Genomic DNA, 115,343 nt, shown 5'->3' on the forward strand with positions numbered 1-115,343 from the left:
TCGGCGTGGCGGACAGCCCGGCACGGCCGATCTGGACCTGGCCGTGGAACGTGCTGCACTCGTGGGCGCGGCGCGTCGGGGACGACGACGCTGCCCGCCACGCCGCCTCGTACCGTGGGCTGCCGCAGATCCTGTGGGACGAGCGCGTCACGCTCTCCCGGGCGGTCCTGATGCTGGCCGACGACGAGTGGACGGCGCTTCCGCCCGACACCTCTCCCCCGCTGGTGGGCGAGGTCTGGCTGCCGGAGACGCAGGTGGCGCTGGCCCGGTCGCGTCCGGGCTCGGCCGAGGGGCTCGCCGTGTTCGTCAAGGGCGGGCACAACGCGGAGAACCACAACCACAACGACGTCGGCGAGGTGCTCGTCGCGCTCGACGGCGTGCCCGTGGTGGTCGACGCCGGCAAGCCGACCTACCGCGCCGGCACGTTCGGCGACACCCGGTACGAGCAGTGGCCGATGCGCTCGGCCTGGCACAACGTGCCGCTGATCCGGGGCCTCGAGCAGTCCCCGGGCGCGGAGTTCACGGCGCGGGACATGTCGCTCGCCGGCGCGTGGGGCGTCCGGGTCGACCTCGCGGCGGCGTACCCCGTCCCCGGGCTCTCGACGTGGTGGCGCGAGGTCACGCTGGACCGCGACGCGGAGTCGGTCACGGTCGACGACGAGTGGTTCGTGGAGGACCCCCTGCCCGGGGAGCCCTCCGCCGCCGAGCAGGACGTCACCACGGACGCCGTCGGCCCCACCGCCTGGCACTGGCTCCTGGCCGGGGACGTCGAGCTCGACGCCGGCGACGGCCGGGCGACCGTGCGGCACTCCGCCGGCCGGCCCGACGCCGAGGTCCGCGCGCTGCGGATCTCCTGGGACCCGCAGTCCGTCGAGGCCGCGCTCGACGTCCGGGAGATCGACGACGGGGAGCTGAACACGGTCTGGGGCGAGCGTCTGACCAGGCTTTCCCTGAAAGCCCGAGAAGAATCACCGTCGGGCGGGTTCAAGATTTTCTTCACCCCCGCCTGATATGCGGCCCGGGGTTACGAAATCCTCTTGAAATCCCTCATTCCACCAGTACCCGATACCCCGTAGGATCACGGATTGTGATTCGACTCGGTGCGACCAGATCCCTCGGGCTCGCCGTGGCGGTGGCGGGCCTCCTCGGCATGGTCGGGACCGGTGCGGCCGTGGCGTACGAAGGCCGGTCCGGCACCTGGCTGCGCGTCGAGGCCGACGGTGTCGCATTCGACGGGAGACGTGTTTCCCACGACGCGCGCCTTGAATACGTCTTCCGGCCGATCGACGGTAACCACGGGGCCTATGCAGGCCACCGTCTGAGCGGCGGAGAGCGAAGCTCCGGCTGGGCCGCGTTCGGCGAGGCGGCCGGCCGTTACCCCGACGGCTACTGCATCAGCTGGCTCCGCCTCGACAACAGCGAGTGGGGCGAGTGGATGGACGGACCGGTCTGCTGGGAACCGGCTCCCGACGGAGGCGCCGAGACCGAGTCGGAGGACGAGCCGGCCGAGGACGCCGCGCCCGAGCCGACGCAGGAGCCCACTGACGAGAAGAGCTCGGGGTCGGCCGCAGGCAAGTCGTCGGAGGCCGAGTCGGCGCCGAAGCCGACGCCGTCCGCGGCGGAGCCGACACCGGAGCCCAGCACACCGTCGCCGAGCCCGAGCCCGAGCCCCAGCGCGAGCCCGTCGGTCCAGCCGAGCCCCCGGCTGTCCTCGAACAGGAGCGACCCGGCGAACTCGATCGTCAAGTCGTTCGGAAACCCGTCCCCGGCCGCCGACGACAGCTCCGGCATCCCGCAGGCCGCCCAGCTCACGTGGCTGTGGGTGCTGCTCAGCGGCTTCGGCGCGGCGGCCGGCGGTGCCCTGCTGATGATGCGCCGCGCGATGTGACGCACCCCACGCGGGCGTAGGCCAGGATGGTGCGGTGAAGATCTCCGGACTGCTGCTGACACCCGGGGCCGGGGCCGCGCGCGAGCACCACACGCTGGTCGCGGTAGAGGAGGCGCTGGCCGCGCTCGACCCGCCCGTCCCCGTGCGGCGCGTCGACTTCCCGTACCGGATCGCCGGCAAGCGGATGCCGGACCGGCCACCTGTCGCCGTGGCACACCTGGTCCAGGAGGCGGAGTCGTTCGCGCAGGAGCTCGGCACGACGACGGACCGGCTGCTCCTGGGCGGCCGCTCCTACGGCGGGCGCATGTGCTCGATGGCGGTCGCCGAAGGCCTCCCGGCGGCGGGGCTCGTGCTGCTGAGCTACCCGCTCCACCCGCCGGGCAAGCCGGACCGCCTGCGGGTGGACCACTTCGGCGACCTGGGTGTTCCCGTGCTCTTCGTCTCCGGCGACAAGGACCCGTTCGGCACGCCGGACGAGCTGGCCGCGCACGCCGCCGCGATCCCCGGGGACGTCACACGGGTGATGCTCCCCGGAGCGCACGACCTGCGCGGCAAGGACCCGGAGACGGCCCAGGCGGTCGCAGGCTGGATCACCGACCACCCATGAGCCCCGACCCCGCACGCGACTGACGCCCCGGCACCCGTCGGCACCCGCCGGGTGCCGACGTGCGGCGGCCATGGGCGCTCGGCGAGTCTCGACGTCCGACGGACGTCAGTGGCCACGAGCACCAGCAGCCGACGGCCGACGGCGGTCAGGGTATCGACGGCTCGTAGGTGCGCAGGTGCGTGCTCGCGCGGACCGTCGCTCGCAGGTCCGCGCGCGACGCCGGGCCGCCGTCCGGGGCCGTCAGGGCCCCCGCCGCACGGGCCTGGACCAGGAGGTTCCCGAGCGCGGTCGCCTCGACCGGGCCCGCGTGCACCGGCAGACCCGTCGCCTCGGTCGTGAGGCGGTTCAGCAGGTCGTTCTGCGACCCGCCGCCGACGACGTGGATCGCCGTGACCCGGACTCCCGCCAGCTCGCCGGCCCGCCGGACCACCCGGGCGTAGGTGGCCGCGAGGCTGTCGAGCACCACCCGGACCGTCGCGGACCGGGTGTCCGGGACCGGCTCCCGCCCGGCACCCGATCCGACCGACGCGCTCGGCGCGCCGCTCGACCCGTCCTCGGGTCCACGGCTCGGCCCTGCGTCGGCGCCGTCGCCCGGCACGCCGCCCGGCACGTCGCCGGACAGCCTCCGGTCGATGGCGGCCCGCACCCGGCCGGCCATTCCGCCCGGCGCGAGGAAGTCCTCGCCGTCGACCTCGATGAGGCAGCGGCCGCCCGGCTCGCGGGCCGCGGCCCGCAGGAGCGCCGGCAGGTCGAGCGGTTCGCCGTCGGCCTCCGACCACTCCCGCACGCACTCGTTGAGGATCCACAGCCCCATCACGTTGCGCAGGTAGCGCACGGTGCCGTCGACCCCGAGCTCGTTGGTGAAGTTCGCCTCGCGGCTCGCGTCGCTGAGCACCGGTGCCCCGAGCTCCAGACCGACCAGCGACCACGTGCCCGAAGAGATGTAGGCGGCGGCCTCGGCCCGCGCACCTCCCCTGGCTGCCGGGAGCGGCACCGCCGCGACCGCCGAGGCCGTGTCGTGCGAGCCGACGGCGAACACCGGCACGCCTGCCAGGCCGGTCGCCTCCCCGATGTCGGGGAGCAGCCGCCCGACGACGGTCCCCGGTTCCACCGGCTCCGGAAGGCGTGCCCGTAGGTCGCCGAGCTCCGGGAACTCCTTGGTGAGCGCCGCGACGTGAGCGTCGGACCAGGTCCGGGTACGCGCGTCGAGCAGGCCGGTGGTGGACGCGTTCGTCACCTCGGCCACACGTCGGCCCGTGAGCCGCCACGTGATGAGGTCAGGGATGAGCAGCACCCACGCCACGCGGGTCCACCCGGACTCCTCCGCGACGCCGACGCCTGCTCGTGCCGCACCGGTGACACCACGGCCCGCGTCGCCGGCCGCGCTCGCGACGAGCTGGAACACCGACGTGAACGGGAGGTCCTGCAGCCCGTTGACCGCGTAGTGCTCGGCGAAGGGCATCCGCGCGTAGACGCGCTCGCGCGCGGCGTCGGTCCGGGGGTCCCGGTAGCACCAGGGCCGGCCGAGCAGAGCACCGTCGTCGTCCAGGAAGCCGTGGTCGACGGCCCACGAGTCGATGCCGATCCCCCGCACCTCGAGCCCGCGCCGGGCGGCGGCGGCCCCGGCCTCGCGCAGCCCGGCCAGGATGCCTCCCCACAACGCCTCGATGTCCCACCGCAACCCGCCGTCGCCTGCGACGGGCCCGTTCGGGAACCGGCCGCACTCGACGAGCTCGACCCGCGCCGCGGCGCCCGCGCGGCCCACGCCACTCGCCCCGTCCGTGCCACCCGCGCCGTCCACGCCTGCACCGTCCGTGCCGCGCACCCCGCCCACGGCACCCGCGCCGTCCACGGAGCGTGCCGTGTCGGCGGACGGCCCGCGCCCGGACGTCGCCGACTCCGCGCGCCGAGCGGACAGAGGGTGCAGGATGCCCAGCATGACGCGGCCCGAGGTCGCGCCCAGGTCGACGGCGACGAACGCCGCGGTCATCGGAGGAACGCCGCGGCCACGCCCGAGTCGACGGGGACGTGCAGGCCCGTGGTGAGCGACAGGTCCGGCCCGACCAGCGCGAACACCGCCGCGGCCACGTGGTCCGGCAGGACCTCGCGCTTGAGCAGGGTGCGCTGCGCGTAGAACTGGCCCAGCTCCTCCTCGGGCACGCCGTAGACCGCCGCGCGCTTGGCCCCCCAGCCCCCGGCGAAGATCCCGGAACCGCGCACCACCCCGTCGGGGTTGATCCCGTTGACGCGGATGCCGTGCCCGCCGAGCTCGGCGGCGAGCAGGCGCACCTGGTGTGCCTGGTCGGCCTTGGCCGCGGAGTACGCCACGTTGTTCGGGCCCGCGAACAGCGAGTTCTTCGACGCGATGTAGACGACGTCGCCGCCCATGCCCTGGGCGATCATCACCCGGGCCGCCTCGCGTGCGACCAGGAACGAGCCGCGTGCCATGACGTCGTGCTGCAGGTCCCAGTCCTGCTCGGTGGTTTCGAGCAGCGGCTTGCTGATCGACAGGCCGGCGTTGTTCACCACGAGGTCCACGCCGCCGAACGCCAGCGCGGCCGCGTCCACGGCGGCGGCCACCTCGACGGCGGAGGTCACGTTCGCGGCGACGCCGACGGCGACGTCGGACCCGCCGAGCTCGTCGGCCGCGGCCCGCGCCTTCCCGGCGTCCAGGTCCGCGATCACCACGCACGCCCCCTCGGCCGCGAGCCGCCGCGCGGTCGCCAGGCCGATGCCCGACGCCCCGCCCGTGACCAGCGCGACCCGCGTGGCCAGTGCCCTCGGCTTCGGCATGCGCTGGAGCTTGGCCTCCTCCAGTGCCCAGTACTCGATCCGGAACTTCTCCGACTCGTCGATGGGCGCGTAGGTGGAGATCGCCTCCGACCCGCGCATCACGTTGATCGCGTTCACGTAGAACTCGCCCGCCACCCGGGCGGTCTGCTTGTTCCGCCCGAACGAGAACATGCCCACGCCCGGCACCAGCACGACGAGCGGGTCCGCCCCGCGCATGGCGGGCGGCTCCTCGCCGCGCTCCCGGGCGGCGGCCGCACCGCGCTCGTAGTAGCCCGCGTAGTCCTCCCGGTACAGCGCGTGCAGCTCGTGCAGCCGGGCGACGACGTCGTCCACGGGTGCGTCCGACGGCAGGTCCACGACCAGCGGCTTCACCTTGGTACGCAGGAAGTGGTCGGGGCAGGAGGTCCCGAGGTCGGCGAGCGCGGCCAGCTTCTCGCGGGACAGGAAGTCGAGCACGACGGCGGAGTCGGTGAAGTGTCCCACCTGCGGCGCATCCGTCGAGGCCAGCCCGCGGATCACCGGAGCGAGGGCCGCCGCCTTGGCGCGACGGCCGAGACGGCGGGGCGGGGCGTCGCCCGCCGGCGCGTGGTCGGGGTCGGATCCGGACTGCTCCGTGGTTCCGGCCGTCACGGTGCCGTCCGTCGCGGCATCGTCCGTCGCGGCGTCGTCGTCGGGGAGCGCCTCGAAGCCGGGGCGCACGGCGCCGAACGGGTGATCACCCCGCTCAGCGGTGCGGGCCGCGATGAACTCCTCGGCCCGCCGGATGATGGCGAGCGAGCGCCGCTCACACTCCTCGGAGGTGTCGCCCCAGGCCGTGATGCCGTGGCCGCCGAGGACGCAGCCGATCGCCTGCGGGTTCTTCGCCTTGATCTCCGCGATGTCGAGGCCGAGCTGGAAGCCTGGACGGCGCCACGGGACCCAGACGACGTCGCCGCCGAAGATCTCGGCGGTGAGCAGCTCGCCGTCGGCCGCGGCGGCTACGGCGATCCCGGCGTCCGGGTGCAGGTGGTCGACGTGCGCGGCGTCGACCAGGCCGTGCATGGCCGTGTCGATGGACGGCGCGGCGCCGCCCTTGCCGTGCAGGCAGTAGTCGAAGGCGGCGACCATCTCGTCCTCGCGGTCGACGCCCGGATAGGTGTCGACCATGGCCCGCATGCGGTCGAGGCGGAGGACCGCGAGGCCCTGGGCCCGCAGCGTGCCGAGGTCGCCGCCGGAGCCCTTGACCCAGAGGAGCTCGACGTCGTCGCCGGTCACGGGGTCGGTGGCGGTGCCCTTGGCGGACGTGTTGCCGCCGGCGAAGTTGGTGACCCGCGGGTCGGAGCCCAGGCGGTTCGACCGCGCGACGAGCGCGTCGACGGCCGGGCTGGTCTGGATGGTCATCGGGCTGCTGCTCCCTCGTAGTGTGTGGGCGTGGCCGGCTGCGTTCACGCGCCCCAGCCCGCCTGGGCACCGCCTACGCGCTCGGAGGCGATCTTGTCGGCGTAGCCGGACGCGGCGTAGGCGGTCATGGGGTCCGGGGCCAGGCCCTGGGCCTCGCGGAGCTCCGCGAGGAGCGGGCGGGTGTCCGTGTTGTAGGCGTCCATGAGGACACCGTGCGCGCCGAGCACGTCGCCGGCCCGCTGGGCGGCGCTCAGCGCCTCGGCGTCGACCAGCAGCGCCTTGGCCGTGGCCTCCTGCACGTTCATCACGGACCGGATCTGGCCGGGGATCTTCGGCTCGATGTTGTGGCACTGGTCGAGCATGAAGTTGACGCCGGAGTCCGGGGCGAGCGCGCCCGCCTGGACGATCTCGTGCATGATCCGGAAGAGCTGGAACGGGTCCGCGGCGCCGACCATCAGGTCGTCGTCGGCGTAGAAGCGGCTGTTGAAGTCGAAGGCGCCGAGACGGCCCTGGCGCAGGAGCTGGGCGACGATGAACTCAATGTTGGTGCCGGGGGCGTGGTGGCCGGTGTCGAGCACGACGTTCGCGCGGTCGCCCAGTGCCATGCAGTGCAGCAGCGACGTGCCCCAGTCGGGGACGTCGGTGGTGTAGAAGGCCGGCTCGAAGAACTTGTACTCGAGCACCAGGTGCTGGTCCTCGTCGAGCGCCGCGTAGACCTCGGCGAGAGACTCGGCCAGCCGGTCCTGGCGGGCGCGGATCGAGTCCTGACCGGGGTAGTTGAGGCCGTCGGCGAGCCAGACCTTGAGGTCCTTGGACCCGGTCGCGCGCATGACGTCGACGCACTGCCGGTGATGGTCGACCGCCTTGCGCCGGACAGCGGCGTCGGGGTGGCAGAGCGACCCGAGCATGTAGTCGTCGTCCTGGAAGACGTTCGAGTTGATCATCCCGATGGTGACGCCGAGGCCGGCGGCGTGACGCGACAGGTCGGAGAAGTCGTCGACCAGGTCCCACGGGACGTGCAGGCTGACGCGCGGCGCGACGCCGGTGTACTGGTGCACCTGCGCGGCGTCGGCGAGCTTCTCGTAGGGGTCGCGCGGGACGCCTGGCTGGCCGAAGACCTTGAACCGGGTCCCCGAGTTCCCGAAGGCCCACGACGGGAGCTCGATGGTCTGGTCACGGAGTGCCGCCTGGGCGTGTTCGGGCGTCATCGGCACGGCTCCCTTCCGGCGCAGCGTTGCGCGCAGTGCGTGGTGTCCGAAGACACTGTTGAAACGATTCAAGGAGAGACTAACCTCCGCCCGGGGCAGGGTCAAGGCGACCGGGCCCGCCACGGGGCCGGCGCCGCCGCCCGACGGACGACGGCGCCGGCCCCGGTCCAGGAACGTCTGGGGCCGGGGGTCTCCGTGGGGTCCGGCGTGCACCGGACCCCACGGAGACCCCCGACCGCATGGAGGCGATCCCGAGCTACTCGCCGCTGAAGACGAACGTCGAGCCCGGCTCCTTCTCGATGTCGCCCTCACCCGAGTTCGTGACCGTCACGTCCGACAGGATGGCGTTGCCCCGGGCGCCGCCCATCGCGAGGATGCCGGACCCGTTGTTGGACCCGTCGATCCGCAGGTTCGTGAGCCGCACGTCGGGCATGTTCCCGCCGCCGTTCTTGAACTGGATGCCGTCGTAGGTGGAGTCCACGACGTCCGTGTCCCGGATGGTCACGCCGACGATGTCGTGGGTCTGCGGGAACAGGGTGATCGCCCCGAACTCCTGGTCCTCGTTCCAGAACGCCCCGCCGGTGCGGTGCAGCCCGTTGTTGGCGATGAGCGTGGTCCCCGAGAAGGGCAGGGGGCTGTGGTCGGTCGCCAGCATGATGCCGGGGTAGTTCATGGTGTCGTAGACCAGGTTGTTCTCGATGCTGTTGTCGTAGCCGCCGTAGATCGCGATGCCGTTGGCCCGCCACGGGAGCTGGACGGTGTTGTTGCGGAACGTGTTGTCGTGCGCGATGTCGACCGACGTGTCCTTCACGTACGGGTTGGCCCACACCGCGAGGGCGTCGTCGCCGGTGTTGCGGAACGTCGAGCCCACCACCGAGGAGTTGCGGGTGCCGTTGGAGAAGTTGATGCCGTCCGCGTAGGTGTTGCGGATGCGCATCCCGGAGAACTCCAGGCCGTCGGCAGGCCCCCACAGCTCGGGGATGTTGCTGTAGTCGCGCCCCACCCAGGCGCCGACGTTGGCGTGCTCGATCCACACGTTCGAGATCTTGGTGCCTTCGCCGAACCGCCCGTTGAACCCGACGCCGCCCTCGTCGTTGCCGTCGCCACCGCGGATGCGGCCCGAGCCGAAGATGGCGATGTCGGAGATCTGCGTTCCGCCGTCGATGTCGAACCCGAAGTTGCCCTCGTGCGGGTGGTTGATGCCACCGGCGTCCTGCGGCTCGGTCAGCGTGAAGAGCTGCGAGTGCCACATCCCGGCACCCCGGACCGTGACGTCGCGGATGCCCACCTGGTTGTGCTGGCCGCGGTCCTCCGGGTCGTCGGTGAGGATCTTCTGCTCCTGACGCCACTGGCCGGCCGGGATCCACACGCAGTCGATGTCGCCGTTCTGGTCGTCGGTGACCGCCTGCTGGAGGGCCTCGGTGTCGTCGGTGTCGTCGTCAGGCGTCGCGCCGTACTCCGTGATGGACGTGCACTGCGCCGGCTTCGGCAGCGGGTCCGCGACCTGTTCGAGCTCGACCAGGTCGATGACGTAGAACTGCGCGTCGTCGCCGGCGTCGCGCTGCAGCCGGAACGTCGTGCCCGCCGGGAAGTCCTGGCCGAGGAGCGCGTGCGACTCGTCGAAGAGCCGGCGCGCGTCCCCGCCCGGGGTGTTCGTCAGCCCTTCGGGCTGGTCCGTCGTCCCGTACAGCCACGAGTGGCGCGAGGAGAGGGTCAGCTTCTGCACGAACTCGCCGTCGGCGTAGAGGCTGAGGGTCTTCTCCTGGCCGCCCCCGCCGGCGGCGTCGGGGATCGAGTTGCGCACGACGATCGAGTTCGTCGGGCCGGTGGACGTGAGCTCCACGTACTCGCCGGTCCCGGTGAGGCGCACGGACTCGCGGCCCGAGGACTCGGTGGCGAAGTTGGTGTGCCCGAACGTGCGCAGCGGGTCGGTCTGCAGCAGCTCGCCCGTGAAGTCGCCGTCCTCGGCCTCGTAGGTCGTGTAGGGCACGGCGGCACCGCGCCCGACGGTCAGCGTGTGCGTGCCGGTGTTGTTGCCCTCGTCCGTCTCGTCGACGACGTCGGTCGCGTCGGCGGTGGCGGTCACGGTGACGCCGCCGTCGGCAGCGGTCCACGAGCCGGCCGGCGTGACGGTGACGGTCTCGCCGGCGCCGATCGCCGGCGTCGTCCCGTCGAGCGTGCTGCTGCCCGCGACGACGCGCGTCACGGTCCCGGCGGCGACCGGCTCGTCACCGCGGTTGCGCACCGTGACCGTGAAGGTGACCTCGTCGCCGACGGCGGGGGACGACGGGTCCGAGGACACCGAGACCACCTCGAGGTCAGGCCCGGGCGCCTCGCCGACCACGAGCTTCACCGGGGAGGTGAACGCGTTGTTGGTCTCGTCCTGCTCGGTCACCTCGCCCTCCGGGTCGACGGCGGCGCCGACCGTGTGCTCACCGGCACGATGTGTGCCGGTCGCGACCTCGACCTGCGTGCTCGCGCCGGGCTCCAGCGCCCCGACGTCCGCAGATCCGGCGGTGCTGCCGCCGACCGCCGCGTCGAGCGTGGTCCCCGCCGACGCGCGGTCACCGATGTTCTCCACCGTCGCCGTGAGCGTCACGGGCGTGGCCGCCGTGGGCGACTCCGGGGAGGTGGTCACCGCGGTGACCGTGAGATCGGGGTTGGGCTCGGGGTCGCCGTAGACCTCGAGCTCGGCGACCTGACCGTTGCCCGCGCCCGTGTTTCCCGTGAAGCGCAGGCGCACGTCGGTGACGGTCCCGGCCACCGGGACGTCGACGACGTTGCCGCTCGCGGGGGCGAACGCGTGCTCGGCGGGCGGCGCGAGCTCCTGCCAGGAGCCGGTGCCGGAACGCCCCCACACGGAGAACGTCTGCGTCCGCGCGCCCCAGGCCGCATCGGGGTCGAGGCGCACGCGCACGCTGCTGAGCTGCGTGGACGCGGCCAGGGAGACGTCGAGCGTGGACGGGTACTGCCCGCCCGCGCCCTCCCAGTAGGTCCCGGTGTCACCGTCCACGGCGTTCGCGGCGACGTAGGTCCACTCGGCCGACGACGCCTGCACCGGGCGGTCCTGCGCGTAGTTCGTGCCGGTCGGGTCGGTGGGCGGGTCGGTCGGGTCCGGCGGGTCGGTGGGGTCGCCGGTCGGCGTGCCCCACACCTGCAGCTCGGCGACCTGGCCGTTGCCCGCGCCGGTGTTGGCGTTGAATGCGAGGCGGATCTGGTCGGTCTCCGCGTCGAGCGGGATCTCGACCTGGTTGCCGGTCGCGGGGTCGAAGCCGTAGGGCGCCGCCGCCTCGAGCGTCCGGAACGACGACTCGCCGTCGGACCGGCCGAGCACGCTGAACGTCTGCGTGCGCGGCGACCAGGCGGCGGGCGGCGGCAGCGTGACGACGACGCGCTCCACGGCGGCCTCCTCGCCGAGGTCGACGGTGAGGTGCGACGGGTACTGCCCACCCGCGCCCTCCCAGTAGGTGCTCGCGTTCCCGTCGTTCGCGTTGCCCGCGGCGTACGTCTGCGTCGTTGACGACGCCGCGATCGGCTTGCCGAGCGCGAGGTTCGCGGCGTCCGCGGCGTGCGCGACGGCACTCAGGCCGATCGGCGCGACGAGCGCCACCGCGGCTCCCGCCACGACCGTGTGCTTCCAGGGGATTCTCATGGGACGTCCTCGTTCTCCCGCCGAGGCGGGGCTCCTCCACCCGCGGGCGGCGTTGCCCGACGACGGCGCGGCGGTGCTGAGGTGCGTCGGCGTCCTGGGTGGATCGGGTCGACACCACCGAGGCGACCCATGGGGCAGGCCGCCTCGGGGCAAATTGGAGAGTTGCAGCAACTTCGCTGCTTCTTTCTCGTTGCCTGTCAATTTCTTGCGCTTGTGAGGACGCTATTGGACCCGGGAGAGAGGCGTCAAGAGGGAAGCGGTCACCGATACCACGCCGACCGCTCAGCAGGACCGGCCGCGCCGTCAGCTCCCGGGCGCCACCGGCAGGCCCGCGGCCCGGAGCTGTCCTTCGAGATGGAAGACCTCGTCGAGGATCGCGAAGCCCTCGTCCGGGCTGCCCTCGTCGACGAAGAAGCCGCTCATCTCCGCCTGCCAGCGGGCGTTCACCTCGGTCGCCGCCATGCCGGCCTGTGCGGCGTCGTAGTCGTCGGTCTCGAGGATGCCGACCAGCAGCCCGTCGTCGCGCAGGTACAGGTGGTAGTCGCGCCAGCCGGTGTCGCGCAGCGCCGCGAGCATCTCCGGCCACACGGCGGCGTGCGCCACCCGGTACTCGTCGAGCCGGTCCGTCCGGACCTGCGAGGTGAAGCACACCCGGCCTCGCCGCGGAGCACCCGCTGCGGAATTCGTCATCGTCGACCTCCCCGTCGGCACTGAAACGGTTCAACACTATCCCGTCCCGGACCACCACCGCGGGTGCACGACCCGGCCGTTCGGCCGTCGTGCGGGCCGCCAGCACCGCCGGCGCGCCCGGCGGACCGCCGTCGCGGCCCGCTCCCGCGCGCCCGGGACCCGCCGATGCCGACGCGACCCACTCGTGAATCGCTTCATAATGACGTATGGGCAACTCCACGAACGCGTCGAACGCGGCGGGTCCGGCGAGCGCGCGGACGCGCCGTCGGGCATCGATCACCGACGTCGCCAAGGCCGCCGGCGTCGCCGTCGGCACCGTCTCGAACGTGCTCAACAAGCCGGACCGGGTGCTCCCCGCGACCCGCGAGCGCGTGGAGGCCGCCATCGCCGAGCTGAGCTTCGTGCGCAACGGCTCGGCGCGGCAGCTCCGGGCGGGGACGCTGACAAGCGTCGGCGTCGTGGTGCTGGACCTCTCGAACCCGTTCTTCACCGACGCCGCGCGCGGCATCCAGGACCGCCTGGAGCGCGACTCGTTCACGCTCATGGTCGCCGGGTCCGACGAGGACCTGGACCGCGAGCGTCGCTACCTGCGGCTCTACGAGGAGCACGGGGTGCAGGGCATCATCGTCAGCCCGGCCACCGACGACATCGATCACGTCCTGGAGCTGCAGCAACGCGGCACGGCGGCCGTGCTGCTGGACCGGCCGTCGCCGGTCCCGGAGCTGGCCTCGGTCGCGGTGGACGACGTCGCCGGCGGGCGCCTCGCCGTCGAGCACCTGATCGCGCAGGGGCACGAGCGGATCGCCCTCCTCAACGGGCCGCACTCGATCCGGCAGTGCCGGGACCGCCTGGAGGGTGCCGTCGCCGCGATGACCGGCGCCGGGCTCGACCCCGGGACCGGGCTGGTGGAGATCACGGTGCCGAGCCTGAGCCCCGACGGGGGCGAGGCGGGGATCCGGGAGGCGCTGGAGCTGCCGGCCGCCACGCGCCCGACGGCCGTGTTCTGCGTGAACGACCTGGTCGCGCTAGGCGTGCTGCGCACGCTGCGCCGGGAGAGCGTCGCGGTCCCGGAGGAGGTCGCGGTGGTCGGGTACGACGACGTCACCTTCGCCGCGGAGCTCGCCACGCCGCTGACCTCTGTGCGGCAGCCGACGGTGGAGCTGGGCGCCTGCGCGGCCGACCTCCTGTTCCGCCCGGAGACCTCGCAGCCGGAACAGATGATGTTCTCCCCGGAACTGGTGCTCCGCGAGTCGTCGACCTCCCCCTGACGACTCACCCACCGACCCTCGCTGCTGATTCCGGTTCAACAGGGTTTCGAATCCATTCAAGGGAGCAGGAAAGGTCTCCGGCACCCTGTTGAACCGCCATCCAGCAGCAGTTGCGGGGCGATGCGGTCTAACGGGCGGGCAGTCGGACCACGCGGACCCCACCTGCCGGGATCGTCAGGGTGCCGTGGACCGTCGCGCCGGTCAGGAGTTCCCTGCCGGTGGTGCCCGTGTCCGTGCCCGTGTCCGTGCCCGTGTCCGTGCCCGTGTCCGTGCCCGTGTCCGTGCCCGTGTCCGTGTCCGTGTCCGTGCCCGTGCCCGTGTCCGTGCCCGTGTCCGTGTCCGTGTCCGTGTCCGACGACGGTTCCGGGCGGCCGGCGTCGACGGTGACCTCCGCGCCGGTGTGGTTGATCGCGAAGACGAACTCCGCGTCTTCGGCGACGCGGTGCACCACCTCGACGCCTTCCGGGAAGGCGACCGGCGGGAGGACGCCCGCCTCCTCCGCGACCCGGCGCGCGATGTGGGCGACCCCGTCGTCGGACAGGCGGGTGGCGACGTACCAGGCGGAACCGGCCGAGGACGCCGGGCCCGACCCGGACGTGCCCGCCGACCCAGCCGTTCCTGGCGACCCAACCGCTCCCGCCGACCCAGCCGTTCCCGCCGATCCGGCCGTTCCCGCCGATCCGGCCAGGTCCGCCAATCCGGCCAGGTCCGCCGAGGCAGCCGTTCCCTCCGCCCCAGCCAGGCCTGCCGACGGCCCGGTGCCCGGGCGTACGCCGTCGGCCCCGACCGTCCGGCGCGTGACCGCCGGGCTGCCCGGCAGCGGGCCGTCGTCGTACGCGGCGAGCACCTCGACGCCGTCGGACACCGTCGACTTCTCCGTCCAGAGATCGGCGGCGAGGCCGCCCGTGGGCAGCGACGCGCCGGAGACGCGCACCTGCTCGCCCTCCTGGAGCGGGAAGAACTCCTCGGTCCGCACACCCAGGAGGTCGCGGAACGCGCCCGGGTAGCCGCCGAGGCGGATGTGGTCGTGCTCGTCGGTGATCCCGGAGAAGTAGGTGATGAGCACACGTCCGCCGCGTTCGGCCACGGCGGAGACGCGGGCGGCGTCGGCGTCGGACACGAGGTAGAGGCTCGGCACCACGACCAGGTCATAGCCGTCCAGGTCACGCGACGGCGGCACGATGTCCACCGTCACCCCGAGACGCCACAACGCCTTGTACCAGGCCAGGACCTGATCGGGGTACCGCACCTGCGTGGGGTGGACGTCCTGCTCGCAGGCCCACCAGGCGGGCCAGTCCAGGACGAGGGCCGTCCGCGCGACCACGCGCGAGCCCCGGACCTCGCCGAGCGCCCGCACCGCCTGCCCCAGCCCGACCACGTCGCGCCACAGGTCCGAGTCCGTCCCGGCGTGCGGGACGAGGGCGCTGTGGTACTTCTCCGCGCCGGCCTTGCTCGCGCGCCACTGGAAGAACATCACGGCGTCGGACCCGCGTGCGACGTGCGCCAGGGAGTTCCGCACCATCTCCCCCGGCTGCTTGGCGCGGTTGCGTTCCTGCCAGTTCACGGCGCTCGTGGAGTGCTCCATGAGGATCCACGGGTCGCCGCCCGCGATCCCGCGGGCCAGGTCGGCGCTGAGGGAGAGGAGCAGATGCCGGTCCGGGTCCGCCGACATCGTGTAGTGGTCGTTCGCGACGACGTCCAGGTCGTCCGCCCAGGAGAAGTAGTCCATCTCCTGGTGGCTGCCGGCCATGAGGTTCGTGGTGGTCGGCACCTGCGGTGTGATCTCGCGGAGGGTGTCGCGCAGGTCGCGGTAGTAGTCCAGGAGCGCGTCCGAGCTGAACCGGTCGAAGTCGAGCCGCTGGGTGGGGTTCGCGAACGCGGTGGTCTCCAGTGGCGGGAGCACATCGTCGAACGATCCGTACCGCTGCGACCAGAACGCCGTCCCCCAGGCCTCGTTCAGTCCGTCGAGGTCGCCGTAGCGCTCGCGCAGCCAGTCGCGGAACCCCTCCGCGGCGGCCGGCGAGAAGTCGCGCGGCATGTGGCAGCCGATCTCGTTGTCGACGTGCCACAGCGCGAGGGCCGGGTGGTCCGCGTAGCGGCGCGCGACGCGCTCCGCCATGGCGACGGCGTAGTCGCGGAAGACCGGGTGGTGGACCGAGTAGGTCTGCCGGGAGCCCTGGGCCAGGACGGTCCCGTCGGCCCGCTGCGGGAGGATCTCGGGGTGCTTGCGGGTGAGCCACGGAGGGACCGCCGCGGTGGCCGTGGCCAGGGCGACCTGGATGCCCGCCGCGTGGAGGCGGTCCATCGTGGTGTCCAGCCAGGTCCAGTCGAGCTCGCCCTCGCGCGGCTCGATGGTGGCCCACGCGAAGATGGCGAGACTGACGATGTTCACGCCGGCCTCGCGCATGAGCTCGAGGTCCTCGAGACGGACGTCCTCGGGCCACTGCTCGGGGTTGTAGTCGCCGCCGAACCCGAGACCGTCCAGGCCGGCGTTCCAGGGACGGGTCTCAGCGGGGTCGAAGCTGCTGGGAGTGGTGCGTCGTCGCATGGGCCGAGTCTGGCATGAAACGGTTCAACGCCGACGCCACCGTCTCCCGGCCGCGCACCGGGGACGACGCCGGACCGGCGCCGCGTACGCACAAGAAGGTGCGCCGAATTCACCGCCGAGGCGATCAACGACCGACCGCGAGCCGAAGAGCTGGCACCGTGGGTGATTTCTTATTTTGAGTCGATTTCCTCCATCACACGCGGCCTTCCGGGGGCCGCTACGCTACCGCTTGCCGGGGGCCATCGTGTCGGCGATTCCACTTGGTCGAGGAGAGCCATGGAAAAGGTTTATGTCACGGGAATGGGCTCGTTCAGCCCGATCGGAAAGAACGTCGCCGAGCTCGAAGAGAATATGTTCGCCGGACGCCACGGCATCTCGCCCGTCGATCACTTCGACACCACGGACATGGCCGTGCGCGTGTGCGCCCAGATCAAGGACTACGCGCCCGAGGACCATTTCCCGGCCAACCAGGCCTGGCGACTCGACACGTACAGCCAGTTCGGTCTGCTCGCCGCGCGGGAGGCCGTCCAGGCCTCCGGGATCGCCGGCGCCGTCGACCCGCACCGGCTCGGTGTCTTCATGAGCAGCGGGTTCGGCGGGATCGGCACCGTCCTGGAGGAGCACGAGAAGATGCTCGAGCAGGGTCCGCGGCGCGTCTCCTCGATGCTGGTCCCCAAGTGGATCGGCAACATGCTCTCCGGCCTGGTGGCGATCGAGCACGGCGCGCGCGGGGCCGCGGTCGCCCACGTCGCCGCCTGCGCGTCGAGCGCGATGAGCATCGGCGAGGGGATGCGCGCCATCCGGCACGGCTACGCCGACGCCGTGATCTGCGGCGGTGGGGAAGGCATCGCGCAAAAGCTCGCCGTCGCGGGCTTCCAGAACCTGCGCGCACTGAGCACCGAGGCGGACCCGGACCGCGCGTGCCTCCCGTTCGACAAGCACCGCTCCGGCTTCGTCATGGGCGAGGGCGGTGCCGCGCTCGTCCTGGAGAGCGCGTCCCACGCGAAGGCCCGCGGCGCGACCGTCCACGCCGAGGTCTCCGGCTACGGCGCCACCAACGACGCCTGGCACGTCACCGCGCCGGCCGAGGACGGCGAGTCCGTCGACCGCGCGATCACCGACGCGCTCGCCGAGGCGGGCCTGCGGGACGAGACCGTGCACGTCAACGCGCACGGCACCGGAACGCCCAAGAACGACAGGCTCGAGGCCGCCGCCATCGAGCGGGTGCTCGGCGGCAAGGCGGTGGTGTCGTCGACCAAGTCCATGACCGGGCACCTTCTCGGCGCGGCCGGCGCCACCGAGGCCGTCGCGGCGGTCCTCGCGCTGCGGCGGCAGGCGGTCCCGCCGACCGTCGGCACGTCGGAGCTCGACGAGGACGTGCAGATCGACATCGTGCACGGCACCGCACGGCCGACGGCGCTGGACCGCGCGCTCTCCCTGTCGCTGGGCTTCGGCGGCCACAACACGTGCCTGGTCCTCGACCGCGCCGGCTCCTGATCACGCCCCCGGCCGTCGAGGTCCTCAGCCGGCGTGCACGGCGACCGGCTCGGCGGACCGGGGCGGGACGGGTGTGATCAGGCGGCGTGCAGCGCGGCGGCCTGCTGGACGTGGTCGTACAGGTCCTCGACGGTCCACAGGGGAGCACCGATCATCGTCGCGTGCTCGCCGACCTGGTCCTCGATCGCGAACATGAGCTCGAAGACGCTGCTCCAGCCGACGCCGACCTCCTCCAGCCCGTCGGTCATCGCCAGCTCCTCGGCGGGCTTCGTGGCGAAGCCGGCGAGTGCTTCCTTGAACGCGGTCTCAGTCATCTCATCTCTCCTTCTCGGGATATGTTCTCGACGGGCTCGAGCACCGGATGTCAGAAGCCCAGGTTTCTGAGCCAGGCCAGGAGCTCATCCTCGCGCTGCTGCGCCTTCTCGGCCTGCCACAGCCCCGCCTCGCGGGAATCCACCAGCAGGCCGTCCTTCAGATAGATCACCCGGTCGCCGCGGGCGGCGACGGCGGGGTCGTGGGTCACCATGACCACGGTCGTCCCACTGCGGTGCACGTCCGTGAGCGCATCCATCACCTCACCCGACATGCTGCTGTTCAACGCACCCGTCGGCTCGTCCGCGAACAACACCGACGGCTCACCCGCCAACGCACGACAGATCGACGCCCGCTGCAGCTGACCACCCGAGACCTGCGTGACGCCATGGTCCTTCAGGCCCGCGATACCGAAACGCTCCATCAACGCATCAGCACGTGCCAGAGCCGCCGCACGACCCTCCTTCGAAGCACCCTTGAGCGCCGGCAACAAGATGTTGTCCCGCACATCCAGATTGCTCAGGAAATGCGCCTGCTGGAACACGAAACCCATCCGCGTCAGCCGCACCCTGCTCATCTCGACATCGCTCAACGACGTCAGCTCCCGCCCCTCCAGCAGCACCACACCCTCGGTAGGACGGTCCATCCCACTGATGCTGTACAACAACGTCGACTTCCCCGAACCCGAAGCCCCCATGATCACCAGGAACTCCCCCGCACACACCGACAGATCGATCCCACGCAACACCTCCGTCGGCGGCTCGGTAGAAAAGTACGACTTACTCAGACCCCGCGACTCCAGGATCACATTTCCTTGATTCATGAACTGTCCCCTCACTCTCGGATCCACTGGCTCTTGTCCGCACGCCGGATCCCGGCGGTAAGCAGGACCACGCCGAGATACCCCGCCCCGACCAGCAGCAGCGGATACAGCACGTACACCAGCCACGGGTTCGGGATGAACGACAGGTCGGTGATCCCGATCCGAGCGGCGGTCAGCGCGGCGCTCGCCAGGGACTGCCCCGCGGTCGCCGCGAACACGAGGCCGGCCACCGTCCCGGCGCCCACCAGCAGCAGGGTCTTCGTCCTCACCTGCCCCACGAGCTCCCTCGACGAGAAGCCGACCGCGGTCAGCACACCCATCTTCGACCGGTCCCGCGCAAGCCGGAGCTTGAGGAACAAGCTCGTGACGAGCACCGCCACACCGAGCCCGAACACCAGAGCGATCCAGGCCGCGGCCCGCAACGAGTCGATGAGGACCCCCAGGACGTCCCGCACGTACTCCTGCGTCGGCTTCACCCCCGCCGTGGGGAACCGTGCGGCGTACTCGTCGGCGACCGCCGCGGGGTCCGTCGCGTCGCCGGCCAGGTCCGCGTAGATCCCGTAGGCCGAGGCGCCCTCGGTCACCTCGCCCGGCATCCTGGCGGTCTGCCCGCCATCGGTGATGTCCTGATAGATCCCGCTGATCTGCACCGTCGTCGGACCGTCGCCGTCGTAGAGCGTCAGCTCGTCCCCGACACCCACCTGGTACCGCTCAGCGTTCAGGACCGACAGCGCGAGCTGACCGTCCCGCGGGAGCCTCCCCTCGGTGAACCGGACACCTTCCTCCTCGGACTGGTCCCCGATCGCGACCCGCAGCCTCGCCCGGCCGTCCGCGCTGTCGGCGCTGTAGTCGACGTAGGCGACGGTCCGCACGTCCGTCAGGCGTTCGTCGGCCGCCATCGTGGCGACCAGTCGGTCCTTGACCTCGTCGACGTCCTCCTGGAACAGGATGTCCGCGCGCAGATCGCGCTCCGGCGCACCCAGGTAGGTCACGAACCGCGGGCTCTCGAACGTGCTGACCAGGTTCGCCGGGAGCGTGATCAGCACCGCGGTCAGGCCGAACACCACGGGCAGCAGCGCCCACGCGCGGCCCTCGGCCCGCAGGTCGAGGAAGGCCAGGCGCCGGTTGACGGTCGTGCCCGACGCCGAGGCCAGCCCGGTGCGCCGCACCCAGCGGGCCTGACGCCGGGCACGCCGGGCGGCCTGCTTCTCGTCCAGCGTGCTGCCGTGCACGAGAGCGCTGACGACCTCGATCCGCTTCACCCGGCCGAGCACGTTGCGGCAGATCCCGATCACCAGGAGGAAGACCACGGCCAGCGCGATCAGCGGCACCAGGAACGTCCAGATCCCCACGGGTGCCTGCGCGTAGCTCGCCTGGATGCCCTGCGTCAGCGCGTTCGCCGCGACGAGCGCGAGCAGTCCTCCGACGACGCACGCGACCAGCGTCAGGACGCTGTACTTCGCCAGGTAGAGCCCGGAGATGGCGCGGTCCGGGATCCCGATCGCCTTCATCGCGCCGATCTCGTGCACCTCGTCCTGCAGCGTCCCGGAGATGACGAACCGCAGGTTCAGCAGCGCGATCGCGACCAGGATCAGGCTGACGAACACCAGCGCGAACGCGACCAGGCCGTCGCTGAGCATGCTGACGATCCGTAGCTGCTGACTCGTGATCGCCTGGCCGTTGGTCGGGAGCCCGCCCGCACCCTCGTACGCCGTCTGGAGCGCGTTCGCGTCGCCCTCGCCCGCCAGCCGGTACTCCGCGATGATCTCCGGCGTGGCGCCTCCGGCCCGCTCCAGCGCCTCGAAGTCCTCGGGGTGGACCAGGAACCGGGCCGACGGCGAGAGCGACGCCGCCATCTGCGAGTCCTTCACCGGACCCTGGACCTCGAGCTCGTGCGGCCCGGAGTCCGTCCTGACCGTGAGGACGTCCCCGGCCGTCAGCCCGTACCGCTGCGCGTAGACGACCGGGACGTAGACCTCGCCCGGCGCGGGCTCGACGACGCTCCCGGTCTCGTCGACCAGGAGGTCGAACTCCTCGTTCTGCGCGACGAACAGGTTGTCGATCCGGCTGGCGGCCAGGTCACCGTTCTCACCGGTGCCCGGCCGCTCCCAGCCGAGGGAGGTGCTCTCGAAGCCGAGCATCTCCTCGACGAGCCACGCGTCGATCTCCGCCTCGTGGTCGGACGCGAACTGCTCCAGTGCGGCCCTGTCATAGTCCCCCAGGTGCATCTGCAGGAAGTCCGGGGGCTTGCCCTGCTCGGACAGCTGGGCGATGGAGCCGGACAGCCGCTCGATCACCATGGACCCGGTCGCCATCAGGAAGGCACTCAGGATCAGGACCACGAGGAGCGCCGCGTTGACGCCCTTGTTCCGGACCAGGTCTCCCATGGCGTACCGCAGGTACATCGATCGCCGTACCGGTCCGCGGGCGGATCTGTACGGTGGACTGCCTTGCGTCCGGTGCAGGCTCATGACCAGCAACGTAGCCACCGGGGCGCCGGCTGCCGAGACCTTCCGCGGTCTTCCAGGGAGGATCTCCGGGCATGCCCGGGTACCCCTCAGGGTCCCGGCGCCCGAACCTCAGGGATACGACTCGGGCCATCACCCGGACCGGGGCAGCTCGCTCCCCTCGCCGCGGCCCGGAACGACCGGGCCCTGACGAGTCCGGCCGCGCTCCCCTCGGACCAGAAGGCCGGTCCGGGTTCCGGCCGGAGCCGGCGGACCCGGAGCACGGCCGCCAGCTCGCGTTCCGTGCACCCCTCGGCGCTGACGCTGAGATGGCAGGCGGGCTCCGTGGCGACGAGGGTGAGGATGTCGCCGGACTCGAACGTGTCCAGCTCGCCCAGCGGTGTCGTCAGCCCCAGACCGGTGCGCTTCGCCACCGCCTCCTTCCTGGTCCACAGCGGCGCGAGGTCGTCGGCGTCGCGGAGCCGGTCCGCCAGGAAGAGCTCACCCGGTGCCGCGATGCGGGCGAAGAGCCCGTCGTCGTACCGCACGCGGGACTGCACGTCGACGCCCACCGGCGTCGGGCCGAGGACGCACGCGCAGACGGACGCGTCATGCGACCAGTTGAAGTGCCACCCGACGACTCCGGCGAACCGTGGTTTGCCGTGCTCACCACGGACGACCTCGGGCAGCGGGCCGCCGGCACGCTCTCTCCACAGGTACTGCAGCAGCGAGAACGCGACGACGCTCGCGTACCGGTCCTGCTTCCGGTGATACCGGTCGGCCCGCTCCCGGCGCTCCGCCGGGACGCTCGCGCGAAGCCGCCGGAACTCGTCGTCGTCCAGCAGGTCCGGCCGGGCGACGACGAGATCGATCGCGCGGTCGGTCATCCGGTGACCGACCGCGGACCGACCGGCCGCTGGCGCGCGGGCATCACTCCGCCCGGTCGAGGACCAGGCAGGCGTTGTGGCCGCCGAAGCCCAGGGAGAGGGAGACCGCACGGCGGAACTCCATGCTCCTCGGTCCGCCGTGGACGACGTCGACCTGGATGTCCTCGTCCAGCTCGCGCGTGCCCACCGTGGACGGCACCTCCTGCCGCCGCAGCGCGAGCACCGAGGCCACCGCCTCGATCGCGCCCGCACCGCCCAGCAGGTGACCGGTCATCGACTTGGTCGAGGACACCACCGCCTTGCCGCCGATCGTCCGGGCGATCGCCGCGGACTCCAGCTTGTCGTTCTTGACGGTGCTCGTGCCGTGCGCGTTGACGTAGAGCGCCTCGTCGCTGGGGCCTGCGTCGGCCAGCGCGTCGGTGACGGCCCGGTCGACCGACTCGCCGTGCAGGGCGGGGGCGGTCATGTGGGCGGCGTCGTCGGTGAGCGCGTAGCCGGAGACCTCGGCGAGGATCTTCGCGCCACGGGCGCGCGCGTGCGACTCGCTCTCCAGGACCAGGGCGGCCCCGCCCTCACCCATGACGAACCCGGAACGGTCCTTGTCGAACGGGATGCAGGCGCGGTCCGGGTCGTGCTCGGTGGTCAGCGCGCGGAGGTTCTGGAAGCCGGAGACGATCAGCTTCTGGGTGGCGGCCTCGCCGGCGCCGCAGATCATCGCGTCCACGTAGCCGTGCCGGATGGCGCGCATCGCCTCGCCGATGCTCATCGCGCTCGCCGCGCAGGCGCCGCCGTGCGCGGCGGCCGGGCCGCGGGCGCCGGTGTCGATGGCGACCAGGCCGGAGAGCAGGTTGCCGAGGAACTTGGGCACGGTGAGCGGTGAGACCTTGCCGGCGCCCTGACGCTCCAGCGTGGCGTTCTCCCCGAGAAGGGTTCCGGTCCCGCCGAACGACGTCGTCAGGTAGACGCCGAGCCTGTACAGGTCGACGTCGTCGAGAATCCCCGACTCCTGAACCGCCTCGCGCGCCGCGATCATGCCGAACTGGCTGTACGTGTCCATCCGGTGCGCGTCGCGCTCGGTGAAGTAGTCCCCGGTGTCGTACCCCTTGACCGGGGCGTTCACCCGCACGGCCATGTCCGAGGTGTCGAACTGATCGATGGTCGCGATGCCGTGGCGGCCCGCGAACAGGTTCTCCTCGAACTCGGCGACGTTCTTTCCGATCGGGCTTATCACGCCCATGCCTGTGATGACGACCTTTTCCATGGTTCCCCCGGGTCCCGTGATTGTTCCGGTAGATATCGAGGGCCACGAGCCCACCGCGCCGTCAGCCACCGCCGCGTCCCCGCGGCGGCTGCTGACGGCGGAGGTCACGCTGCCCGACGCCACAGGCCCGGGGCGGGTCGCCGGGAGTACTCGCACTCCCCGCAGCCCGCCTTTCCGGGACCGGCGGTACCGATGTCCTGCGCTCGGTGAATCAGGCGTTGTTGAGCTCGGCGGCCTTCTGCACGTGGTCGTAGAGGTTCTGGACCGTCGACATGTCGCCGTCGATCGTCGTCGCGTGCTCGCCGACCTGGTCCTCGATCTTGATCATGAGCTCGAAGACGCTGATCGAGTCGACGCCGATCTCCTCGAGCTCGTCGGTCATCGCCAGCTCCTCGGCCGACTTCGTGGCGAAGCCGGCGAGTGCTTCCTTGAACGCGGTCTCAGTCATGTCATCTCTCCTTCAGAGTTCGGGTATCAGAGTTCGGGTATGAGTTCGGGTCTCGAGCACCGGGTCTCGAGAGTCGGGTGTCAGAAGCCCAGGGTCCTGAGCCAGGTCATGAGGTCGTCCTCGCGCTGCTGCGCCTTCTCGGCCTGCCACAGCCCCGCCTCGCGGGAATCCACCAGCAGGCCGTCCTTCAGATAGATCACCCGGTCGCCGCGGGCGGCGACGGCGGGGTCGTGGGTCACCATGACCACGGTCGTCCCACTGCGGTGCACGTCCGTGAGCGCATCCATCACCTCACCCGACATGCTGCTGTTCAACGCACCCGTCGGCTCGTCCGCGAACAACACCGACGGCTCACCCGCCAACGCACGACAGATCGACGCCCGCTGCAGCTGACCACCCGAGACCTGCGTGACGCCATGGTCCTTCAGGCCCGCGATACCGAAACGCTCCATCAACGCATCAGCACGTGCCACAGCCGCCGCACGACCCTCCTTCGAAGCACCCTTGAGCGCCGGCAACAAGATGTTGTCCCGCACATCCAGATTGCTCAGGAAATGCGCCTGCTGGAACACGAAACCCATCCGCGTCAGCCGCACCCTGCTCATCTCGACATCGCTCAACGACGTCAGCTCCCGCCCCTCCAGCAGCACCACACCCTCGGTAGGACGGTCCATCCCACTGATGCTGTACAACAACGTCGACTTCCCCGAACCCGAAGCCCCCATGATCACCAGGAACTCCCCCGCACACACCGACAGATCGATCCCACGCAACACCTCCGTCGGCGGCTCGGTAGAAAAGTACGTCTTGCTCAGACCCTGCGACTCCAGGATCACATTTCCTTGATTCATGATTCTTTCCTCATCCCCTGAGCCACTGGCTCTTGTCCGCACGCCGGATCCCGGCGGTAAGCAGGACCACGCCGAGATACCCCGCCCCGACCAGCAGCAGCGGGTACAGCACGTACACCAGCCACGGGTTCGGGATGAACGACAGGTCCGAGATGTTCATCTGGAGCGCGGCGAGCAGCCCGCTCGCGAAGGTCTCCCCGCCCGTCGCGGCGAAGACGATCCCGAGCAGCGTTCCGGCGACCACCGTGAGCAGCGTCTTGGTCCGCACCTGCCCGATGATCTCGCTCGCCGAGAAGCCGACCGCGGTCAGCACACCCATCTTCGACCGGTCCCGCGCAAGCCGGAGCTTGAGGAACAAGCTCGTGACGAGCACCGCCACACCGAGCCCGAAGATCAGCGCCAGCCAGGCCGCGCTGCGGAACGCACCGGTCGTCCCGGCGAACGTCTGCTCCAGGTACTCCGCCATCGGGAAGACGACGGCGGTGGGGAACTGCTCCCCCAGCGCGTCCGCGATGGCCACCGGATCCTCGCCGTCGGCCACGTTCGCGTAGAAGATGTACGCGGACGCGCCGTGTGTGATCTCGCCCTGCATCTTGGCAGTCTTCCCGCCGGCCGTGAGGTCCTGGTAGATACCGCTGACCTCGACGTCGGCCGACTCCCCGCCGCGCTCGACGGTCATCGTGTCGCCGACGCCCACCTGGAGCTCGGCGGCGTTCAGCGCGGACAGCGCGATCTGTCCGGCCTCCGGCGCGCCGCCCTCGGTGAACCGGATCGTGTCGCCGGAGTAGTCACCGACCTCGACGGGCAGGTTCACCGCGCCTTCGGTGCCCTCGGTCCGGTACTGCACGCTCGCGTAGGCCCTCAGGTCGGTGAGCCGCTCGTCGCCTTCCAGCGCGGTGGCCATCTCCTGGCGCACGCCGTCGACGTCCTCCTGGAACTGCAGGTCGACACGCAGGTCGCGCTCCGGCGCACCCATGTAGGTCACGAACTGCGGGCTCTCGAACGTGCTGAGCAGGTTGGCCGGGATGGTGATCAGCACCGCCGTCAGGAAGAACACGACGGGCACGAGGATCCACTGCCCGCCCTCGGCCCGCAGGTCGAGGAAGGCCAGGCGCCGGTTGACGGTCGTGCCCGACGCCGAGGCCAGCCCGGTGCGCCGCACCCAGCGGGCCTGACGCCGGGCACGCCGGGCGGCCTGCTTCTCGTCCAGCGTGCTGCCGTGCACGAGAGCGCTGACGACCTCGATCCGCTTCACCCGGCCGAGCACGTTGCGGCAGATCCCGATCACCAGGAGGAAGACCACGGCCAGCGCGATCAGCGGCACCAGGAACGTCCACAGACCGACCTCCGCCGTGGCGTAGTTCGCCTGGAGGCTCTGCGTCAGGAAGTTCGTGGCGAAGATCGCGAGGATGCCGCCGATGACGCAGGCGACCAGCGTCATCGCGGTGTACTTGGACAGATACAGTCCCGAGATGGCGCGGTCCGGGATCCCGATCGCCTTCATCGCGCCGATCTCGTGCACCTCGTCCTGCAGCGTCCCGGAGATGACGAACCGCAGGTTCAGCAGCGCGATGACGATGAGCAGCAGGCTGACGAAGATCAGCGCCATGGCCGACAGGCCGTCGCTGAACGTGTTGATGATCTGGATCTGCTGGTCCGTGATCGCCGGCCCGTTCTTCGGCAGCGCCTCGTCCGACTCGTAGGCGGACTGGAAGTCGTTCGCCGTCCCCGCGTCCGCGAGCCGGTACTCGACGATGACCTCGGGCAGGCCACCGGCCTGCCGGAGCTGCTCGAAGTCCTGGTCGGCGATCAGCACGCGGGTCGCGCTGTTCGCCGACGCCGCCATCTGGGCGTCCTTGACGACGCCCTGCACGTCCAGGGTGAACGGCCCCTCGTCGGTCGAGACCGTCAGCGTGTCACCGGCCTGCAGGCCGAACGCCTGCTGGTACTTGACCGGGACGTAGACCTCTCCGGCGGCCGGCTCCGGGATGTCGCCGTTCTCGTCGACGAGGTAGTCGAACTCGTCGTTCTGCGTGACGAAGAGGTTGTCGAACCGGCTCGAGCTCATGGAGCCGGACTCGCCCGTGGCCGGACGGTCCCAGCTGAGCGCGTTGCTCTCGTAGCCCACCATCTCGGTGACGAGCCAGGAGTCGATCTCGTCGTGCCCGGCGGCGAACGAGTCCAGCGCCGCCGTGTCGTACTCCCCCTTGTGCATCTGCAGGAAGTGCGGCGGCTTGGCCTGCTCGAACAGCCCACCGACGGAGCCTGCCAGCCGCTCGACCACCATGGACCCCGTCGCCATCAGGAAGGCGCTCAGGATCAGGATCACGATCAGGGCGGCGTTGATGCCCTTGTTGCGCATCAGATCGTTGTAGGCGTACCGGAGATACGGTCGCTCTCCGTTGTTCACTCGAAGCTCCAGACTCCCGGGATCTGCAACGACATCCAGGTGAGGACGAGGTGGTAGATCACGTCGAGGACGATGTTGAAGATCTCGATGCGGTCCCACTTACCGGTAGCCCGGTGCTTGCGCACGATCTCCTGGGTATGGGTCCAGAGCCCGCTGAGACCGTAGATGTACAGCGTGACGAGCACGCCCACCCAGAAGTTCCCCTGGAACCAGATGGCCAGCACGCCCATCACGCCCAGCCCGAGCTGGGCGAAACCGTACTTGATCTGGAACGGCCCGCTCGGCCAGTCGAGCTTGGCGGCCGTACGCTCCGGGGTCAGCACGTTGATGATGAAGCCCGCGACGGCGATGAAGCCGTGCGACGTCACGAACTGGTGCAGCAGCAGGGTCCTCAGGATGGTGACCTGGTCGGCCGGAAAACCCAGGATCCCCAGATGGATGCCCGCGGTGAGGAGCCCCATGCCGATGATGACGACGATCCACATTGCTCTCTAGTGCCTCTCTGTATCGGCCGCTCCCGCGGCCTGCAGGGCGTATCCCCGCTCGATGGTCCGGATACTCCTCACCCGGTAGATCACACCAGCCATGACGACGAGCAGCAGGCCGACGATCATGAACATCAGGCCGATCCCGCGGGACTCCCCGACGCCGATGACGCGGCCGACGCTGTCCGCCAGCGTGCCGCCGTCGACGAGCAGCGGGTTGAAGACGTAGTCGGCCAGCACCCCGGAGACCCCGTACGCGGCGATGTAGCCGACCTGCGAGATGAGGCCCATCAGGCCCCACACCCGCCCTTGCGTCTCGTTCGGGATGGCCGAGCGGGCGAGCACCTCGACGCTCGTGTTCAGCACGGGCAGGGTCATGAAGAAGACGAATCCGAGCGCGCCGATCAGCAGGATGTTCTCCGTCATGCCCATCCCGGCGACGACGACGCCGCCCCCCGCGAGCGCGACGGCCATGTAGGCGCGGTGCCGCGTCCCCATGCTGAAGACGCTGATGGCGATGCTCGCGACGATCATTCCGACGGCCGCGACGGACCGGACGACGCCGAGCGCCTCCTCGTCCCCGAGGTCGAGCACCATCGGGGTGAGCAGGGTCTGGAGGAACCCCATGCAGAAGGTCACGAGCGTGACCAGCAGCATCATCACGGTGATGCCCTGGTTCCGGCCGAGGAACGTCACGCCGAAGCGGAACTCCTCCCAGAATCCCGTCTGCGTCCGCACCTCGTCGTCCGGCGCAGCCGGGCCTCGTCCCCGCACCGTGCGCCAGACGAGCAGCATCACGCCGATCGTGACGACCATCGTCGCGAGGTCGATGACGATCACGGTCCGCACGCTCGACACCGCCATGATGACTCCGGCGATCGCGGGCGAGAGCAGGAACTGCGACGCCCCCGCGAGCTGCACCATGCCACCGGCCCGCGCGTACTGCTCGGGCGTCAGCAGGTCGCTGACGGTCGCGCGGTACGCGGGATCCATGACGGAGGTGAACACGGAGCTCAGCGCGACGCACCCGCAGATCACCGGGACGGAGCCGAGTCCGGTGCTCATCGCGACCAGCAGCAGGACCAGCCCGACCGCCGACAGCGTGTCGCTGAGGATCATCAGCAGCCGCCGGTCGAACCGGTCGGCGAGCACCCCCGCGAACGGGGTGAGCAGCACCCCGGGCAGGAACGCCGCGAGCGTCACCGCCGCGACCGACGTGCTGGCCCCGGTCTGCTGGTAGACGTGCACGCCGAGCCCGAACCCCGTCAGCCCGTTCCCGATCCGCGCGAACATCTGCGCCACCCAGATGAGCAGGAACGCTCGGAAGTTGCGCTGGATCTCCGCGGCCGACGGCAGGGGTCGTGCCGTGTCCGACGGCGGCGCCGTGCCGCGCGGGGCATCCCCCGCGCGGTCCTCGGCGACGTCGTCGGACACGGTGTTCTCCGTGGCGCTCACGGGACCCCCACCGCGACGCGGGCGAGCTCGTCGAGGATCCGGCCCACCCGCGCGGGGGCGTCGAGCACGTACATGTGCCCCTGCTCCGCGAGGAGGTGGTGCCGGATCGGCGTGGCGAGGTAGTCCTGCCACGCCTCGGTGGAGCCCGCCGGCGTCTGGGAGTCCTGGCCGCCGAGGATCAGCCGCGTACGGACGTCCAGCAGCGTGACCGGGCGGCGGCGCACCTCTTCGAGAACCTGGTAGTCCGCACGGAACGCGGGGACGAACATCGCCATGAGGTCCCTGTCCTGCGCCACTGCCTCGGGGAACGTCCCGAACGACTGCAGGTGGCGGATCAGTTCCTCCTCCGGCAGCGCGCCGTAGCCCTGCACCGGGAGGTGCCGGGGGGCGGCCGAGGCCGACAGGACGAGGTCGCTCGGACGTCGCCCGTCGAACCCGGCGTCGGCCGCCATCGCGAGCAGCACGTGGTACGCCACGGTGCTGCCCATGCTGTGCCCGAAGAACACGGCCCCCGGCCTCAGGACGTCGCGCAGGTTCCCGAGGTACAGGTCGACGAGGTCGTCGAGCCGGTGCACCGGTCCGAGCGTGCTGGAGCCGCGCCCCGGGGGGTTGACGGTCCAGACGTCCCAGTCCTCCTCGAGGGTCTCGACCAGTGCGTTGAACGACGCGCCGAACCCGCCGAGGAACGGGAACATGACGATCTGCCGCCCCTGCGGTGACGGCCGAAGGTTCCACAGCACAGAGGTGCTCATGCCGGCTCCGGCTCCTTCGCGGCGTCCTGCTTGCTGCGGTCGCCCTTGCCCGGGAACGGCGCACCCACGCGGGTCGTGTACTCGTTCTCCAGGTACTCCGGGAAGGTGTGGATCGGCTCGAGCCTGCCGCCACCCTGCGCCTTCAGCACGAAGTACAGGACGAGGACCAGGATGCCGAACAGGCTGATCTGGACCCACTGCGTGTCCGCCGCGAAGATGTACAGCCCGAAGTGGCTGCCCGACGCCGACATCCAGAACGGCAGGATGAAGAAGAGCGTGCTGCCCTTCATCTTGCTCATCAGCAGCGACATCCCGATGCCCAGCACGCAGAGCTGCGCGGTGTACAGGGGCCAGATGGTGGCCTGCTCGAGCGAGCCGACCAGGTAGCTCGGCGCGACGAAGACGCCGATGGCGACGCCCGTCAGGACACCGGCCCAGATCCGGCTGCCCGTGGCGCGATGCATGAGCGGCAGGAAGAAGCCGAAGAAGCCGATCCCGATGGCGACCATGCCGACTTCCATGTAGAACAGCTCGAGGAACCGCAGCGCGCCCTCGCCGAAGCTCATCGGGTCCGGCGGCACCTCGATGCCGAAGAGCTGGCTCAGCCACCGGACCGCGAAGATGTACAGCAGCATGAGGCCCAGGAGGACCGGGATCCAGGGGAGCTCCTGCTTCCGGGGCACCCACGTGCGGAAGAAGTTGGCCACCCCGCGCCAGCCGTCGTACCAGAGCAGCACGGCGATCGCGGCGATCCCCGGCATGTGCAGCACGAGGATCACGACAGGGCTGGTGGTCTCCATCTCGCCGAGAGTCGCCACCATGAAGTCGTAGTTCAGCAGGTAGGCCGCCACGGTTCCCCAGAGGGAACCGATGGTGAGCACCAGGAAGAACCAGACGTACTTGCCGTAGCCCTTCAGGCCGAGCTTTTCCGTCTTCTTGTTGCCGCCCGGCGACGTCGTCGCGGGCTCGGCGGCCTCGGACCGGGTCTGGCCGGGCTCCGCCGTGGAGGACACAGTTGCTTCGGACACGATCTTTCCTTCCAAGCTCACGAGTAGATGTCGTCGATCTGCTGCTTGGCCTCGTCGAGGGCCTTGGGCGCGCGCTCCGCGAAGAACTCGACGTCGGCGTCGGACAGCTGAGCGTTGGCGTACATCCGCGACATGGTGGACACGAGGACGCCGTGCCGCTGGAGCGCGGTGGTGACGATGATGTCCCTGCCCATCAGGTCGAAGTCGTACTGGGCGGGCGTCTCCAGCGGCTTCTCGCAGCAGTGGAACGAGGCCAGGCCCGGCGGGCCCTGCACGACCAGCGGCAGGCCCACCCGGTCGGCCTCGGCGCGGAGGATCCCGTGCATGGCCTCGACCCGGCCGCGCATACCGGTCAGGGCGGCCTCGTCGTCACGACCGAGGATCTGGAACGTCGCCCGCACACCGGCGGAACCCAGCGGGTAGCCGTTGAACGTGCCCGCGTGGACGACCCGCTTGCTCTCCAGCAGCCGCATGATCTCGCGCCTGCCGGCCAGCGCGGCGATCGGGACGCCGCCACCGGCGACGGCCTTGCCGAAGGTGGCCAGGTCCGGCGTCACGCCGAACGCCTTCTGGGCACCGCCGAGCCCCATCCGCACGCCCGTGATCATCTCGTCGAAGATGAGCACCACGCCGTACCGCGTGCACAGCTCGCGCACCCGGGCCAGGAAGCCCGGCGCGGGTTCGACCGAGCCGCCGTTGACACACACCGGTTCGGTGAGCAGGCAGGCGATCTCGTCGCCTCGCTCGGCGAGGAACGCCTCCAGCGCGTCCGCGTCGTTCCAGGGCAGCATGTACGACTGGTCGGCCATGACGTTCTCGGCCCTGCCCACGGTCCCCTTGTAGTCGCCGCGGAAGTCCACGGGGACGGGGTTCGCCCGGTCGGGCACCCGGCCGCCCATGATGTTGTCGTAGCTGCCGTGGAAGTGGTTCTCGAACCGCACGAACTTGTTGCGGCCCGTGTGACCGCGCGCCAGGCGGATCGCGATCTGCAGGATCTCCGAGCCGGACGTGCCGAACCGGACCATCTCCGCGCAGGGGATGTGCTGGTTCATGAGCTCGAGCGCGTCGGCGTCGAAGTCGGTGTGGCTGACGCACAGCACGTCCCGCATCGCGGTGGAGAGCGCGTCGAGGTACTCCTCGTGGGAGTGCCCGAGGATCATCGCTCCGAACCGCGCGTACAGGTCGAGGTACTCGTTGCCGTCCATGTCGAACAGCCGGCTGCCCCGGCCGCCGCTGAAGTGGATCGGCACCTCTTCCCAGGGCAGGTTGAAGTTGTAGTGCACGCCTCCCGGCAGGATCTTCTTGACGCGAGCGTGGTAGGCGAGGTTGGCGGAGCTGCCCGAGGTCGCCGGGCTCAGCCGCTCCGCCGTCGCGCCGGCGCTGCCGGGCCCGGCGACGCCCGTTCCGAGGGTCGCCGTCATCAGGCCTGTTCCTCGGCGAGGTACGCGCTGATCTCGTCGACCGTCTTGAACTCGAAGAGCGCGACCGGGTTGATGTCCATGTCGAGCTCCCGGCGCAGGCGGTTCACGATCTTCAGCGCCTGGACCGAGGACACGCCGAGCTGCATGAAGCCCTCGTCGTCCTCGATGTCGGCGGGAGCGATCGACAGCTCCGAGGCGATCTCCTTGATGAGAACTGCCTTGATCTCGTCCTTCGTCATGATGGTTTCCTCTCGGTGGTTCAGATGTCGAGCCAGTACGGCGTGCGGGAGAAGGGATAGGGATCGAGGCCGACGATCGTCCCGGTCCCGTCGGGGAAGAACTGCGTCCAGTCGATCGCTCCGCCGTGCAGGAACCGCTCCGCGGCGGCCCCGAGCGTGCGGGGCGGTTCACCCTTGGGGCGCCGGTCGGGTCGGGCGACGTGGTTCACGTGGACGTCGGCCATCGCTCCGGTCGCCGGGTCGAGGGTGGCGGTCGCGCGCCAGGCGTACGCCGGGCGGAACCGGGCCAGCGTCATCGCGAGGTCGTACGGGTCGGCACCGTCGGCGCTGTGCGCCTCGACCTCCTTGAGCATCTGCCGCAGCGCGTCCTCGGACTTCGCCGAGAGACAGACCACCGGTTCCGGCAGCTCACCGCGCGGGCGGCCGCCGTCGCCGGTCTCCTCGATCACGACGTGCACGTTCGTCCCGCCGAGACCGAGCGAGGTGATCGCACCGGCGCGCGGCCGCCCGTCCACCTGCGGCCAGGGCCTCGGCGACGTCACCACCTCGAACGGCGTCTTGTCCAGGCGGAGCAGCGGGTTCGTCGTCGTGAGGTGCAGGTTCGGGGCCATCTGCCCGTGCTTCAGGCTGAGCAGGAGCTTCGCGAGGCCGGCGCCGCCGGCGGCGCTCAGCAGGTGCCCGATGTTGCACTTGACGGAGCCGAGACCGATCTTCGCGTCGCCGAAGTCCGCCTTGCGGTAGATCTTCGACAGCGCGTTCACCTCGATCGGGTCGCCGATCCGGGTGCCGGTGCCGTGCGTCTCGATATAGCCGATCGAGGTCGGGTCGACGACGCCGTCCTCGTACGCGTCGCGGATCACGTCGCCCTGGCCGCGCGGGTTCGGCGCCATGATGTTCAGCGAGGAGCCGTCGTTGTTGATCGCGTGCGCCGCGATCCGCCCGTAGATCCTGCGGTTCCTCGCCCGCGCGACGTCCTCCCGCTCCAGGACGACCACGACCGCGCCCTCGCCCAGCAGCGTGCCGTCCGCCTCCTCGTCGAACACGCGCGTGTGCGGGTGCGACGTCGTGATGCCGCCCGCGTTGGACAGCATCGACGTGTAGGCGCCGCTGAGCAGGTTGACCCCGCCGACGACGGCGCCGTCGCACCCCTCGCTCCGGATGGCGCGCACGCCCTGGGTGATCGCGGTGAGGAACGACGAGCACGCCGTGTCCACGCCCATGACGGGGCCGGTGAGGTTGTACTGGTGGGAGATCCGCGCGGCCAGCGCACCGTGGTAGGTGTTCATGATGGTGCGCGGGTGCATGCCGTCCGGGCCGTGCTCGTCGAGGTAGCGGCAGACGAGGCCGTAGTAGGGGTTGCCGGTCATGGCGAGGTGCACGGAGTAGCGGCGGGCCGGGGCCTCGCCGGACTCGGCGAGACCGGCGTCGCACAGGGCGTCGTAGGCGACCTCCATGCCGACCCGGTGCTGCGGGTCCATGAACCGCGCCTCGTGCTCGTCGATGCCGAAGAACTCGGCGTCGAACTGCTCGATCCCGTCGACCTCGCCGATGATGTCGTCCCACCGGGGCGCCCGGGCGAGGGCGCGGCGGCCCTCGCTGACGGGCGCCGTGCGGTCGACGCCGTCGGCCAGCAGCCGCCAGAACTCGTCCTGGTTCGACGCGCCGGGCAGGCGCAGCGCGAGACCGGTGATGACGACGGGCACGGAGGCGGACGTGCCGGCCGGCGGCAGGGTGGGCGTGGTCATCGGGTGTCTCCCGCTTCCTCGAGCACGCGGGTGTCGCTGATCCACTCGATGTGGACCGCGAGGTCGTCGTGCCAGACGTTGATGTGGGTGCGCGCCAGGGTGGGCCCGGTCGGCGTGTTCTCGGGGATCTCGTGCGACGGGATGTGCCCCTGGAAGTTGACGAGCGTCAGGTCGAGCTTCCCGGCCTCGTTCCAGTAGGCCTCCCGGAGCCCGGACCACGGCTGATCGGTCCCGTCGTCCTGAGGGCCGGTGGCGTCGGGACCCGCCAGCGCGCTGACGAAGTGCAGCCCGGCGTCCTGCGCCGCCGCCATCCGGTCCGCGAGGGCGGGCTGGTCGTCGCCGGTCAGCATCACCGGGACCACGTCCAGGAACTCGCCGACGCAGTCCGACCAGTCCGTACCGGCCCAGCGCCGCGAGCTGTTCACGAAGCCGACGGCGACGTGCTCGGTGCCGCTCAGCCCGGCGAGCCGGGTGTGGAGCGCCGAGAGCGCCGCGGACAGCGGGTTCTCGCCGTCGGACAGCGGGATGCTGTAGCGGCCCGGCCGCTCCGGCGTCGCCCCTTCCGCGACCACCGCGTCGATCACCGCGCGGTTCGACGTGAGCCAGACCGCCGGGTCGAAGCCCTCCAGGGACCCGGCGACCTCCGCTGCCGGCCGGTCGCCCGCCGACCGGCCGAGCTCCGCGAGGAACGCGCCGAACTGCCGGGGCTCGGGGAGCTGCTCGCCGCGGGCGAGACGCTCCGTCTCGTCGCGCAGGATCCCGGCGCTGAACCCGTCGAAGACCCCGTGGTGGAACGCCCAGACCAGCCGCAGCTCGTCGTCGGACACCCGGACGATCGCGCAGCGCCACAGCAGCCCGTCGCCGAACGGCTCGGCCTGCAGCGCGTGCGCCAGGTCGTCGACGACGACGGCCGCCTGCGCGAGGTCGATCCTGCGCACGTCCCGCACCGGGACGAGCCCCGACAGGTCGCCGAACGCGTCCGGCCCGGAGATCTCGAACCGGTCCCCGGCGATCCGGGCGCGCAGCGCGTCGTGGCGGACCACGGTGGCCTCGACGGCGTCCTTCAGGTCCTCCGGGCCGATCCCGGTGACCGTCTGGACGAAGCCGCCGGCCACCGCGCCGCTGGCGTGGTGCAGGCGTGCGAGGGCGCCGATGTCGAAGCTGTCCGCGGCGGGCTCACCGGTGAACGACTCCGCGACGCGGCGGGCGTCGTCCGCGGCCCAGCCGACGATCCGGGCGAGCTGCTCGCTGGTGACGGTGCGGCGCGGCCGGGCGGGGCGTGCCGCGCGCTCCGTGCGCGCGGGACGGTCCGGACCCTGCTCGCGCCCGAGGCCGGTGGCCGCCGCGAGCCCGTCCGCGGTCGGGTTCCGGTAGAGGTCGGTCACCTGCAGCTCGACGCCGGCCTCCCGCAGCCTGCGCACGACGGCGATCGCCTGCAGCGACTGCCCGCCGGCGGCGAAGAAGTCGTCGGACCCGGTCAGCCCGGACGCCGCGAGCACCTCGCGGAACACGGCCAGCACGTCGACGGCGGCCCCGGCCGGAGCTGCGGACCCGACGAGACCGGCGGACCCGCCCTGAGTGTCGGCCCCTGCCTCGGAGCCGGACCCGGCCGGAGCGTCGGACGTGTCCTGAGCGGCGTCCGCCGCGGTGTCGATCAGGGTGGTCAGCCGCGCGCGGTCGACCTTGCCGTGCGCGGTCAGCGGGAGCTCCGGCAGCGTGATGATCCGCTGCGGAACCATGTACCTCGGAAGCTTGGTCAGGAGGTGCTCCCGGATCGCGGCCTCCGGCCGCGCCGGCTCCCCCGCGCAGAACCCGGTCAGGCGGCTGTCGTTGCCGTCCTTGGTGTGGACGACGACGGCGTCCGCGACGCCTGGGCAGCCCCGCAGCGCGAGCTCGATCTCCGACAGCTCGATCCGGTACCCGGCGTGCTTGACCTGCCGGTCGATGCGGTCGAGGTAGACGATGCGCCCGGCGTCGTCCAGCACGACGCGGTCCCCGGTGCGGTACACCGTCCCGGGGTCGCCGGCCAGCCCCGCCACGAACTTCTCGGCCGTGAGCTCGGCCCGCTGGTGATAGCCGATCGCGACGCTGGGGCCGCCCACGCAGAGCTCGCCCGGCACCCCGCGCGGCACGTCGGTGCCGTCCGGGTGCACGATGTAGAGGTCCCGGTTGCGGGCGGGGACGCCGATCGGCATGCGGTCGTGGTCGGGCCGTTCGTCGACGCGGAAGTACGTGGTGCAGACCGACGCCTCGGTGGGGCCGTACAGGTTGTAGAGCCTGCCCGCGCCGAGCACCTCGAAGGCCCGCCGCGCGGCCCAGGGCTGCATCGCCTCGCCGCCGGCGTACAGCGCCGACATGCCCGCGACGGCCTCCGGGCGCTCCGCCATGAGCAGGTGGAACACGGCGGTGATGAGGATGCCCTTGTCCACCTTCTCCTCGCGGAGGAAGTCCGCCAGGAGGTTCATGTCCATGTTGTGTGCCTGGCTGCCCATGACCAGGGTCGCGCCGGCGAGGAACGCGCTGTGGACGTCGAGCAGCGACGGGTCGAACGTGTAGCCCGTCAGGTGCAGGACCCGCTCGCCCGGCGCGTAGTCCGTGTAGCCGTTGTCGGCGCAGGTGCTCAGCACGCCGCCGTGGGTGACCAGGGTGCCCTTGGGCTGCCCCGTCGTACCCGACGTGTAGATCATCACGAGCGGCGACTCCGGCCCGACGCCCTCCGGCGGGGTGTAGCCACCCGTGAGGTCCTCGGGACGGTACGCCACGCCGCCGTCGGGGCGGACGGACGACGCCGGGTCCGTGGCCAGGACTACCCGCGCCCCGCTGTCGGCGAGCGTGTGGGCGACCCGCTCGGACGGCACGGCCGGGTCCAGCGGGATCTCGATCGCGCCGCACTTCATGAGCGCGATGCGGGAGAAGACCTGCCAGGGGCCGCGCTCCAGCAGGCAGAGGACGAAGTCGCCCACGGACACCCCGGTGGCCTGCAGGCCCCCGGCCAGGTCGTCGGTGACGCGGTCCAGCTCCGCGTAGCTCCACTCCTGGCCCTCCCAGCGCAGGGCCGGCCGGTCCGCGTGCTGGGCGAAGGACTCGCGGACCCGCGCCAGCAGCGACTCGGTGATCGCGGGCCCGGCGGCGGTCAGCTCCGCCCGGCGCCGGTCGCGCTCCTGCGGCGTCTCCGGGCTGAGCTCGGCGATCCGGCGGCCGGAGTCCTGCGTCATGGCGAGCAGGAGCTGGTCCAGCTGGGTACCGAGGCGGGCGATCGTGGCGTCGTCGAACAGCTCGGTGCGGTACTCGATGTCGACGGAGAAGTCGTCGGCGCGCTCCGCCACGCTGATCGACAGCGCGTAGCGGCTCTTGATCCGCCCGTGCGGCAGCGGCTCGATCCGCATGCCGTCCAGTTCCAGCTCCTCGGTGCCCGTGCTGACGTAGTTGAACAGGACGTCGAACAGCGGGTTGGTGTCACCGCCGGGCTGGATGCCGAGCCGGGCGAGCACCGCCTCGAACGGCGCGTTCTGGTGGCCGAGGACCGCCGCCGCGCTGTCCTTGGCGGCCGCGACCGCGTTGCGGACCGTCCGCTCCGACAGGTCGGTGACCCGCAGCGGGAGGGTGTTCACGAACATCCCGACCGTGTGCTCGGTGCCCGGGACGTGCCGCCCGGACACCGCGGTGCCGAGCAGGAACTCCCGCTGGCCGCTGTACAGCCCGAGCACCCGGGTGAGCGCGGCGAGGAACACCATGTACGGCGTCGCGCCGCAGTCGCGGGCCAGGTCGGTGACGGCCTGGCGGCTCGTCGTGCAGGTGAGGACGTGACGGTCGCCGTCCAGCGTCGCGTCCTGGCCCGGCGTCCTGTCGGTCGGCAGCTCGAGGCGGGGGATGTCGCCGTGCAGCTGCGTCGCGAAGAACTCGGCGTCGGCGTCGAGCGCGCCGCTCTCCTCCAGGCGGGACAGCGCGGAGACGTAGTCGGCGTAGGGCAGGGGCGCCGCGCCCGGCGCCTCGCCGCGCAGCACGCGGGCGAGGTCGCCGGCGATGATCTCGAGCGAGGTCTGGTCGCCGACGATGTGGTGCATGTCGAGCAGCAGGTAGTGCAGGTCGTCGTGCACGCTGAGGATCTCGACGCGCAGCAGCGGTGCGGTGGCCAGGTCGAACGGACGTGCTCCGGCCGCGAGGCGGGTCTCGACGTCCTCCGCGGTCACGGCGGTGACCCGGACGACGTCGGGCGTCTCGGCGAGGACCCGCTGCACCAGCGTGCCGTCGTCCGACAGGTGGAACGAGGTGCGCAGCTGCTCGTGCCGCTCGACGAGCCGCCGGAAGGCTTCCTGCAGCCGGTCGACGTAGAGCCGCCCGGTCACCCGGTAGGCGATCCCGAGGTTGTACGCGGTGTCGTCCTGGCGCAGCGCGCAGACGGCGTACATCCGGCGCTGCGCCGGCGACGCGGGCGACTCCGGCACGGCTCCCGCGGGGGTGGTGGATGCGGTCGCGGTGGTGGACGCACCGGCCGGCTCGCCCGGGACAGCCGGCACGACGGCCGGAGCCCTTCCCACCAGGAGCGCGCGGGTCGCGGCATAGGTCGCGTCGGCGAACATCTCGCCCACCGTGATCACAATGCCGGTGCGCTTCTCGATCAGGGCGGTGAAGCGCACCGCCGAGAGGGAGTCGCCGCCGGAGCGGAGGAAGTCGGAGTCGTCCGTGGGCTCCGACCCGAGCACCTCGACCCAGCTGTCCCGCAGCGCGGCCTCGTGGTCGTCAGCGAGCGCGACGACCGCCCCGGCGGAGGGCACCACCACCGGGGTGTCCGGGACGGCGGCAGCCGTGGCGCCCGGGAGGGCCGCCGTCGTACCCGCACCTCCGCCGGTGCCCACGGCGCCCAGCTCGTCCCAGCGCACGTCGGAGACGAAGACGCGCGGTGCGAAGGCGTAGCCCGGCATCGGGATGCGGCGGCCGGCCGCGGTGAACTTCGCGCGGTCGACGTCGGCGCCGTGCACCCACCGGGAGGCGAGGAGGCGCGCCAGGAGCTGCGGCGTCACCGCCTCCCCGGCCCCGGCGGTCCAGGCGGCCGGCCGGCCGGCCGCCGCAGCCGCCCGGGGGTCGAGCCGGTCGAGGCGCCGGGCCCTCTCGGGCGCGGTACCCGCACGCAGGTGCTGCATCGCCTCGCCGACACGGATCTCGACGCTCTCCACGGCCAGCGCGACGCGCAGCAGCCGGTCGCTCCCGGCGGACGCGTGCAGGGCCTCGTGCCCGGCGAACCGTGCGACGGCCGCCCGGACGACGAACTGCGCGATCCGGTCGAGCGCCGGGTTGTCGCCTCCGGCACCGCCCTCGCCGACGAGCGCCCGCAGCACGTCGTCGCGCAGGCCGTCGTCGAAGACACGCAGCATGCGGTCGAGCGCCCGGCCGAAGGCGGCCTCGGCAGGAGCGCCGTCCTTGCGCGGCGCGGCGGCGAGCGTCAGCCGCACCCCGTCCGAAGCGTCCAGGACGAGCGGCGCGGCCGTCGGCTCGATCCACTCCAGCGGCCGGCCCGGGACGCGGACCGCGGCGGCGCGGGACTCGAACTCCGCACGGCCGACGGCGAGCGTGGCCGAGGCGTCCCGGACCAGCGCGCCGCGGTCCGAGCGGTCGGCGAGGAAGTCCGCGAGCGCGTCCTGCAACCGGAGCCGGGAGTCCTCGGTGCGGGCCGAGACCGGGAGGATCCACTCGCCGGCGGCGTCCCCCGGAAGCTCCGGCCGTACGGGCGCCGCCTCCAGGATGACGTGCGCGTTGGTGCCGCCGATGCCGAAGGAGCTGACGGCGGCGAGGCGCACGCCGCCCTCGGGGACGGCGGCCCGGGTCGGCACGTAGATCGCGCCGTCGTCGTCGATCCCGTCGTTCAGGCCGGCGAAGTTCGCCATGGGCGGTACCTGGCCGCGCGCCAGCACGCCGATCGCGCCGATGAACCCGGCTACGCCTGCGGCGGCGTCCAGGTGCCCGATGTTGGCCTTCGCCGCGCCGAGCGCGACCGGACGGCCCTTCCCGTACACGGACGCGAGCGCCGCGTACTCGATGGGGTCGCCGTGCACGGTGCCGGTGCCGTGGGTCTCGACGTAGGCCACGTCGTCGGGGTCGACGGCGGCGTCGCCCAGCGCCGTGCGGATCACTGCCTCCTGGCCGCGCACGCTGGGCGCCGTGTAGCCGACCTTGGCGCGTCCGTCGTTGTTCATCGCGCTGCCGGCGATGACGGCGTAGATGTGGTCGCCGTCGGCGGTCGCGGCGTCGAGCGGCTTGAGCAGGACGACGCCGCAGCCCTGGCCGGAGACCGTGCCGTTGGCGTCCCGCGAGAAGGGCCGGCAGACGCCGTCGCGCGAGAAGATCATGCCCTCGTGCCAGGCGTAGCCCTCCTTGCGGGGGAAGTTGAGGGCGACGCCGCCGGCGAGCGCCATGTCGGCCTCGCCGTTGCGGAGGCTGCTGACTGCCTCGTGGATCGCGACGAGCGAGGTGGAGCACGCGGTCTGCACGTTGACGGCGGGGCCGGTGAGGCCGAGCTTGTAGGCGACCTTGGTGGCGAGGAAGTCCTTCTCGTTCATGGTCATCGCCTCGAACGCGCCGATGGGGTCGTCCTTGCGGGCGAGGAAGCCGGCCATCCAGGGGAAGTTGGTGCCGCTGCCGGCGAAGAGGGCGATGTCGCCGACTCCCTCGCCCGGGACGTATCCGCCGTCCTCCAGGGCGTGCCAGGCGGTCTCGTGCAGGAGCCGCATCTGCGGGTCCATGGTCTCGGCCTCGCGCGCGGAGTACTGGAAGAAGTCGGCGTCGAACGTGTCGGCGGCGACGAAGCCGCGCGCGTTGACGTAGCGCGGGTCGTCGACCGTGGCCTCGTCGAAGCCGGAGCCGAGCAGCTCCTCGCGGGTGAAGCGGGAGATGCTGTCGCGGCCGGCGAACCGGTTGTCCCAGTGCTGGGCGATGCTGGTGGCGCCGGGCAGGACGCCGGCCAGGCCGATCACGGCGATCTTGCGCGCGTCCGGGTCGTGGGCAGGCGTGCTGCGGTCCTCCCAGGAGGAGAAGTTCGCGAGGTCGACGACGCCGATCGCACCGGTCTCGCCCGCGGGCTCCGGTCCGGCGGTGCCGGTCGCGGCGTCGGGACCCGGCGCCCCCACGCGGCGGGACGCGGCAGCCCGCCCGGCAGCGGCCCCGGCGACCGCCGCCGAGGTGGTCGCCGCCACCGGGAAGTCGGCGTCTCGCCCGTCCCCTCCTGCCGGGCCGGCGGACCGGCCGGGACGGTCGCCGCTCCCTCGCCGGGAGCCGGCCGGGCCCGCGGTGGCGGCGCCCAGGGCGTCCGCGAGGCTGCGCGGGGTGGGGTTCTCGAAGAGGCGGACCAGCGGGACGTCCCGCTGCAGCTCCTCGCCGAGGCGGTTGTTGACCAGCATGAGCTTGTAGGAGTTGCCGCCGGCGTCGAAGAAGTTGTCGGACTCCCGCACGCGGTGCCCGAGCACCTCCTGCCACACCTGGAGGATCACGCCGAGCACGTCGGACGGCGCGGGCGGGGACTGTTCCATGGCCAGGTCACTCCCGGGGGTGGGGGGCAGGACTGCGGTGCCGGCGTCCGGCTCGGCGGGTGCCGGACCGGTCGGGTCCGGCGACGCAGCGGCCAGCGCCGACCGGTCGACCTTCTTGTTGGGCAGCTTCGGCATCGCGTCGAGGCGGCGCAGGCGCGCCGGCTTCATGTACCCCGGCAGCGCGGCGGTGATCTCGGCGAGGATCGCGGCGGACCGGTCGGCCCCGCCGTCGGACGTGTAGTGCAGCACGAGGTCGCCGCCGGTCACGGTGACGACGGCGTAGGTGACGCCGTCGACCCGCATCGCGGTCTTCTCGATCTCGCCGAGCTCGATGCGGTTGCCGTTGACCTTGACCTGGTGGTCGAGCCGGCCGGCGAGCACGATCTCGCCGTCGGGACGGCGGTACCCGGCGTCGCCGGTGCGGTAGACGCGCAGACCGGGAAGCTCACGGAGGGTGGTGAACGCGGCCGCGGTCTTCTCGGGGTCGTTGAGGTAGCCGGCGGCGAGCCCTTCGCCCGCGACGCACAGCTCTCCGGGCACGCCGTCGGGCTGGATCATGCCGTCCTCGCCGGCGACGAGCACGGCCGAGCCGGACACGGCGCTGCCGATCGTCACGTCGTCTCCGGGGGCGAACTCCTTGACGGTCGTCGTCACCGTGGTCTCGGTGGGCCCGTACATGTTGAAGACGCGCGCGCTGCTCTCGTCCCGCAGCAGGGTGAGCAGGTTCTCGGAGAAGTGCTCGCCGCCGCAGACGACCACCCGCAGCGCGGGGAGCTGCGCGCGGAACCGGCGGTTGCCGCACAGCGCCGCCATCTTGGAGACCGGCACCTGGAGGTGCGTCACCCCGTGGGCGGCGACACGCTCCGCGATCGCGGCGGCGTCCTTCTGGTCACCGGCCGGGCACATGTGCACGGCCGCGCCCGAGGCCAGGGGCAGCAGGCTCTCGAAGGTGAAGATGTCGAACGTCGGGTCGGCGAGGCTGATGATCACGTCGCCGGGGGCGAAGATGCCCCGCTCTGCGTGGTCGCGCCACAGGTTGCTGACGCCCCGGTGCTTCACCGAGATGCCCTTGGGCCGGCCGGTCGATCCCGAGGTGTACACCGCGTAGACCGGGTCGTCGGCGCCGACGGCGGGGGCCGCGGCCGGGGCGGGTGCGGTCCGCTCGGTGCAGCGCGTGATGTCGAGGACGACGCGCGACGTGGTCGGCCGGTCGTCGCGCGAGCGGCCGTCGGAGCTGCCGCTCTCCCGGTCCATGACCGACCAGCCGCGCACCGCCGCGAGGTCCGGCTCCGCGAAGGCGAACCGCGGCGCGGCGTCGGCCACGATGCGTTCCTGCCGCGCGACCGGCTGCTCCGGGTCGATCGGCAGGTAGGCTCCACCCGCCTTGACGATGGCGAGCTGCGCGACCAGGAGATTCACGTCCCGCCGCGTGAACAGCGCCACGTGCTCCCCGAGCCGCAGCCCGGCCTCGATCAGGCGTGCGGCCTGCGCGTTCGCCATGCCGTCGAGCTGGGAGAAGGTGTATCGGTCGCCGTTCGCGTCGACGACGGCGGTCGCGTCCGGGGCCTGTGCCGCCCGGCGGGCGATCAGCTCGTGGACCGGCGTGGGCTCCGCGGCGGTCAGCCGCCCGCGGATCGCCTCGTGCTCGGCCTGCGAGTAGAGCGGCACGTGCGCGAGCGGCCGGGTGTCGTCGCCGCACACCCCCGCGAGGAGCGCGTCGAACCGGGCGGCGAGGTGCTCGACCGTCGCGCGGTCGAACAGCTCGGCCGCGTAGTCGATCTCCACGGTCAGGCCCTCGTCGGTCTCGGTGCAGGTGATCACGAGGTCCATGCCCACGCCGGCGGGGCTCACCTCGAGCTCGCGGGCCGCGATCCCGTCGATCGCGACGTCGTGCCGCTCCATGTTGTGGTAGTCGAACGAGACGTCGCACAGCGGGTGGCGCCCGGGCGTCCGCTCCAGCCCGAGCCCGTCGACCAGCCGGTCGAACGGCACGTCCTGGTGCGCGAGCGCGTCCAGCACGGAGACCCGGCTCGCGGCGAGGTAGTCGCCGAACGACGTCGTCGGTACCGGGCGGAGCCGGATCGGCATCATGTTGACGAACATGCCGACCATCTCCTGCGTCTCCGCGAGGGTCCGTCCGGTGACCGGCGCGCCGATCACGAGGTCGTCGCACTCGGCGTAGCGCGCCAGGGTCGCCCCCCAGGCGGACAGCAGCACCATGAACGGCGTCGCGTCGTGCGACTCCGCGAGGGACCGCACGCTGCCCGTGCGGGCGGGGTCGAGGCGCAGGGCCACCCGGCCGGCCGACGCCTCCTGAGCGGCGCCGCGCGGGTGGTCCGTGGCGAGCAGCTCGGCCGTGGGTGCGTCCCGCAGGGCGGCGAGCAGGTGCGCCTCACCCTCGGCGAGCGAGCGTGCCCGGTCCTCGTCGTCGTCCATGACGACGTCCTTGTACTGCACCGCGAGCGGCTCCAGCTCGCCGGAGTACAGCGCGCTGAGGTCGCGGGCGATGATCTCGGCGGACACGGCGTCGGCCACGACATGGTGGATGTCGAACAGCAGGAGGCTGCCGCGCTCTCCCCCGTCCACGACCTCCATCCGGAACAGCGGACCGGACGCCAGGTCGAACGGCCGCACGAAGCGGTCCATGTACCCGTCGACGGCATCCTGCCCGACGTCGTCCCCGGCGGTGAACGTGAGCGGCAGCGGGCCGGAGGCGCCGGGGGCCGCGACGGACTGCCGGATCTCGCCGGCGCGCAGGGCGAAGGTGGTGCGCAGCGGCTCGTGCCGCTCGACCAGCCGCGACAGGGCGGTACGGAGCCCCGCCGGGTCGAGCGCGCCGTCGAGCCAGGTCGCCGAGGCCATGTTGTAGACGAGCGTCGCCGGGTCGAGCTGTGCCGCGACGTACATGCGCGCCTGCGCGGGGCTCACCGGGTAGTCGGCCTGCTCGGGCGCCGGCCTGATGCCGTGGACGTCGGACGACGGCGCGCCACCGGCCCGGGCCCGCACCGTCTCCGCGAACCGTGCCGCGAGCCTGGCGGGTGTGGACGCCGCGAACACGTCCGCGACGGTGACGGCCACCCCGAGCCGGGACGCGAGCTGCGCGGCGAGACCCGTCGCCTTGAGCGAGTCCCCGCCGAGCGAGAAGAAGTCGGCGTCGGCGTCGATCTCCTCGTACCCGAGCACCGAGGTGAAGCCGCCCTGCACGGTGGCGACGAGGTCCGCCTCGCTCCCGGGCGCCGCTCCTCCTGCCGAGGCCGGACCTTCCGTGCCGTGGCGCCCTCCGTCGCGGGCACCCGTCCCCGAGGCGGCGCCTCCGGAAGACTCGGCCGCGGGACCGGAGGCACCACCGCGCCGGTCGGTGGCCGCGGCGAGCGGGGAGGCGGCGAGGAGGCCGGAGCCGTTCGAGAGCCGCACCGGGTGAGGGTGGCGGTCGAAGGAGTAGTGAGGCAGGGAGACGCGGCGGCCCGTGGTGTGGTGGGTCCAGTCGACCGCGAGGCCCGAGGCCCAGAGCGTGCCGAGGCAGGACAGCAGCCAGGCCTCGTCCGCGTCGGTCTCCGCCGCGTGCTTCAGCACGTTGACGAACACCTGGTCGGGTCGCCGGGCCGGATCGTGCGCCGCGAACGTCGAGAGGCTCGGGCCCGGCCCCATCTCGATGCCGAACAGCGGACCGTCGGCCAGCAGCGTCGCGAGGCTCTCGGCGAACCGGACCTCACCGGTGATGTGCTCGCCCCAGTAGGCCGGGTCGGTCATCTCGCCCGGCTGCGCCACCCGGCCGGTGCGGTTCGAGATGATCGGGACCGCCGGGTCATGCGTCTCCACCCCGGCGACGGCCGCTTCGAAGGCCTTCGCGGCGTCGGCCATCATCGGCGTGTGGAAGGCGTGCGACGTCTGCAGCCGGATACCGCGCATCCCGGCCTCGTCGAGGCGCCGGACGACGTCGTCGAACACGTCGGCGCGCATCCCCAGGACGGACCGCTCGGCGGAGTTGTCCAGCGACAGCCAGACCCCGTCCACCGGTTCGATCAGTCCCCTGACCTGGGAGGCGGGCGCGAGCACTGCCATCATCACGCCCGGTTCCGCCGCCTGCATGAGCGAGCCCCGCTCACGGACGAGCCGCACGGCGTCGCCCAGGCTCCACACCCCCGCGACCGCTGCTGCGGTCAGCTCGCCGATGCTGTGCCCCACCATCACGTCGGGGACCACGCCGAACGCCTCCAGCACCTTCGCGGCGGCGAGCTGCGAGCCGAACAGCGCGAGCTGTGACCACTCGGTGCGGTGGATCCGCCCGTCGTCCTCGGCGCCGTACAGCACCTCGCGGAACTCGGCGGCCTCGGCCTCGGACAGGCAGCCGACGACCTCGTCCATCCACTGCCGGAACACCCGGCCGGACGGGCTGTCGCTGCCGTACAGCTCGCGGCCCATCGCCTGGTACTGGTTCCCCTGCCCGGAGAACAGCAGCACGGTGCGCGTCCCGGATCCCTCGCCGGTCCCGGCAGCACCCGGTGCCGCCTGCACGGTCTGGGCCGAGGCGACGCGCTTCGCCCACCGCTCCGCGTCGCGCGGCTCCGCCGCCGAGACGACCATCGTCTTGCGGTACGCCAGCTCAGCGCGGCCGCGCAGCGTGCGCGCGGTGTCGCCGAGGGACACGCCGTCGTCCCCCGCCACGTGCCGGACGACGGCGTCCGCCGTACGGTCCAGCGCCTCGGGGCTCGCTGCCGAGAACTGCAGCACCTCGTACGGGTTGTCCTGGGTCGCCCCGCGTGCCGGGGCCTCTTCGACGATCATGTGCACGTTGGTCCCTCCGACGCCGAAGGAGTTCACTCCGGCGCGCAGGTTGTTGCCGCGCCAGACCTGTCCTTCGCTCGTGACCCGGAACGGGGTGGCCCCGAAGTCGATGTTGGGGTTGGGCTCCGCGTAGTTGCGGGTGCCGGGCACGTACCGGTGCCGCAGGCTGAGGGCGACCTTGGCCAGGCCCACGGCGCCCGCGGCGGAGTCCATGTGCCCCACGTTCCCCTTGACGGAGCCGAGCGCCGTCGAGCCCGCGGCGCTGCCGGAGAACGCCCGGGTCAGCGAGGCCACCTCGATCGGGTCGCCGAGCAGCGTTCCCGTCCCGTGCGCCTCGACGTACGTCACGCTCGCCGGGTCGATCCCCGCCGAGTCGTACGCGGCCCGGATGGTCTCGTACTGGCCGTCCTCGCTGGGAGCCGTGTAGGAGAGCTTGCGCCGACCGTCGTTCCCGACGGCCGAGCCCTTGATGACGCCGTAGATCTGGTCGCCGTCGCGCAGGGCGGCGTCGGCCGGCTTGAGCACCAGGAGCGACGCCCCGTTGGAGAACATGGTCCCGGCGGCGCCGGCGTCGAACGGCCGGCAGTGTCCGTCCGGGGAGAACATCATGCCGTCGACGTAGTGGTATCCGCCGTCGTTCGGCAGCTCGACGGTCGCGCCGCCCGCCACTGCCAGGTCGCACTCGCCCAGGCGCAGCGACTGCACGGCCAGGTGCACCGTGAGGAGCGACGTCGAGCATCCGGTGAGGGCCGACATCGACGGCCCGGTCAGGTCGAACAGGTACGACAGCCGCGTGCTGAGGAAGTGGTTCGTGGCCAGCGTGTAGCTCTCGTACGCGTCACCGAACGCCCCGGTGTCCACGATCTTGTCCTGGTACCAGGCGAAGTCGTCGTTCCCGCCCGCGAACACCCCGACCCTGCCGGGCAGCGCCCGCGGGTCGTAGCCGGCGTCCTCGCACGCCTGCCAGAAGGTCTCGTACAGCAGGCGGAGCTGGGGCGAGGTGACGTCGACCTCGGCCGGCGGGATGCCGAAGAGCCGGTGGTCGAACTCGTCGACGCCGTCGACGCGCCCGATGGCCTTCACGTAGCCGGGGTGCGCGATGTCGTGCTCTGGGACGCCGAGCGCACGCAGCTCGTCGTCGTCGTAGAACGTGATGCTCTCGTCGCCGCGCCGGAGGTTCTCCCAGAACTCGTGCACGTCGCGGGCGCCGGGGACCTGGATGCCGATGCCGATGACGGCGATGTCGCGGGCCGCGGCGGCCGGGGCCGCAGGAGCCGCGGCGGGCTCGGGAGCCCCGGCGGACGCGGCAGGCTCAGCCGGCTCGGCGGGCTCCCGGTGCGCGGGCTCCGCGAGATCCGCGAGATCCGCGAACAGTCCCGCCTGCTCCTCGACCGTGGTGTGCTTGAGCAGGTCGGTGATCCGGACCTCGCGCCCGAACTCCTCGTTCAGCTCCACCTGCAGGCTCATCAGGCTCAGCGAGTTCCCGCCCTGTTCGAAGAACGAGGCGTCCGGGTCGAGAGCGCTCGTGCCGAGCGCGGTCCGCCAGAGCGCCGCGACCCGCTCGGTCGCGGAGGTCCCGCCGGTCGCGGCAGGTGCGGCAGCGGCAGGCACGGCGGACGCACCGGTGGCGCCGGACACGTCCGGCGCGGCGGTGCTCCTGTCCGCGAGCTGCTCCCTCAGCGCCCGCCGGTTCAGCTTGCCCGCCGTGGACGTGGGCAGCGCGTCCATCGGGACCAGCACCGACGGGATCATCTGTGGTTCGAGGCTGCGGGCCAGCGCGGCACGCACGCCGGCCGTGGTCAGCCCGGCGTCCGCCCCCGTCGGGGCCTGCGTCGTGTAGAAGCCCGCCAGCCGCGGCGGGACGACTTCGTCGTCGATCACCACGGCCGCCTCGACGACGCCGTCCGTGCGCAGCAGAGCCTGCTCGACCTCGCCGAGCTCCATCCGCACGCCGCCGACCTTGACCTGCCGGTCGATGCGCCGGAGGAACGCGAAGCGGCCGTCCTCGCGCAGGTGGCCGAGGTCGCCGGTGCGGTACATGCGGCGCATGTGCTCGGGGTCGGAGGCCTCGTCGAAGAACGGGTTCTCGGCGAACTGCTGCGCGGTGAGCTCGTCCCGGTTCAGGTAGCCGACGCCGACGCCCGCGCCCGCGATGCACACCTCACCCGGGAGGTCGACGCCGCACAGCGCACCGGAGCTCGCCACGACGTAGACGCGGTAGTCGTTGAGCGCGGTGCCGATCGGGGCGATCCGCGCGGTGTCCGCAGCGGTGATGGTGCTGTGCGTGGCCCACATCGTGGCCTCGGTCGGGCCGTAGACGTTCTCCAGGGAGCAGGTCAGGGGCAGGGCGACGAACCGTTCGACGATGTCCGAGGTCAGCGCCTCACCACCGCTGAACAGGAACCGCAGTGACGTCAGGGCCGCCGCACGGTCGTCCGACTCCGCGGCGCCCACGAGGATGCGCAGCATGGTGGGCGTGAAGTTCACGTGCGTCACGCCGGCCGTCCGGATCGCGTCGATCACCGCGAGGACGTCGCCCTCGTGGCCGGGCGGCAGGATGTGCAGGCGCCCGGCGCCGACCAGCCAGCCGTAGACCTCCGTGCCGAAGATGTCGAACGTGAAGGCCGTCTTCAGCAGGTAGACGTCGTCCGCCCGCAGCGGGAAGCGGCGCTCCAGGTCGAGGGCGGTGTTCTGGATGTTGGCGTGGGTGATGACGACGCCCTTGGGGACGCCCGTGGACCCGGAGGTGTACTCGATGTAGAGGATGTCGTCCGGCGAGACGTCGACCTCGGCGGGCCGTTCGCCGGTCTCGGCCCGCTCGTCGTCGCGCAGGGCGACGAGCTCGCCGATCGTGTCGAGGTCGAGGCGCGCCACGCCGTCGGGAAAGGCGGCGTCGGCGTCGGACGTGGTCAGGACGACGGCGATGTCCGCGTCGTCGAAGATCTGCGCGAGCCGCTCGGCGGGCGTGCCCGCGGACAGCGGCACGTAGGCGGACCCGGCGAGCGCCGTGCCGAAGACTCCGGCGAGCAGCTCGGCACCGCGTGGGAGAAGGACCGCGACGCGCTTCTTCGCGCCGCCCGTGAGGTCGAGCAGGCGGCGCTGCACGACGACGGCCGCGTCGTGGGCCCAGGCGTTCGAGTACTCCCGGGAGGCGTCGGACCAGGCGATCCCTGAAGGGTCGGCCGTCGTCCGCGCGAGGAACAGGTCGCCGAGGTGGGCCGGGGTCCAGTCGTAGAAGTGCGTCTGCGACAGTTCCGTCAGCAGGACGGCGTCGGCGGCGGGGTCCGACTCGCGGAGCGACGCGGCCTGCTCGTCCAGCGCGGCGGGGACCTGCTCGAGCAGGGTCACGTAGCGGTCGGCGAACCGGCGGACCTTCTGCGCGGTCAGGACCGGCTCCTTGTACTGGAAGACCAGCTCGGTGGCGCCGTCGATCTGCTCGACGATGACGGTGAACGTGCCGGGGAAGGGGACCGGGTCCTGCCGCACCGCGCCGCGCACGCCGTCGGGGTAGGCGAAGCTGTCGTGGATGAAGGTCACGTCGAACACGCGGGCCAGGGCGGGGTGGTCGCCCAGCATCCTCGGCACCGGGTGGTCGAGGTGCTTCCAGGTACCCAGCACCTCCTTGCTGAGCCTGCCGAGCAGCTCCCGGAGGGTTGCGTCCGGCGCGACGTCGACGTGCACGGGCAGCGTCCGGATGAAGCAGCCGACACTGTGCTCGATCTCGAGGGCGGGCCGGTCGGTGAACGGGACGGACACGGCGACGCCGTCGGCGTGCGCGTACCGCGCGAGCAGCATGCCGAACACGCCGAGGTAGACGGTGTACTCGGAGACCTCGGCGTCCTGGGCACAGGTCCGCAGCGCGCCGGCCAGCCCGGCGTCCAGCGGCACGCGGAGCTCGCGTCCGGCGACGTCGCCCGCGGCGGACTCGAACCAGTGCGTCAGGTCCGGTGCCGCCTGGCGGGCGAGGTTCTTCTCCCAGAACTCCTGGTTGCGGGCGGCCTTGCGCTCGCTGGGTCGCCGGGTCTGCTTCTCCTGGTAGACGGCGAACCCGGTGTCCTCCTCGACGTCCCCGGCCGGCTCGTCGTCGCCGAGCGCGAGCTGCATGACCTGCTCGACCAGGTGGCTGACCGACAGCCCGTCCGCGACGAGGTGGTGGCAGACGAAGACGGCCTGGTCCTCGCCGTCGAACCGGGCGTGGACCACGCGGAACAGCGGCGCGGTCTCCAGGGCGAAGGGAGCGGCCGTCGCCTCGGCCACGATCGCGTCGAAGGCGTCCTGGGCGGCCTCCTGGCCCCGCAGGTCGTGGGAGGTGAACGGCGTCTCGACATCGTCCGCGGGCACGACGGCGTACGAGACGCCCCCGCGGACGTTCCGCACGGCGCTGCGCAGCGCCGGCTGCGCGGCCATCACCCGCCCGACCGCGCCGCCGAACCGCTCGGGCGCGACCTGCTCGATCCGCAGGTGCAGCGCGACGTGATAGTCGGACGCGTCCCGGAGCTGGGCGTCGAAGTACATTCCTCGCTGCGACGACGACATCGGGACGACGTTCATCTCTGCGTGCTCCCTACGGCTGGCTGTACTGCTGGCTGTGACGGTCGGATCGATGGGACGAGCCATCAGTTGCGGGGCTCCGCCGAGAACCGTTCGGCGTACCGCCACGAGGAGAACTGCCGGTACCCGTAGAGGAGCGGGTCGCCCTCGCGCTTCGACGTGCCCGCGACCTCGCCGAAGACGACGGTGTGGTCGCCGCGCGCCACCGTTCCGGAGATGCGGCACTCGGCGTTCGCATGGGTGTCGTCCTCGAGCCACGGCACGCCCAGGAGCGGGGAGGGGTTCCACCGGAGGCCCGAGAACCGGTCTGCCGCCGTGCGCGACATCAGCCTGGCGATGCTCGCGGCGCCGTCGTGCAGGAGGTTGACGGCGAAGGCGCCGCGATCGAGCAGCATCGCCAGCGTGCCGCCGGAGTTGTGCCGCAGGCACACCAGGAGGGTCGGCGGGTCGAGCGCCACGCTCGTCATGGAGGTGCAGGTCAGCCCGTGGGGCGCGCCGTCGCTACCGGTCGTGGTGACGACGGCGACGCCGGTCGGGAACCCGCTCATGAACTCACGCACGGGACTCGACCGGCCGGCTGCCGAGCCTGCCCAGCGCTCGCACCGTGTCCGTCCAGGCCTCGCCGTGCGGCAGGAAGTCGACCAGGCAGGTGATCTCGGTGACGCCGAGCCGGGCCAGCTTCTCCCGGAACGCGGGCCACTCCGACTCCGGGCCCACGAGCGACAGACCGCCACGCAGCCGCTCGGCGGCCGCCACCATCCGCGGCTTCCAGACGTCGGCGTCGATCGACGCGGGGTCCTCGCTGGAGCTGCTGAAGGTCGAGAGCATGTACCGCTCCAGCGCCTCCATGTTCCGCTCTTCCGAGCCCGGGCCGTCGGAGAGCGCGGCATGGACCAGCACCGTGATCCGGCCGCCGCGCCCGAGGCCGCCGTCGACACGTCCCTGCTGGTACCACTCGATGTTGCCGGCGAGCTGGTCGAGGTCCTGCATGATCAGGTTGGTGAGCACCCCGCGGCCTCCGCGGCCCGACTCGTAGTACGAGTCCGGGTTCCCGAGGCAGGCCTGCCAGAGCTGCAGGTCGCTGACGGGGCGGGGGTGCAGGCGCACCGTCGCCCGTGCTCCGGAGTGCCCTTCGAGCTCCAGCGCCTCGCCGCGCCAGAGACGCTCCAGCTGCCCGATGCGGGTGCGCAGGAGCTCGCGGCGCTCGGCGTGCGGCGCGTCCGACAGGACGAAGTCCCGCTCCATCCACCCGAAGGCCACGCCGATGCCGACCCGGCCGCCGGAGGCGGCGTCCACCATCGCCCAGTCCTCCGCGACCGAGACTGCCGAGTGCAGCGGCAGGACGCTGCTGCCCGCCCGGATGCCGAGCCGTGACGTACGCATCGCGACCATCGCGCCGAGCACAGCCGGGTTCGGGGAGAAGCCGCCGAAGTCGTCGAAGTGCCGCTCCGGCAGCCAGACGTTCTCCAGGCCCTCGGCCTCGGCGAGCTCGACCAGGTCGAGCAGCCGGCCGTAGACGCCCTCCTGGCCGTCCGTCGTGAAGCCGAAGAGAGAGAGGCTGACTGCGGGCTCGGACACCGGAGTAGCGGTCGCAGGATCGGGCGAAACGGGTCGAGAGGCCATATCGTCCATCCTGGACGAGCGTCCGACAGCCCGGAAGGGGCCTCCGCCGCCGCAAAAAACCGGTGGGGAGAGATACCCGTTTCGTGGACCGTGCCACAGCGTTCTGATATCCGCCATACCGAGCCGGTATCAGTAGAAGCTTCTCGGAGCCGGCCGGATTCCGTACTTGAGCAGGGACGACGATGCCGCCGGAGCGGCCCGCCCCCGGTGGGGACGCACTGCCTCGGCGGCATCGTTCTCATCGGCCCGGACGCGCCGGGCGGCCCGTGCCGGCCGTCAGCCCCTGGTCACCCCTTGGCGTTCACCGGCAGCGGGGCGGTGCTCCAGTCCGTGTCCGTCGCCAGGTAGAAACCCGGGTACGACGGCTGGTTGTAGCCCGTCTGCTGGCGAGCCACCTCGACCCGGTACTGCGGGTCGTGCATGAGCGTGAACAGCTTGATGTCGCTCACCTCCGTCGTCGTGTAGAGGCGGAGCGCCGACGAGTCCTCGGTGCGTACCAGGACCTCCTCGCGCCAGTCGCCCAGCACGTCGGCGATCAGTGCGGCGTTCCCCTTCGTCCCGTTGTTCGTCAACGTCCCGTCCAGGGTGCGCAGGGTCCCGCGCTGCCGGTCCACGATCGCCGGCGTCGCGTCGACGCCGCCCTCCAGGATCTGGGTCGAGCCGTCACCGGCCCAGCGCACCGCGGCGTTCGTGCCCATGGTCTCGGCGGAGACCGTCTCACCGGTCGCGGACAGCGTTCCCGACCCGAGGGTCCCGTCCGGCATGGAGGCCCACACCTCGATGCCCGGCACGTCCGGGTACACGTCCCCGATCATCGACCGGCCCGTGTCCCGTCCGGAGAAGGCGCCGAACAGCACCTCGCCGGTCGCGGCGTCACGCATCGCCTGGCCGTACGGCGCCCAGGCACCACCCTCGTGGCAGGTCCAGATCTCGAGGCCCGGTCGCGACGGGTCGATGTCGGTCACCGCCAGCGCGTCACCGTGCCCGAGCTTCGCGAGGGCCCCCGGGTCGGCCGATCCCTCCGGCATCGTGTCGTACGACGAGTACAGCAGCGACCCGTCGTCGTCCAGCGTCGCGCTGCCGTAGACGATCTCCTGCCGCCCGTCGCCGTCGACGTCGGCCGCCGACAGGCTGTGGAAGCCCTGGGTGGTCAGCGTGCCCCACTCCGGCGACGGCCCCTCGACGCCGTGCGGCGAGTCGTTGAACGGGTTGCTCATGGGCGCGTGCCCCGAGTCCGCGAACCAGCGCTGGTGCAGCCGCCTGCCGTCCCAGTCGTACGCGACGACCGTGCTGCGCGTGTAGTACCCGCGGGCGAAGACCGCGCTGGCGGGCTCCTCGGGTCCGCCCAGGTAGGCGACGCCCGACAGGAAGCGGTCGACACGGTTCGCCGGCTCGATGCGAGACATGGCGTAGTCGCCCCACAGGAGGCCGTCGTCGCCCCGGCCGGGCCGGTAGTCGACGGTGCGCAGGTCCCTGCCCGAGGCGCCGTCGAACACCGTGAGGTACTCGGGGCCGGTGATGACGAAGCCCTCGAAGGTGCGCAGGTCGTTGCGCTCGGAGCGCGCGGGCGCGTAGACGTCGACGAAGTGGTCGGCGGCGGCCCGGGCGTCGTCGTCGGACAGCGGGTAGTCCCACCGTGCGTCGATCCCCCACGCCTCCTCCAGCGTGGCGGGCCACTGCCCGCTCGTCACCTCCGTACGCTCCGACCAGCCGGCGAGCACGTCCACCAGGTACTCGTAGTAGTCGTCCGCGGAGAAGCGGTAGTCGTCGGTGCTCCGCACGCCCGCGCGCCGGTCGTCGCGGGGGATGCCGATGTACGACGTCGGCCCCCGGCGCCCGTCGCGGTACCGCGTGACCGAGGTGCCGGGCGCGGTCTGGACCATCACCTCGGCGGTGCCGTCGCCGTCGAAGTCGTACACGGGGAACTGCGAGTAGTGCGCCCCCGACCGGATGTTGACGCCCATGTCGATGCGCCAGAGCTGCGTGCCGTCCAGCTCGTAGGCGTCGAGGTACGTGTTGCCCGTGTACCCCTTCTGGGAGACGTCCTTGGCGTTGGACGGGTACCACTTCACGACGATCTCGTACGAGCCGTCCCCGTCCAGGTCCGCGACCGACGCGTCGTTCGCGCTGTAGGTGTACTCCTCACCGACGGGCGTGACGCCCTCGTCCGGCCGGTTCAGCGGGATGTCGAGGTGGTCGTCGGACCAGGGGCGGGCCGAGCCGGACACGCCGCCGCCGAGGGGCTTCACCCGGTACCGGCTGTGCGCGGTGCCGCGGGCGTCGACGTAGCTGGTGGAGTCGGAGACGGTCGCGATCCGCCGGCCGTCGCGGTAGACGGCGAAGCCGGGGCCGGCCATGCCCGTGCCGGTGGTGCCGGTGACCTCGCTGCCGAGCAGCCGCCAGCTGAGGAACACGCCCTCGCTGGTCGACGCGGCGACGAGCCCCCGGTCGAGGTCCTCGAGCGGAGCGGAGCGGTGCTTGCCGCCGGACGCCCCCGAGGGGGACGACGGCGCGCCCGCCTGAGCGGGCAGCACCGCCCCGGTGACGACGAGGGCGAGACCGGCCGCGGTGGCCGTCCCGATCCGGATGGACGAGGAAAACATCGTTGTACTCCTTGCCTGTTCGGGGATATCGAGCTCTGGAGACGTGCACCACCCGCCGTGGCGGGAGGTCGTGCGGCTAGGGCACCGCCACGGTGGAGGAGGACCGGGTGCGGCGGGACTCGACGGCGATGACCGCCAGGCACAGCAGCCCGCCGACGACGACGGACAGCGCGGCGAGCATCCAGACCAGGAGCCCGCACAGCCCGATCGCGACGACCAGCAGCAGGGACCCGGCCGGGTCCTGCCGGACCGACGACACCGCGGACAGGACCAGCCCGCCGGGCCGCGCCTCTCCCGGGCGCCCACGGCCGCCGTCGGGCAGCGACCAGACGCCGGTGACCCGCAGGACGACGACGGCCGAGACCGTGCCGACCGCGAGACTCACCCAGCGGACGGCCGGGCCGCCAGGGAGCAGGCCGGAGGCTGCGACCTGGACGTTCAGCGTCAGGATCGCGGCCAGCACCGTGCCGGCCGCCCCGAGGACCCACAGCTCCCGGACGGCCGCCCACCAGTCGCGGGCGAACCGGCCGAGGTCCGTGGCCTGCCCGCTGAGGTGCCGGCGCAGGTGCGCCGTGCCGGCCGCGAGCGCCGCCGGCACGGTGACCAGCGCAAGACTCGCGACCAGGACGTACACCCCGGTCAGCAGGCATTCGGCGAGCAGCGCGAAGCTGTCCGTCCACGTGCGGGCCGGACGTGCGGGACGTGCGGGAGCGGGGATGGACATGGTCAGCCCTTCAGTCCCTGGGTGGCGACGCCGTCGACGAGGTACCGCTGGAAGATCACGAAGAACAGGAGCACGGGGACCAGCGCGAGGACGGCCATGGCCATCTGGGCGCCGTAGTCGGACACGGAGGTCTGGTCCACGTACGCGCGCAACGCGATCGGGAGCGTGTACAGGTCGGGCTTCTTGAGGTAGAGCAGCGGGCCGAGGAAGTCGTTCCACGACCAGATGAACGCGAAGATCGAGCTGGTGATGAGCGCGGGGCGCATCAGCGGCAGCATGATCGAGCGGAAGATCCGGAAGTGGCCGGCGCCGTCGATCCGGGCCGCCTCGTCCAGCTCGCGCGGCAGGTTGCGCATGAACTGGACCATGAGGAACACGAAGAACGCCTCGGCCGCGAGGAACTTCGGAGCCAGGAGCGGGACGTAGGTGTTCACCAGGCCGGCGTTGTTGAACAGGATGTACTGCGGGATCATCGTGACGTGGCCCGGCAGCAGCAGGGTCGCGATCATGATCCCGAAGTAGATGCCGCGTCCGGGGAACTTCACGCGGGCGAAGGCGTACGCCGAGACGCTCGCCGAGAACGCCACCCCGATCACGCTGAGCACGGCGATCAGCGTCGAGTTCCAGAAGAAGCTCCAGAACGAGACGCCACCGATCCCGCCCAGCGCGGTGACGAAGTTGTCGGTCGTCCAGATCTCGGGGATCACGCTGATGTTCCCGATGATGTCGTTGCTCGGCTTGAACGCGGACAGCACCATCCACGACGCCGGGTACAGCACCACGGCCAGCAGGCCGAGGACCACCACGTGGAAGACGACGCTCCGGAGGGCGCGGCCCGGCGCGAGCCGTCGCCCGACGAGCTGCTGCGGGGTGCTCACCGTCTGTGCGGCGCTCATCAGTTCTCCTCCCCCGAGTAGTGCACCCACATGCGTGAGGTGCGGAACATGATCGCGGTGACGACGCCCACCACGAGCACCAGGACCCACGCCATGGCGGACGCGTAACCCATGTCGAACTGCACGAAGCCCCTGGTGTAGAGGTACAGCGTGTAGAAGTTCGTGGAGTCCGCGGGGCCGCCGGTACCGCCGGAGATGATGAACGCCGAGGCGAAGATCTGGAACGAGTGGATGGTCTCCAGCAGCAGGTTGAAGAACAGCACCGGCGAGAGCATCGGCAGCGTGATGTTCCAGAACTTGCGGACCGGCCCGGCGCCGTCGACCGAGGCCGCCTCGTAGAGCTCCGCGGGGACCTGCTTGAGACCGGCGAGGAAGATGACCATCGGCGCGCCGAACTGCCAGACCGCCAGCAGGATCATCATCGGCAGCGTCATGTCCGGGTTGCCGACCCAGCCGCCCGCCGGGGCGCCGACCGACTGCTGGATGCGGTCCACGACACCGTCGTCGATGAACATCGCCTTCCAGACGATCGCCACGGAGACGCTGGCGCCCACGAGGGAGGGCACGTAGAACGCCGACCGGTACCCGCCCTGGCCGGAGAACCGCATGTTGAGGAGCATCGCGACCGCGAGGGCGGCGGCGAGCTTGATGGGCGTCCCGACGAGCGCGTACAACGCCGTCACCTGGGCCGACTTGAGATAGCGCGGGTCGGAGAACATCTCCCGGAAGTTCTCCAGGCCGATCCACGTCGGCGCCCGGAACAGGTCGTAGTCGGTGAACGCGAGGTAGAGGGAGGCCAGCATGGGACCGGCCGTCAGCAGGACGAACCCGACCAGCCACGGGCTGAGAAAGGCGTAGCCGGCGGCCACGTCCGCGCGCCGCCGCGCCCCACGGCGGGGCTGCTGGGACGCGGTGGCGCGGACGGGCGCGTCGGCGGTCGTCACGGAGCTCACGACTGCCCGACGTTGCTCTCTGCGAACGTGAACCACTGGGTGGCGAACTCGTCGACGGTCACGTTGCCGTAGGCGAGCTCCTCGCCGAGGCGCTTGTACTCGGCCTCGATGGCTCCGAAGCCCTCGACCGGGATCGGCGCGGGCTCGGTCACCAGGTCGGCGACGTCCTCCTCGAAGGCGACGACCTGCTCGTCGACGGAGCCGGGCTCGACGTCCATCGCCTCACGCTGCGCCTCGACGGCCGGGTTGCCCTTGCTCGTCCCGAAGATCGTGCCGACCTCGGGGGCGTTGACGAGGAAGTCGATCAGCGCGGCGGCGGCGGCCGGGTGCTCGGTGCCGGCCGACGCCGACAGCAGCATCGACGGCTTCCAGAACATCTGCGGGCCGTCGTCGCCGGACGGCATGGGGAGCATCCGGATGTCCTGCTCGGTCTCCGCGACGTAGCCGGCCAGGAAGTTGTCCCAGCTCATCTCGGACGCGGACTCGCTGACCGTGAACCCGCCGAGCGGTTCGAGCTGCTTGGTCTTCTCGATGGGGAAGAAGAGGTCGCCGGCGTCGCGCGCGTCGGAGGCGAGCTCGAGGAACTCGGTCATCTGGTCCGCGGTGAAGCCGAGCTCGCCCTCGGCGGTGAACGGCTCGGTGCCCTGCTGGAGCAGCCACTGGCAGAAGAACCAGAACGTTCCGGTGTAGTCGGCAGTGCCGTAGATCGCCGGGTCCTCGCCGGCTCCTGCCTCCCCGACCTCCTCGACGAACGCCGCGTAGTCGTCCCACGTGTAGCCCTCGGCGGGCGGCTCGACGCCGATCTCGTCGAGCACGTCGGCGTTGTAGAACAGGGCGAGGGTGTTGGTGCTCGTCGGGATGCCGTACTGCGCGCCGTCGATGGCGCCTGCGGTGAGGAGCTGCTCGTCGAAGCCGGAGACGTCGAGGTTGGTGTCGAACGCCGCGGAGAGGTCGGCGAGCCGGCCGGTCCCGCCGTACTGCCGCAGGTAGGACAGGTCCATCTGCAGGACGTCCGGCAGCGAGTTGCTGGCCGCCTCGGTGTTGCGGGCCGGCCAGTAGTCGTCGAACGCGATCCAGTTCGTGTCGACAGTGATGTTCGGGTGCTCCTCCTCGAAGAGCGTGACGGCCTCCTCGTACTTGTTGGCGCGGTCGTCGTCGCCCCACCAGGAGAGGGAGAGGGTGATCTCCTCCTCCGTGTCGAGCTCGTCGCCGAAGCCCGCGGCCTCTCCGCCGCCGCCACCGCCCGAGCAGGCGGTGAGCACGAGGGCCGTCACCGACGTGGCGGCGACACCGGCGGCGACGTTGCGTGCGGGCCGCCTGACGGCAGCCCTGCGTTCGATCCTCATCTGAGCCTCCTTGCTCGTCCGGGTCGACGTCGACTCCGGGGGGTCGTCTCACACGCGTGCGGACCGGAAGACCCGGTCGCTCACGCGATTGAAACGATACAACAGAACCGGTAAGCGTTGTCCAGTCCTGCATTCCCTGGTCTTGGTCACGATCCCGTCACGGGTTCTGTTGCCCGGGACAAGGTGCCTGGTGCCGGCGCGGCGCCGGTGTCCGCGACGGCCTGGCCGTCGCCGACGTCAGGTCCGCGAGGGCCCCCGTGCCGACCAGACCCGGAGGCGGCCGCACATGCCGTAGCGGCGCGGGCCCAGGTGCGTGCCGGCCTCCGCGACAGCGCCACCCCTCAGGTGCTCGACGGCGGCCGTGGGTGCCGTGGCGTCCTGCGGCCGCGCCTCAGCGGGTGCGCCGACGCCGGCCAGCGCCACCAGGGCCTGGTCCGTGGCGGAGGCCGCACGGCCGGCCGTCGTCGCCCACAGGTCACGCCAGTGCTCGGCGTGCACCCCGACCAGGCGTGACGCAGCCTCGTACAAGGGGTCGAGCGCGGACGGGCCGTCCGCCTCCACCGCGCGCCGCAGGGCTCGGTAGCCCTCCAGGGCCAGCTCGCGACGCGCCAGGGCGGCAGCCGCGACCGACGGGTCCTCGGCCATGTCGTCAGGCGGGTTCAGGCCGTCCGCCGCCCGGTCCCGCGCCGACGGCGCCTCCGGCGCAGCGGGCGCGGGCAGCGTGACCTCGTCGCGGTACGCCTCGGCCGACGCAAGGATCTCCGGCGGGAAGGTCAGCACCGCGTCCCCCGCCTCCGGCAGCCCGGCGTCGGACATGACGACCAGGACCTCCAGGCCGCCCTCGTTGACCGCGCGGTGGATCACGCCCGGCGAGAACCACACGATCCGGCCCGGGGCCAGGTCGTGCGGCGAGTACCCCTGCGGGCCGAGCGTCTCCACCCGGCCGCGCCCGCCGAGCACCACGTAGGCCTCGGTCGACACGGTGTGGAAGTGGGGCGTGCCGGACCCACCCGGCGCGTCGGGCGCGGGCCAGTCGTAGACCCGCAGGTGCGAGACCGAGGTCCCGCCGGGGAAGACCGCTGGTTCTGCCATGTCCATCGCCTCCGTCGAGTCCTTCTCCGCCCGCCCGCGCCAGGTCCGCGGGGCGAACGCCCTATCTCCGGTCTGCGCCCAGCTCCGCGCGGCCCAGGTCCGCGAGCTCCGCCGCACGGGCGCCGTCGGACTCACCGTCGGCCACCACCACCGCGTACTCGAACGCCAGGGTCTCACCGGCGCCGAACGGCACCTCCTGGCTGAAGAACGGCGCCGGGCAGATGCAGCAGAACGGCTGCGCACGCACGAACCACTGGGGCATCCCGCCCGGGTTGGTCCCCGCGTCCACCATGAGCAGGGTCGACGCAGCCGATCCGCCGTCGGGCCGGGGCGCCGCGCCGTCGTGCCGGCCGACGATCCCCAGCCACTCGAAGCGTTCCCCGCGCACCGCCTCGGCGTCTCCCGTGAAGCCCGGGGCCAGCACCGTCCCCTCCGTGAACGACCGCGGCCCGCGCCAGAACAGCCCGCCGTAACCGGCGTTCTCGCGGCCGTTCGTGGTGGGGCTGCCGATGTCCAGCGACCCGTCCGTCAGGTTCGTCAGCTCCGAGCGCCACGTGAGCACCCACGCGTCGGCGCGCGCCGTCGCCCGCACCGACCGCCGCTCGCGCACGACGACGTCCCCGGGCGCGGTCGCGACCGGGCCGTGCGGACCATAGGTGCCGTCCGGCCCCGGCGGCTCCCACCCGACCGGCGGGGTGCGCCAGGCGAGGTCCTCGCGGAACCCGGCCGCCGCGCCGTCGGCCCAGACCGTGGTGAACCGCTCGTGCTCCTGCGTACCGTCGTTCGTGAGGTTCTGGTACCCCTGGTCGCGCACGTACGTGGGGCCGCCCCAGAAGTTCCACGGCCCGACGTTCGGCAGCGACCAGGCCATGCCCTTGTGCCACACGTGGTCCCACGGGCGGTAGGCGCTGATCTCGCGGCCGCCCGACGTCCGCAGGGGGTGGAAGTACGGCCGCGGCGACTCGTACTGCACGTCGCTCGGCCGGTAGACGTAGGTGAAGAGGTCGCAGGCCAGCGCGGATCCGTCGTCGTCGAACAGCAGGGCGGGCGGCGTGCGGGCCGTCGCGTGCGGCGTCTTCTGGCCGACCGGCCACGGCTCGCTCATCGGGCGACCTCCTCGGTGACGGCGGGCACGTCCTTGACGGGCGGCCACCCCGGGCCGGTCCCGCGCATCGAATCGTAGAACGGGTCCTCCGGGCCGATCTGCCCCGCCCGGACCGGCCTGCCGGTGAACGCCGACCGGTAGATCGCGGCCGCCAGCTCCAGGGTGCCGCGCACGTCGGCCACGGCGACGGGCGGCGCCTCGCCCGCGGCGAGCGCGCGGTACGTGGGGACGAGCTGGGCGGTGTGCCCGCTCGGCAGGGCGTCCGGCTCCGGCGTCCACAGCGGGGCGACGTCGTCCTGGCCGGCGGCCGGCGTGAACGTCCAGCTCTCGTCCGAGTAGCCGTACAGGTGGGACAGCTCGACGGTCGCCTTCTCCGTGTCGAAGCGCAGGTCGGAGGTCTCGCGCGGAGAGAGCAGACTGTTCGTGACGCTCGCCATCGCACCGTTGGCGAACCGCACGAGCGCCATCGAGACGTCCTCCGTGTCCACGTCGCGGGCCAGGCGGCCGGCCATCGCCGTCACCTCGGTCCACTCCCCGAAGATCGCGAGCAGCAGGTCGAACTGATGGATGCCGTGGCCCATCGTGGGGCCGCCGCCCTCGGTGTCCCAGCGGCCGCGCCACGGGACCTCGAAGTACGCGGGCGGCCGGAACCACAGGGTGTCGCAGGTCGCGACGAGCGGGCGGCCCAGCGCGCCGTCGTCCAGCAGGCCGCGGAGCCGCAGGGCGCCGGCGCCGAACCGGTGCTGGACCACCTGCGTGAACCGCGCCGTCCCGCCCCCTCCGGCGGGGGCCGCGGAGCGTTCGGCCGCGGCGATCCGATCGAGCTCGGCCAGCGAGAGCACCGCCGGCTTCTCGACGACCACGTGCACGCCGGCCGCGAGGGCCGCGAGCGTGGCGTCGAGGTGGGCGCCGGGCGGGGTGCAGACGTGCAGCACGTCGGTCTCGGGCAGGACGTCGGCCAGCGACGTCCCGTGGTGCGGCACGGCGTGCTCGCCGGCGAACGCCTCCGCGCGGCCCGCGTCGATGTCCACGGCGTACGTGACCTGCGCGTCGATGCCGTGGTCACCGAGTGCAGCGACCGCCTCGGCATGGTGTGCCGCGATCGCACCGGTGCCCAGAATCGTGGTCCTCATGCGGGGTTGCTCCCTGTCGTCGTCGACCATCAGTCCCCATTGAAACGTTACAACGCGGAAGTCTACCCGCAAGCTCCCGCCACGACCTCTTTCACCAGGTCGTCGTTCGTGGCAGGCAGCAGGCCCGGCAGCGCGACCAGTCTCCGGACGACGTCGGCCGTGTCGACGGAGACGTCGGCGGACGCGGGCGACGACGTCCCGGCCGTCGTCCCACCGGGCGTCGTCGTCCCACCAGGCTCCGCCGTGCCCTCGACCAGGTCGGCGAGCTCGTCCGCCCGGGGGTCGTCGACGCCCTGGCCGCCGCCGCCCGGCACGTCCGCGGCACGGCCGGCGGCGGCCAGCGTCCGGCGCCGGACGAACAGCGCCCACGACACCAGCCCGAACGCCAGCCCGCGCGGCACCCGTCCCGCGGCGAGCGCGTCCGCGAGCGTCCCGCCCCAGCGGAACGGGATCTTCTGCGTGCCGTCCATGGCGACCTGGATCGTGGTGTGGCCGGTGTGCGGGTTCGCGAAGCGGCGCAGGATCTCCTCCCCGTACTCGCGCAGGTCGAGGCCTCGCGGTGCGGCGAGGGTGGGGAGGGCGTCGTCGAACAGGTACGCCCGGGCGTGGTCGGCGATCACCGGGTCGGCGACGGCCTCGGCGATCGTGGCGTGGCCCGCGAGCGCCCCCGCGTAGGCGACGAGCGAGTGGGTGCCGTTGAGCAGGCGCAGCTTGGCCTGCTCGAACGAGGCGACGTCGTCCGTGAGCGTCGCGCCCGCGCGCTCCCAGGCCGGGCGGGGGCCGGCGAACCGGTCCTCGATCACCCACTGGGTGAACGGCTCGCCGACCACGAGCCCTTCGTCGCGCACGCCGAGCGCGCCCTGGACGAGGTCGCGCTGCTCGGGCGTGGTGGCGGGGACGATCCGGTCGACCATCGAGCACGGGAAGGTGACGCGCTCGTCGAGATAGGAGCGCAGGGCGGCACCGGCCTCGCCGGGCAGCGCCGCGTCGACGGCCTCGTGCACGAGCCGTTCGAGCACCCGCCCGTTCTCGACCATGTTGTCGCAGGTGAGCACGGTCAGAGGTGCCGCGCCCGCGCGCTGCCGCGCGGCGATGCCGCGCACCAGCAGCCCGATGGCCGACGACGCCGGTGCGGGCGGCGCCACGCCGTCCGGGCCCGCCGAGGCCCTGGAGCGCCCGTCCGGGCCGCCCCCTCGGCCGGGACCCGGTACCGGCCCGGGGTCCGACCCGGCGGCGAGGGCGTCCAGGTCCGGCTGCACCCGGGTCACGTCGAGCCCGCCCCCGGGGAGCCGGGCGTAGCCCTTCTCGGTGATGGTCAGGGTGACGACGTGGGTGGTCGGCGCGGCGACGGTGGACAGGACCCGCTCGGTCTCCTCGGCGGGGTAGGCCACGTCGAGGACGGCGCCGACGAGGTCCAGGCGCAGGCCGTCGCCGACGGCGAGGCCGCCGGTCCCGACGGGACCGGCCGTGCCGTCGTCGACGGCCCCGGCGGTCAGCACCCCGTACACGCCGCCCTGCGGGCGGAGCTGGTCGCGCACGGTGGCCGAGCGCTGGGTGACGCCGAGGACTCCCCAGGTCAGGTCGCCTGTCGCGGCCATCGCCCGCTCCGTGTACACGGCCTGGTGCGCGCGGTGGAACGCGCCGATGCCCAGGTGCACGATCCCGATCCGCTCCGGGTGGACCGGTCCTGCCACGCCGGTCGCCGTCCCGATCCCGGACACCCCGTCCCGGGTCAGCCGGACGTCGTTCGCCTCACTCATCCCGTACCTCCTTCACTTGTGCCACCAGCTGCGTCGGGTTCACGAACCGCAGGGCGGTGATCAGCATGATGAGCATCGTCGTCGTGTACAGGACCGCCATCGCCGAGATGAGCTGCCGCGGCTCGCCGCCGCCGGCCGACGTCATGCCCCGGTAGATGGCGACCACGAGGGTGTCGGACCCGGGGCCGGACACCAGGAACGTCAGCTCGAAGAGCCCGACGGTCCGCACCAGCACCAGGATCGAGGCGGCGAGGATGCCGGGCACCAGCAGGGGCGCCAGGATGCGGGTGAACACCTGCCAGGTGCGCGCCCCGCACATGCGGGCGGCGTTCTCGATGGCCGGGTTGATCTGCTCGATGAACGGCGTCATGGTCAGGATCACGAACGGCACCGACGGCACGAGGTTCACCAGCACGACGGCGGTGATGGTGCGCCCGAGCCCGGCCGCGTGCATCACCGTGGCGAGCGGGATCCCGTAGGTGATCGGTGGCATGAGCACGGGCAGCAGGAACAGCAGCATCGCGGCCCGCTTGCCGGGGAAGTCCCGCCGGGCCAGCAGGTACGCCGCGGGCACGCCGATCAGCCCCGAGATGGCGACGACCAGCAGGGCGACGCCCACGGTGACGCCGATGACCTCGCCGAGGCCGAACCGTTCCCAGGCGTCGCCGTACCACGCGGTGGTGGCTTCGAGGGGGAACCAGGTGTCGAACCAGGTGCGGCCGAACGAGTCGACCACCACCGACACGAGGATGCCGACCAGGAACACCGCGAACGCGGCCATGCCGGCCCACACGAACCAGGTCGAGGGCCGCGCGGCCAGCGCCTTCTCGCCCGGGGGCAGGGACGCGCCACCGGTCCGGCCGGTCCGGGCCGCGCCCGGGGTCTTCGTCGTGATGGCCATCAGCCCTTGCCTCCCGTCGTCCCGCGGTACAGCAGGGACCGCCAGCCCAGCACCAGCACCACCACGACCAGCTCGACGACGCCCATCATCAGGGCGATCGTCGCGGCCATGGGGTAGTCGTTCTGCTCGCCGAACGCGCGGAACGCCATGAGCGACATCACGCGCGTCTCCCCCATCGCGTCGCCGACCAGGCGGGCGGACGGGAACACGGAGAACGCGAGCACGAACGTGAGGATGAACGTGGTCGCCAGGCCGGGGGCGAGCAGCGGGAGCGTGATGCGCCGGAACCGCGCCCACCAGCCCGCGCCGAGGGTCTTCGCCGCCGAATCCAGCGTCGGATCGATGCCCGACAGGTACGACGAGATCAGCAGGAACGCGAACGGGAACCCCGTGATGATCAGCGAGAACATCACGCCCAGGTAGTTGTTCACGAGCTGCAGCGGCTCGTCGACCAGCCCTGCGGCCAGCAGCGTCCGGTTCAGCCAGCCGGTCCGCCCGGCGAAGATCAGCAGGCCCTGCGCCGTGAGCACCGTGCCCAGCGTGATCGGCAGGACCAGCAGCGACGTCAGCAGCCGCTTGCCGGGAAAGCTGCGGCGCAGGCCGAGCGCCACCGGGATCGACGCGACCACGTTGAACAGCGCGGCGGGCAGGGCCAGCCGCATGGTGATCCAGATCGAGTCGAAGACGAACGGGTCCCGGAAGAACGCCACGTAGTTGGCGAGCGCGCCGCCGCCCCACTGCTCCCGCATCGCCTCGGAGGGCTGCACCGTCAGCCCGATCCCGTACGAGAAGGGGTAGACGAACAACGCGATCGCGAACACGAGCGCGGGCACCACGAGCCAGAGCGACGAGTCGATCCCGCGGTCGGCCAGCCGGTGCCGCAGGCTCGCCGTCGCCCGGCCGTTCCCGGCGCGGGCGGGAGCCTGCCCGACGGCGGTCACGGGCGCGCTCCCGCCGTCGTCGGCTCCTCGTCCGCGACCGTCGTGGCAGCGGTGTCGTCGAGCGACTCCGGGAAGACGAGCACGCGCCGGGCCGGGGCGCTCAGCCGCACCGCCTCGCCCACCCGCGGCGCGGTCGGGGTGCGGGCGTGCAGCATCCCGACGTCGGTCTGCACCCCGACCGCGAACTCCCGCCCGTGGTACTCCACCACGGCGACGGTGCCCGCGACGACGTTGCCGTCGCGCGGCTGCTCGCCGTCGGGCAGGAGCTCCAGGTCGTCGGGCCGGACCGCGGCCCGCACCCGGTCGCCGTCGCCCGCGGTGCCGACGGCGCGGCCCGCGAGCTCGATACCGGCGCCGTCGTGCCGCGCGGGCGCGACGCCAGCGGCCTCCGGACCGGCGAGACGGACGCGGGCATCACCGGCGGCCGCCCGGGTGACCGTCCCGGGCAGCACGTTCCGGTAGCCCATGAAGTCCGCGACGAACCAGCTCCGCGGGGACTCGTAGAGCTCGTCGGGCGTGCCGACCTGCTGGACGCGGCCGGCGCGCAGCACCACCAGGCGGTCGGCCAGCGAGAGCGCCTCCTCCTGGTCGTGCGTCACATAGATCGTGGTGAGCCCGAGCGACTGGTGCAGCCGCCGGATCTCGGTGCGCATGTCGAGGCGGAGCTTGGCGTCCAGGTTGGACAACGGCTCGTCCATCAGCACGAGGCTCGGCCGCAGCACCACCGCACGCGCGATCGCGACGCGCTGCTGCTGACCGCCGGACAGCTGGCCCGGCAGCTTCCCGGCATGCTCGGTGAGCCGCACCAGCTCGACCGCCTCGCGCACCCGCGCGCCGATCTCGGGACGTGGCAGGCCCTGCATCTGCAGGCCGAAGGCGATGTTCTTCTCCACCGACATGTGCGGGAACAGCGCGTAGGACTGGAAGACCATGCCGAACCCGCGGCGCTCGGCCGGGACCGTGTCGACACGTTCGCCGTCGACGAGGATCTCGCCGTGCGTGAGCGGCAGCAGGCCGGCGAGGCAGTTCAGCGCCGTCGACTTGCCGCAGCCCGACGGGCCGAGCAGGGCGACGAACTCCCCGGCCCGGACCGTCAGGTCGAGCCCGGCGAGGGCGTCGACACCGCCGAACCGCCGTCCCACGTCGCGGAGCTCCAGCGCGTCGAAGTGGCGGGCTGTGATGGCCATGCGGCTACTCCTCCTCGAACTTTCCGGCACCGACCTCGCGGTCCCAGATGTCGAACGCGGTGACCATCGCGTCCGGGTCGAGCGGCACCGACTTCGGGTGGGACTCGATGAGCTCGTCGAACTCGGGACGGCCGAACTCCTCGAGGAGCGCCTGGGACTCCTCGGGTGCCAGGTCGAGCGTCGCACCCTCGACGGCCGGGCCCGGGTAGAAGTAGCCGCTGTCGTAGGCCTTGGCGTTCTGCTCGGGAGTGAGCATGTCGTCCAGGAGCAGCGTGATCGCGCTGATCTGGTCCGCACCCTGCCCCCGGGGCACCGCGGCGTAGTGGGCGTCCGTCACCCAGGTGAACTCGTCGAACGCGGCAGCCTCCAGGTCGTCCGGGAGCTGCCCCTCGGCACGCGGCGAGATCTCCCAGCCGGTGGTGGTCGGCACCATCGACCACGTGCCGTCCGCCAGGTTGGTGATCACCTGACCGGTGCCGGTCGGGTAGTTGTCGACGTACTGGCCCAGCTCCGTGAGGTAGTCCCAGGTCTTGTCCCAGCCCTTCTCGGGATCCATCGGGTCCTCGTCGCCCAGCAGGTACGGCAGGCCCATGAGGAAGGTGCGGCCGGGGCCGCTGTTCGCCGGGCGTGCGTAGCCGAACTCGCCGGGGTGCTCCTCGGCCCAGTCCAGCAGCTCCTGCGCGTCGGCCGGCGGGGCGTCGACCGCGTCCGGGTCGTACTGCAGCAGCGGGCCGGACGGGTAGTAGGTGACGACGGCGCCGTAGCCCTGCGCGAGCTCCTGCATGTCCGCGGCCTCGGGCAGGTAGCTCGCCTGGTTGCCGAGGCGGTCGCCGTAGTCGTCGACCAGCGGGATCCACAGGTCCTGGTCGATCCCGGCCGACAGGCCGTCGTTGCCGGTCAGTACCAGGTCGATGGACAGGTTCCCGCTGTCCACCTGCGGCTTGACGATGCCGGTGACGTCGGGCGCGCCGCCCGTCTCCCAGGTCACCGACTCGATGACGTCGGGGTTCCGCTCGACGAAGTCGTCGACCATCCCCTCGGTCAGCCGCTGGTTGCCCGCGACGTCGAGGATGTTGAGAGTCACCGGCTCCGACGGAGTCTCCGGGACGTCGGCCGGGTCGGAGACGGCGGCCCCGCCGCCACCGCCGCCGTCGTCCGTCGCCGGGGGTGCGCATGCGGTCAGCAGGGTCAGTGCCGCGACGCCGACGAGCGCGGCGGCCTTGTTGGAGGTTCGCACAATGCCTTCCTTTCTCCTGAGCATCCTTGCCCAGAGGTCTTCGACACCCGGCCGTCTCCGGCAAGCGTCCCGAGCGGTCCGGCCGCCAGGTCCCCGCGGCGTCCAGCCGTGCTCACGTGCCCCGTCGCCCTGCGGGGACCGTCCCCGCGGAGCCGCGGATCACGAGTTCCACGGACAGCTCGACGCCCGGCACCGTCGTCCCCGCGCGCCGCGCCAGCAGCAGGTCGACCGCGCGGCGGCCGATGCGGTCCAGGGGCACCCGGACCGTCGTCAGGGCGGGGGTCACGAGGGTGGCGAGCGGGACGTCGTCGTACCCGACCACCGACATCTGGCCGGGCACGTCCACGCCGCGCTGCCGCAGGCGGTCCAGCACGCCGAGCGCCATGAGGTCGTTGAAGACGACGACTGCGGTCGCGTCGCTCGCCAGCGCGTGGTCGGCGGCCTGGGTCCCGCCGGCGAAGTGCGGCCGGAACGCGCCCAGCTCCACGAGCCGCACGTCCCACCGGCCGGCGGCGGCGTGCAGGCCCGCGACGCGGCGGGCGGCGGACCAGGACCCCGTCGGGCCGGCGGCGATACCCACGGTCCGGTGCCCGAGAGAGCTCAGGTGGCCGAGCACCTGCGCGACGCCGTCGGCGTCGTCGAGCGTGACGGCGGGGATCTCGGGGGCGGCGGGTGCCGGGGCATCCGGTGCCGGGGCGCCGGGTGCTGCTGAGTTCGGTGCCGCCGCATCCGGTGCCGGGACGTCCGGTGCCGGGGCGTCCGGTGCCGGGGCGTCCAGCGCGGGGAGCTCGCGGTTGAGCAGCACCGCGGTCACACCGTCCAGAGCGTCCCGCAGGACGTCGGCCTCCGCACGGGGCGACGCCACGAGTACACCGTCGGTACGGGACGCGAGCCCGCGGATGAGCTCGGGCTCCACGTCCGGGTCCTCGTCGGAGTCGGCGACGAACACCTCGTAGCCCTCGGCACGGGCACGTGCCTGGACAGCCTTGGTGACGACGGCGAAGAAGGGGTTCGCCAGGTCCGGGACGAGCAGCCCGAACGCATGGGTACGGCCGGTACGCAGTCCCCGTGCGACCGGGTGCGGCCGGTAGCCGAGCTGCTCGGCGGCCGCCAGGACGCGGGCACGGGTGGCCGGCGAGATCTTGCTGCGCGGGTCGAAGGACCGCGAGACCGTCGAGATGGAGACACCGGTGTCCCGTGCGACGTCGTGCACCGTTGCCATAGCCACCTCCTTGCGACCCGCTGACGCTGCGAACGTTTGCACAATCCCGCCCACCGCGCAACCCCCTCCCTCGACGAATGTACGGCAGTGGTCGACCCGAAGAGACCGTAGCCAGCCCATACCGGGAATTCGTCGGTGGGCGGAGTGGCGTGGCAAGGGGGTCCGGTATCCTGCAAACGTTCGCACGGCAACGATGCCCAGGAGGGCCACATGACGGACTGGACCCTGCACCCGGATCGCGCGCTCCCCGCCGACCCGACCACCCGCCCGGTCGCCCGGGAGATCTACGAGGAGGTGCGGGAGCTGCCGATCGTGTCGATGCACGGCCACGTCGACGTGGCCGCGTTCGCCGACGACGCGCCCTTCGGAGACCCCGCGCAGCTCTTCGTGGTCCCGGACCACTACCTCACGCGGATGCTCGTGTCGCAGGGCACGCCGCTCCCGCGGCTCGGCGTCGGCCCGGCCGGGACGCCCGGGCTCGAGACCGACCCCCGCACCATCTGGCGCCGGTTCTGCGCCGGCTGGAAGCACTTCCGCGGCACGCCGACGCGGTACTGGCTGGAGCACGAGCTGGTCGAGATCTTCGGGGTGACGCGGCGCCCGTCCGCCGAGACCGCCGACGCCCTCTACGACCAGCTCTCCGCCACCCTCGCCGAGCCGGGCTTCCGGCCCCGGGCGCTGCTGGACCGGTTCCGCATCGAGGTCATCGCCACCACCGACCCGGCGTGGAGCGACCTGGCGCAGCACCGCAGGCTCGCCGCGGAGCTCAAGGGCCTCACGCCGCGCGGCGCCGGGGAGGCCGCGACCGCGCCCGGCGCCGCAGGGCGGGGCGGGGTGGCCGACACCCCCGGGTCCGCGCGCGTGCTGCCGACGTTCCGGCCGGACCCCCTGCTGCACCTGGACCTGCCCGGCTGGCGGGCCGACGTCGCGCGCCTCGCCGCGGCGTCGGGCACGGAGATCGGGGACTACGCCGGCTACCTGGCCGCGCTCCGCGAGCGCCGCCGCGCGTTCGTCGCGGCCGGCGGCACGGCCACGGACCACGGCCACCTCGCCGCGGACACGACGCCGCTGCCCGACGACGTCGCCGCCGCCCTCTTCGCGCGCGCTCTCGCCGGCGACACCGTGACCGCCGGGGAGGCCGCCGCGTTCTCCGCGCACATGCTGTTCCAGATGGCGGCGATGTCCTGCGAGGACGGGCTGGTCATGCAGCTGCACCCGGGGGTGCTGCGGAACCACGACACCCAGCGGCACGCGACGTTCGGCCCCGACAAGGGGTATGACATCCCGGTGGTCACCGAGTACACGAAGGCGCTGCGCCCGGTGCTGGAAGCGTTCGGGCATGCCGAGAGCTTCCGGATGATCGCGTTCACCGTGGACGAGGACGTGTACTCGCGCGAGCTCGCACCCCTGGCCGGCGTGTACCCGGCGCTGCGGCTGGGCGCCCCGTGGTGGTTCCTGGACGAGCCGGACGCCATGCGCCGCTTCCGGGAGGCGGCCACGGGCACGGCCGGGTTCTCGAACATGTCAGGCTTCGTGGACGACACCCGCGCGTTCTGCTCGATCCCCGCCCGGCACGACCTCGCCCGCCGGATCGACGCCGGCTACCTGGCGCGACTCGTCGTCGAGCACCGGCTGGAGCTCGACGAGGCGGTGGACACGGCGGCCGACCTGGCGTACCACCTCCCGAAGAAGTCCTACGCCGCCCCGGCCGCCTGACCGACCCGACCCGCACGAGAAGAACGGTTCCCCATGTCGCAGATCGAATCCGCCGAGGTGGTCGTCACCTCCCCCGGCCGCAACTTCGTCACGCTGAAGATCACGACGTCGGACGGCGTCGTCGGCCTCGGTGACGCGACGGTCAACGGGCGCGAGCTCGCCGCCGTCTCCTACCTCACCGAGCACGTCGTCCCGCTGCTGATCGGCCGGGACCCGGCGAACATCGAGGACACCTGGCAGTACCTGTACCGCGGCGCCTACTGGCGGCGCGGCCCGATCACGATGGCCGCCGTCGCCGCCGTGGACGTCGCGCTGTGGGACATCAAGGCCAAGGCTGCCGGGGTACCCCTCTACCAGCTTCTCGGCGGCGCGTCCCGCAAGGGCGCCCTCGCCTACGGCCACGCGTCGGGCAGCAGCACGGAGGCCCTGTTCGACTCCATCCGCAACCATCTCGACCTGGGCTTCCGCGCCATCCGCATCCAGACCGGCGTCCCCGGCCTCGGCCAGGTGTACGGCGTCGCGGGCGACCAGCGGCCCGGGCAGCGGTACGACTACGAGCCGGCCAGGCGGAACGTCGTGGCGGGCCGCACGATGCCGGTCGAGGAGGAGTGGGACACCTCGGCGTACCTCCGGCACGTCCCGGGGGTCTTCGAGGCGGTACGGCACGAGTTCGGGCCGGACCTGCCGCTCCTGCACGACGGACACCACCGCATGCGCCCCGTCGAGGCCGCCCGCCTGGCCCGCGACCTGGAACCGTACCGCCTGTTCTGGCTCGAGGACGTCACGCCCGGCGAGGACCAGGCCGCGCTGCGCCTGATCCGGCAGCACTCCACCACGCCCCTGGCCATCGGCGAGGTCTTCAACACCGCCTTCGACTACCAGACCCTCGTCACCGAGCGCCTCATCGACTACGTGCGCTCCGCCGTCACCCACACCGGCGGCATCACGCACCTGAAGAAGCTCCTCGACTTCGCCGGCCTGTACGGCATCCGCTCCGGGATGCACGGCCCCACCGACGTCTCGCCCGTCGGCATGGCAGCCGCCCTCCACCTGGACCTGGCCATCCACAACTTCGGGATCCAGGAGTACATGAAGCACAGCGACGCGACCCTGGAAGTGTTCCGGACGTCGTACACGTTCGAGGACGGGCTGCTCCACCCGGGCACGAATCCGGGCCTGGGGGTGGACCTGGACGAGGAACTCGCGGCACGCTTCGAGTACACGCCCGCGTACCTGCCCATCAACCGCACCCTCGACGGAACGGTCCACGACTGGTGAACTCAGCCCCCCGCACTCCCCGCAGCCCGGCCGGCAGCCCCGGCCGGGCGGTCGGCGCGGCCTCGGACCGGCACGGCACCGCCGCCTCCCGCCGGGACGCCGCAACGCACCGCCCGGCCGGCGCCGCTCCCCGGACGGGGGTCGTCTCCCCGCCGGACGTCGCCCCGCACGCGGCGTGGTTGCCCGACGCCGCGTTCGCGGCGGTCGGCCGCCGCCGGGTCGCGGTCCGCGGCGACGGCGCCCTGGTCGGTACCGTCGCCGCCGAGGTCGCGGCGGCCACCGCCGCCCACGGCGGCTCGTTCACCCGCCTGGAGTCGGGCTCGGGCGTGTCCGACGCCGACCTGGTCCTGACCATCGCCGAACCGGACGACCACGGCATTCCCGCCGACCAGGCCGTCCCGCTGGGTGAGAACGCACCCACCCAGCAGGATGGCGTGCTCGACGAGCCGGAGTGCGACGAGCGAGGGGTCGGCGAGCCGGGTGGCGACGAGTCGTTCCGGGTGTCTCGGGAGGATGGGCGGGTCGTGGTGGAGGCCGCCTGCGACCACGGGCTGCTGCACGGGTTCTTCCATGTCGTGCGGCTCGGGGAGACCGCCTTCAGCGGGGACGACGTCGTGGAGCGGCATGCACCCGCGACCGGGCTGCGCATGCTCGACCACTGGGACAACGTCGCCGTGCACGACGTGATGGGGCAGGTCGAGCGCGGCTACGCGGGCGGCTCGATCTTCTACGACGACGGCGCGGTCCGTGCCGACCTGTCGCGCGTCGAGGCGTACGCCCGCCTGCTCGCGTCCGTGGGGATCAACCGGGTCGCGATCAACAACGTCAACGTGCACGCCCGCGAGGCGCGGCTGCTCACGGACGACCTGCCGCACGTGGCCCGGATCGCCGCCGCGTTCCGGCCGTGGGGCATCCGCGTGCACCTGTCGGTGTCGTTCGCGGCGCCGATGACGCTCGGCGGGCTCGGCACGTCGGACCCCCTGGAGCCCGCGGTGGCGCGGTGGTGGTGCGACGCCGCCGAGCGCGTCTGGACCCAGATCCCCGACTTCGGCGGGTTCGTGGTCAAGGCGGACTCGGAGGGGCAGCCCGGCCCGTTCGCGTACGGGCGCGACCACGCCGACGGCGCGAACATGCTCGCCGAGGCCGTCGCACCGCACGGTGGCCTCGTCCACTGGCGCGCCTTCGTCTACGACCACCGTCAGGACTGGCGCGACCGGTCCACCGACCGGGCGCGCGCGGCGCACGACCACTTCGCGCCGCTCGACGGCCGATTCGCCGGGAACGTGATCGTGCAGGTCAAGTACGGACCGATGGACTTCCAGGTGCGCGAGCCGGTGTCCCCGGTGCTCGCGGCGCTGCCGGACACCCGCGTCGCCCTGGAGCTCCAGGTCACTCAGGAGTACACCGGCCAGCAGAAGCACGCCGTGTACCTGGGCCGGCAGTGGAGCGAGATCCTGACCTTCGACTTCGCCGGGCCGGACGGTGCGCCTCGACCGCACGGCGGGACAGCCCGAGCAGCCGACCGTCCGCAGGGTCCGGTCCCGGGTGCGTCACCGAGCTCCGTGGCCGGGATCGTGGCGTGCTCCGGCGGCATCGTGGCCGTGTCGAACGCCGGCGCCGACGAGTTCTGGACCGGGCACCCGTTCGCCCAGGCCAACCTCTTCGCGTACGGCCGGCTCACCTGGGATCCCACCGCGGACCCGGACATGCTGCTCGACGAGTGGGTCGCACTGACGTTCCCGGGCGCGGCGGCCGACGTCGTCCACGCCCTGCACACGATCCTCGACGAGTCGTGGGAGACGTACGAGCGGTACACCTCGCCCCTCGGCGTCGGTTTCATGGTGCGCCCCGGCCACCACTACGGCCCGGACGTGGACGGCTACGAGTACACCCCCTGGGGCACGTACCACTTCGCCGACCGCGACGGGATCGGCGTGGACCGCACGGTGGCGACCGGCACCGGCTACGCGGGCCTCTACCCGGAGCCGTGGGCGTCGGTCTACGAGTCCCCGGAGACGTGTCCCGACGAGTTGCTCCTGTTCTTCCACCACGTCCCGTACACGCACGTGCTGCACGCCGGGAAGACCGTGATCCAGCACGTCTACGACACGCACTTCGAGGGCGTGGAGCGGGTCGAGGGGTTCGTGGCCACGTGGCAGCGGTTGCGCGGATCGCTGACCGACGACGGCGCGGCGCACCTCGCGGACCGCGTGGCCGAGCGCCTCGCGGAGCAGCTGCGCTCGGCGACCGAGTGGAGGGACCAGGTGAACACCTACTTCTTCCGCAAGTCCGGGATCCCCGACGAGCGGGGCCGCACGATCTACTGAATCGCTTCACCACGTCGTTCGGCGATGCGGGCCGGAGCAGGCTGGGCCGTGCGGGTCCTCCCGGGCCCGCCGGGCCGGCGGTGCGCCCGCCCTGGCACGCCGCTCGCGCCGCACCGGCACGATCTCGCGAGGACGTGGACATGCGACCAGATCGAACACGAAGAAACCTGCTCGCCGGCGCGGCCGTTGCCGCGCTCGGCATCGGCGCCCTGCCGCTGCTCGGGTCCGGGCCCGCCGCCGCGGAGCACGGCTGCCAGGTCGGCTACGAGGTGGTGAACAGCTGGGGCGGTGGGTTCCAGGCCGACGTCACCCTCACCGCCGGTGACCCGATCGACGGCTGGGAGGTCATCTGGGAGTTCCCCGGCGACACCACGGTCAGCAGCGCCTGGAACGTGGACTGGAGCCAGAGCGGCGGTTCGTTCACCGGTTCCGACGTCGGCTGGAACGCCGCCATCGGCTCCGGCCAGAGCGTCCAGGTGTTCGGCCTCGTGGGCTCCGGCAGCGCCGAGGTGCCGAGCGCGATCTCCGTCAACGGCATCCTCTGCGACGGGCAGACCGACCCCTCACCCGACCCGACGCCGACCGACGAGCCCACCGGAGACCCGACCCTCCCTCCGGACGGCCCGGTCCGCATCATGCCGCTCGGTGACTCGATCACCGGGAGCCCGGGGTGCTGGCGCGGCAACCTCTGGCAGCGGGTGACCGACGCCGGGTACGACGTCGACTTCGTCGGGTCCCAGTACGCGGGCTGCGCCCCGGCCGGGGCCGACCTCGACAACGAGGGCCACGGCGGCGCCCTGGTCACGAACGTCACGGCGAACGGCCAGACCCGGGCCTGGCTGGAGCAGAACACCCCCGACGTCGTGCTGCTGCACTTCGGCACGAACGACGTCTGGTCGAACGTCCCTCCGGATCAGATCCTCGACGCCTACACGTCGATCGTGACGGACCTGCGCGACCTCAACCCGGACGCCACCGTCCTGGTCGCGCAGATCATCCCGCTCGAGCCCGGCCCGTCCTTCGGCTGCACCGACTGCCCGCAGCGGGCAGTGAACCTCAACGCCGAGATCCCCGGCTGGGCAGCGAGCCTGTCGACCGAGGAGTCGCCGGTCGTCGTCGTCGACCAGTGGACCGGGTTCGACGCGGCGACCGACACCGACGACGGCGTCCACCCGAACGACTCCGGCAACGTCAAGATCGCCGCGCGCTGGTTCGAGACCCTGGACGACGTCCTGGGCTGAGACTCCCCCACCGAGGCCTCCGGAGGCGCGGTGCGCGGGGGCTCCGGGCAGCCGGCCCGAGCCGGAAGTGAGGTCCTGGCCCGTGGGGTGCACGGGCCAGGACTCACCGACGCGGTACGGTCAGCGCGCCGAGCAGGTGACCGGGATGGGCGACGGCGGTGTGCCGTTCCCGACGAAGCCGAACTCCGTCGACCCGCCCTCCGCCAGGGTGCCGTTCCAGCCGGCGTCGGACACCGTCACCTGCGACCCGGACGTGCTGAACTCGGCGTTCCAGCCGTTCGCCAGGCGGGCCTGTCCCAGGTCGAACGACGTGGTCCAGCCGGACAGCGGCACGTCGCCGGCGGTGACCCGCACGGTGGCGTGGAACCCGCCGCTCCACTCGCTGTGCACGGTGAGCTCGGCGGTGCAGCCGTCGGCGACGACGCCGTCTCCGGCACCGGCCACGTCGTCCGCCCAGGAGGCGAACCAGCCGAGCGGCGCGTTCCAGTTGATGGTCATCTCGTTGGTGGACCACGAGTCGACCTCGTCGATGTAGCAGAACTGCGGCGCGCAGCCCTGCAGCTTCTCCTGCGCGACCGGGTCCTGCAGGGCCGAGTTCGCACCCCCCGCCAGCATGCCGTCCGGGTGCGGCGGCAGCCGGTCGGCCGACGCCATCCACCGGTTGTGCATGTACTGGCTGTACTGCGTCCCGTAGCCCTTGACGTACGAGTTGTTGAGCGCGTTGCGCCCCACGACGTAGTCGAAGGACTCCAGCGCCCCGGTCCGGTACTGGTCCTCGCCGGTCAGGTCGTACGCCGTGGCGATGACGACGACGTTGTTGAGCACCGAGCTGTTCGAGGCCCAGTTGTAGTCCCCCGGGCTGTAGGCGTGACCGAACGGCTCGGCCTGCTGCACGGCGAGGTACCGGTCAGCCCCCTCGATCACCGAGGCGACGACGTCGTCCCGGCCCGCCAGGTCGTTCGGCACCGTGGCCAGGTCGAGCCGGGCGGCCGCCGCGGTGAAGCCCCAGTCGAAGCCGGTGGCACGCCAGATGTCGGCCTCGGCACCCCCCGTGTGGTATGGCGAGGACTGCACGGCGTCGGCGAACTCGGCCTCGCCCGTGGTGAGGAACAGCTGCGCGGCGGCCCAGTAGAACTCGTCGCCCACGGTGCCGTCGTTGTACGGGCCGCCGCCCGGGTTGGCGTCGAGGCTGTTCGTGTCCGGCGCGATGATGTCCGGGTGCGCCGACGCCGCGTCCCAGGCCCGGCGGGCCGAGGCCAGCAGCTCGTCCGCGTAGTACTGGTCGTGCTCGGCGTACAGGCGGGCACCCTGCGCCGCGGCGGCGGCCAGGTTGAGCGTGGCCGCCGTCGAGGGCCGGTGCACGTAGCGCGGCATCGGGTCCTCGCTGGGCAGCGTGTTCATGCCGGTCCAGGCGATGTCGTGGAGCTTGTGGTGCACCAGGCCGCCGGCGTCGTACTCCTCGCCGTCGATCGTCATCGGCACGCCGTCCTCCACCTGCATGCTGAGCATCCAGTCGAGGTTGTGCCGGACCTCGTCGAGGATGTCCGGCACGCCGTTGTCGCGCTCGGGGATCACGAGGGTGGAGTCCCCGAGCTCGCCCTCGGACACGGTGTCGGCGTAGAGGCTGCGCTCGTACGTGGACAGCAGCTGGTAGACGGAGATCCCGGAGTTCACGACGTACTTGCCGTGGTCGCCGGCGTCGTACCAGCCGCCCGACGCGTCGATGGCGTACCCGTCGGGGCAGGCCCAGCCGTTCTCGCCGTAGTGGACGTCCCCGCCGTCCTGCGGGTTGCCGCTGTTGTCGGTCGCGCCCTCCGGGGGGAGGCAGGGGACGTCGACGTCACCCTGGTTGACGTCGTCGCCGCCGAACTCGGACACGTGCCCCGCGGGGCGGGCGTACTCCGACTTCAGCGTCTCGCCGTCCACCTCGACCGGCACGATCTCCTGGCCGGACCGCTGCGTGTAGTAGATGCCGAGGGAGTCGGCGCGGAGCTGGTCGTAGAGGGCGGAGTCGATGTCGAAGGCGTACGACTCCTCGCCGTCGGCGGCGAGCGTGAACCCGCTGCCGGTCTCTCCGGCACCGGAGAAGTCGATCGTGTGCACGTTCAGGCCGGCGGACGGGTCGGTGCCCTCGGGGGTGGTCTCGCCCGAGGCGACCGCCGCACCGGCGGAGTCCCGCAGCTCCCAGGCGACGGGATCGGTCGCGTCGGTGACCAGGGTGGCGCGCTGGGGGCCGTCCGGCAGGTAGCCGACCTGGTTCACCCGGACGCGCGGGCCGGTCTCGGGCTCGTACTCCTCGACCTCGCCGCCGCTGAGCAGCGAGACCTCGTTCAGGCACAGCTCGAAGTCCTCGGCGTTGCCGCCGAGCTGGAGCTGCACCTCGCTGTCCGCGTCGGCGGCGATCTCGAACGCCTCGGTGAACGACTGCCCGTCGGCGCGGAGCGTGATGTCCGCGTAGTACAGGGGCGGCCACTCGGTCTCCGGGTCGGGGACCATGACGCGGGCCGAGGCCTCCGGGGAGGCACTCGCCGCCACGCCGATCGTGTACGTCTCGCCGGCCTGGACGGGCACGTCGCCCTGGCCGACGATGACGTCCCACTGGTTGCCGCCGCCGGCCACGGTCCCGCACATGCCCGCGTCGGTCCCGGCGAGGTCGACGCCGGTGGCCCACCACGGTTCGAGGCCGTCGAACGTGGGATTGGTCAGGAGCTCCTCGCCGTCGGCGACGACGTCCTGGTCGGGTGTCTCCACGTCCTCGGCATAAGCCGTGGCCGGTACGACGACGCCCGCGAGAGCGACGGCGGCCACGGCGGCCACCACCGGACGGCGGCGTTGCTGTCTGGTTCTGGTCTTCACGCTGACTCCTCGGTGAGAGCGCTTCCATGCGGTCGCCCGCCAGGCTATCCGGTGGAGCGTTCCCTGCCACCCCTGGGTGCCGAGTTGGTTCGTTTAAGTTGCCGGACCGGACGGCCGAGAAGGTGATACCACTGCGGTATCACCAGCGGTATCATCGTGGTAGCACACCGTTCAGCGTGCGCTATGCGTCTAGGGAGACACGATCATGGCCATGACTCTCCGACTCACCGAGGCCGAGGACAAGGCCCTCGCCGACACCGCCGAGCAGCTCGGCGTCTCCAAGCACGAAGCCGCACGCCAGGCGATCCGTCGTCTCGCCGAGACGACGCGCTCGCCCACCACCACCGACTGGCTCTCCGCCGCCGAGTACGTCGGCACGCGCGACCGCGCTCTCCTGGACCGCTTGGCCCAGTGAGTCACCTGGTCACGCCGCTTGTCGCCCTGCAGATGTTCGAGACTGCGGAGGGGATCAAGCCCGTGGTCCGGGACCTCGGGCTACTCGAAGGCTCTCTCGCCCGTGCAACCATGACGTCGTACGGACAGGAACTGTATCCCGGGATCCACCTCAAGATGGCGGCGACCCTGGACTCCGTGAACCGCAACCATCCCCTGGTCGACGGCAACAAACGTCTCGCCTGGATCGTCGTCGCCGCCACCTACCGGGTGAACGGATACGCGGACCCTGCCGGCACCGTCGACGACCACGAGGCCTTCGTCCTCAAGATCGCGTCCGACCACCCCGAGCTCGACCGGATCGCGGCACAGCTCGAGCGCTGGTTCGACGCCTGAACGGACCGCAGCGCTGGCGGGCGGGGCGCGGGACAGCACGGCGACGAGGTCGTGCGCCCGCCGCCCCCAACGCCGCCCTACGCCCCGAGTCCCGTGAACCTCTGCTCGACGTCGCGCACCAGCAACCGGTGGTTCCACGCGACCGCTGCCGTCCAGACCACCGCGAGCGTGGCGAACACCAGGTCCCCCGCGAGCATCAGGGTCACCAGGGCGACGGCCACCAGCGACAGCCCGCCCAGCGAGACCCGCCACTTCGCGAGCAGGTAGTAGGCGGCCAGCCGTGCGGCGGCCTCCGTGCGGAAGCTGAAGAAGGACGCGATGACCATCGCGTTCATCGTCCACAGTGCCAGGACGGTGCCGATGACGATCAGCATCCCCAGGTAGATCTCGGGCACGGCCACCAGGATGCTCACGCCGTCGCCGGCCAGCGCACCGCCGTCGCCGACGACACCCGCGCCCAGCCCGCCGATCGCCACGAAGATCAGTCCAGGGACGGCCATCCGCAGGGCGTCGGTCCAGGTAGAACGATATCCCCGCACGAAGGAGTGCACCGGCGTCAGCCCCTTGGCGTACCCCCGGTCGCGGAGCGCGAACAGGCCCGCGGTGAAGGCCGGGGCGAGCGGAGCCATGTACAGCGCGAGCGCCGGCGCGTTGCCCGGCGAGCTCTCGAGGAACTGCATCGGCAGGAGGCCCGGGAGTGCGGCCACGATCATGAGCACCCCTGTCACGAGATACCAGTAGATCGCGCTCGTCACGCGCGTCAGCAGCCCGCCGCCGGTCCTCGCGACTGACGGCGACCGCCGGTCCCCTTCGCCGGTCATGTCCCCCTGCTCCCATCCTCTCTGGTCTCGCACCGTTCGTGAACGATAGCCCGATCGACCAGCGCGGGAGGTCTGGTTCCGGAGCACGTTACCGAGATGGAACCGCGCGTGACCGAACCGTCATCAACCAGGCGTCGCGGTGCCGGTCAGCCCTCGCCCGCCGTCGTGAAGTTCTCCGTCACGTCGCGCACCAGAGGGGCGTGGTTCCGCTCCACCAGCCACACCCAGATCACGCCGAGGAGAGCGAAGACGGCGTCGCCGGCCAGCAGCAGCACGGCGCTCGCCACGACGAGCAGGGACAGGCTGCCGAGCGCCACCTTCCATCTCGTGAACAGGTAGTACGACGCGAGCCGGGCGACGTCCCGGGTGCGGAAGCTGAAGAACGAGGCGATCACCAGGGCGTTGATCGTCCACACCAGCAGGATCGCACCGATCCCGAGCATGACGCCCCCGTAGGCGGACGGCAGGCCTCCCTCGAGGAGGCCCGTCACGCCGTCGTCGTCCCCGAGCGCTCCGGCGCCGAGGCCGGCGACCGCCGCGAACACGAGCAGGGGAGCCGCCGCCCGCAGTGCGTCGGCCCAGTTCAGGCGGTAGCCGCGGAAGAACGACGGGGCCGGCGTGAGGGCCTCGGCGCGGGGCCGGTCCCGGAGCGAGAACAGCGCCGCGGCGACCCCCGGCGCGACCGGCGCGAGGCAGAGCGCCACGAGCGGGGCGTTGCCCGCCGACCGGTCCAGGAAGAGCAGCGGCAGCGTGCCCGGCAGGGTCACGACGATCAGCAGCACGCCGGTGACCAGGAACCAGTACACAGCGTCGGTCACGCGGGCCAGCGTCCCGTCGCCCCACTCGCGGGCACTCTTTCCCCTCATCTCACGCCGCTCGTCTGTCGGAGCCGACGCCCCGCTGCTCGAAACAGCGGGTAGGGGAAGTCGGCCACCGAGGTGCCGTACCGGTGCGCCCCGAGGATGCCGTCGTCAATCCAGAGCGGGTGCTTCATGCCACCGAACCCGCGGATGCTCAGCGGCGGCAGGGCGGTGGTCGTGGGGTGGCGCCAAGGGGACTTCATCGTCCTGCTCACCTCTCGTGGTCGGTGCGGTCGGGGATCTTCGGTGCGGTCAGGTGTCCTCGGTGCGCTCACGCGTGGCGCGGGCGGCGTCCCAGGACCCGGTCGTCGTCGACCCAGGCCGGGGTCTCGTCGCGGACGGGGTCGATCTCCAGCAGGGTGATGCCGTGCCGGCCGATGGTCAGGTCGAGGTCGATCCGGCCGGCGGTGCCTGCCGCGGCCAGCCCGCCGGCAACCGGGCCGCCCGGGGCGCCGCCGCCGGCTCTCGCCGCGGCGTCCGTCCCGGGCCGGACCGGGTACGACGACGCGGTGCGGACCGGTTCCGCGGCCTCGCGCAGCAGGTCGAGCTGCCGGTGCGTCGGTGAGGCGGGGCGGCCCAGCTCCCGCCAGGCGTGCCAGGCGTTGCCGCGCTCCGTGTCGACGTCGTGCCGGAGCACGAACGCCCGCAGCACCGGGCCCGTGGACCTGTCCGAGGAGGCCTCGCCGCCGGCGTCGGTCACGGGGACGCTCAGCCGCAGCTCGTGGCGCTCCGGCTCCGCGGGTTCGTCCGTACCGCCCACCGGCTGCCAGGCCAGGACGGTCACGCGGCCCGAGGCGGCGTCGCGGGTGACGAGGTGGTCGTCGCCGCGGGCCAGGATGCCGCGCCCCATCCGCGCCAGGAACGCGTACAGGTGGTAGGTCGGCTTCTTGATCTGGCGGTGCGTGAGCATGCCGAACCCGCCGTGGAAGATGCTCGTGGGGACCCCGGCCTCCTCGAAGACGTCGCAGAACGTCCAGTAGGAGAGGGAGTCGACGAGGTCGCCCCCGGAGGCCAGGACCGGGGCGAGGTAGGCGGCGTTGTAGGCGGTGTCGTGCACCGGGTTGTCGGGCCGGTAGGACGAGTTGAACTCCGTGACGTGCAGCGGGAGATCCGCCAGCGGAGTGCCGGCGAGCAGCTCCTTGGGCCGGGCGAACTGCTGCAGCAGGCTCTGCGGCGGCCGGAGCGTCTGGTAGACGCCGAACGGGACGTGCTGGGCGGGGCCCGTCGTGTACGCGTGCACCGAGGTGAAGTCGATCGGGAGGTCGCGCGCGGTCACGAACTCCGCGAACGGCTCCCACCACTCGTCCGCACCCGGCGACAACGCCGGCCCACCGACCAGGAGCGACGCGTCCACGTCCTTGACGGCGCGCGCCGTGACCTCGTAGAGCCGGAGGTACGCCGCCCGGTCCGCGCCCTTCCAGAACGACGGCAGGTTGGGCTCGTTCCACACCTCGACCGGCCACGTGCGGACCTCGGCGAGGCCGTACCGGTCGATCAGGTGCCGCAGGACCGCACGCACCAGGGCCGCCCACTCGCGGTGGTCGCGCGGCGGGGTGATGTTGCCCTTCCACCAGAAGACCGTGTCGTCGCCGGAGGCGAGCGCCTCCGGCATGAACCCGAGCTCCAGGAAGGGCTTGATGCCGAGGCGCAGGTAGGCGTCGACCACCTGGTCCACGTAGGTGAACGCGTACCGGGTGCCCGCGTGCCCGCCGACGTCGTACGGACGGTGCACGCCGACGCCGTCGGACAGCAGGCCGTGGCCACGGACGTGCTGGAAGCCGATCTCGCGCTGCACCAGCGCGAGCGAGTCCTGGTAGTCCTGCCGCAGGGCGAGGTCGAACCGCCCGGTGCCGACGCACGCGCGCCAGGCGTCGCTCAGGGTCCCGAAGGGCTCGGCGGGAACGATGGTGCGGTTCACGGGAAGGTCTCCTCTGTCCTGCGCGTCGATGCGCAACGGTCTCCGGCCCGACGGCGCCGTCCGGGGAACGGTGCGCGAGATCCGGGCCTGCCGAGGTGGTGGACCTGCGAGACAGGCCCACCACCTCGGCGGACGCGACGTGCGTGGTACTACCGCCGCACCGGCGCCGCCGCCGAGCACGCGGTGGGACGCCGGGTCACCCGGTGACGCCGGCGGCCTCGTTGGCGCGGTCGACGTACTCCTGCATGCCTGCGCCCTCGAGCTCGGCCACGTAGTCGTCCCACTCGTCCATCGTGCGGTCCCCGAGGATGAACTGGGCGGTGGACTGGAACGTCAGGTCCTGCAAGTTGGTCTGCTGCAGGCCGGCCTGCTCCTGCTGGATCTCGTCGTAGGCCACGGCCGGCGGGATCTCCAGCTCCTCCTTCCCCGCGTTCATGTCCTCGATGTACGTGATCGCCTCGTCGCTGCGCATCGACAGGTCGAGGTCCTCGGTCGACCCGTGGGCCAGCGACCAGACGCCGTTGTAGTAGCCGAAGTCCGTGTTCAGCAGCTTCTCGGCGCCCATGTTCAGCGCGCCCCAGGTCACGTCGTCCGCCAGGACCCGCTCGTCGCCGTCGCGCTCGAACGTCTCACCCTCGACGCCCCACTTGGCGAACTCCATCCCTTCGTCGGAGTAGTACAGCCAGTCGACGAACTGCAGCATCGCGAGGAAGTCCTCCGACTCGGCGGCGGCCGCCGAGAACATGAGGCCGGACTCGCGCCGGGTACCGCCCGCGATGTAGCCGCCGGCCGGCCCGTCCGGGACGGTGATCAGCTCGATCTCGGAGTCCTCGTCACCGATCTCCTCGAACGCCTCGCGGTACTCCAGGATGACCTGGTCGTTCGAGCCGATCGCCGCGGCCTTGCCGGACGCGAACTTCTGCTCGGCCTGGTCGTCCTCCTGGGTGAGCGCCTCGGGGTCCAGCAGCCCGTCCGCGACGAGGCCCGCGAAGTACTCCACGAGGGACCGGTACTCGTCGGAGCCGCCCGCGTAGACGTACTCGCCCTCGTCCTGGTTCCACTGCAGGCCGAGACCGTATCCCCAGCCGGCGACCGTCCCGAAGTTCGGCGCGGCCGCGGAGAGGGTGGCCTCGACCGGCCCGTTGATGGACCAGCGGTCCGTCATCGGGTAGTCGAGATCCGGGTTGTCGTCCTTGATCGTCCGGAGCTGGTCGGCGAGCTCGTCCCAGGTCTCCGGGTGCTCGTCGAGACCGGACTTCTCCCACAGGTCCTTGCGGATCGCCAGGGTGTAGGCGCCGGGGATCGTGATCTCGTGGATCCCGGGAATCATGTAGTACTTGCCGTCGTCCTGCTTCTGCGCGTCGATCTCGGGCTGCAGGTCCCAGTCCTCCACCTTCTGCTGGAAGTTGGGCATGTACTGCACGTAGTCCGAGATCGGCAGCAGCGCACCGCCGCTGACGAACGGCGCCTCGTCGCCCGAGTACGTCACCGGCATGATGTCGGGCGCGTCGCCCGAGGAGATGAGGACCGAGCGGCGCTGCTCCATGTCCTCCAGCGGCACGTTCTCGTAGTCGAACGTGACGTTCTGGTTCTCCTGAAGGTGCTGGACGATCGGCCAGTCCTTCTTGAAGGGGTAGTTCGGGTGGTCGCGGTACAGCAGGCCGAACTCGACCGGCTCGGTCGCCTCGAAGCTGGTACCGACCTCGAAGTCCTCCATGTAGCCGACCTGCGACTCCATGTCGATCTCGCCGTTGAGGGCCTCGTCGCCGCCGCTGCTGCCGCACGCCGTGAGCGTGACGGTCAGGGCGGCCGCGGCGGACGCCGCGACGGCCTTGTTCCGGGTGATCCTCATTGTTCTCCTCCGTTGCTGAAAACGATGTCGTCGCGACGCTCGCGGACGACGGACCGAACGTGGGGGCGTACTGGGGGCCGGCGTGTCAGCCCTTGACGGAACCGAGCATCACGCCCCGCACGAAGTACTTCTGGATGAACGGGTAGACACAGATGATCGGGATGACCGTCAGCAGCATCGCCACGGCCTTGAGGTTGGCCCCGATGTTGATCTCTTCCATGCCCGCCTCGCGCCCGGACCCGGTGGCCCCGGCGAGCAGGTTTCGCAGGTAGAGCGTCACCGGTTGTTTCTCGGTGTCGCTGAGGTAGAGCATCGCGGGGAACCAGGAGTTCCAGAAGAAGACGGCGTAGAAGAGCACCATCGTCGCGAGCACCGCCTTCGACAGCGGCAGGACGACGCGCAGGAACGTGCCGTACACCGTCATCCCGTCGATGGCCGCGGCCTCCTCCAGCTCGGCCGGGAAGTTCTCGAAGAACGCCTTCATCACCAGCAGGTTGAAGGCGATGACGGCGTTGGGCAGGATGATCGCCCACACCGTGTTCTTCAGCCCCAGCCCGCTGATCAGCAGGTAGTTCGGAACGAGGCCGCCGTTGAAGAACATCGTGACGACGACCATCCCGATGACGAACGAGCGCCCCTTGAGGTGCTTCTTCGCCAGCGCGTACGCCATCGTCGTCGTGAGCAGCATGGCGATCGCTGTACCACCCACGGTGTGGATGAGCGTGTTCCCGTAGTTCACCCAGAAGCGCTCCTGGTGGAACACCCAGTCGAACGTCTCGATGTTGAAGCCCTGGGGCCACAGGTTCACCTGTCCGGCGGCGATGAAGCCCTGCGAGCTGAACGACTTCGCCACCAGGTTCACGAACGGGTACAGCGTGACGGCGCAGATCGCCACCAGCACCGTCCCGTTCACCCAGCGGAACACCGTGTACGACGGCGTGTCCTTGACGGTCGTCGGGGTGCTCCGGACCCGGGTGATGTCCGGGGTCTCCTGCAGGTTCACCATAGGGAAGCTCCAGTCGTGCGCTTGGCGATCGCGTTCGCGGCCAGGACGAGTGCCAGCCCGATGAGGGCCTCGAACAGTCCGATCGCGGCCCCGTAGGAGAAGCTGCCGCTGTTCAGGGCGACCCGGTAGACGTAGGTCTGGATGACGTCCGCCGTCGGGTAGGTCAGCGGGTTGTACAGCAGCAGGACCTTCTCGAACCCCACCGCCATGAACTGGCCGATGTTGAGGATGAGCAGCACCACGATCGTCGGGCGGAGCCCGGGCAGCGTGATGTACCACGTCTGCTGCCAGCGGTTCGCGCCGTCGATCCGGGCGGCCTCGTAGAGCTGGTCGTCGATCGTGGTCAGCGCGGCGAGGTACAGGATCGTGCCCCAGCCGACCGTCTGCCAGATCTCCGAGGAGACGTAGATGCCGCGGAACCACTCCGCGCGCTGCATGAACGAGATCGGGTCGGCGCCCGTGCCGGTGATGAGCTGGTTGATCGTGCCCTGGACGGCGGTCAGCTCGAAGACGAAGCCCGCGACGATCACCATCGACATGAAGTGCGGCAGGTAGGTGATCGTCTGCGTGATCTTCTTGAACCGGCGGGAGCGCAGCTCGTTGAGCATCAGCGCGAGCACGATCGGCAGCGGGAAGACGATCGCCAGCGTCAGCGTGCCCAGGATGATCGTGTTCGAGAAGACCTCCCAGAACTTGGGGTCCTGGACGAACATCTCGAAGTAGTAGAAGCCCACCCACTCCTCGCCGAACATCGAGCCGCCCGGCCGGAATCGGCGGAACGCCACGACGTTTCCCAGCATCGGCGCGTACCGGAAGATCAGCAGGTACGCGATGGGGAGGATCAGGAACGTGTAGAGCCGCCAGTCCCTGCGCAGCGCGTGGGCCCACGTGTTCTTGTTGCGCACCGCCTGGGGCGGGCGCCCTCCGCCCGCGGTCGCGCCGCCGGCAGACGGAGCCGCCGCACCCGCCGGCGGCATCGTGCCGACCGTCTCGATACCTCGTGCCATAGGTCCCTCCGGCCACGACGGCGTGCCCGTCGGCCTGCGAGGGCCGCACCACGTCATCGTGGGGAACGTTTTCGAAACTATCGGCGTCCGTGCCGATACCTGCTTGCTGGGACAGTAGGGTGATCGTGCTCACTCCGTCAAGCCTTGCCCTCGACACTGCCGGTCACGATCCGATATCACCCGGAAGGGGAACTGGTTCCGGACCGCGAGGGTGTACCGTCGGATCGAAAGTTGCAGGGCCGGTTGCGAAATGTAGGCGGCGAGAGGCGGGCCGGAGCGAAGATGTCCGAGACGAGTACCGGGGCGGGCTCCCGTTCCAGCGCACGGCGTGCACCCGCGTCGTCGGGCGGCGGCCCGACGATCGCGACGATCGCGCGCGAGGTGGGCGTGTCCGTGCCGACCGTGTCGAAGGTGCTCAACGGCCGCGCCGACGTCGCGGCCGCCACCCGCGAGCGGGTCGAGGCCGCGCTCGAGAAGCACCAGTACCGGCGCCGTCGCGGAGCGCCGTCGCAGACGATGACAAACCTCATCGACCTCGTCTTCCACAAGCTGGGCTCCGGCTGGTCCATGGAGATCATCCGTGGCGTCGAGGCCGCCGCGGCCGCGCACCGGACCAGCGTCATCCTGTCGGAGCTGGGCGGCGAGCACCGGCCACCGCAGACCTGGCTCGACACGACGATGAGCAGGCCGCCGATCGGTGTGCTGCTCGTGGCCGCGAACCTCACCGACGCGCAGCACCAGCAGCTCGACCGGCGGTCGATCCCCTACGTCGTGATCGACACGGACGGCGAGCCGCCGAACGACGTCGCCGCCGTCGGCTCCGACAACTGGAACGGTGGGCTCATGGCGACCCGGCACCTGCTGGGGCTCGGGCACCGCAGGATCGCCTGCATCACCGGCCCCGGCGACATGCTGTGCAGCCGCGCGCGCGTGGACGGATACCGCTCGGCGCACGACGAGGCAGGGGTGGGGTACGACCCGTCGCTCGTGATCAACGGGAACTTCTACGTCGAGGCCGGGTACGAGCACGGGATGCGCCTGCTGTCCGGCCCCGACCGCCCGACGGCGATCTTCGCCGGGTCCGACATGCAGGCCCTCGGCGTGCTGCGGGCCGCCCACGAGCTGAGGCTGAGCGTGCCGCGCGACCTGTCCGTGGTCGGGTACGACGACCTGCCTCTCGCGTCCTGGGTGGGACCGCCGCTGACCACCGTGCGCCAGCCGCTCACCGAGATGGGCGCGGCCGCGACCCGGATGCTCTTCGAGATGTCGGCCGGAGGCGTGCCCGCGGTGCGGCGCCTCAACCTGGCGACCGATCTGGTCGTCCGCGAGTCCACCGCCCCGCCGGTGGCCTGAGCCCCGACGCACCGGAAGGATCCTCATGACGACGACGTCACAGGCAGTCGGCAGCGCGCAGCGCTCGGGAGAGGGCACCCCGCGCGGCGAGCGCGGCCCGCAGGAGTCCGCGCCCACCACGCGGGTGCTGCCTCGGCTGGAGCGGGTAGGCACAGCGACGCGGCTCGTCGTGGACGGCGCACCGTACCTGATCCGCGGGGGCGAGCTGGGCAACTCCAGCGCGGAACGCTCGTTCCTCGGGCCGCACTGGGAGAAGCTGGCAGGGCTCGGGCTGAACACCGTCGTCGCGCCGGTGTCCTGGGACGCCGTCGAACCCGTCGAGGGCGACTTCGACTGGACGAGCCTCGACGAGCTGATAGCGGACGCCCGCGCGCACGGCATGCGGCTCGTGCTGCTGTGGTTCGGCAGCTGGAAGAACAGCATGTCCTGCTACGCACCCGGCTGGGTGAAGTCCGACGTCGCACGCTTCCCCCGGGCCCGGACCTCCGACGGAGCTCCGCTGGAGCTCCTCACGCCGTTCAGCGAGGCCAACCGGGACGCCGACGCCGCGGCGTTCGCCGCGCTGCTGCGTCACCTGCGGGAGCACGACGACCGGCACACGGTCGTCATGGTGCAGGTCGAGAACGAGATCGGGATGATTCCCGAGGCACGTGACCACTCGCCCGAGGCCGGGGACGCGTTCGCCGGGCCGGTCCCCGCCGAGCTCATGGCGTACCTGTCCGAGCACCGCGGCTCCCTCGCCCCGGAGCTGCTCGCGCGGTGGACGGCGGCCGGTGCGAGCGGCGAGGGCACCTGGACCGAGGTGTTCGGCGACGGCCCGGCTGCCGAGGAGATCTTCTCCGCCTGGCACTTCGCACGGTACGTGCAGCCGATCACGGCGGCCGGCAAGGCCGAGCTCGCCCTCCCGATGTACACGAACGCCGCCCTGGTCCGGCCGGGCACCGAGCCGGGCCAGTACCCGAGCGCGGGGCCGCTGCCGCACCTGATCGACGTGTGGCGTGCCGGCGCACCGGCCCTCGACCTCCTCGCACCCGACGTCTACTTCCCGGACTTCGCCACGTGGGCGCGGCGGTACACCCGCGGCGGCAACCCGCTGTTCGTCCCGGAGGCGCTGCGCAGCGTCGACGCCGCGGCCAACGCGCTCTACGCCTTCGGCGAGCACGACGCGATCGGGTTCTCGCCGTTCGGCATCGAGTCGATCGAGGGTCACGCGGCCACGCTCCTCGCGGCGGCGTACGACGTCGTCGCGCAGCTCACACCGCTGCTCACGGCGCATGCCGGCGGGGGGACGACGGCCGGGCTGCTGCCGCCGGCCGAGGACCGGCGGGCGCCGCACCGGGTGCGGCTGGGCGACCTGGTGCTCAGTGCGACGTACGAGCAGGTCGCCGCGCCGAGCCTGGCCGACGGCGTCATCAACGAGGCCGGCGACCGCGGTGCCGACCCGGCCCGCCTCCCCGCCGCCGCGATCGTGATCCTGGTCGCGCCCGACGAGCTCGTCGTGGCCGGGATCGGCGTGACCCTCACGTTCGCACCCGCCCGGACCGACACCGGCGGCACCCGCGTCGGCATCCTCGACTGCGAGGAAGGCCGGTACGACGACGGCGTCTGGCACCGCCTGCGCCGGCTCAACGGCGACCAGACCCACCAGGGCCGGCACGTGCGCCTGGAGCCGGGCCGCCTCACGGTCCAGCGGGTCCGGCTCTACCGGTACCGCTGAGCGCACGGCCGAGACCGCTGAGCACGGCGGAGACCGCCAAGCGCGCGGCCGCTCAGCGCACTCCGGGACGGCGAAGCCGCCCCGGACGGACCGGGGCGGCGGCGCACCCCGGACGGACCGGGACGACCCGGCCCCGCTCGTCAGCGCTGGACCCTGGCGCCGCCCCCGGCCGCCAGCTTGGCGACCTCGGCGAGCGTCACCATCGTGGTGTCGCCGGGGGTGGTCATCGCCAGCGCACCGTGCGCGGCTCCGTACTCGACGGCCTCCTGGAGCGAGCCGAGCTCCATGAGCCCGTACGCCAGGCCGGACGCGAACGAGTCGCCGCCACCCACCCGGTCGAAGATCTCCAGGTCCGCCCGGTGCGTCGCCTCGACGAAGCCCTCCTTGCGCGACCAGGCGACGGCGCCCCAGTCGTTGCGCGACGCCGACCGCACCCCGCGCAGCGTCGTCGCGATCACCTGGAAGTTCGGGTACGCCTGCGACGCGGTCTCGATCATCGTCCGGAACGCGCCGGTGTCCAGGTCGGTGAGGCTCTCGTCCACGCCCTCGACCTCGAAGCCGAGCGACGCCGTGAAGTCCTCCTCGTTACCGATCATCACGTCCACGTGCTGGGCGAGCCGCCGGTTGACCTCCCGCGCGCGCTCCTCGCCGCCGATGCCCTTCCACAGCGAGGGCCGGTAGTTCAGGTCGTAGGACACGATCGTGCCGTGCCGCCGGGCGGCCGCCATCGCTGCCTCGGCCACGTCCGCCGTCGACTCCGACAGCGCGGCGAAGATGCCGCCCGTGTGCAGCCAGCGCACGCCGCGGGAGAACAGGGCGTCCCAGTCGACGTCGTCGGGCCGCAGCTGCGAGACGGCGGTGTGGCCGCGGTCGCTCACACCCACCGCGCCGCGCGCGCCGAAGCCGCGCTCGGTGAAGTTCAGCCCGTTGCGGACCTCGCGGCCGATGCCGTCGTACGGCACCCAGCGCACGTACCGGGTGTCGAGACCGCCGGTCAGCATGAAGTCCTCGACGAGCCGGCCGATCTCGTTGTCGGCGAGCGCGGTGACGACCGCGCCGCGCAGGCCGAAGCAGCGGCGCAGGCCGCGCGCCACGTTGTACTCGCCGCCGCCCTCCCACACGTCGAAGTTCCGGGCGGTACGCACGCGGCGGTTGCCCGGGTCGAGGCGCAGCATGACCTCGCCGAGGGCGACGACGTCGTACGCGCTCTCGGCGACGGGGCGGACGGTGAGCGAAGTCATCGGTTCTTCTCCTCGGAGTCGATCTGTGCCGCGAGCGTGACCGCGTCGCGGGTACGGGTGGTGATCTGGTCCCAGTCCCCGGCGGTGACGAGCGCACGGTCGACCATCCACGAGCCGCCGACGGCGAGCACGGGCTTCAGCATCAGGTAGTCGGCGAGGTTGGCGGCGCCGACGCCGCCCGTCGGCACGAACCGCAGCCCCGGGAACGGCGCGGAGAACGCCTTGATGGCGGCGGGACCGCCGACGACGGACGCGGGGAACAGCTTGACGACGTCGATCCCGAGGTCGAGCGCCGCCATGATCTCCGACGGCGTCGCGACACCGGGCAGCACGGGGACGCCGTGCTCCTGTGCGCGCCGCACGACGGCGGCGGACAGCCCCGGGGACACGATGTAGCGGGCGCCGGCTGCGACGACGTCGTCCACCTGCCGCGCGGTCGTCACCGTGCCGGCACCGACGACGACGTCGGGCTGGTGCTTCGCGACCGCGCGGATCGCGTCGATGCCGCCCGCGAGGCGCAGCGTGATCTCGGCGACGGGCAGGCCGCCGGCGACGAGCGCGTCGGCCAGCCGGGCGCCCTCGTCGGCGCCGTCGGCCACGACCACCGGGACCAGCCGGTGGGCGGCGAGGGCCTCGAGGACTGTGGGGTCCACGGATGACATCCGATCTCCGTTTCGCTATGGTGAACGCCTGTTGTTCACTGCGAAACGCATGCTACGCGAGGGAGCCCCATGGATGCCAGCCCGCTCGGGAGCGTCGACAAGGCGCTCCTCACCCTCGACACGCTCGCGGGCTTCGGCGCCGCGGGTGCGCCGCTGACCGTCGTGGCGCAGGCGCTGGGGGTCGGCAAGCCGACGCTGCACCGCACCCTCGCCGCGCTGCGGCACCGCGGCTACGCCGAGCAGACGCCGGACGGCGCCTACCGCCTGGGGCCGGCCGTGCTCGCCCTCGGCAGCACCTACCTGGCCGAGGAGAACCTGCCGGCGCTGCTGCGTCCCGCCCTGACGGCGCTCAGCGAAGAGGTCGACGAGCTGGTGCACCTGGGCGTGCTCGCCGGGAACGAGGTGGTCTACCTCGACAAGGTGGAACCGCGGCGCGCGGTCCGCGTGTGGTCGGCCGTCGGGCGGCGCCGCCCGGCCGCGACGACGGCGCTCGGTCGCGCGCTCCTGTCGGTCCAGGAGCCGGATGACGCGGTGCTCGACCGGCTCGCCGGTGCGGACACGACCGTCGGCCGGCTCCGCGCCGCCCTGACCACCGCCCGGACCACCGGCGTCGCCGGGGAGACCGAGGAGAACGAGGTGGGTATCGCCTGTGTCGCCGTGCCGCTGCTGCGAGCCGGGCGCGCCGTCGCCGCGGTCAGCATCACCGCACCGGTCGAGCGGCTCACCGGTGCCGCCCGCGCCGAGCGGGTGGCGGCGCTCCGCGAGACGCTGCCCGCCTTGCTCCCGGCGGGCCTGACGGTGCCGGCCGCAGCCTGACCCCGGCACGAAGGCCCCGGACCCTTGCGGGGTCCGGGGCCTTCGTCAGTCGCTCGGCGCCGCTCCGGCAGGAGAGGCACCCGGCCGGGTCACGCCCCGCCGGCCGCCATCTGGCCCGACGGCGGGAGGTCACGCGGAGCCAGGCCCGCGCCGGCGGGAACCGACTGGGGCTCCGCCTCGGCCGGCTTGCGACGGCGTCCGCGGGACACACCCTTGAACGTGAACTCGCCGAGGATGCCCTCGCCCTCGCCGTCGATCTGCACGGTCTGCCCGGGCTTGAGCTCGCCGAACAGGATCTTCTCGGACAGGGTGTCCTCGATCTCCCGCTGGATCGCGCGCTTGAGCGGCCGCGCACCGAGGACCGGGTCGTAGCCCTTCTCCGCCAGCAGCCGCTTGGCCGCCGGGGTGAGCTCGATGCCCATGTCCTTGTCGCGCATCCGGTTGTCCAGCTTGGCGATCTCCAGGTCGACGATCTCGATGATCTCGTCCTGGGTGAGCTGCGGGAACACGATCGTGTCGTCGACACGGTTGAGGAACTCCGGCCGGAAGTGCTGCTTCAGCTCCTCGTTGACCTTGGACTTCATCCGCTCGTAGGACGTCACCAGGTCGCCGCCGGCGTTGAAGCCGGTCTGCACGCCCTTGGCGATGTCCCGCGTGCCGAGGTTCGTGGTCATGATGATCACGGTGTTCTTGAAGTCCACCACGCGACCCTGCGAGTCGGTGAGGCGCCCGTCCTCGAGCACCTGCAGCAGCGAGTTGAAGATGTCCGCGTGGGCCTTCTCCACCTCGTCGAACAGGACCACGGAGAACGGCCGGCGCCGCACCTTCTCGGTGAGCTGGCCACCCTCGTCGTACCCGACGTAGCCGGGAGGCGAGCCGAACAGCCGCGAGACCGTGTGCTTCTCCGAGAACTCGGACATGTCGAGCTGGATGAGCGCGTCCTCGTCCCCGAACAGGAACTCGGCGAGCGCCTTGGCCAGCTCGGTCTTCCCGACGCCCGTGGGGCCGGCGAAGATGAACGAGCCACCCGGACGCTTCGGGTCCTTGAGGCCGGCCCGCGTACGGCGGATGGCCTGCGACAGCGCCTTGATCGCCGTCTCCTGGCCGACCACGCGCTTGTGCAGCTCCTGCTCCATCTTGAGCAGCCGCGCGGACTCCTCCTCGTTGAGCTTCACCACCGGGATGCCCGTGGACATCGCCAGGACCTCGGCGATCAGCTCCTCGTCGACCTCCGCGACCGTGTCGAGGTCACCCGACTTCCAGGCCTTCTCCTTCTCGGCCCGGACCTGGGTGAGCTGCTTCTCCTTGTCCCGCAGGCCGGCAGCCTTCTCGAAGTCCTGCGCGTCGATCGCGGACTCCTTGTCCCGGCGTGCGTCGGCGATCTCCTCGTCGAGCTGCTTCAGCTCCGGCGGCGCCGTCATGCGACGGATCCGCAGGCGTGCTCCGGCCTCGTCGATCAGGTCGATCGCCTTGTCCGGCAGGAAGCGGTCGTTGATGTACCGGTCCGCGAGCGTCGCGGCCGAGGCCAGCGCCTGGTCCGTGATCGACACGCGGTGGTGCGCCTCGTACCGGTCGCGCAGGCCCTTGAGGATCTCGATGGCGTGCTCGAGCGACGGCTCGGCGACCTGGATCGGCTGGAAGCGCCGCTCCAGCGCCGGGTCCTTCTCGACGTACTTGCGGTACTCGTCGAGCGTCGTGGCGCCGATGGTCTGCAGCTCGCCACGGGCCAGCATCGGCTTGAGGATCGACGCGGCGTCGATCGCGCCCTCGGCGGCACCCGCGCCCACGAGGGTGTGGATCTCGTCGATGAACAGGATGATGTCGCCGCGCGTGCGGATCTCCTTGAGGACCTTCTTGAGGCGCTCCTCGAAGTCACCGCGGTAGCGCGAGCCGGCCACGAGCGCGCCCAGGTCCAGCGTGTACAGCTGCTTGTCCTTCAGCGTCTCGGGCACGTCGCCGCGCACGATGTCCTGCGCCAGGCCCTCGACGACCGCCGTCTTGCCGACGCCGGGCTCACCGATCAGGACCGGGTTGTTCTTGGTACGGCGGGACAGGACCTGCATGACCCGCTCGATCTCCTGGGCGCGGCCGATGACCGGGTCCAGCTTGCCCTCGCGGCCGGCCTGGGTCAGGTTGCGGCCGAACTGGTCGAGCACGGCAGAACCGGCGGGCTGCCCCTCGGTCGGGCCGCCGGCGGACACCGGCTCCTTGCCCTGGTACCCGGACAGCAGCTGGATCACCTGCTGGCGCACCTTGTTCAGGTCCGCACCCATCTTGGTCAGCACCTGGGCCGCAACGCCCTCGCCCTCGCGGATGAGGCCGAGGAGGATGTGCTCGGTGCCGATGTAGTTGTGGCCGAGCTGCAGCGCCTCGCGCAGCGAGAGCTCCAGCACCTTCTTCGCGCGCGGCGTGAACGGGATGTGCCCGCTCGGCGCCTGCTGTCCCTCGCCAATGATCTCGGTGACCTGGGTGCGCACACCATCGAGCGAGATCCCGAGCGACTCCAGCGCCTTGGCCGCAACGCCCTCGCCCTCGTGGATGAGGCCGAGAAGGATGTGCTCGGTTCCGATGTAGTTGTGGTTCAGCATCCGCGCCTCTTCTTGGGCGAGGACGACGACCCTACGGGCCCTATCCGTAAATCTCTCGAACATCATCAGCTCCTCACACGGGCGGCGTTACCGCGCCCCCTGACCGGGGACCCGGCGGACGACACAGCCTGACTGCTATCGACTCTATGCGTTCCCAACGACGCGACGAACCCACTTGTGCCCATGTTCGCCAGGGGCGTGACGCGCAGCGGCAAAGTACGTCCCAAGCCGGACCGACACGCCGTAGCACGTCGCGGGGACGGCGTGTCGGCGGCGAGGGGTCGTTGACCCTTCGCCCGGAGCAGGGCAGGCTCAGCAGTGACTCGCGAGCCCAGGAGGAACCATGCCGGACGACGCCGGCCGCACACCTGAGTGGGAGCAGATCGTCGCGCGCTTCGCGCGCTTCTCCGGCGTCGTCGGGGAGGTCCACGATCCCCTCACCTGGAGCCTGTATCTGGTGGACGAGGAGATCACGGGGGCGGCCGACCCGTCCGACCCCACCGAGGAGCGCTTCGTGCGCGGGTACCGCACCGTGGCCGGCGAGGTCCTGGAGGTGGAGACGCTGCGCGTCGCCGCGCCCCGCGACCAGATCGACGACATCGTCCGGGCCGCGTGCAGCGGCGCGCTCGCCGCTCCCCTGCACGCGGACATCGACCCGAGCGTGGCCGCGGACACCCCCGACCCGATCGACTTCGCCGAGGCCTACCAGGACTACCGGACGGCGATGCGCGCCATCGTGGCCGAGGTGGACGAGGTGCCGAGCGCGCCGCTCGACTACCTGGTCGACGGCCGCCCCACCAACGGGACCGCGGTCACCGTGCGCGACGTCGTCGCGATCTACACGCCCACCGCCGACCGCGCGCTGGTCGTCACGGGCCCGGCCGACCTCGTGGACCGCATCGACGTGGTGACCCGCCCCATCCGCAACCTCAAGCACGGCGACGACGGCCCTCGCTTCTGACCCGTCGCGCGCGGCTCCCGCGCCGGAAGGTACCGGCCGGTCCGTTCCTGTCCCGCCCTCGGGCGTGACAGGAACGGACCGGTCGCCCGGGTCAGGGGTTCAGGTCGAAGCTCGGCTCACCGGGCTCGTCGAACGTGGTGCTGTTGTTCGCCAGGTACCTGTCGAGGTAGGGGGACCGCTCGCCGTCGGTGGCGGCGTCGTCGGACGGGTCGTCCAGCGCGAGCTCCAGGACCGCGCCCGAGACCTCGATCGTCTCGCCCGACGGGCGGTCCGACCAGCCGCCCGACACGATCGAACCCACCTGCACGGCGAGGCTGTGGCCGTCCCGCAGCGTCCAGTCGGTCGACTTCAGGTCGAACGACGTGTCCCCCGTCGCCAGGCGGGCGACGTTCTCGTCGAACATCACGGCGCTGCCGTCGGGCGCGACGTCGAACAGCCGCACCATCACGTTGCCCGGTGCCGACGCGGTCAGGCCGACCGACGGCGTCCCCGTGACGCGCGTCGCGCCGTCGACCGGCTCCGACCACACCAGGTAGGTGGACGTGGCCGCCGCGGCGAGCGTCCCCGGGGCGCGCTCCGCGCCCTCCCGAGCCGCGAGCTCGTCCGCCGAGGTCAGGCCGGGCGCGGGCGGGGCGTTCTCCATGTCCCAGCCGTCCGCAGACGTCACGGAGGGCGACGCGGCGGCCCGGCCGCCGTCGTCGACGAACGTGCCGTCGGGGAGGGAGACGGGGACCGTGCGGTCGACGACAGGCCACACCGCCTGGCCGCGCCAGGCCGCCTCGCTGTCCTCCAGCACGTGCGCCGGGTCCTCGACCGACGGCTCCGCGCCCTTGAGGTATTCGTCGTAGAAGCGCATGACTTCGTCGAACCAACCCTCGCGGCCCATGGCCAGGCGCCCGTCGCTCACGGTGTCGTTGCCACGCACGTGGTCCCACTGCCCGAGCCAGCTGCGCTGCGGCCCCTCGTGGTTCTCCAGGTACTGCTGCACGTCCTCGGGCTTCGTGTTGGGCTCGATGAAGCCCTGCGTCACGAAGAGCGGGGTGTCCGTACCCTCGGCGAGCGTGGCGAGGTCCCGCGCGACCCAGTAGTCCGACGTCGGGTCCGGGTCCTGGTTGTTGGAGAGGTTGTCGCTGAGGCACTCCGGGTGGTTGTCCTCGTACTGCGCGTTCTCCCGGTACCGGGCGTCGTCGTCGGCCATGGGCGCGATCGTCGCGATGCTGTTGTAGGCCTGGGGCGTGCCCCGCACGTTCGGCCGCGGGACCTCGTTGGAGTACAGGTAGTTGTACATGTCCCAGACGGGCTCCTGGGCGACGACGGCCTTGAGCGCCGGCAGGTCGAGGCCGTTGCCGGCCAGGCCTGTCGACGCGTCGTACGACTTGCCGTACATGCCGACGTTCCCGTCCGACCAGTCCTGCGACGCGGACCACTCGATCGCCGCGGCGACGTCGGCCTGCTCACCCGGGCCGACCCAGTCGAGGCAGCCCGTGCTGCCGCCGAAGCCGCGCAGGTCGACCATGACCCACGTGTAGCCCTCTGCGAGCACGTCGCCGCCCTCGAGGAAGTCGTCGAACCGCTCGGACGGGCCGGCGACGTCGAAACCGTCGTTGCCGGTCTGGCCCGCGTGCGAGAAGTAGGGGCCGACCGACAGGATCACCGGCGTCTGCTCGTCCTCGGGCAGGTCCGCCGGACGCAGCACGTCGGCGTGCAGCTCCACGCCGTCCGTGGACGGGAAGTAGTGCTGCGTCCACGCCGCGCCCTCGGGAACGCGGGGGTTGTCGTCGTGGGTGACCGGGTCGCTGTCCGACGGCGAGACGCTGCCGGGCGGTACGCCCTGAGAGGCCGGCTCGGAGGTCTCGGCGACCGCCGGCGTCACGAACGCCGTCGTACCGATCAGGACTCCTGCCGCGGCCGCTGCGGCCTTACGCACACGCATCGTTCCTCCTGAGTGGTGGGGATGTCAGCGATGCTATGTATGTGCGCAGGTGCACACATTGCGACGGCGTTAAATTTCACCCGGTCGGTGGCGGAAACCGGCCACGCCCCACCCGGGTGGCGAGGGCGTGGCCTGGTGACGAGCGAGTGCGGAGGTCGTCTACCTGCCGCCTGCCGGATCCACCGGGTAGTCCGCCGGCTTCTTGTCGAGCTCGATCGCGATCTCGCGGCGCTGCGCGAGGACGTCGTCGCGCTCCTCGTCGCGCTGGCGCAGCGCGTCCGCCTGGAGCTCGGACGACAGATGGTCCCAGTAGAGCGTCCCGTCCAGGTGCTGGGACTCGTGGATGAAGGCGCGGGCCAGGAAGCCCGACCCGGTGAGCTGCACGGGCGAGCCGTCACGGTCCACGCCGCGCACCGTCGCGGCCCCGGGACGCTCCAGCGGCTCGTAGGCACCGGGGACGGAGAGGCAACCCTCGTCCTCCTCCACGGGCTCGACGTCGAGGTCCAGCTCGAGCTCGGCGTTCACCACGTGGCCCACGTGCCGGTCGCCGCGCTCGTCCGTCACGTCGTACACGAACACGCGCAGGTCGGAACCCACCTGCGTGGCCGCGAGCCCGACACCCTGCGCGACCTCCATCGTGGCGAACAGGTCGTCGACGAGCCGGTTCAGCTCGGGCGTGGAGAACTCGGTGACCCGACGGGTCGGGGCGTGGAGCACCGGCTCGCCGATCTCCGTGATCCGCTGCACGCGGCCGCGCCGCGCCTCGGGGACCTGGGCCGGGTACTCCTCGGCCGGCTCTCCGAGCAGGTAGGTCACGGGCTTGCGCCGTCCGAAGCTCCACATGGGGAACGAGCCTAGTAGGGCGGGAGCCCTGAGGCCGCCGGGCCCCGGCTCGACGACGCGCACCGCCCGAGCACGCCGACGGAGGTCACACCCGATTCGCTTTGGAGACTTGGCCCGACGTCGGGTACTGTTGTGGCCGCTGGCAGGGGTGGTTTACCAGCCCGGGAGCACGCCGCCTTAGCTCAGTCGGTAGAGCGGTTCACTCGTAATGAACAGGTCGACAGTTCGATTCTGTCAGGCGGCTCCATAGGCCCGGGATCCTGCGGATCCCGGGCCTTGTCGTTTCCGTTACAGAGGCCACGGCCGGCGAACACCCAGTGCTCTCAGCCGCCGAACCGCGCCTGCCGTCGCCCGTTCTCCTGTCCAGGTCATGACCTGGATCGACGCCCCCGCATCACGCCGCGGCGCGGAAGGTGCGGCGGTACTGCGTCGGGTTGACGCCCAGCGTCGCCTGCACGTGCGCACGCAGGGACTGCGCCGTGCCGAAGCCGCAGCGTGCGGCGATCTGCTCGACGGCGAGGTCGGTCTCCTCCAGCAGCCGCCGGGCCTCGTCCACCCGTCGTCGGACCAGCCACTGGCCCGGGCTCTCGCCCGTCTCCGCGCGGAACCGGCGCGTGAACGTCCGGACCGACATCGCGGCGTGCCGGGCCATCCCCGTGAGCGTGATCGGCTCGTCGAGGCGCTCCACGGCCCAGGCGCGGGTGGCGGCGGTGCCGGGACCGTCGGCGTCGGGCACGGGGCGCTCGACGTACTGCGCCTGCCCGCCCTCACGGTGCGGCGGCACCACGGTGCGGCGGGCGACGTCCCGCGCGACGGCCGGCCCGTGGTCGCGGCGAAGCAGGTGCAGGCAGAGATCGATGCCGGCGGCGACGCCCGCGGAGGTGAGGACGTCGCCGTCGTCCACGTAGAGCACGTCCGGGTTCACCCGGATCTCAGGGTGCAGCCGCCGAAGCTGGTCCGCGTGGGACCAGTGCGTGGTCGCCGGCCGCCCGTCCAGCAGGCCCACTCCCGCGAGCTGGAACGCGCCCGTGCAGATCGACACGATCCGGGTGCCGGGCCGGATGCGGCCGAGCGCCTCCGCCATGTCGGGTGTCACGACACCGCTCTCGAACGCCGGCCCGCGCTCGTTGACGGCAGGGACCACGACGGTGTCGGCGGAATCGATCGCCTCGGGGCCATGGTCCACGAGCACGGTCACGTCGGAGTCGGAACGGACCGCACGCGGCCCGCGCGTCGTGCAGGTGACGACCTCGTAGAGCGGCTGGTGCCCCTCCGGCGAACGGGCGATCCCGAAGATCCGGTGCGGGATACCCAGCTCGAACGGGATGAAGCCGTCGGTGATCAGCACCACGACGCGGTGCGGGCGCGGGACGGGGCGGAGCCCGCCGGGTTCGCGCGGAACACGGAATTCGCGGGGACCGAGCGGTGGTGAGGCGACCATGGCCCGATCCTATCGATACATGACTATCAGGCCACTGGTCGCGCCGTCGGCCGCGCCACAGGCTCAGGCCATGACGCAGACCGACACCTCGGCCCCGGCCGCACAGCCGGACCCGCCGCGCCGCCCGAGCCGGCCGCACCGCACCACGCCACGAATCCACCCGGCCTGGTGGGTGGCCCTGGTCAGCTTCCTCACGATCCTGGGGGCGGCGGCCTTCGCCGCGGCGCCAGGACTGTTCATCGAGCCGCTGCACGCCGACCTCGGCTGGTCCCGCTCCACCATCGGCCTGGGCCTGTCGGTGCAGTTCGTGCTGTACGGGCTCACGGCCCCGTTCGCCGCCGCGCTCATGGACCGCTTCGGGATACGGCCCGTGGTGGCGACCGCGCTCACGATCATCGCGCTCGGCGCGTTCTCCACGATCCGGATGACCGAGCCGTGGCACTTCGTGCTCACCTGGGGCGTCATGGTGGGCCTCGGCAGCGGCTCCCTGGCCCTGGCGTTCACGGCGACCGTCACGCAGCGCTGGTTCGTGAAGCAGCGCGGGCTGGTCAGCGGCGTGCTGACGGCCGCGACGGCGTCGGGCCAGCTCGTGTTCCTGCCGCTGCTCGCCTGGATGGTCGAGAACCGGGGCTGGCAGTCGGCGTCGATCACCGTGGCGCTCGCCTGCGCGCTGGTCCTGCCGCTGGTGCTGCTCCTGCTGCGGGACCACCCGGCCGACGCCGGCCTCGCGCCCTACGGGAGCGACGAGTTCGTGCCCAAGCCGCCGCCCCGGCGCGGCGTCGCCGCGCGCACGCTCGCCGCACTCGTGCACGCCGCGCGCACACCGGCGTTCTGGCTGCTCGCCGGAGCCTTCGCGATCTGCGGTGCGACGACGAACGGACTGGTACGCACCCACTTCGTGCCGTCGGCGCACGACCACGGCATGCCGATCACGGTGGCCGCGTCGCTCCTCGCGGTGGTCGGCGTCGTCGACATCGTCGGGACGATCGGCTCCGGCTGGCTGACCGACCGGTTCTCCCCGCGCGTGCTGCTCGGCGTGTACTACACGCTGCGCGGGATCGCCCTCCTGTTCCTGCCGACGCTCATGGCACCGCAGGTCGAGCCACCGATGCTGCTGTTCATCGTGTTCTACGGGCTCGACTGGGTCGCGACCGTGCCGCCCACCCTGGCGCTGTGCCGGGAGATCTACGGCGAGGAGGCCCCCGTCGTGTTCGGCTGGGTGCTGGCGTCCCACCAGGTCGGGGCCGGCGTCGTCACGTGGCTCGGCGGGCTGGTCCGCGACACCACCGGCTCCTACGACCTCGTCTGGTACGGCGCCGGCGTGCTGTGCGCGGGGGCCGCGCTCATGTCGCTGGTGATCCGCCGCGTGCACGACGGCGAGCGGGTGGCGACCTGACGGCGCCGGCCGCCGCACGGTCCCCGCGCCGCACTGGGTCTCAGCAGGTCAGCGCCCCGCCCGGGACCTTGCCCGTGACGAGATAGTCCTCCACGGCGCCGTTGATGCACTCGTTGGAGCGGCCGTAGGCCGTGTGGCCCTCGCCCTCGTAGGTGACGAGGAAGCCGGAGTCGAGGGTGTTCGCCAGCGCCTCGGACCAGCGGTACGGCGTCGCCGGGTCGTTCGTGGTGCCGATGACCATGATCGGCGCCGCGCCCTTGGCGTGGAGGTCGAACTCCCGCTTCGCGGCCGGGTACGGCCAGTCCGCGCACTCGATCCCGGAGTACCCGAACGACTCGCCGAGCGTGGGCGCCTCCTGGAGGATCTCGTCGGCGAGCCGCCTCATCTCCTCCACGTCCTCGACGGCGCGGTCGTCCGCGCAGTTGATCGCGCGGAAGGCCTCCTCGCTGTTCGAGCTGAAGGTGCCGTCGGCGTTCCGGTCGTTGTAGCTGTCCGCGAGCAGCAGGAGCGTGTCGCCCTTGCCCTCCCAGAAGACCTCCTGCAGGGCCGTGGTCAGGTACGACCAGTTGCCCTCGTTGTACAGCGGCATCGCGACGCCGTAGAACGCGAGGTTCTTGGTCACCGCCCGGTTCGACGAGGTCGGGATCGGGTGTGCCGCGGCGTCGTTCACCATCGCCTTGATCTGCTGGAGCCCGACGTCGACCGAGCCGCCGAGCGGGCACTCGGGCCCGTTGAGGCAGTCCTCGATGTAGGCGCGCAGGGCGTTCTCGAAGCCGACCGCCTGCTCCGCGGCCACCTGGTCGGCGTCGAGCGTGATGTCGACGGCGCCGTCGAGCACGAGCCGGCCCGCGTTGCCCGGGAACAGTCCCGCGTACGTGGCTCCGAGCTGCGTGCCGTAGGAGAAGCCGAGGTAGTTCAGCTTCTCGTCGCCGAGCACGGCGCGCAGCAGGTCCATGTCCCGGGCCGCGCTCTGCGTGTCGACGTTGCCGAGCAGGTCGCCGGTGTTCTCGGCGCACGCCTGGCCCCACTGCCGGACGGCCTCGATCTGCTGGGCGATGCCGTCGTCCGTGGACGGGTAGTCCGCGCTGAGAAACTCGTCCTTCGCCTCATCGTCCACGCAGGTCACCGGCGTGGACTGGCCGACGCCGCGCGGGTCGAAGCCGACGATGTCGAACTCCGAGCGCAGCTGGAAACCGAAGTCGCTGTTGCCCTCGACGTAGGAGATCCCCGAGGCGCCCGGGCCGCCCGGGTTGACGAGGAGGGAGCCCTGGGGGTCCTCCGCGGTGGCCGGGAGCTTCTTGAGCGCGATCTCGATGCTGTCGGCGGCCGCGTCGTGCCAGTCGAGCGGGGCGTCGACGGTGGCGCACTCGAAGCCGCCGCAGTCGCTCCACTCGACCGGCTGCGTGTAGTAGTCCTCGAACCCGTCGGGGGCGCTCGACGCCGCCGCGAGGCCACCGCCCGCCCCGCTCCCGGACTTTCCTACGTCCTCGAGCGCGACCTGGTTCTTCGGCGGCACCGAGCACGCGGCGAGCAACAGGACGGGCACGATCAGGCAAGCAACGATGGCTGCGGGACGTCGGGCTGGACGGGTCACCCGGACAACCTATCGAAATTCCCGGCCAGGCCCCCTGCGCTCACGGCAGGATTCACCGCACCCTCACGACGCTTCGACCTCGCCGTCAGTTCGCGACCCAGGCGATGGCACCGGTCTCGCCGTCCGTCTCGCGTGCGGGCAGGTCGACCGTGCCCTTCTCCCCGAGGCGCACGGCCACCGCGGCGCCGTCGTCGACCCCGTCCGGGACCTGCACGACGCTCGTGGTCGGGACCCAGTCCGCCGTGCACATCCCGTCCTGCCGGGGCAGCAGACCGACGACCACCTCACCGCCCTCGTCGGAGGCCTCCGGCTCAGCGATGATCGGGCACGAGCTGGAGTCGTTCGTCACGACGTAGATCAGCCCGGCCTCGGGCGACCAGGCCGCACCGGCCGACGACGACGTGCTCCCCTCCAGGCCCTTCGGCAGGCCGGTGCCGGTGGCCCCGGCCTCGAGGGGGTCGATCGCCTTGGCCTCGACCTTCGGCCTCACGTTGCGTGTGCTGTCGCCCATGTCGCTCTCCTCGTCCCCGGTCCCGGCGCTGTCCGACGGCGTGCTCCCGGCCGTGGACTCCTGGTCCGTCGCCTGGTCGGTGGCCCCTTCGGCGCCGCCCGTCGTGTCCCCGCCGGCGCAGCCGGCCAGCATCACGCACGCCAGCATCGCACCCGCAAGGCCTGCGAACCGCACCCCAGGGGCGCCCGTCGTCCTGTTCATGCCGCGATCCTTCCATGAGCCACCGACATCGACTGGTGGGTGACGCTCCGGCCCACACTCCGGAGCGTCACCCACCCCTCACATGTCCCGTGACCTCGATCGCTTGCACGCACCCCGCGGGACGACTCACCCGGTCCGGACGACCGCCCGGTCGTGGCCGCCCCGCGCCTCAGTCGTCGACGGCGATCCAGGCCGGCGACCCGGGCCGTCCGGGCTCGGCGCGCGGAGCCAGGCTGGTCTTCCCCACACCCTCGACACGGAACGACACCGGCCCGCCGTGGTCCTTCCCCTCGGGAGCGGCGACCACCGTGGTGGTCGGCACCCAGTCCGCCGTGCACACCCCGCCGGGCCCGGGCTCCCACAGCGTGACGTCGATGTCGCCCACCGCGTCGTCGTGCACGAGCCCTGCCCCGGCCTTGGTGTTGCGGGCCTCCGGCTCCGGGATCCGGGGGCACGAGCTGGAACCGAGGGTCACCACGTACAGCAGCCCGTCGGCCGGCGACCAGGCGGCACCCGCGAGGGTGCCGTCGGAGACGTCCAGCTCGACCCCTGGGGGCAGGCCCTGCCGGGTCTGACCGGGCACGAGGGGGTAGATGTCGCCGTGCGAGCGCTGGTCCCCGGCGGGTGGCACGGCGCCGGGCGCTGCGGCGGCCCCGGCGCCGCCGGCTGGCAGCGCCAGCGCGAGACCCACACCCACTGCCGCGACAGCACGCGACGTGGTCCTACGAACTACATCCTGCATGGCGTCATCCCCCTGAAGTCGCGCGGGCCCGCCACGCCAGGTGCACGACGCCGCCCGCCACGCCCAGGATGTACACGTCACCGGGGACCCGGCAGCGTGCGGTGCGTTCGATTGCGCGCACTCTGCCTCGTCCTGCTCTGGTGTCCGCCGCAGCCTCAGCCGAAGCGCAGCTTCGCCGGGGTCACCTCCGGCGCCGCCTTCGCGAGGAAACGCTTGCGCAGGTCGGAGAACCCGTTGCGGTCGTCGAAGAAGTCCCGCGCCATCTCGGCCAGCTCGACGGTCTGGTAGTACGACAGCGGCTTCGACCGGGCGCGACGCTCCGCGCTCTGCGCGAGCATCGTCGCGAGGGTGGACGGCTCCGCGTAGCTCCGGGCGGTGTCGCCGAGCCACTCGTCGAAGGCGTCCGCGTCGCGCGGCCCGACACCGGAGATCATGCCGATCCGGTCCGCCTCGGTGGCCGAGATCGGCAGCTTGCGGTGCAGCAGGGTGTCGGCGCGCTGCGGGCCGACCCGTAGCGGCATCGCCCACGAGTGCAGCTCGGAGCCGAAGATCCCCATGTCGTAGTAGGGGTTCAGCACGACGCCCTCACGCGCCACGGTGACGTCCGTGCACAGGCCGGCCATCACGCCGCCCGCCCCGGCGTTCGCCGTGAAGGCCGACATCGTGAGCTGGTCGGCCGTCGCCAGCGTGAGGCACAGCTCGTCGATCGCCCAGATGTTCTCCCAGGCCTCCGCGGCCGGGTCCGGTGCCGCGTCGATCACGCCGAGGTGGATGCCGTTGGAGAACGCGTGCTCCGTGCCGCGCACCACGAGCACGCGGGTGTCCTCGGTCAGCGCCTTCTCGACGGCGGTCGTGATGCGCCGGCACTGCTCCGAGTACATCGCCCCGTTGTAGGAGCGGACCGTCAGGTAGCCGACGTGCTCGTGGCGCTCGTAGGACGTCTCGGCGATCGCGTCCGGCGCCCGGAGGTACGGGCTGCGGCGCGGGTCGATCACGCGGGTGGCGGGCAGCTTGGTCCCGCGCCGGTCGGTGAGCGGTGCGGCGTAGCCCACCCAGAGCGTCCCGGAGCCGCAGGCGATCGCCACGGCGTCCACGTTGTGGCCGACGACGGTCCCGGGCGCGGCGCCCGTGTCGGCGTCCGAGGCGACCGCGTCGAACAGGCACACGCGCCGGCCCTGCACGTCCGCGGGCGCGCCGGGGGCGCTGTCCGCGGCGGCGACCCGGCGGGCGAGCACCTCGGCCGGCTCGGTCCAGTCGATCTCGAAGTCCTTGCGGCGCAGGAGCGGCCGCTCCCCGGTGTCGGCGACGACCCGGAGGCACTGCGCGGCGTCCAGCGGCAGGTCGCCGCCGCTCACCTTGTGCAGCACCTCGTCCACGCAGGCCATCGCGGCGTCCGCGACGCTGCTGTTGTACAGGGCCGCCTTGGAGACCGGCTCGGCGGGCATGTCGAAAACGTTGGACGCCCAGACGGGGCCGGCGTCCATCTCCTCGACGGCGGAGAGCGCCGTCACGCCCCACTGCGTGCGGCCGTCGAGGATCGCGTGGTCGAGCGAGGACGGGCCGCGGTCGCCCACGGGACCCGGGTGCACGATGACGGTCGGGTAGTTGCGCCAGACCTCCTCGGGCACGCGGTGCTTCAGGAACGGGCACAGGACCAGGTCAGGGGCCGCGGACTGGACGGCCTCGACGAGCTCACGGGGCTCGTCGAACGTTCCGGCCAGCTCCACTCCGACATCGTGTCCCCGCTCCCGCAGGTGGCACCACACACGTTGGGTCAAACCGTTGAATGCTGAGACGAGCAGCAGGATCCGCATCGCGACGATGGCTCCTTCAAGAGAGTAATAGGGGTGTGCCTCAGAGGGGGTGCCGAGCCGCGAGCCTAGCGAGCCGTGATGATTCGGGACAAGAGTGGCATTGGCTTCAAGCTCCCGCGAACTCGGCGCCTGCCCGGGTGAAGAACCTTCTCCCACCGGCAGCGCACGGAGTCGCGCCCGCCTACCCCTGCGGGCGCAGCGCGACGGTCATCGCCTCGCACGCGAGGAGAGGGGCGACGTTGCCGTCGAGGCGCTGGCGGGCGACCCCGATCGCGTCCATCCGCCGGATGGTCTGCTCGGGCGTGGAGTCTCCCGCCAGGTCGCGGATCATCGCCGCGTGCTCCGCGTTGACCGGCTCGACGTCGGCGCCGAGCTGGACGACGAGCACGTCCCGGTAGAGGGACAGCAGGTCGAGCATGGCCCGGTCCAGCACGTCGCGCTGCCGGCGCGTGGCCCGGCGCTTCTGCCCTTCCTCGAGCTGCTTCACCTGGGAGCGCAGCTTGGGCGGCAGAGGTTCGCCGTCGGCCACCCCGAGAGCGCGGAGCAGCTCCGCCCTCTCCGCCGTGTCCCGCTCCTCGGTGGCCGAGGCGGCCTCCTGCTTGGCGACGTCGACGAGCTCGCCCGCGGCGAGGACGGCATCGCCCACCCCGCGGATGCGGCGCGCGACGTCGAGCACGGCGGCCCGGCGTTCCCGGGCGCCCTCGTCCCGGGCGAGCCGCCGGGCCATGCCGACGTGGCTCTGTGCGGCACGCGCGGCCGAGAGCGCCACGGCCGGGTCAGCGCCGTCACGACGGACGAGCAGGTCGGCGACGGCCTGGGCCGGCGGCACGCGCAGCACCACCGCCCGGCAGCGGGAGCGGATGGTGGGCAGCACGTCCTGGACGGACGGCGCGCACAGCACCCAGACCGTGTGCGGGGGCGGCTCCTCGATGGACTTGAGCAGCAGGTTCGTGGTCCGTTCGGCCATCCGGTCGGCGTCCTCGACAATGATCACCCGCCAGCGGCCGGCCGTCGGCGTGCGAGCCGCCGTGGCGACCAGGTCCCGCACCTCGTCGATGGTGATGACCACCTTGTCCGTGGCCAGGAGGGTGACGTCCGGGTGGGTGCCGGCGAGCGTCGTCGTGCAGGCGTGGCAGGAGCCGCAGCCGCCCTGCTCGCACTGCAGGGCCGCCGCGAACGCCCGCGCCGCGACGGACCGGCCCGAGCCGGGTGGCCCGGTGATCAGCCAGGCGTGCGTCATGGCCTCGGGCCGGGCCACCGAGGCGTGCAGCATGGACACGGCCGACTCCTGGCCCACCACCTCGTCCCAGACGCTCATGCGCGCCCCTCCGGCCCCGGGCCGGTCCCCTCGGCCCCGGCCTCCGTGACGGCCTCGGTCACGACGGGCGTCAGGCCGAGCCGCGCCGCGATGTCGACCCGGATCTGCGCCTGGATGTCCTCGACGGGGCGGGTAGCGTCCGCGACGATCCACCGGTCCGGGTCGGTGCCGGCGCGGCGCAGGTACGCGTCCCGGGTACGGCGGTGGAACTCGTCGCCCGCGCGCTCCAGGCGGTCCGGCGCCTCGCCGGTGGCGGTGCGGCGTTCCGCAGCGACCACGGGATCGAGGTCGAGCAGCACGGTGGCGTCCGGGAGCAGCCCGTCGGTGGCCCACAGCGACAGGCGCTCGACGTCGCCCTCTCCGAGGGTCCGCCCGCCCGCCTGGTAGGCGACCGACGAGTCCAGGTAGCGGTCGGTGATGACCACGGCGCCGCGCTCGAGCGCCGGCCCGATCAGGGACTCGACGTGGTGCGCGCGGTCGGCCGCGTAGAGCAGCGCCTCCGCGCGCGGCCCCATGTCCTCACCGTGCAGGACGGCGGCCCGCAGGTCCTTGCCGAGGTCCGTGCCCCCGGGCTCGCGCGTGAGCAGCACCTCGCGGCCGGTCAGCTCGGACAGCCAGTCGCCGAGCAGGCGCGCCTGGGTGGACTTGCCGACGCCGTCGCCGCCCTCGAAGGAGATGAAGAATCCGGGTGTGCTCACGCCCGCAACAGTAGTCGGGGAGGCCGACACGGGGTGTCCCGAACGGCCCGGCGCCCCCGGCCCGGCCGCTACTTCTTGGTCGTGGTCGTCTTCTTCTTCGCCGTCGTCGACTTCTTGGCCGGCGGCTTCTTCGCCGTGGACTTCCGGCTCGTCGACTTCTTCGGCCCCTGCGCCCGCTTCTCCTCCAGCAGCTGGATCGCGCGCTCCGGCGTGATCGAGTCCGGCGTGAGGTCGCGGGGCAGCGTCCGGTTCGTCTCGCCGTCGGTCACGTAGGCGCCGAACCGGCCGTCCTTCACGACGATCGGCTTCTTGCTGGTCGGGTCCTCGCCGAGCTCCCGCAGCGGCGGGGCGGCGGCCGCCCTGCCGCGGCGCTTGGGCTGCTTGTACAGCTCCAGCGCCTCTTCGAGCGTGGTGGTGAAGAGGGACTCCTCGGTCGGCAGCGACCGCGAGTCCGTGCCCTTCTTGAGGTAGGGCCCGTAGCGGCCGTTCTGCGCGGTGATCTCCGTGCCGCTCTCCGGGTCGACACCGACCACACGGGGCAGCGAGAGCAGCTTCAACGCGTCGTCGATGGTGATGCTGTCCAGCGACATGTCCTTGAACAGCGACGCGGTCCTCGGCTTCGGCAGCTTGGCGAGCGCCCGCTTCTTCGCCGCGGCGGACAGGTCCGGGTCGAGCTCCGGCTCGGGCAGCTGCTCGGTCACGAACGGACCGAACCGGCCGTTCCTCGCCACGATCGGGTGCCCGCTGACGGGGTCCTCGCCGAGCACGCGACCGTCGTCGGCCCCGGCCGCGAACAGCTCCCGCGCCTTCTCGACGGTCAGCTCGTCCGGCGCGATGTCCTCCGGGATACGGGGCCGGACCGGCTTCTCGCCCTCGGGGACCTCGGCGGTGGTGTCCTCCAGGTACGGGCCGTAGCGGCCCACGCGGACGCGGATACCCTCACCGATGTCCACCGAGTTGATCGCCGCGGCGTCGATCTCACCGAGGTGCTCGACCAGGTCGCGCAGCCCACCGCCGTGCGAGTCGAGGCCATCGGTGTCGGACGTGCCGCCGGCCTCCTCGACGCCGGGGACGCCTTCCCCGAAGTAGAACTCCCGCAGCCACGCGACACGGTGCCGGTCCCCGGCCGCGATCTCGTCGAGGTCCGCCTCCATCGCGGCGGTGAAGTCGTAGTCCACGAGCCGCACGAAGTGCCGCTCGAGCAGCCGCACGACGGCGAACGCCCGCCACGTCGGCACGAGCGCCTGGCCGCGGGTGTACACGTAGTCCCGGTCCTGGATGGTGGAGATGATCGCCGCGTACGTGGACGGGCGCCCGATACCGCGCTCCTCCAGCGCCTTGACCAGCGACGCCTCCGTGAACCGCGCGGGGGGCGACGTCGTGTGCCCCTCGGCGGCGAGGTCGCGCCCGGTCAGCGCGTCGCCCTCCGACATCCGCGGCAGCCGCGTCTCGTTGTCGCCCTTGCCGTTCTTGCCCGACGACGGCGGCGCGCCCGCGCCCTCGGCGTCCGGGTCCAGGTCCCGCGACTCCTCGTAGGCGGCGAGGAACCCGCGGAACGTGATGACGGTGCCGGACGCGGAGAACACCGCCTCGCTGCCGCCGTGCGCGCCGGCGGACTCCGCTACCCGCGCACCGAGCCGCACGGTCGCCGTCGACCCCTTGGCGTCGGCCATCTGGGAGGCGACGGTGCGCTTCCAGATCAGCTCGTACAGCCGGAACTGGTCGCCCGCCAGCTCGCCGGCCACCTGCGCCGGGGTGCGGAACGAGTCGCCGGCGGGGCGGATCGCCTCGTGCGCCTCCTGGGCGCCCTTGCTCTTGGACTGGTACAGCCGCGGCGGGCCCGGCACGTACTCCGCGCCGTAGAGCTCCGCGGCCTGCCGGCGCGCCGCGTCGGTGGCCTCCTTCGACAGCGCCGGGCTGTCGGTACGCATGTACGTGATGTAGCCGTTCTCGTACAGCGCCTGCGCGGTGCGCATCGTCTGCCGGGAGCTCATCCGCAGCTTGCGGCCCGCCTCCTGCTGCAGGGTAGAGGTGGTGAACGGCGCCGCGGGGCGGCGCGTGTACGGCTTGGTCTCGAGGCTCTTGACCGCGTAGTCCGCGCCGTCCAGCCCGGCGACGACGGCGGTCGCCGCCGCCTCGTCCAGCTGCACCACCCCGGTGCGCACCTTCAGCCTGCCCCGGTCGTCGAAGTCGCGGCCCGTGGCGACCCGGTCCCCGCCGAGCTGCGCCAGCCGGGCACGGAAGGCGGGCTGGCCGTCGTCGTCCGCGACGGCGAACATCCCCGAGATGTCCCAGTAGCCGGCCGGCACGAACGCCATGCGCTCCCGCTCGCGCTCGACGACGAGCCGGGTGGCGACCGACTGCACGCGGCCCGCGGACGTGCCCTTGCCCACCTTGCGCCACAGCACCGGCGACACCTCGTACCCGTACAGCCGGTCGAGGATGCGCCGTGTCTCCTGGGCGTCCACCAGGTCCTGGTCCAGCTCCCGCGTGTTCTCCAGGGCCCGCATGATCGCCTCGCGGGTGATCTCGTGGAACACCATCCGCTTGACCGGAACCTTCGGCTTCAGCTCCTGGATCAGGTGCCAGGCGATGGCCTCGCCCTCGCGGTCCTCATCGGTGGCGAGGTAGAGCTCGTCGGCCTCCTTGAGCGCCCGCTTGAGCTCCGTGACCTTCTTCTTCTTGTCCGTGTGGACCACGTAGTACGGGTCGAACCCGTTGTCGACGTCGACGGCGAACTTGCCGTACGGCCCCTTCTTCATCTCCGCGGGCAGGTCGCTGGGCTGCGGGAGGTCGCGGATGTGCCCCACACTCGCCTCGACCTCGAAGTCGTCGCCGAGATAGCCCTGGATCTTCCGCGCCTTCGTCGGCGACTCGACGATCACGAGCTTGCGTGGCTGGGGCATCCGTTCCTGCTTCCTGGGGCCTTGAGGGCGGTGGGATTCCTGGTCTCGGGTCGTCACGACGGTGGGCGACACCGGAAAACTCACGGTACGCCACGAGTGACGACCAGACACTATCGGCGCCACCTGAACGACGCACAGCGATGTCACAGGGTTGCCCCAGGGACCCCCCATCGCCGCGCGCAGACTGAGGACATGATCACGACCGCACACCGGGCGGCGCCGGCCACCGACGCCCCACCCGCCGGCAACCCGCACCTGACCCGCCCGGACGGCTCGTCCCTGCGCGTCCTCGTGGTCGACGACGAGCCCAACATCGCCGAGCTGCTCGCCGCGACCCTCCGGTACGAGGGCTGGGACGTCTCCACGGCGGGCACCGCCGGCGCCGCGACCGCCGCCGTGCGGGAGGACACCCCCGACCTCCTCGTGCTCGACGTCATGCTCCCGGACTCCGACGGCGTGTCCATGCTCGGCCGCCTCCGTGCGAGCGGGCACGACATGCCCGTCCTGTTCCTCACCGCCAAGGACGCCGTCGAGGACCGCATCGCCGGCCTCACCGCCGGCGGCGACGACTACGTCACCAAGCCGTTCAGCCTGGAGGAGGTGGTCGCCCGGCTGCGCGGTCTGCTGCGCCGCGCCGGGGCCACCGCGATCCGGCCGGAGTCCGCCGTCGTCGTGGGCGACCTCGTGCTCGACGAGGAGGCGCACGAGGTGACCCGGGCCGGTGGGGAGATCCGCCTCACCGCCACCGAGTTCGAGCTGCTGCGCTACCTCATGCGCAACTCCCGCAGGGTGCTGTCCAAGGCCCAGATCCTCGACCACGTGTGGAGCTACGACTTCGGCGGCCGCGCCAACATCGTCGAGCTGTACATCTCCTACCTGCGGCGCAAGGTCGACAAGGGACGCGACCCCATGATCCATACCCTGCGGGGCGTGGGCTACGTGCTGAAGCCCGCCACCGGCAGCGAGGCAGCCGGCAACGCCCCGTGACCGTCGTGCCGTCCACCCTCCGCGCCCGCCTGGTCGCGATGCTGCTGCTGGTGCTGCTCGCGTTCACCCTCATGGTCGGCACCGCCTCCACGCTCGCCCTGCGCTCCCAGCTCACCGGACAGCTCGACACCAAGCTCACCGAGGCCGCGCGCCGCGCCGCCGGGCCGCCACCGGGTACGGAAAGGCTCCTGGGCGAGATGCCGCTCCCGGAGGAGACCCCCACGGACGGCACCCGCACGGCTCCAGCCCTCGGCCCCGAGGACCGGCCGCTCGCCCCCTGGCTCGGCCAGAACGCCGGCACCGTCCTGATCACCGACGACGGCGACGACCTCGCCCGCGCCGGATACCTCACCGGCGACAACGAGTTCACCGAGCTCACCCAGGAACAGATCGACGCCCTCTCGGAGACCCCCACCGACGGCCGGCCCCACGCCGTGACCATCCCCGGCCTCGGCCCCTACCGCGCGGTCAACACCACCACAGACGGCGAGACGACCCTCCTCGCCCTGCCCACCAGCGACCTCACCGACACCCTCACCCGGTACGTCGCCGTCGCCGCTCTGATCGGCGCCGGCGGCGTCGTCGTCGCCGCGGCCGCCGGGACCTGGCTGGTACGGCGCTCGCTGCGCCCCTTGGACGAGGTGGCCGGCGTCGCCGCGAGCGCCACCGACGTGGAGCTGTCCGAGGGCGAGGTCGGCGCCATCCCCCGCGTCCCGGGACGGCACACCGACGAGCGCACCGAGGTGGGCAAGGTCGGCGCTGCCCTGAACCGCCTGATCGGACACGTCGAGCAGGCGCTCACGGCGCGGCACGACTCCGAGTCGCAGGTGCGCCAGTTCGTGGCGGACGCGTCGCACGAGCTGCGCACGCCCTTGGCGTCCGTGCGGGGGTACGCGGAGCTCGCGAAGCGGCCGGGGTCCGACGTCGACCACGCGTTGCGCCGGATCGAGGCCGAGGCGGAGCGCATGGGCGGGCTCGTGAACGATCTGCTGCTGCTCGCCCGCCTCGATGCGGGCCGGCCGCTGGAACGGGGCCCGGTCGACCTGGTCGCGCTGGCGGCCGACGCGGTCTCGGACGCGTACGCCGCCGGCCGGGACCACCGGTGGGAGCTCGACCTGGACGGCGGCCGGGGTGACGGCCGGGACGCTGCCCGGCGCGGCGGCAGCGACCGCACCGGCCCGGACGAGGGCGACGGCGAGCCGCCCGAGGCCGTCGTGCTCGGCGACGAGGCGCGCTTGCGGCAGGTCTTCGCGAACCTGCTGGGCAACGCGCGGGTGCACACCCCGGAAGGGACGCGCGTGGTGGTGTCGGTCCGCACGCGCCCTTCGTCGACCGGCGCGACGACGAGCGCCGGCACGAGCGGCAGCGCGACCACCGGCGGTGCGGACGGTGGGGCCGGCCGTGCGACCGTCGTCGTCTCCGTGGCCGACGACGGGCCCGGCATTCCCGCGGACCTGCGTGCCACGCTGTTCCAGCGATTCACGCGCGGGGACCGTGCCCGTGGTCGGGCCCAGGGTTCCACGGGCCTGGGGCTGGCGATCGTCCAGGCGATCGTCGCGGCGCACGGCGGGTCGGTCCGCGTCGACCCGTCGAGGACCGACGGCACCACCCTGGAGCTCCGGATCCCCCTCGACGAGACACCGCCGGGGTAGCGGGCCCCTCTGCGGCCCGCCACCCCGGCGACTTCGTGGTGCCGAGGTAGCGGGCGACGTGTGGGACCCCGCTACCTCGGCAGATGTGGTCCGGGCTCAGGGTCTCCGGACCGCTGGGCCCCTCAGGGGGTGTCGTAGCCGCCCGAGTAGGAGCCCGAGCCCGAGTACGCGTCCACGACCCAGCGGTACGTGCCCGCCGTGCCGGAGTACGTCACGGTCTCGTCGTCCGACGGCGTGATGCCCTGTGCCACGGTGTACCAGCCTCCGCTGTACTTCTGCAGGTACAGGTCGAAGTCCGCCCCGGACGGCCCGTCGAGGCAGCCGCGGAACGTGCCGGAGCCGGCCGAGAAGCCGCTGGCCGACGGGTGGCCGTAGGCCGAGCCCGAGGCCGCGGACCCGCTGAAGGACGTGTCGTAGCCGGTGCAGCCGTCACCCGGCCCCGGGTCGCCGCCGCCACCGTTGGTGATGAGGGAGACGTTCGCCGCGGACAGCGCCTCACCGACCGGCTGGAAGTACGTCGTGCCGCCCGAGGAGCAGTTGCCGGAGCCGCCCGACGTCATGCCCTGCGCGAGCGTGCCGGCGAGCAGCGAGCCGCCCGAGTCACCCGGCTCGGCGCAGACGTTG

Annotated in this window: 77 protein-coding genes and 1 tRNA gene (2 of these 78 cut by a window edge); 19 read left to right on the forward strand and 59 right to left on the reverse strand. The window is 72.0% G+C overall.

Annotated elements, in window-relative coordinates:
* The 3 genes from ACYU96_RS06140 to ACYU96_RS06150 all read left to right on the forward strand — a co-directional run.
* Positions 1-1,010 carry the 3' portion of a heparinase II/III domain-containing protein gene (locus tag ACYU96_RS06140; protein ID WP_460750314.1) on the forward strand. 889 nt of this gene lie to the left of the window's left edge, so the window shows 1,010 of its 1,899 coding nt (coding positions 890-1,899); the start codon falls outside the window, past its left edge; it ends in the stop codon at positions 1,008-1,010.
* 77 nt (positions 1,011-1,087) lie between these two features.
* Positions 1,088-1,888, forward strand: coding sequence for a hypothetical protein (locus ACYU96_RS06145; protein WP_460750316.1), 801 nt, complete (start codon positions 1,088-1,090; stop codon positions 1,886-1,888).
* Positions 1,889-1,922: 34 nt separating this feature from the next.
* Entirely contained in the window at positions 1,923-2,495 is a 573-nt protein-coding gene (locus ACYU96_RS06150) for an alpha/beta hydrolase family protein (protein ID WP_460750319.1), read from the forward strand.
* Between the two features lie 145 nt (positions 2,496-2,640).
* On the opposite strand, the gene ACYU96_RS06155 is transcribed toward ACYU96_RS06150, so the two are convergent.
* The 5 genes from ACYU96_RS06155 to ACYU96_RS06175 form a co-directional block, all read right to left on the reverse strand.
* Entirely contained in the window at positions 2,641-4,485 is a 1,845-nt protein-coding gene (locus tag ACYU96_RS06155) for a rhamnulokinase (RefSeq protein WP_460750322.1), read from the reverse strand.
* Complete coding sequence (rhaD, locus tag ACYU96_RS06160; RefSeq protein WP_460750325.1) at positions 4,482-6,668, reverse strand: bifunctional rhamnulose-1-phosphate aldolase/short-chain dehydrogenase; 2,187 nt, start codon at positions 6,666-6,668, stop codon at positions 4,482-4,484. The genes ACYU96_RS06155 and rhaD overlap by 4 nt, the downstream gene beginning before the upstream one ends.
* Positions 6,669-6,712: 44 nt before the next feature.
* Positions 6,713-7,876, reverse strand: coding sequence for an L-rhamnose isomerase (rhaI, locus tag ACYU96_RS06165; RefSeq protein ID WP_460750327.1), 1,164 nt, complete (start codon positions 7,874-7,876; stop codon positions 6,713-6,715).
* A gap of 256 nt (positions 7,877-8,132) precedes the next feature.
* Positions 8,133-11,528 carry a CARDB domain-containing protein gene (locus ACYU96_RS06170; protein ID WP_460750330.1) on the reverse strand — a complete coding sequence of 1,132 codons (3,396 nt, stop codon included), beginning with the start codon at positions 11,526-11,528 and terminating at the stop codon, positions 8,133-8,135.
* Between the two features lie 303 nt (positions 11,529-11,831).
* Positions 11,832-12,218, reverse strand: coding sequence for an L-rhamnose mutarotase (locus tag ACYU96_RS06175; protein ID WP_460750333.1), 387 nt, complete (start codon positions 12,216-12,218; stop codon positions 11,832-11,834).
* A gap of 206 nt (positions 12,219-12,424) precedes the next feature.
* Here ACYU96_RS06175 and ACYU96_RS06180 point away from each other — a divergent pair, with 206 nt between their 5' ends.
* Entirely contained in the window at positions 12,425-13,486 is a 1,062-nt protein-coding gene (locus tag ACYU96_RS06180) for a LacI family DNA-binding transcriptional regulator (RefSeq protein ID WP_460750336.1), read from the forward strand.
* A 127-nt stretch (positions 13,487-13,613) separates the two neighbouring features.
* Here ACYU96_RS06180 and ACYU96_RS06185 read toward each other — a convergent pair whose 3' ends face one another.
* The gene (locus ACYU96_RS06185) at positions 13,614-16,034 is read right to left on the reverse strand and encodes a beta-galactosidase (protein WP_460750339.1); all 2,421 of its coding nucleotides are present in this window, start codon (positions 16,032-16,034) and stop codon (positions 13,614-13,616) included.
* 276 nt (positions 16,035-16,310) lie between these two features.
* Between ACYU96_RS06185 and ACYU96_RS06190 the strand changes: the two genes are divergently transcribed.
* A complete protein-coding gene (locus ACYU96_RS06190) occupies positions 16,311-17,531 on the forward strand; it encodes a beta-ketoacyl-[acyl-carrier-protein] synthase family protein (protein ID WP_460750342.1) in 1,221 nt (406 codons plus the stop codon).
* 77 nt (positions 17,532-17,608) lie between these two features.
* Here ACYU96_RS06190 and ACYU96_RS06195 read toward each other — a convergent pair whose 3' ends face one another.
* The 32 genes from ACYU96_RS06195 to ACYU96_RS06350 form a co-directional block, all read right to left on the reverse strand.
* Positions 17,609-17,845 carry a hypothetical protein gene (locus ACYU96_RS06195; RefSeq protein WP_460750345.1) on the reverse strand — a complete coding sequence of 79 codons (237 nt, stop codon included), beginning with the start codon at positions 17,843-17,845 and terminating at the stop codon, positions 17,609-17,611.
* A gap of 50 nt (positions 17,846-17,895) precedes the next feature.
* Entirely contained in the window at positions 17,896-18,666 is a 771-nt protein-coding gene (locus ACYU96_RS06200) for an ABC transporter ATP-binding protein (protein ID WP_460750348.1), read from the reverse strand.
* 11 nt (positions 18,667-18,677) lie between these two features.
* Positions 18,678-21,137, reverse strand: a complete 2,460-nt coding sequence (locus tag ACYU96_RS06205) for an ABC transporter permease (RefSeq protein ID WP_460750352.1) — start codon at positions 21,135-21,137, stop codon at positions 18,678-18,680.
* An 86-nt stretch (positions 21,138-21,223) separates the two neighbouring features.
* Positions 21,224-22,000 (reverse strand): 4'-phosphopantetheinyl transferase family protein, encoded by a 777-nt coding sequence (locus tag ACYU96_RS06210; RefSeq protein WP_460750355.1) that lies wholly within the window; start codon positions 21,998-22,000, stop codon positions 21,224-21,226.
* Positions 22,001-22,043: 43 nt separating this feature from the next.
* The gene (locus tag ACYU96_RS06215) at positions 22,044-23,261 is read right to left on the reverse strand and encodes a beta-ketoacyl-[acyl-carrier-protein] synthase family protein (RefSeq protein ID WP_460750358.1); all 1,218 of its coding nucleotides are present in this window, start codon (positions 23,259-23,261) and stop codon (positions 22,044-22,046) included.
* Between the two features lie 211 nt (positions 23,262-23,472).
* The gene (locus ACYU96_RS06220) at positions 23,473-23,709 is read right to left on the reverse strand and encodes an acyl carrier protein (RefSeq protein WP_460750361.1); all 237 of its coding nucleotides are present in this window, start codon (positions 23,707-23,709) and stop codon (positions 23,473-23,475) included.
* An 80-nt stretch (positions 23,710-23,789) separates the two neighbouring features.
* Entirely contained in the window at positions 23,790-24,560 is a 771-nt protein-coding gene (locus ACYU96_RS06225; RefSeq protein ID WP_460750364.1) for an ABC transporter ATP-binding protein, read from the reverse strand.
* A gap of 10 nt (positions 24,561-24,570) precedes the next feature.
* Positions 24,571-26,922 carry an ABC transporter permease gene (locus ACYU96_RS06230; protein ID WP_460750367.1) on the reverse strand — a complete coding sequence of 784 codons (2,352 nt, stop codon included), beginning with the start codon at positions 26,920-26,922 and terminating at the stop codon, positions 24,571-24,573.
* Between the two features lie 44 nt (positions 26,923-26,966).
* Positions 26,967-27,455 (reverse strand): DUF6790 family protein, encoded by a 489-nt coding sequence (locus ACYU96_RS06235; protein WP_460750370.1) that lies wholly within the window; start codon positions 27,453-27,455, stop codon positions 26,967-26,969.
* 6 nt (positions 27,456-27,461) lie between these two features.
* Complete coding sequence (locus tag ACYU96_RS06240; RefSeq protein WP_460750373.1) at positions 27,462-28,910, reverse strand: MFS transporter; 1,449 nt, start codon at positions 28,908-28,910, stop codon at positions 27,462-27,464.
* On the reverse strand, positions 28,907-29,662 hold the full coding sequence (locus tag ACYU96_RS06245; protein WP_460750376.1) for a thioesterase II family protein: 756 nt from the start codon (positions 29,660-29,662) through the stop codon (positions 28,907-28,909). Before ACYU96_RS06245 ends, ACYU96_RS06240 begins: the two co-directional genes overlap by 4 nt.
* Complete coding sequence (locus ACYU96_RS06250; protein ID WP_460750378.1) at positions 29,659-30,690, reverse strand: hypothetical protein; 1,032 nt, start codon at positions 30,688-30,690, stop codon at positions 29,659-29,661. The genes ACYU96_RS06245 and ACYU96_RS06250 overlap by 4 nt, the downstream gene beginning before the upstream one ends.
* 17 nt (positions 30,691-30,707) lie before the next feature.
* Entirely contained in the window at positions 30,708-32,111 is a 1,404-nt protein-coding gene (locus ACYU96_RS06255) for an aspartate aminotransferase family protein (protein WP_460750381.1), read from the reverse strand.
* Positions 32,111-32,350 (reverse strand): acyl carrier protein, encoded by a 240-nt coding sequence (locus tag ACYU96_RS06260; RefSeq protein ID WP_460750384.1) that lies wholly within the window; start codon positions 32,348-32,350, stop codon positions 32,111-32,113. The genes ACYU96_RS06255 and ACYU96_RS06260 overlap by 1 nt, the downstream gene beginning before the upstream one ends.
* A 20-nt stretch (positions 32,351-32,370) precedes the next feature.
* Entirely contained in the window at positions 32,371-34,095 is a 1,725-nt protein-coding gene (locus ACYU96_RS06265; protein ID WP_460750386.1) for a polyketide synthase, read from the reverse strand.
* Positions 34,092-50,951, reverse strand: coding sequence for an amino acid adenylation domain-containing protein (locus tag ACYU96_RS06270; protein ID WP_460750389.1), 16,860 nt, complete (start codon positions 50,949-50,951; stop codon positions 34,092-34,094). The genes ACYU96_RS06265 and ACYU96_RS06270 overlap by 4 nt, the downstream gene beginning before the upstream one ends.
* A 65-nt stretch (positions 50,952-51,016) precedes the next feature.
* Positions 51,017-51,499, reverse strand: a complete 483-nt coding sequence (locus tag ACYU96_RS06275) for a flavin reductase family protein (protein ID WP_460750392.1) — start codon at positions 51,497-51,499, stop codon at positions 51,017-51,019.
* Between the two features lie 4 nt (positions 51,500-51,503).
* The gene (locus tag ACYU96_RS06280) at positions 51,504-52,529 is read right to left on the reverse strand and encodes a MupA/Atu3671 family FMN-dependent luciferase-like monooxygenase (RefSeq protein WP_460750394.1); all 1,026 of its coding nucleotides are present in this window, start codon (positions 52,527-52,529) and stop codon (positions 51,504-51,506) included.
* Positions 52,530-52,861: 332 nt separating this feature from the next.
* A complete protein-coding gene (locus ACYU96_RS06285) occupies positions 52,862-55,177 on the reverse strand; it encodes a rhamnogalacturonan lyase (protein ID WP_460750397.1) in 2,316 nt (771 codons plus the stop codon).
* Between the two features lie 76 nt (positions 55,178-55,253).
* Entirely contained in the window at positions 55,254-55,901 is a 648-nt protein-coding gene (locus ACYU96_RS06290; protein ID WP_460750400.1) for a hypothetical protein, read from the reverse strand.
* A 2-nt stretch (positions 55,902-55,903) separates the two neighbouring features.
* Positions 55,904-56,797, reverse strand: a complete 894-nt coding sequence (locus ACYU96_RS06295; RefSeq protein WP_460750402.1) for a carbohydrate ABC transporter permease — start codon at positions 56,795-56,797, stop codon at positions 55,904-55,906.
* Complete coding sequence (locus ACYU96_RS06300) at positions 56,797-57,741, reverse strand: carbohydrate ABC transporter permease (RefSeq protein ID WP_460750595.1); 945 nt, start codon at positions 57,739-57,741, stop codon at positions 56,797-56,799. The genes ACYU96_RS06295 and ACYU96_RS06300 overlap by 1 nt, the downstream gene beginning before the upstream one ends.
* Positions 57,742-57,746: 5 nt before the next feature.
* Positions 57,747-59,096: an ABC transporter substrate-binding protein gene (locus ACYU96_RS06305; RefSeq protein ID WP_460750405.1), complete on the reverse strand. Its 1,350-nt coding sequence runs from the start codon at positions 59,094-59,096 to the stop codon at positions 57,747-57,749.
* A 237-nt stretch (positions 59,097-59,333) separates the two neighbouring features.
* Positions 59,334-60,188 carry a cupin domain-containing protein gene (locus ACYU96_RS06310; protein ID WP_460750408.1) on the reverse strand — a complete coding sequence of 285 codons (855 nt, stop codon included), beginning with the start codon at positions 60,186-60,188 and terminating at the stop codon, positions 59,334-59,336.
* A 61-nt stretch (positions 60,189-60,249) separates the two neighbouring features.
* Positions 60,250-61,293, reverse strand: coding sequence for a DUF6807 domain-containing protein (locus tag ACYU96_RS06315; protein ID WP_460750411.1), 1,044 nt, complete (start codon positions 61,291-61,293; stop codon positions 60,250-60,252).
* Entirely contained in the window at positions 61,290-62,426 is a 1,137-nt protein-coding gene (locus ACYU96_RS06320) for a Gfo/Idh/MocA family protein (protein ID WP_460750414.1), read from the reverse strand. The genes ACYU96_RS06315 and ACYU96_RS06320 overlap by 4 nt, the downstream gene beginning before the upstream one ends.
* A 62-nt stretch (positions 62,427-62,488) precedes the next feature.
* Complete coding sequence (locus ACYU96_RS06325) at positions 62,489-64,186, reverse strand: mannitol dehydrogenase family protein (protein WP_460750417.1); 1,698 nt, start codon at positions 64,184-64,186, stop codon at positions 62,489-62,491.
* Complete coding sequence (locus ACYU96_RS06330) at positions 64,179-65,087, reverse strand: ABC transporter permease (protein WP_460750420.1); 909 nt, start codon at positions 65,085-65,087, stop codon at positions 64,179-64,181. The genes ACYU96_RS06325 and ACYU96_RS06330 overlap by 8 nt, the downstream gene beginning before the upstream one ends.
* Positions 65,087-66,028 (reverse strand): ABC transporter permease, encoded by a 942-nt coding sequence (locus ACYU96_RS06335; protein ID WP_460750423.1) that lies wholly within the window; start codon positions 66,026-66,028, stop codon positions 65,087-65,089. Before ACYU96_RS06335 ends, ACYU96_RS06330 begins: the two co-directional genes overlap by 1 nt.
* Positions 66,025-67,215, reverse strand: a complete 1,191-nt coding sequence (locus ACYU96_RS06340) for an ABC transporter ATP-binding protein (RefSeq protein WP_460750425.1) — start codon at positions 67,213-67,215, stop codon at positions 66,025-66,027. Before ACYU96_RS06340 ends, ACYU96_RS06335 begins: the two co-directional genes overlap by 4 nt.
* A gap of 4 nt (positions 67,216-67,219) precedes the next feature.
* On the reverse strand, positions 67,220-68,452 hold the full coding sequence (locus ACYU96_RS06345; RefSeq protein WP_460750427.1) for an extracellular solute-binding protein: 1,233 nt from the start codon (positions 68,450-68,452) through the stop codon (positions 67,220-67,222).
* A 112-nt stretch (positions 68,453-68,564) separates the two neighbouring features.
* On the reverse strand, positions 68,565-69,674 hold the full coding sequence (locus tag ACYU96_RS06350) for a LacI family DNA-binding transcriptional regulator (protein ID WP_460750430.1): 1,110 nt from the start codon (positions 69,672-69,674) through the stop codon (positions 68,565-68,567).
* A 210-nt stretch (positions 69,675-69,884) separates the two neighbouring features.
* On the opposite strand from ACYU96_RS06350, the gene ACYU96_RS06355 reads away from it, so the two are divergent.
* The 4 genes from ACYU96_RS06355 to ACYU96_RS06370 all read left to right on the forward strand — a co-directional run bounded on the left by ACYU96_RS06355 (position 69,885) and on the right by ACYU96_RS06370 (position 76,236).
* Positions 69,885-71,390 carry a glucuronate isomerase gene (locus tag ACYU96_RS06355; RefSeq protein WP_460750432.1) on the forward strand — a complete coding sequence of 502 codons (1,506 nt, stop codon included), beginning with the start codon at positions 69,885-69,887 and terminating at the stop codon, positions 71,388-71,390.
* 33 nt (positions 71,391-71,423) lie between these two features.
* Entirely contained in the window at positions 71,424-72,668 is a 1,245-nt protein-coding gene (gene manD / locus ACYU96_RS06360; protein WP_460750435.1) for a D-mannonate dehydratase ManD, read from the forward strand.
* Between the two features lie 179 nt (positions 72,669-72,847).
* Positions 72,848-74,995 (forward strand): alpha-glucuronidase, encoded by a 2,148-nt coding sequence (locus ACYU96_RS06365; RefSeq protein ID WP_460750598.1) that lies wholly within the window; start codon positions 72,848-72,850, stop codon positions 74,993-74,995.
* A 140-nt stretch (positions 74,996-75,135) separates the two neighbouring features.
* Positions 75,136-76,236 (forward strand): cellulose binding domain-containing protein, encoded by a 1,101-nt coding sequence (locus tag ACYU96_RS06370; protein ID WP_460750438.1) that lies wholly within the window; start codon positions 75,136-75,138, stop codon positions 76,234-76,236.
* A gap of 120 nt (positions 76,237-76,356) precedes the next feature.
* On the opposite strand, the gene ACYU96_RS06375 is transcribed toward ACYU96_RS06370, so the two are convergent.
* Positions 76,357-79,092: a glycoside hydrolase family 9 protein gene (locus ACYU96_RS06375; protein WP_460750441.1), complete on the reverse strand. Its 2,736-nt coding sequence runs from the start codon at positions 79,090-79,092 to the stop codon at positions 76,357-76,359.
* 211 nt (positions 79,093-79,303) lie between these two features.
* On the opposite strand from ACYU96_RS06375, the gene ACYU96_RS06380 reads away from it, so the two are divergent.
* Positions 79,304-79,507: a hypothetical protein gene (locus ACYU96_RS06380; RefSeq protein ID WP_460750444.1), complete on the forward strand. Its 204-nt coding sequence runs from the start codon at positions 79,304-79,306 to the stop codon at positions 79,505-79,507.
* Positions 79,504-79,881, forward strand: a complete 378-nt coding sequence (locus ACYU96_RS06385) for a type II toxin-antitoxin system death-on-curing family toxin (protein ID WP_460750447.1) — start codon at positions 79,504-79,506, stop codon at positions 79,879-79,881. The genes ACYU96_RS06380 and ACYU96_RS06385 overlap by 4 nt, the downstream gene beginning before the upstream one ends.
* Before the next feature lie 77 nt (positions 79,882-79,958).
* Here ACYU96_RS06385 and ACYU96_RS06390 read toward each other — a convergent pair whose 3' ends face one another.
* The 6 genes from ACYU96_RS06390 to ACYU96_RS06415 all read right to left on the reverse strand — a co-directional run bounded on the left by ACYU96_RS06390 (position 79,959) and on the right by ACYU96_RS06415 (position 87,345).
* Entirely contained in the window at positions 79,959-80,702 is a 744-nt protein-coding gene (locus ACYU96_RS06390; RefSeq protein ID WP_460750450.1) for a DUF624 domain-containing protein, read from the reverse strand.
* Positions 80,703-80,848: 146 nt separating this feature from the next.
* Positions 80,849-81,568, reverse strand: coding sequence for a DUF624 domain-containing protein (locus ACYU96_RS06395; protein WP_460750452.1), 720 nt, complete (start codon positions 81,566-81,568; stop codon positions 80,849-80,851).
* 265 nt (positions 81,569-81,833) lie between these two features.
* On the reverse strand, positions 81,834-83,480 hold the full coding sequence (locus ACYU96_RS06400) for a GH39 family glycosyl hydrolase (RefSeq protein WP_460750455.1): 1,647 nt from the start codon (positions 83,478-83,480) through the stop codon (positions 81,834-81,836).
* 196 nt (positions 83,481-83,676) lie between these two features.
* Entirely contained in the window at positions 83,677-85,332 is a 1,656-nt protein-coding gene (locus tag ACYU96_RS06405) for an ABC transporter substrate-binding protein (RefSeq protein ID WP_460750458.1), read from the reverse strand.
* Between the two features lie 85 nt (positions 85,333-85,417).
* Positions 85,418-86,338, reverse strand: a complete 921-nt coding sequence (locus tag ACYU96_RS06410; protein ID WP_460750461.1) for a carbohydrate ABC transporter permease — start codon at positions 86,336-86,338, stop codon at positions 85,418-85,420.
* Positions 86,332-87,345 (reverse strand): ABC transporter permease, encoded by a 1,014-nt coding sequence (locus ACYU96_RS06415; RefSeq protein WP_460750464.1) that lies wholly within the window; start codon positions 87,343-87,345, stop codon positions 86,332-86,334. Before ACYU96_RS06415 ends, ACYU96_RS06410 begins: the two co-directional genes overlap by 7 nt.
* 282 nt (positions 87,346-87,627) lie before the next feature.
* On the opposite strand from ACYU96_RS06415, the gene ACYU96_RS06420 reads away from it, so the two are divergent.
* Together ACYU96_RS06420 and ACYU96_RS06425 are read left to right on the forward strand one after the other, a co-directional pair.
* Complete coding sequence (locus ACYU96_RS06420) at positions 87,628-88,698, forward strand: LacI family DNA-binding transcriptional regulator (RefSeq protein ID WP_460750466.1); 1,071 nt, start codon at positions 87,628-87,630, stop codon at positions 88,696-88,698.
* Positions 88,699-88,723: 25 nt separating this feature from the next.
* Positions 88,724-90,415: a GH35 family beta-galactosidase gene (locus ACYU96_RS06425; protein ID WP_460750469.1), complete on the forward strand. Its 1,692-nt coding sequence runs from the start codon at positions 88,724-88,726 to the stop codon at positions 90,413-90,415.
* Between the two features lie 140 nt (positions 90,416-90,555).
* On the opposite strand, the gene ACYU96_RS06430 is transcribed toward ACYU96_RS06425, so the two are convergent.
* Together ACYU96_RS06430 and eda are read right to left on the reverse strand one after the other, a co-directional pair.
* Positions 90,556-91,656, reverse strand: a complete 1,101-nt coding sequence (locus ACYU96_RS06430) for a sugar kinase (protein ID WP_460750472.1) — start codon at positions 91,654-91,656, stop codon at positions 90,556-90,558.
* Positions 91,653-92,318 carry a bifunctional 4-hydroxy-2-oxoglutarate aldolase/2-dehydro-3-deoxy-phosphogluconate aldolase gene (eda, locus tag ACYU96_RS06435; protein WP_460750475.1) on the reverse strand — a complete coding sequence of 222 codons (666 nt, stop codon included), beginning with the start codon at positions 92,316-92,318 and terminating at the stop codon, positions 91,653-91,655. Before eda ends, ACYU96_RS06430 begins: the two co-directional genes overlap by 4 nt.
* A 69-nt stretch (positions 92,319-92,387) precedes the next feature.
* Here eda and ACYU96_RS06440 point away from each other — a divergent pair, with 69 nt between their 5' ends.
* Positions 92,388-93,134, forward strand: a complete 747-nt coding sequence (locus ACYU96_RS06440) for an IclR family transcriptional regulator (protein ID WP_460750478.1) — start codon at positions 92,388-92,390, stop codon at positions 93,132-93,134.
* 89 nt (positions 93,135-93,223) lie between these two features.
* Here the strand turns inward: ACYU96_RS06440 and ACYU96_RS06445 are convergent, their stop codons facing one another.
* Positions 93,224-95,785, reverse strand: coding sequence for an ATP-dependent Clp protease ATP-binding subunit (locus tag ACYU96_RS06445; RefSeq protein WP_460750480.1), 2,562 nt, complete (start codon positions 95,783-95,785; stop codon positions 93,224-93,226).
* Between the two features lie 280 nt (positions 95,786-96,065).
* Between ACYU96_RS06445 and ACYU96_RS06450 the strand changes: the two genes are divergently transcribed.
* Positions 96,066-96,683 (forward strand): hypothetical protein, encoded by a 618-nt coding sequence (locus ACYU96_RS06450; RefSeq protein WP_460750483.1) that lies wholly within the window; start codon positions 96,066-96,068, stop codon positions 96,681-96,683.
* Between the two features lie 91 nt (positions 96,684-96,774).
* Here the strand turns inward: ACYU96_RS06450 and ACYU96_RS06455 are convergent, their stop codons facing one another.
* Together ACYU96_RS06455 and def are read right to left on the reverse strand one after the other, a co-directional pair.
* Complete coding sequence (locus tag ACYU96_RS06455; RefSeq protein ID WP_460750485.1) at positions 96,775-98,616, reverse strand: CocE/NonD family hydrolase; 1,842 nt, start codon at positions 98,614-98,616, stop codon at positions 96,775-96,777.
* A gap of 159 nt (positions 98,617-98,775) precedes the next feature.
* Positions 98,776-99,459 (reverse strand): peptide deformylase, encoded by a 684-nt coding sequence (gene def / locus ACYU96_RS06460; protein ID WP_460750488.1) that lies wholly within the window; start codon positions 99,457-99,459, stop codon positions 98,776-98,778.
* A 171-nt stretch (positions 99,460-99,630) separates the two neighbouring features.
* On the opposite strand from def, the gene ACYU96_RS06465 reads away from it, so the two are divergent.
* Positions 99,631-99,706 (forward strand) — tRNA-Thr (locus ACYU96_RS06465).
* Between the two features lie 147 nt (positions 99,707-99,853).
* Here ACYU96_RS06465 and ACYU96_RS06470 read toward each other — a convergent pair.
* The gene (locus ACYU96_RS06470) at positions 99,854-100,900 is read right to left on the reverse strand and encodes a GlxA family transcriptional regulator (RefSeq protein ID WP_460750490.1); all 1,047 of its coding nucleotides are present in this window, start codon (positions 100,898-100,900) and stop codon (positions 99,854-99,856) included.
* 70 nt (positions 100,901-100,970) lie between these two features.
* Here ACYU96_RS06470 and ACYU96_RS06475 point away from each other — a divergent pair, with 70 nt between their 5' ends.
* Positions 100,971-102,296 (forward strand): MFS transporter, encoded by a 1,326-nt coding sequence (locus ACYU96_RS06475; protein ID WP_460750493.1) that lies wholly within the window; start codon positions 100,971-100,973, stop codon positions 102,294-102,296.
* Positions 102,297-102,336: 40 nt separating this feature from the next.
* Here the strand turns inward: ACYU96_RS06475 and ACYU96_RS06480 are convergent, their stop codons facing one another.
* The 7 genes from ACYU96_RS06480 to topA form a co-directional block, all read right to left on the reverse strand.
* Positions 102,337-103,890: an alpha/beta hydrolase gene (locus ACYU96_RS06480; protein WP_460750495.1), complete on the reverse strand. Its 1,554-nt coding sequence runs from the start codon at positions 103,888-103,890 to the stop codon at positions 102,337-102,339.
* An 85-nt stretch (positions 103,891-103,975) separates the two neighbouring features.
* Positions 103,976-104,602, reverse strand: coding sequence for a hypothetical protein (locus ACYU96_RS06485; RefSeq protein ID WP_460750498.1), 627 nt, complete (start codon positions 104,600-104,602; stop codon positions 103,976-103,978).
* A 169-nt stretch (positions 104,603-104,771) separates the two neighbouring features.
* Entirely contained in the window at positions 104,772-105,299 is a 528-nt protein-coding gene (locus tag ACYU96_RS06490) for a hypothetical protein (RefSeq protein WP_460750500.1), read from the reverse strand.
* A 200-nt stretch (positions 105,300-105,499) separates the two neighbouring features.
* Entirely contained in the window at positions 105,500-107,071 is a 1,572-nt protein-coding gene (locus ACYU96_RS06495; RefSeq protein ID WP_460750503.1) for an enoyl-CoA hydratase-related protein, read from the reverse strand.
* 268 nt (positions 107,072-107,339) lie between these two features.
* Positions 107,340-108,476, reverse strand: a complete 1,137-nt coding sequence (locus ACYU96_RS06500; protein ID WP_460750506.1) for a DNA polymerase III subunit delta' — start codon at positions 108,474-108,476, stop codon at positions 107,340-107,342.
* Entirely contained in the window at positions 108,473-109,174 is a 702-nt protein-coding gene (tmk, locus tag ACYU96_RS06505; protein WP_460750509.1) for a dTMP kinase, read from the reverse strand. Before tmk ends, ACYU96_RS06500 begins: the two co-directional genes overlap by 4 nt.
* Before the next feature lie 68 nt (positions 109,175-109,242).
* Positions 109,243-112,080 carry a type I DNA topoisomerase gene (topA, locus tag ACYU96_RS06510; protein ID WP_460750512.1) on the reverse strand — a complete coding sequence of 946 codons (2,838 nt, stop codon included), beginning with the start codon at positions 112,078-112,080 and terminating at the stop codon, positions 109,243-109,245.
* Between the two features lie 192 nt (positions 112,081-112,272).
* Here topA and ACYU96_RS06515 point away from each other — a divergent pair, with 192 nt between their 5' ends.
* A complete protein-coding gene (locus ACYU96_RS06515; protein ID WP_460750515.1) occupies positions 112,273-113,067 on the forward strand; it encodes a response regulator transcription factor in 795 nt (264 codons plus the stop codon).
* Positions 113,068-113,072: 5 nt separating this feature from the next.
* Positions 113,073-114,719, forward strand: coding sequence for a sensor histidine kinase (locus ACYU96_RS06520; RefSeq protein ID WP_460750518.1), 1,647 nt, complete (start codon positions 113,073-113,075; stop codon positions 114,717-114,719).
* A gap of 122 nt (positions 114,720-114,841) precedes the next feature.
* On the opposite strand, the gene ACYU96_RS06525 is transcribed toward ACYU96_RS06520, so the two are convergent.
* Positions 114,842-115,343: the 3' portion of a S1 family peptidase gene (locus ACYU96_RS06525; RefSeq protein WP_460750521.1), read on the reverse strand. The gene runs 965 nt beyond the window's last position; the window shows 502 of its 1,467 coding nt (coding positions 966-1,467); its start codon lies beyond the right edge, outside the window; its stop codon occupies positions 114,842-114,844.

It is taken from the genome of Myceligenerans cantabricum, from assembly GCF_054777735.1.

Coding starts and splice junctions, on each gene's coding strand:
- ACYU96_RS06155 (WP_460750322.1), bottom strand. CDS start 4,485: ATGACCGCGGCGTTCGTCGCCGTCGACCTGGGCGCGACCTCGGGCCGC.
- rhaD (WP_460750325.1), bottom strand. CDS start 6,668: ATGACCATCCAGACCAGCCCGGCCGTCGACGCGCTCGTCGCGCGGTCG.
- rhaI (WP_460750327.1), bottom strand. CDS start 7,876: ATGACGCCCGAACACGCCCAGGCGGCACTCCGTGACCAGACCATCGAG.
- ACYU96_RS06170 (WP_460750330.1), bottom strand. CDS start 11,528: ATGAGAATCCCCTGGAAGCACACGGTCGTGGCGGGAGCCGCGGTGGCG.
- ACYU96_RS06175 (WP_460750333.1), bottom strand. CDS start 12,218: ATGACGAATTCCGCAGCGGGTGCTCCGCGGCGAGGCCGGGTGTGCTTC.
- ACYU96_RS06180 (WP_460750336.1), top strand. CDS start 12,425: ATGGGCAACTCCACGAACGCGTCGAACGCGGCGGGTCCGGCGAGCGCG.
- ACYU96_RS06185 (WP_460750339.1), bottom strand. CDS start 16,034: ATGCGACGACGCACCACTCCCAGCAGCTTCGACCCCGCTGAGACCCGT.
- ACYU96_RS06190 (WP_460750342.1), top strand. CDS start 16,311: ATGGAAAAGGTTTATGTCACGGGAATGGGCTCGTTCAGCCCGATCGGA.
- ACYU96_RS06195 (WP_460750345.1), bottom strand. CDS start 17,845: ATGACTGAGACCGCGTTCAAGGAAGCACTCGCCGGCTTCGCCACGAAG.
- ACYU96_RS06200 (WP_460750348.1), bottom strand. CDS start 18,666: ATGAATCAAGGAAATGTGATCCTGGAGTCGCGGGGTCTGAGTAAGTCG.
- ACYU96_RS06205 (WP_460750352.1), bottom strand. CDS start 21,137: ATGAGCCTGCACCGGACGCAAGGCAGTCCACCGTACAGATCCGCCCGC.
- ACYU96_RS06210 (WP_460750355.1), bottom strand. CDS start 22,000: ATGACCGACCGCGCGATCGATCTCGTCGTCGCCCGGCCGGACCTGCTG.
- ACYU96_RS06215 (WP_460750358.1), bottom strand. CDS start 23,261: ATGGAAAAGGTCGTCATCACAGGCATGGGCGTGATAAGCCCGATCGGA.
- ACYU96_RS06220 (WP_460750361.1), bottom strand. CDS start 23,709: ATGACTGAGACCGCGTTCAAGGAAGCACTCGCCGGCTTCGCCACGAAG.
- ACYU96_RS06225 (WP_460750364.1), bottom strand. CDS start 24,560: ATGAATCAAGGAAATGTGATCCTGGAGTCGCAGGGTCTGAGCAAGACG.
- ACYU96_RS06230 (WP_460750367.1), bottom strand. CDS start 26,922: ATGCGCAACAAGGGCATCAACGCCGCCCTGATCGTGATCCTGATCCTG.
- ACYU96_RS06235 (WP_460750370.1), bottom strand. CDS start 27,455: ATGTGGATCGTCGTCATCATCGGCATGGGGCTCCTCACCGCGGGCATC.
- ACYU96_RS06245 (WP_460750376.1), bottom strand. CDS start 29,662: ATGAGCACCTCTGTGCTGTGGAACCTTCGGCCGTCACCGCAGGGGCGG.
- ACYU96_RS06255 (WP_460750381.1), bottom strand. CDS start 32,111: ATGACGGCGACCCTCGGAACGGGCGTCGCCGGGCCCGGCAGCGCCGGC.
- ACYU96_RS06260 (WP_460750384.1), bottom strand. CDS start 32,350: ATGACGAAGGACGAGATCAAGGCAGTTCTCATCAAGGAGATCGCCTCG.
- ACYU96_RS06265 (WP_460750386.1), bottom strand. CDS start 34,095: ATGACCACGCCCACCCTGCCGCCGGCCGGCACGTCCGCCTCCGTGCCC.
- ACYU96_RS06270 (WP_460750389.1), bottom strand. CDS start 50,951: ATGAACGTCGTCCCGATGTCGTCGTCGCAGCGAGGAATGTACTTCGAC.
- ACYU96_RS06275 (WP_460750392.1), bottom strand. CDS start 51,499: ATGAGCGGGTTCCCGACCGGCGTCGCCGTCGTCACCACGACCGGTAGC.
- ACYU96_RS06285 (WP_460750397.1), bottom strand. CDS start 55,177: ATGTTTTCCTCGTCCATCCGGATCGGGACGGCCACCGCGGCCGGTCTC.
- ACYU96_RS06290 (WP_460750400.1), bottom strand. CDS start 55,901: ATGTCCATCCCCGCTCCCGCACGTCCCGCACGTCCGGCCCGCACGTGG.
- ACYU96_RS06295 (WP_460750402.1), bottom strand. CDS start 56,797: ATGAGCGCCGCACAGACGGTGAGCACCCCGCAGCAGCTCGTCGGGCGA.
- ACYU96_RS06305 (WP_460750405.1), bottom strand. CDS start 59,096: ATGAGGATCGAACGCAGGGCTGCCGTCAGGCGGCCCGCACGCAACGTC.
- ACYU96_RS06310 (WP_460750408.1), bottom strand. CDS start 60,188: ATGGCAGAACCAGCGGTCTTCCCCGGCGGGACCTCGGTCTCGCACCTG.
- ACYU96_RS06315 (WP_460750411.1), bottom strand. CDS start 61,293: ATGAGCGAGCCGTGGCCGGTCGGCCAGAAGACGCCGCACGCGACGGCC.
- ACYU96_RS06320 (WP_460750414.1), bottom strand. CDS start 62,426: ATGAGGACCACGATTCTGGGCACCGGTGCGATCGCGGCACACCATGCC.
- ACYU96_RS06325 (WP_460750417.1), bottom strand. CDS start 64,186: ATGAGTGAGGCGAACGACGTCCGGCTGACCCGGGACGGGGTGTCCGGG.
- ACYU96_RS06330 (WP_460750420.1), bottom strand. CDS start 65,087: ATGGCCATCACGACGAAGACCCCGGGCGCGGCCCGGACCGGCCGGACC.
- ACYU96_RS06340 (WP_460750425.1), bottom strand. CDS start 67,215: ATGGCCATCACAGCCCGCCACTTCGACGCGCTGGAGCTCCGCGACGTG.
- ACYU96_RS06350 (WP_460750430.1), bottom strand. CDS start 69,674: ATGGCAACGGTGCACGACGTCGCACGGGACACCGGTGTCTCCATCTCG.
- ACYU96_RS06355 (WP_460750432.1), top strand. CDS start 69,885: ATGACGGACTGGACCCTGCACCCGGATCGCGCGCTCCCCGCCGACCCG.
- manD (WP_460750435.1), top strand. CDS start 71,424: ATGTCGCAGATCGAATCCGCCGAGGTGGTCGTCACCTCCCCCGGCCGC.
- ACYU96_RS06370 (WP_460750438.1), top strand. CDS start 75,136: ATGCGACCAGATCGAACACGAAGAAACCTGCTCGCCGGCGCGGCCGTT.
- ACYU96_RS06380 (WP_460750444.1), top strand. CDS start 79,304: ATGACTCTCCGACTCACCGAGGCCGAGGACAAGGCCCTCGCCGACACC.
- ACYU96_RS06390 (WP_460750450.1), bottom strand. CDS start 80,702: ATGACCGGCGAAGGGGACCGGCGGTCGCCGTCAGTCGCGAGGACCGGC.
- ACYU96_RS06395 (WP_460750452.1), bottom strand. CDS start 81,568: ATGAGGGGAAAGAGTGCCCGCGAGTGGGGCGACGGGACGCTGGCCCGC.
- ACYU96_RS06405 (WP_460750458.1), bottom strand. CDS start 85,332: ATGAGGATCACCCGGAACAAGGCCGTCGCGGCGTCCGCCGCGGCCGCC.
- ACYU96_RS06410 (WP_460750461.1), bottom strand. CDS start 86,338: ATGGTGAACCTGCAGGAGACCCCGGACATCACCCGGGTCCGGAGCACC.
- ACYU96_RS06415 (WP_460750464.1), bottom strand. CDS start 87,345: ATGGCACGAGGTATCGAGACGGTCGGCACGATGCCGCCGGCGGGTGCG.
- ACYU96_RS06420 (WP_460750466.1), top strand. CDS start 87,628: ATGTCCGAGACGAGTACCGGGGCGGGCTCCCGTTCCAGCGCACGGCGT.
- ACYU96_RS06425 (WP_460750469.1), top strand. CDS start 88,724: ATGACGACGACGTCACAGGCAGTCGGCAGCGCGCAGCGCTCGGGAGAG.
- ACYU96_RS06430 (WP_460750472.1), bottom strand. CDS start 91,656: ATGACTTCGCTCACCGTCCGCCCCGTCGCCGAGAGCGCGTACGACGTC.
- eda (WP_460750475.1), bottom strand. CDS start 92,318: ATGTCATCCGTGGACCCCACAGTCCTCGAGGCCCTCGCCGCCCACCGG.
- ACYU96_RS06440 (WP_460750478.1), top strand. CDS start 92,388: ATGGATGCCAGCCCGCTCGGGAGCGTCGACAAGGCGCTCCTCACCCTC.
- ACYU96_RS06445 (WP_460750480.1), bottom strand. CDS start 95,785: ATGTTCGAGAGATTTACGGATAGGGCCCGTAGGGTCGTCGTCCTCGCC.
- ACYU96_RS06450 (WP_460750483.1), top strand. CDS start 96,066: ATGCCGGACGACGCCGGCCGCACACCTGAGTGGGAGCAGATCGTCGCG.
- ACYU96_RS06455 (WP_460750485.1), bottom strand. CDS start 98,616: ATGCGTGTGCGTAAGGCCGCAGCGGCCGCGGCAGGAGTCCTGATCGGT.
- def (WP_460750488.1), bottom strand. CDS start 99,459: ATGTGGAGCTTCGGACGGCGCAAGCCCGTGACCTACCTGCTCGGAGAG.
- ACYU96_RS06470 (WP_460750490.1), bottom strand. CDS start 100,900: ATGGTCGCCTCACCACCGCTCGGTCCCCGCGAATTCCGTGTTCCGCGC.
- ACYU96_RS06475 (WP_460750493.1), top strand. CDS start 100,971: ATGACGCAGACCGACACCTCGGCCCCGGCCGCACAGCCGGACCCGCCG.
- ACYU96_RS06485 (WP_460750498.1), bottom strand. CDS start 104,602: ATGAACAGGACGACGGGCGCCCCTGGGGTGCGGTTCGCAGGCCTTGCG.
- ACYU96_RS06500 (WP_460750506.1), bottom strand. CDS start 108,476: ATGAGCGTCTGGGACGAGGTGGTGGGCCAGGAGTCGGCCGTGTCCATG.
- topA (WP_460750512.1), bottom strand. CDS start 112,080: ATGCCCCAGCCACGCAAGCTCGTGATCGTCGAGTCGCCGACGAAGGCG.
- ACYU96_RS06515 (WP_460750515.1), top strand. CDS start 112,273: ATGATCACGACCGCACACCGGGCGGCGCCGGCCACCGACGCCCCACCC.